This is a genomic window from Burkholderia sp. AU30280 (assembly GCF_020420125.1).
Lineage (GTDB): Bacteria > Pseudomonadota > Gammaproteobacteria > Burkholderiales > Burkholderiaceae > Burkholderia.
Genome location: NZ_JAIZRY010000008.1, coordinates 1 through 113,959, shown reverse-complemented (window position 1 = coordinate 113,959; position 113,959 = coordinate 1). Strand labels below are relative to the sequence as shown.

General features: G+C 66.1%; 101 protein-coding genes and 6 pseudogenes (1 of these 107 cut by a window edge). 56 read left to right on the top strand and 51 right to left on the bottom strand.

The features are described 5' to 3' along the window. The 3 genes from LGN17_RS19675 to LGN17_RS19665 form a co-directional block, all read left to right on the top strand. A protein-coding gene (locus LGN17_RS19675) for a M4 family metallopeptidase (protein WP_226198248.1) crosses the window boundary here: on the top strand, window positions 1-527 show its 3' portion. 1,171 nt of this gene lie to the left of the window's left edge; only the last 527 of its 1,698 coding nucleotides appear in the window; the start codon falls outside the window, past its left edge; it ends in the stop codon at window positions 525-527. Window positions 528-1,134: 607 nt separating this feature from the next. Beyond that, window positions 1,135-3,234, top strand: a complete 2,100-nt coding sequence (locus LGN17_RS19670) for a putative bifunctional diguanylate cyclase/phosphodiesterase (protein WP_226198247.1) — start codon at window positions 1,135-1,137, stop codon at window positions 3,232-3,234. A 53-nt stretch (window positions 3,235-3,287) separates the two neighbouring features. Beyond that, window positions 3,288-5,618, top strand: coding sequence for an EAL domain-containing protein (locus LGN17_RS19665; RefSeq protein WP_226198246.1), 2,331 nt, complete (start codon window positions 3,288-3,290; stop codon window positions 5,616-5,618). Between the two features lie 40 nt (window positions 5,619-5,658). Here LGN17_RS19665 and LGN17_RS19660 read toward each other — a convergent pair whose 3' ends face one another. Next, the gene (locus tag LGN17_RS19660) at window positions 5,659-5,865 is read right to left on the bottom strand and encodes a hypothetical protein (RefSeq protein WP_226198245.1); all 207 of its coding nucleotides are present in this window, start codon (window positions 5,863-5,865) and stop codon (window positions 5,659-5,661) included. Window positions 5,866-6,088: 223 nt separating this feature from the next. Here LGN17_RS19660 and LGN17_RS19655 point away from each other — a divergent pair, with 223 nt between their 5' ends. Then, window positions 6,089-6,250, top strand: coding sequence for a hypothetical protein (locus tag LGN17_RS19655; protein WP_226198244.1), 162 nt, complete (start codon window positions 6,089-6,091; stop codon window positions 6,248-6,250). Window positions 6,251-6,486: 236 nt separating this feature from the next. Here the strand turns inward: LGN17_RS19655 and LGN17_RS19650 are convergent, their stop codons facing one another. Next, window positions 6,487-6,801 carry a helicase gene (locus LGN17_RS19650; RefSeq protein ID WP_226198243.1) on the bottom strand — a complete coding sequence of 105 codons (315 nt, stop codon included), beginning with the start codon at window positions 6,799-6,801 and terminating at the stop codon, window positions 6,487-6,489. A 256-nt stretch (window positions 6,802-7,057) separates the two neighbouring features. Further along, window positions 7,058-8,656 (bottom strand): ATP-binding protein, encoded by a 1,599-nt coding sequence (locus LGN17_RS19645; protein ID WP_226198242.1) that lies wholly within the window; start codon window positions 8,654-8,656, stop codon window positions 7,058-7,060. A 294-nt stretch (window positions 8,657-8,950) separates the two neighbouring features. On the opposite strand from LGN17_RS19645, the gene LGN17_RS19640 reads away from it, so the two are divergent. The 5 genes from LGN17_RS19640 (at window position 8,951) to LGN17_RS19620 (ending at window position 12,120) form a co-directional block, all read left to right on the top strand. Beyond that, window positions 8,951-9,307: a chemotaxis protein gene (locus LGN17_RS19640; RefSeq protein ID WP_226198480.1), complete on the top strand. Its 357-nt coding sequence runs from the start codon at window positions 8,951-8,953 to the stop codon at window positions 9,305-9,307. A 187-nt stretch (window positions 9,308-9,494) separates the two neighbouring features. Then, window positions 9,495-10,370 carry a BON domain-containing protein gene (locus LGN17_RS19635; protein ID WP_226198241.1) on the top strand — a complete coding sequence of 292 codons (876 nt, stop codon included), beginning with the start codon at window positions 9,495-9,497 and terminating at the stop codon, window positions 10,368-10,370. A gap of 250 nt (window positions 10,371-10,620) precedes the next feature. Beyond that, the gene (locus LGN17_RS19630; protein WP_226198240.1) at window positions 10,621-11,190 is read left to right on the top strand and encodes a hypothetical protein; all 570 of its coding nucleotides are present in this window, start codon (window positions 10,621-10,623) and stop codon (window positions 11,188-11,190) included. A 108-nt stretch (window positions 11,191-11,298) separates the two neighbouring features. Further along, a complete protein-coding gene (locus tag LGN17_RS19625; protein ID WP_226198239.1) occupies window positions 11,299-11,454 on the top strand; it encodes a hypothetical protein in 156 nt (51 codons plus the stop codon). Between the two features lie 57 nt (window positions 11,455-11,511). Further along, entirely contained in the window at window positions 11,512-12,120 is a 609-nt protein-coding gene (locus LGN17_RS19620; protein ID WP_226198238.1) for a DUF892 family protein, read from the top strand. 208 nt (window positions 12,121-12,328) lie between these two features. On the opposite strand, the gene LGN17_RS19615 is transcribed toward LGN17_RS19620, so the two are convergent. Both LGN17_RS19615 and LGN17_RS19610 read right to left on the bottom strand, forming a co-directional pair. After that, the gene (locus LGN17_RS19615) at window positions 12,329-13,540 is read right to left on the bottom strand and encodes an MFS transporter (RefSeq protein WP_226198237.1); all 1,212 of its coding nucleotides are present in this window, start codon (window positions 13,538-13,540) and stop codon (window positions 12,329-12,331) included. 38 nt (window positions 13,541-13,578) lie between these two features. Then, window positions 13,579-13,839 (bottom strand): DUF4148 domain-containing protein, encoded by a 261-nt coding sequence (locus LGN17_RS19610; protein ID WP_226198236.1) that lies wholly within the window; start codon window positions 13,837-13,839, stop codon window positions 13,579-13,581. A gap of 194 nt (window positions 13,840-14,033) precedes the next feature. Here LGN17_RS19610 and LGN17_RS19605 point away from each other — a divergent pair, with 194 nt between their 5' ends. Beyond that, window positions 14,034-14,927, top strand: coding sequence for a LysR family transcriptional regulator (locus tag LGN17_RS19605; protein ID WP_226198235.1), 894 nt, complete (start codon window positions 14,034-14,036; stop codon window positions 14,925-14,927). Between the two features lie 107 nt (window positions 14,928-15,034). Here the strand turns inward: LGN17_RS19605 and LGN17_RS19600 are convergent, their stop codons facing one another. The 3 genes and pseudogenes from LGN17_RS19600 to LGN17_RS19590 form a co-directional block, all read right to left on the bottom strand. Continuing rightward, window positions 15,035-15,517, bottom strand: a complete 483-nt coding sequence (locus LGN17_RS19600; protein ID WP_226198234.1) for a PRC-barrel domain-containing protein — start codon at window positions 15,515-15,517, stop codon at window positions 15,035-15,037. Between the two features lie 91 nt (window positions 15,518-15,608). Next, window positions 15,609-15,758: pseudogene (locus LGN17_RS19595) on the bottom strand (CBS domain-containing protein); the annotation flags it as partial. A gap of 59 nt (window positions 15,759-15,817) precedes the next feature. Next, window positions 15,818-16,072 carry a hypothetical protein gene (locus LGN17_RS19590; RefSeq protein ID WP_226198232.1) on the bottom strand — a complete coding sequence of 85 codons (255 nt, stop codon included), beginning with the start codon at window positions 16,070-16,072 and terminating at the stop codon, window positions 15,818-15,820. Window positions 16,073-16,240: 168 nt separating this feature from the next. Here LGN17_RS19590 and LGN17_RS19585 point away from each other — a divergent pair, with 168 nt between their 5' ends. The 9 genes from LGN17_RS19585 (at window position 16,241) to ligD (ending at window position 24,640) form a co-directional block, all read left to right on the top strand. Continuing rightward, on the top strand, window positions 16,241-16,546 hold the full coding sequence (locus LGN17_RS19585) for a hypothetical protein (RefSeq protein ID WP_226198231.1): 306 nt from the start codon (window positions 16,241-16,243) through the stop codon (window positions 16,544-16,546). A gap of 87 nt (window positions 16,547-16,633) precedes the next feature. Then, window positions 16,634-16,942: a DUF892 family protein gene (locus LGN17_RS19580; protein ID WP_226198230.1), complete on the top strand. Its 309-nt coding sequence runs from the start codon at window positions 16,634-16,636 to the stop codon at window positions 16,940-16,942. 398 nt (window positions 16,943-17,340) lie between these two features. Continuing rightward, window positions 17,341-17,529, top strand: a complete 189-nt coding sequence (locus LGN17_RS19575; protein WP_047852964.1) for a DUF3008 family protein — start codon at window positions 17,341-17,343, stop codon at window positions 17,527-17,529. Window positions 17,530-17,576: 47 nt separating this feature from the next. Continuing rightward, on the top strand, window positions 17,577-17,738 hold the full coding sequence (locus tag LGN17_RS19570; protein ID WP_226198229.1) for a DUF1328 domain-containing protein: 162 nt from the start codon (window positions 17,577-17,579) through the stop codon (window positions 17,736-17,738). After that, window positions 17,735-18,097, top strand: coding sequence for a DUF3022 domain-containing protein (locus LGN17_RS19565; RefSeq protein WP_226198228.1), 363 nt, complete (start codon window positions 17,735-17,737; stop codon window positions 18,095-18,097). The genes LGN17_RS19570 and LGN17_RS19565 overlap by 4 nt, the downstream gene beginning before the upstream one ends. 129 nt (window positions 18,098-18,226) lie before the next feature. Beyond that, a complete protein-coding gene (gene katE, locus LGN17_RS19560; RefSeq protein WP_413227035.1) occupies window positions 18,227-20,332 on the top strand; it encodes a catalase HPII in 2,106 nt (701 codons plus the stop codon). A 12-nt stretch (window positions 20,333-20,344) separates the two neighbouring features. Next, a complete protein-coding gene (locus LGN17_RS19555) occupies window positions 20,345-20,848 on the top strand; it encodes a DUF421 domain-containing protein (protein WP_226198226.1) in 504 nt (167 codons plus the stop codon). 39 nt (window positions 20,849-20,887) lie between these two features. Beyond that, on the top strand, window positions 20,888-21,877 hold the full coding sequence (locus LGN17_RS19550) for a Ku protein (RefSeq protein WP_226198225.1): 990 nt from the start codon (window positions 20,888-20,890) through the stop codon (window positions 21,875-21,877). A gap of 24 nt (window positions 21,878-21,901) precedes the next feature. After that, entirely contained in the window at window positions 21,902-24,640 is a 2,739-nt protein-coding gene (ligD, locus tag LGN17_RS19545; protein ID WP_226198224.1) for a DNA ligase D, read from the top strand. Between the two features lie 231 nt (window positions 24,641-24,871). Here ligD and LGN17_RS19540 read toward each other — a convergent pair whose 3' ends face one another. Then, window positions 24,872-25,222: a DUF3175 domain-containing protein gene (locus LGN17_RS19540; protein ID WP_226198223.1), complete on the bottom strand. Its 351-nt coding sequence runs from the start codon at window positions 25,220-25,222 to the stop codon at window positions 24,872-24,874. Between the two features lie 288 nt (window positions 25,223-25,510). Between LGN17_RS19540 and LGN17_RS19535 the strand changes: the two genes are divergently transcribed. After that, window positions 25,511-26,059 (top strand): type 1 glutamine amidotransferase domain-containing protein, encoded by a 549-nt coding sequence (locus tag LGN17_RS19535; RefSeq protein WP_226198222.1) that lies wholly within the window; start codon window positions 25,511-25,513, stop codon window positions 26,057-26,059. A gap of 74 nt (window positions 26,060-26,133) precedes the next feature. Here LGN17_RS19535 and LGN17_RS19530 read toward each other — a convergent pair whose 3' ends face one another. From LGN17_RS19530 to LGN17_RS19520, 3 genes are all read right to left on the bottom strand, one after another. After that, entirely contained in the window at window positions 26,134-29,274 is a 3,141-nt protein-coding gene (locus LGN17_RS19530) for an efflux RND transporter permease subunit (RefSeq protein WP_226198221.1), read from the bottom strand. After that, a complete protein-coding gene (locus LGN17_RS19525) occupies window positions 29,271-30,389 on the bottom strand; it encodes an efflux RND transporter periplasmic adaptor subunit (protein ID WP_226198220.1) in 1,119 nt (372 codons plus the stop codon). Before LGN17_RS19525 ends, LGN17_RS19530 begins: the two co-directional genes overlap by 4 nt. 82 nt (window positions 30,390-30,471) lie before the next feature. After that, window positions 30,472-31,089 carry a TetR/AcrR family transcriptional regulator gene (locus tag LGN17_RS19520; protein ID WP_226198219.1) on the bottom strand — a complete coding sequence of 206 codons (618 nt, stop codon included), beginning with the start codon at window positions 31,087-31,089 and terminating at the stop codon, window positions 30,472-30,474. A gap of 77 nt (window positions 31,090-31,166) precedes the next feature. Between LGN17_RS19520 and LGN17_RS19515 the strand changes: the two genes are divergently transcribed. Beyond that, complete coding sequence (locus tag LGN17_RS19515) at window positions 31,167-32,627, top strand: efflux transporter outer membrane subunit (protein ID WP_226198479.1); 1,461 nt, start codon at window positions 31,167-31,169, stop codon at window positions 32,625-32,627. A 228-nt stretch (window positions 32,628-32,855) separates the two neighbouring features. On the opposite strand, the gene aroE is transcribed toward LGN17_RS19515, so the two are convergent. Genes aroE through LGN17_RS19490 form a run of 5 tightly spaced genes read right to left on the bottom strand, consistent with a single transcriptional unit; the run spans window position 32,856 to window position 36,709 of the window. Then, on the bottom strand, window positions 32,856-33,689 hold the full coding sequence (gene aroE, locus LGN17_RS19510) for a shikimate dehydrogenase (RefSeq protein WP_226198478.1): 834 nt from the start codon (window positions 33,687-33,689) through the stop codon (window positions 32,856-32,858). Then, a complete protein-coding gene (locus LGN17_RS19505; RefSeq protein ID WP_175952459.1) occupies window positions 33,689-34,909 on the bottom strand; it encodes a CaiB/BaiF CoA transferase family protein in 1,221 nt (406 codons plus the stop codon). Before LGN17_RS19505 ends, aroE begins: the two co-directional genes overlap by 1 nt. Continuing rightward, window positions 34,909-35,367, bottom strand: coding sequence for a MaoC family dehydratase (locus LGN17_RS19500; protein WP_226198477.1), 459 nt, complete (start codon window positions 35,365-35,367; stop codon window positions 34,909-34,911). Before LGN17_RS19500 ends, LGN17_RS19505 begins: the two co-directional genes overlap by 1 nt. 2 nt (window positions 35,368-35,369) lie before the next feature. Next, on the bottom strand, window positions 35,370-35,762 hold the full coding sequence (locus LGN17_RS19495; protein ID WP_226198218.1) for a VOC family protein: 393 nt from the start codon (window positions 35,760-35,762) through the stop codon (window positions 35,370-35,372). Beyond that, window positions 35,759-36,709 (bottom strand): ketopantoate reductase family protein, encoded by a 951-nt coding sequence (locus tag LGN17_RS19490; protein ID WP_226198217.1) that lies wholly within the window; start codon window positions 36,707-36,709, stop codon window positions 35,759-35,761. The genes LGN17_RS19495 and LGN17_RS19490 overlap by 4 nt, the downstream gene beginning before the upstream one ends. A gap of 81 nt (window positions 36,710-36,790) precedes the next feature. On the opposite strand from LGN17_RS19490, the gene LGN17_RS19485 reads away from it, so the two are divergent. The 4 genes from LGN17_RS19485 (at window position 36,791) to LGN17_RS19470 (ending at window position 40,163) form a co-directional block, all read left to right on the top strand. After that, window positions 36,791-37,741, top strand: a complete 951-nt coding sequence (locus LGN17_RS19485) for a LysR family transcriptional regulator (RefSeq protein WP_226198476.1) — start codon at window positions 36,791-36,793, stop codon at window positions 37,739-37,741. A 426-nt stretch (window positions 37,742-38,167) separates the two neighbouring features. Then, a complete protein-coding gene (locus LGN17_RS19480) occupies window positions 38,168-38,623 on the top strand; it encodes a hemerythrin domain-containing protein (RefSeq protein ID WP_226198216.1) in 456 nt (151 codons plus the stop codon). 37 nt (window positions 38,624-38,660) lie between these two features. Continuing rightward, complete coding sequence (locus LGN17_RS19475; protein ID WP_226198215.1) at window positions 38,661-39,785, top strand: putative zinc-binding metallopeptidase; 1,125 nt, start codon at window positions 38,661-38,663, stop codon at window positions 39,783-39,785. Window positions 39,786-39,941: 156 nt separating this feature from the next. Next, window positions 39,942-40,163, top strand: coding sequence for a hypothetical protein (locus LGN17_RS19470; RefSeq protein ID WP_226198214.1), 222 nt, complete (start codon window positions 39,942-39,944; stop codon window positions 40,161-40,163). A 130-nt stretch (window positions 40,164-40,293) separates the two neighbouring features. On the opposite strand, the gene LGN17_RS19465 is transcribed toward LGN17_RS19470, so the two are convergent. From LGN17_RS19465 to LGN17_RS19435, 7 genes are all read right to left on the bottom strand, one after another. Continuing rightward, the gene (locus tag LGN17_RS19465) at window positions 40,294-41,271 is read right to left on the bottom strand and encodes a PHB depolymerase family esterase (RefSeq protein ID WP_226198213.1); all 978 of its coding nucleotides are present in this window, start codon (window positions 41,269-41,271) and stop codon (window positions 40,294-40,296) included. A 130-nt stretch (window positions 41,272-41,401) separates the two neighbouring features. Beyond that, window positions 41,402-41,656 (bottom strand): GlsB/YeaQ/YmgE family stress response membrane protein, encoded by a 255-nt coding sequence (locus tag LGN17_RS19460; RefSeq protein ID WP_226198212.1) that lies wholly within the window; start codon window positions 41,654-41,656, stop codon window positions 41,402-41,404. A 220-nt stretch (window positions 41,657-41,876) separates the two neighbouring features. Next, on the bottom strand, window positions 41,877-42,188 hold the full coding sequence (locus LGN17_RS19455) for a hypothetical protein (RefSeq protein WP_226198211.1): 312 nt from the start codon (window positions 42,186-42,188) through the stop codon (window positions 41,877-41,879). Next, entirely contained in the window at window positions 42,188-42,559 is a 372-nt protein-coding gene (locus LGN17_RS19450) for a hypothetical protein (protein ID WP_226198210.1), read from the bottom strand. Before LGN17_RS19450 ends, LGN17_RS19455 begins: the two co-directional genes overlap by 1 nt. Before the next feature lie 52 nt (window positions 42,560-42,611). Further along, entirely contained in the window at window positions 42,612-42,860 is a 249-nt protein-coding gene (locus LGN17_RS19445; protein ID WP_151047927.1) for a CsbD family protein, read from the bottom strand. Between the two features lie 225 nt (window positions 42,861-43,085). Continuing rightward, entirely contained in the window at window positions 43,086-44,228 is a 1,143-nt protein-coding gene (locus LGN17_RS19440) for an FAD binding domain-containing protein (RefSeq protein ID WP_226198209.1), read from the bottom strand. A gap of 80 nt (window positions 44,229-44,308) precedes the next feature. Next, window positions 44,309-44,500, bottom strand: coding sequence for a hypothetical protein (locus tag LGN17_RS19435; protein WP_226198208.1), 192 nt, complete (start codon window positions 44,498-44,500; stop codon window positions 44,309-44,311). A 269-nt stretch (window positions 44,501-44,769) separates the two neighbouring features. On the opposite strand from LGN17_RS19435, the gene LGN17_RS19430 reads away from it, so the two are divergent. After that, window positions 44,770-44,952, top strand: a complete 183-nt coding sequence (locus tag LGN17_RS19430) for a fumarylacetoacetate hydrolase family protein (protein WP_226198207.1) — start codon at window positions 44,770-44,772, stop codon at window positions 44,950-44,952. A gap of 114 nt (window positions 44,953-45,066) precedes the next feature. Here the strand turns inward: LGN17_RS19430 and LGN17_RS19425 are convergent, their stop codons facing one another. Beyond that, complete coding sequence (locus LGN17_RS19425) at window positions 45,067-45,786, bottom strand: TetR/AcrR family transcriptional regulator (RefSeq protein WP_226198206.1); 720 nt, start codon at window positions 45,784-45,786, stop codon at window positions 45,067-45,069. A 364-nt stretch (window positions 45,787-46,150) separates the two neighbouring features. Here LGN17_RS19425 and LGN17_RS19420 point away from each other — a divergent pair, with 364 nt between their 5' ends. The 3 genes from LGN17_RS19420 to LGN17_RS19410 are packed head-to-tail and all read left to right on the top strand — an operon-like array spanning window position 46,151 to window position 49,350. Continuing rightward, window positions 46,151-46,888 carry a YoaK family protein gene (locus LGN17_RS19420; RefSeq protein WP_226198205.1) on the top strand — a complete coding sequence of 246 codons (738 nt, stop codon included), beginning with the start codon at window positions 46,151-46,153 and terminating at the stop codon, window positions 46,886-46,888. A 48-nt stretch (window positions 46,889-46,936) separates the two neighbouring features. Continuing rightward, the gene (locus LGN17_RS19415) at window positions 46,937-47,878 is read left to right on the top strand and encodes a glyoxalase (protein ID WP_226198204.1); all 942 of its coding nucleotides are present in this window, start codon (window positions 46,937-46,939) and stop codon (window positions 47,876-47,878) included. A 14-nt stretch (window positions 47,879-47,892) separates the two neighbouring features. Continuing rightward, window positions 47,893-49,350 (top strand): alginate export family protein, encoded by a 1,458-nt coding sequence (locus tag LGN17_RS19410; protein ID WP_226198203.1) that lies wholly within the window; start codon window positions 47,893-47,895, stop codon window positions 49,348-49,350. 18 nt (window positions 49,351-49,368) lie between these two features. Here the strand turns inward: LGN17_RS19410 and LGN17_RS19405 are convergent, their stop codons facing one another. Continuing rightward, window positions 49,369-50,274 carry a LysR family transcriptional regulator gene (locus LGN17_RS19405; protein WP_226198202.1) on the bottom strand — a complete coding sequence of 302 codons (906 nt, stop codon included), beginning with the start codon at window positions 50,272-50,274 and terminating at the stop codon, window positions 49,369-49,371. Between the two features lie 133 nt (window positions 50,275-50,407). On the opposite strand from LGN17_RS19405, the gene LGN17_RS19400 reads away from it, so the two are divergent. Beyond that, window positions 50,408-51,058, top strand: a complete 651-nt coding sequence (locus LGN17_RS19400) for a DsbA family oxidoreductase (protein WP_226198201.1) — start codon at window positions 50,408-50,410, stop codon at window positions 51,056-51,058. A gap of 213 nt (window positions 51,059-51,271) precedes the next feature. Here the strand turns inward: LGN17_RS19400 and LGN17_RS19390 are convergent, their stop codons facing one another. Further along, window positions 51,272-52,180, bottom strand: coding sequence for a helix-turn-helix domain-containing protein (locus LGN17_RS19390; RefSeq protein WP_226198475.1), 909 nt, complete (start codon window positions 52,178-52,180; stop codon window positions 51,272-51,274). A gap of 397 nt (window positions 52,181-52,577) precedes the next feature. Here LGN17_RS19390 and LGN17_RS19385 point away from each other — a divergent pair, with 397 nt between their 5' ends. The 3 genes from LGN17_RS19385 (at window position 52,578) to LGN17_RS19375 (ending at window position 58,285) form a co-directional block, all read left to right on the top strand. Next, window positions 52,578-55,463 (top strand): ATP-binding protein, encoded by a 2,886-nt coding sequence (locus tag LGN17_RS19385; protein WP_226198200.1) that lies wholly within the window; start codon window positions 52,578-52,580, stop codon window positions 55,461-55,463. A gap of 164 nt (window positions 55,464-55,627) precedes the next feature. Further along, window positions 55,628-57,517 (top strand): amidohydrolase, encoded by a 1,890-nt coding sequence (locus tag LGN17_RS19380; RefSeq protein ID WP_226198199.1) that lies wholly within the window; start codon window positions 55,628-55,630, stop codon window positions 57,515-57,517. 96 nt (window positions 57,518-57,613) lie between these two features. Continuing rightward, complete coding sequence (locus LGN17_RS19375; protein ID WP_226198198.1) at window positions 57,614-58,285, top strand: phosphohydrolase; 672 nt, start codon at window positions 57,614-57,616, stop codon at window positions 58,283-58,285. An 86-nt stretch (window positions 58,286-58,371) separates the two neighbouring features. Here the strand turns inward: LGN17_RS19375 and LGN17_RS19370 are convergent, their stop codons facing one another. From LGN17_RS19370 to LGN17_RS19335, 8 genes are all read right to left on the bottom strand, one after another. Continuing rightward, a complete protein-coding gene (locus tag LGN17_RS19370; RefSeq protein WP_226198197.1) occupies window positions 58,372-59,484 on the bottom strand; it encodes an alkene reductase in 1,113 nt (370 codons plus the stop codon). A 147-nt stretch (window positions 59,485-59,631) separates the two neighbouring features. Further along, window positions 59,632-60,849: an MFS transporter gene (locus LGN17_RS19365; protein WP_226198196.1), complete on the bottom strand. Its 1,218-nt coding sequence runs from the start codon at window positions 60,847-60,849 to the stop codon at window positions 59,632-59,634. A 462-nt stretch (window positions 60,850-61,311) separates the two neighbouring features. Then, entirely contained in the window at window positions 61,312-62,229 is a 918-nt protein-coding gene (locus LGN17_RS19360) for a LysR family transcriptional regulator (RefSeq protein ID WP_226198195.1), read from the bottom strand. A gap of 76 nt (window positions 62,230-62,305) precedes the next feature. Beyond that, window positions 62,306-64,567, bottom strand: a complete 2,262-nt coding sequence (locus LGN17_RS19355) for a xanthine dehydrogenase family protein molybdopterin-binding subunit (protein ID WP_226198194.1) — start codon at window positions 64,565-64,567, stop codon at window positions 62,306-62,308. Next, window positions 64,567-65,067 carry a (2Fe-2S)-binding protein gene (locus LGN17_RS19350; protein WP_226198193.1) on the bottom strand — a complete coding sequence of 167 codons (501 nt, stop codon included), beginning with the start codon at window positions 65,065-65,067 and terminating at the stop codon, window positions 64,567-64,569. The genes LGN17_RS19355 and LGN17_RS19350 overlap by 1 nt, the downstream gene beginning before the upstream one ends. Beyond that, window positions 65,064-66,344, bottom strand: coding sequence for a c-type cytochrome (locus LGN17_RS19345; RefSeq protein WP_226198192.1), 1,281 nt, complete (start codon window positions 66,342-66,344; stop codon window positions 65,064-65,066). The genes LGN17_RS19350 and LGN17_RS19345 overlap by 4 nt, the downstream gene beginning before the upstream one ends. A 421-nt stretch (window positions 66,345-66,765) precedes the next feature. Further along, window positions 66,766-68,166, bottom strand: coding sequence for an FAD-dependent monooxygenase (locus tag LGN17_RS19340; RefSeq protein ID WP_226198191.1), 1,401 nt, complete (start codon window positions 68,164-68,166; stop codon window positions 66,766-66,768). Between the two features lie 189 nt (window positions 68,167-68,355). Next, a complete protein-coding gene (locus LGN17_RS19335) occupies window positions 68,356-69,177 on the bottom strand; it encodes an alpha/beta fold hydrolase (RefSeq protein ID WP_226198190.1) in 822 nt (273 codons plus the stop codon). Between the two features lie 555 nt (window positions 69,178-69,732). On the opposite strand from LGN17_RS19335, the gene LGN17_RS19330 reads away from it, so the two are divergent. Then, window positions 69,733-70,158 (top strand): DUF3331 domain-containing protein, encoded by a 426-nt coding sequence (locus LGN17_RS19330; RefSeq protein ID WP_226198189.1) that lies wholly within the window; start codon window positions 69,733-69,735, stop codon window positions 70,156-70,158. A 146-nt stretch (window positions 70,159-70,304) separates the two neighbouring features. On the opposite strand, the gene LGN17_RS19325 is transcribed toward LGN17_RS19330, so the two are convergent. Beyond that, complete coding sequence (locus tag LGN17_RS19325) at window positions 70,305-70,946, bottom strand: HD domain-containing protein (protein ID WP_226198188.1); 642 nt, start codon at window positions 70,944-70,946, stop codon at window positions 70,305-70,307. Between the two features lie 504 nt (window positions 70,947-71,450). Between LGN17_RS19325 and LGN17_RS19320 the strand changes: the two are divergent. Both LGN17_RS19320 and LGN17_RS19315 read left to right on the top strand, forming a co-directional pair. Next, window positions 71,451-73,184, top strand: a pseudogene (locus LGN17_RS19320) (winged helix-turn-helix domain-containing protein); the annotation flags it as partial. 432 nt (window positions 73,185-73,616) lie between these two features. Then, window positions 73,617-75,080: a mechanosensitive ion channel family protein gene (locus LGN17_RS19315; RefSeq protein ID WP_226198186.1), complete on the top strand. Its 1,464-nt coding sequence runs from the start codon at window positions 73,617-73,619 to the stop codon at window positions 75,078-75,080. A 59-nt stretch (window positions 75,081-75,139) separates the two neighbouring features. On the opposite strand, the gene LGN17_RS19310 is transcribed toward LGN17_RS19315, so the two are convergent. Together LGN17_RS19310 and LGN17_RS19305 are read right to left on the bottom strand one after the other, a co-directional pair. Further along, a complete protein-coding gene (locus LGN17_RS19310; RefSeq protein WP_226198185.1) occupies window positions 75,140-76,048 on the bottom strand; it encodes a LysR family transcriptional regulator in 909 nt (302 codons plus the stop codon). Between the two features lie 294 nt (window positions 76,049-76,342). Then, on the bottom strand, window positions 76,343-76,624 hold the full coding sequence (locus tag LGN17_RS19305; protein WP_175958485.1) for a XapX domain-containing protein: 282 nt from the start codon (window positions 76,622-76,624) through the stop codon (window positions 76,343-76,345). A 310-nt stretch (window positions 76,625-76,934) separates the two neighbouring features. Here LGN17_RS19305 and LGN17_RS19300 point away from each other — a divergent pair, with 310 nt between their 5' ends. The 4 genes from LGN17_RS19300 (at window position 76,935) to LGN17_RS19285 (ending at window position 80,318) form a co-directional block, all read left to right on the top strand. Next, window positions 76,935-77,621, top strand: a complete 687-nt coding sequence (locus LGN17_RS19300) for a hydrolase (RefSeq protein ID WP_226198184.1) — start codon at window positions 76,935-76,937, stop codon at window positions 77,619-77,621. A gap of 169 nt (window positions 77,622-77,790) precedes the next feature. Continuing rightward, window positions 77,791-77,958: a DUF1427 family protein gene (locus LGN17_RS19295; RefSeq protein WP_175969361.1), complete on the top strand. Its 168-nt coding sequence runs from the start codon at window positions 77,791-77,793 to the stop codon at window positions 77,956-77,958. 19 nt (window positions 77,959-77,977) lie between these two features. Continuing rightward, window positions 77,978-79,870, top strand: a complete 1,893-nt coding sequence (locus LGN17_RS19290) for an amidohydrolase (protein ID WP_226198183.1) — start codon at window positions 77,978-77,980, stop codon at window positions 79,868-79,870. A 1-nt stretch (window position 79,871) separates the two neighbouring features. Continuing rightward, window positions 79,872-80,318 (top strand): DoxX family protein, encoded by a 447-nt coding sequence (locus tag LGN17_RS19285; protein ID WP_226198182.1) that lies wholly within the window; start codon window positions 79,872-79,874, stop codon window positions 80,316-80,318. A 130-nt stretch (window positions 80,319-80,448) separates the two neighbouring features. Here LGN17_RS19285 and LGN17_RS19280 read toward each other — a convergent pair. After that, window positions 80,449-80,598: pseudogene (locus LGN17_RS19280) on the bottom strand (IS3 family transposase); the annotation flags it as partial. Window positions 80,599-80,915: 317 nt separating this feature from the next. Here LGN17_RS19280 and LGN17_RS19275 point away from each other — a divergent pair. Next, window positions 80,916-81,713, top strand: a complete 798-nt coding sequence (locus tag LGN17_RS19275) for an FkbM family methyltransferase (protein ID WP_226198181.1) — start codon at window positions 80,916-80,918, stop codon at window positions 81,711-81,713. Between the two features lie 422 nt (window positions 81,714-82,135). Here LGN17_RS19275 and LGN17_RS19270 read toward each other — a convergent pair whose 3' ends face one another. Next, window positions 82,136-83,074 carry a response regulator gene (locus tag LGN17_RS19270; protein WP_226198180.1) on the bottom strand — a complete coding sequence of 313 codons (939 nt, stop codon included), beginning with the start codon at window positions 83,072-83,074 and terminating at the stop codon, window positions 82,136-82,138. Window positions 83,075-83,318: 244 nt separating this feature from the next. Between LGN17_RS19270 and LGN17_RS19265 the strand changes: the two genes are divergently transcribed. Next, window positions 83,319-83,792: an acyl-CoA thioesterase gene (locus LGN17_RS19265; protein ID WP_226198179.1), complete on the top strand. Its 474-nt coding sequence runs from the start codon at window positions 83,319-83,321 to the stop codon at window positions 83,790-83,792. A 13-nt stretch (window positions 83,793-83,805) separates the two neighbouring features. Here the strand turns inward: LGN17_RS19265 and LGN17_RS19260 are convergent, their stop codons facing one another. After that, on the bottom strand, window positions 83,806-85,248 hold the full coding sequence (locus LGN17_RS19260) for a sensor histidine kinase (protein WP_226198178.1): 1,443 nt from the start codon (window positions 85,246-85,248) through the stop codon (window positions 83,806-83,808). Window positions 85,249-85,947: 699 nt separating this feature from the next. Next, window positions 85,948-86,868, bottom strand: coding sequence for a LysR family transcriptional regulator (locus tag LGN17_RS19255; protein ID WP_226198177.1), 921 nt, complete (start codon window positions 86,866-86,868; stop codon window positions 85,948-85,950). A 163-nt stretch (window positions 86,869-87,031) separates the two neighbouring features. On the opposite strand from LGN17_RS19255, the gene LGN17_RS19250 reads away from it, so the two are divergent. From LGN17_RS19250 to LGN17_RS19240, 3 genes are all read left to right on the top strand, one after another. After that, the gene (locus LGN17_RS19250) at window positions 87,032-88,336 is read left to right on the top strand and encodes an MFS transporter (protein WP_226198176.1); all 1,305 of its coding nucleotides are present in this window, start codon (window positions 87,032-87,034) and stop codon (window positions 88,334-88,336) included. Beyond that, a complete protein-coding gene (locus tag LGN17_RS19245) occupies window positions 88,333-89,805 on the top strand; it encodes a M81 family metallopeptidase (protein WP_226198175.1) in 1,473 nt (490 codons plus the stop codon). Before LGN17_RS19250 ends, LGN17_RS19245 begins: the two co-directional genes overlap by 4 nt. Before the next feature lie 640 nt (window positions 89,806-90,445). Continuing rightward, window positions 90,446-90,751, top strand: a complete 306-nt coding sequence (locus LGN17_RS19240) for an H-NS family nucleoid-associated regulatory protein (protein WP_226198474.1) — start codon at window positions 90,446-90,448, stop codon at window positions 90,749-90,751. A gap of 72 nt (window positions 90,752-90,823) precedes the next feature. Here the strand turns inward: LGN17_RS19240 and LGN17_RS19235 are convergent. The 9 genes and pseudogenes from LGN17_RS19235 to LGN17_RS19195 all read right to left on the bottom strand — a co-directional run. Further along, a pseudogene (locus tag LGN17_RS19235) lies at window positions 90,824-91,030 on the bottom strand (IS110 family transposase); the annotation flags it as partial. A gap of 169 nt (window positions 91,031-91,199) precedes the next feature. Then, window positions 91,200-92,236, bottom strand: a pseudogene (locus LGN17_RS36880) (hypothetical protein). Window positions 92,237-92,342: 106 nt separating this feature from the next. Further along, window positions 92,343-92,570 carry a hypothetical protein gene (locus tag LGN17_RS19225; RefSeq protein ID WP_226198174.1) on the bottom strand — a complete coding sequence of 76 codons (228 nt, stop codon included), beginning with the start codon at window positions 92,568-92,570 and terminating at the stop codon, window positions 92,343-92,345. A gap of 30 nt (window positions 92,571-92,600) precedes the next feature. Further along, the gene (locus LGN17_RS19220; protein WP_226198173.1) at window positions 92,601-93,719 is read right to left on the bottom strand and encodes an ImpA family type VI secretion system protein; all 1,119 of its coding nucleotides are present in this window, start codon (window positions 93,717-93,719) and stop codon (window positions 92,601-92,603) included. A 2-nt stretch (window positions 93,720-93,721) separates the two neighbouring features. After that, window positions 93,722-94,789, bottom strand: coding sequence for a type VI secretion system baseplate subunit TssG (tssG, locus tag LGN17_RS19215; protein ID WP_226198172.1), 1,068 nt, complete (start codon window positions 94,787-94,789; stop codon window positions 93,722-93,724). Then, window positions 94,789-96,678, bottom strand: a complete 1,890-nt coding sequence (gene tssF, locus LGN17_RS19210) for a type VI secretion system baseplate subunit TssF (RefSeq protein ID WP_226198171.1) — start codon at window positions 96,676-96,678, stop codon at window positions 94,789-94,791. The genes tssG and tssF overlap by 1 nt, the downstream gene beginning before the upstream one ends. A 38-nt stretch (window positions 96,679-96,716) precedes the next feature. Beyond that, window positions 96,717-97,274 (bottom strand): type VI secretion system baseplate subunit TssE, encoded by a 558-nt coding sequence (tssE, locus tag LGN17_RS19205; RefSeq protein WP_226198170.1) that lies wholly within the window; start codon window positions 97,272-97,274, stop codon window positions 96,717-96,719. Then, window positions 97,267-98,118: a type VI secretion system accessory protein TagJ gene (locus tag LGN17_RS19200; RefSeq protein ID WP_226198169.1), complete on the bottom strand. Its 852-nt coding sequence runs from the start codon at window positions 98,116-98,118 to the stop codon at window positions 97,267-97,269. The genes tssE and LGN17_RS19200 overlap by 8 nt, the downstream gene beginning before the upstream one ends. Continuing rightward, window positions 98,115-98,777: a TagK domain-containing protein gene (locus tag LGN17_RS19195; RefSeq protein WP_226198168.1), complete on the bottom strand. Its 663-nt coding sequence runs from the start codon at window positions 98,775-98,777 to the stop codon at window positions 98,115-98,117. Before LGN17_RS19195 ends, LGN17_RS19200 begins: the two co-directional genes overlap by 4 nt. A 549-nt stretch (window positions 98,778-99,326) precedes the next feature. Here LGN17_RS19195 and tssH point away from each other — a divergent pair. The 11 genes and pseudogenes from tssH to LGN17_RS19140 all read left to right on the top strand — a co-directional run. Continuing rightward, window positions 99,327-101,993: a type VI secretion system ATPase TssH gene (tssH, locus tag LGN17_RS19190; RefSeq protein WP_226198167.1), complete on the top strand. Its 2,667-nt coding sequence runs from the start codon at window positions 99,327-99,329 to the stop codon at window positions 101,991-101,993. Between the two features lie 39 nt (window positions 101,994-102,032). After that, window positions 102,033-102,575, top strand: coding sequence for a type VI secretion system contractile sheath small subunit (gene tssB, locus LGN17_RS19185; RefSeq protein WP_226198166.1), 543 nt, complete (start codon window positions 102,033-102,035; stop codon window positions 102,573-102,575). A 27-nt stretch (window positions 102,576-102,602) separates the two neighbouring features. Then, entirely contained in the window at window positions 102,603-104,096 is a 1,494-nt protein-coding gene (gene tssC, locus LGN17_RS19180) for a type VI secretion system contractile sheath large subunit (protein ID WP_226198165.1), read from the top strand. Window positions 104,097-104,186: 90 nt separating this feature from the next. Continuing rightward, window positions 104,187-104,672, top strand: a complete 486-nt coding sequence (locus LGN17_RS19175; RefSeq protein ID WP_204421213.1) for an Hcp family type VI secretion system effector — start codon at window positions 104,187-104,189, stop codon at window positions 104,670-104,672. 80 nt (window positions 104,673-104,752) lie between these two features. Then, complete coding sequence (gene tssJ / locus LGN17_RS19170; protein WP_226198164.1) at window positions 104,753-105,256, top strand: type VI secretion system lipoprotein TssJ; 504 nt, start codon at window positions 104,753-104,755, stop codon at window positions 105,254-105,256. A 31-nt stretch (window positions 105,257-105,287) separates the two neighbouring features. Further along, window positions 105,288-106,634, top strand: coding sequence for a type VI secretion system baseplate subunit TssK (gene tssK, locus LGN17_RS19165; protein ID WP_226198163.1), 1,347 nt, complete (start codon window positions 105,288-105,290; stop codon window positions 106,632-106,634). A gap of 51 nt (window positions 106,635-106,685) precedes the next feature. Further along, on the top strand, window positions 106,686-107,948 hold the full coding sequence (tssL, locus tag LGN17_RS19160; RefSeq protein WP_226198162.1) for a type VI secretion system protein TssL, long form: 1,263 nt from the start codon (window positions 106,686-106,688) through the stop codon (window positions 107,946-107,948). Between the two features lie 25 nt (window positions 107,949-107,973). Further along, window positions 107,974-112,038: a type VI secretion system membrane subunit TssM gene (gene tssM / locus LGN17_RS19155; RefSeq protein ID WP_226198161.1), complete on the top strand. Its 4,065-nt coding sequence runs from the start codon at window positions 107,974-107,976 to the stop codon at window positions 112,036-112,038. An 18-nt stretch (window positions 112,039-112,056) separates the two neighbouring features. After that, window positions 112,057-113,331, top strand: a complete 1,275-nt coding sequence (gene icmH, locus LGN17_RS19150; RefSeq protein WP_226198160.1) for a type IVB secretion system protein IcmH/DotU — start codon at window positions 112,057-112,059, stop codon at window positions 113,329-113,331. A gap of 38 nt (window positions 113,332-113,369) precedes the next feature. After that, window positions 113,370-113,621 carry a PAAR domain-containing protein gene (locus tag LGN17_RS19145; RefSeq protein WP_205814715.1) on the top strand — a complete coding sequence of 84 codons (252 nt, stop codon included), beginning with the start codon at window positions 113,370-113,372 and terminating at the stop codon, window positions 113,619-113,621. Between the two features lie 19 nt (window positions 113,622-113,640). Beyond that, window positions 113,641-113,959 (top strand): annotated as a pseudogene (locus tag LGN17_RS19140) (type VI secretion system tip protein VgrG); the annotation flags it as partial.

The window sequence follows — 113,959 nt, the reverse complement described above, 5'->3', positions numbered from 1 at the left end:
ATTCCGGCGACCCGGGCGGGCTGAACGAGTCGACGTCCGACATTTTCGGCACGCTCGTGAAGTACTACGCGAACAACCCGAACGATCCCGGCAACTATGTGATCGGTGCGCGCGTGGTGAGCGGCGGCCTGCGCAAGATGTACAAGCAGGATCTCGACGGACGCTCGTTCAGCTGCTACCCGTCCGGTGGGTTCTCGTGGTCGAATCCGCGCCACAATCCGCATTACACGTCGGGTGTCGGCAATCGCCTGTTCTATCTGCTGGCCGAAGGCCCGACGGTGCCGTCGACCGATACCGGCCTGACCAAGGCGCAACTGGTGTGCAACGGCGACACGACCTTCAGCGGCCTGGGCCGCGAGAAGGCCGGCAAGATCTGGTACCGGACGCTGACCGTGTACCTGAACGCCAACTCGAGCTACCCGAACGCGCGACGCGCATCGATCCAGGCGGCGAACGACCTGTACGGCGTGAATTCGGCCGAAAGCGCAACGGTCGCTCGCGCGTGGAGTGCAGTCGGGGTGAATTGACCGAGCTTGCGTGAGTGCGCGGAAGCCCGGTGATCGCGTGGCGACATTGCGTGTCGGAGGCGGTAGCGCCGATCGATGCCACGCGATACTCGGGCGCATGACGGACAGCTGTTGATCGACCGCCTGCGATGGCAGGCGGTCGATCGTTGGAACCGGCCCGATACCCATACGGATGCCGCCTGTTTCATCGATTTGCCGTCACGCCGCGTAGACGGTCTGGGATCAAGCGGCAGGGCGCCGGTGCTGCGACGACGAATACTTCGTCCTCGCTCAAGATCCGCATCGCATTCCCCGGTAATCCTCGGCGTACCTTAAAAAAACCTGACGGTGAACCGCGGTGGAACCCGGCCGCTCGACCCATCGCCTACATCATCCGGTTGATCGGTAAACCCTCGGCCGATCCTCCGCTACCCCATCCCGCCGCGCTCCACGATTTCCCCGGAAAAAATATCTGCCGGGCAATCGTTTGCGCACAGCCGCGTGGCGTTCAGTTTATTCGTCACAAGCCGATATCTTGAAGACGCGCCTGATCGAAGCGGCATTGCCCCCGCCGCGTCGATCAGGAACGGCATCAGCCCATGCGACGGATAGGGGAAGAAAGGTTTTGGTGACAGTTTTCGGGTGCATCGTTCATCGGCACAATCACTGGCTGGTGTTGCTTGCCGCACTGTTGTGCGGGGGCGGCTCATGGGTCACGGCGCGGCTGTTCCAGCGCGCGGTGAACACCTCCGGCACGCAGCGGCTCGGCTGGCACGTGCTGACGGCCATTTCGGCCGGCGTGGCGATCTGGTGCACGCACTTCATCGCGATGCTCGGCTTCGACGCCGGCGCCCCCGTGTACTTCAACATGCCGCTCACGCTCGTGTCACTGTTCATCGCGGTCGGCGGCAGCACGGTCGGTTTCGCGCTGACGACCTGTCGCATCGTCAAGGTTGCGCCCGCGCTCGGCGGCGCGGTCGTCGGCGTGGCGATCGTGCTGATGCACTACACCGGCATGCTCGCGTGGCGGGTCGAAGGTATCGTGTCGTGGGACGTCGGCTACCTGATCGCGTCGGTGCTGCTGGCCATGACCCTCGCCGCGCTCGCGCTGCACCTCGCGATGCGGCCGTCGCCGCACGCAGTCAACCAGATGGCCGGCGTGCTGTCGCTCGCGATCCTCGCCTTGCATTTCACCGGGATGTCCGCGCTGCGCATCACGCCGCTGATGCTCGACGGCACATGGACCGAGATGAGCGAGCTGCGTCCGCTGGCGCTGGCGGTCGCGGGCACGTCGCTCGTGATTGTCTGCACGGGGCTCGTGAGCTATGTGATCGACAGCGACGTGCGGGCCGAATCGCTCGAACACCTACGCCGACTGGCGCTGAGCGACATGCTGACCGGCCTGCCCAACCGGGCCAGCTTCAACGAGCGGCTGGACCTCGAAATCGCGCTTGCGCAAGAGCGCGGCACGAAGCTCGCGCTGATCGGCATCGACCTGAACCGCTTCAAGGAAATCAACGACCTGCGCGGCCACCACGCCGGCGACGAGGTGCTGCGCATCCTTGCGCGCCGCATGGCGAACCTGCTGCGCGAAGGCGAATTCGTCGCCCGCATCGGCGGCGACGAATTCGCGGCGCTCTGCCGGATGGACGGCGACACGTGCCTGACAAGCCTGCTCGAGCGACTCGAGCCGGCGCTCTACAAGCCGGTCAGGCTGGACGACTACGAGGTCGTGCCGGGCGCGAGCTTCGGTGTCGCCATCTACCCGGACGACGCCACCACCAAGGCCATCCTCATCAACAACGCGGACCTCGCGATGTACCGCGCCAAGGGCAGCGTGACGCAATCGATCTGCTTCTACGAGCCGGCGATGGACCTGATCGTCCGCGCGCGCCGCAGCCTCGCGGCCGACCTGCGCCGCGCGGTGGCCGACAACCAGCTGAGCGTCCACTACCAGGTGCAGACGTCGCTCGCAACCGGCGAGATCCGCGGCTACGAGGCGCTGCTGCGCTGGCAGCATGCGACGCTCGGCACGATTCCGCCCGCCGAGTTCATTCCGCTCGCCGAGGAAAACGGCGTGATCCTGGACATCGGCGCGTGGGTGCTGCGCGAGGCATGCTCACGGGCCGCGACGTGGGAGCCGCCCTACGCGGTCGCGGTGAACGTATCGGCCGTGCAGTTCATGCACGCGGATCTGACGGCGCTCGTGACGGACGTGCTCGAAGAAACCTGCCTGCCGGCGTCGCGCCTGCAGCTGGAGTTGACCGAATCGACGATCTTCGCCGGCCGCGAGCGCGCGCTGGACACGCTTCGGCAGATCAAGGCGCTGGGCGTGAGCATCGCGCTCGACGATTTCGGTACCGGCTATTCGTCGCTCGATACGCTGCGCTCGTTCCCGTTCGACCGCATCAAGCTCGACCAGTCGTTCGTCGAGGACGCGGAAGCGAAACCGCAGGATCGCGCGATCATCCGCGCCGTGCTCGCGCTCGGCAAGAGCCTGGGCATTCCGATCCTGGCCGAAGGCATCGAGACGCGCGACCAGCTTGCGCTGCTGGCCGACGAAGGCTGCGACGAAGCACAGGGCTTCCTGCTCGGCAGGCCCGCACCACTCAACGAAATCGTCGGCAGCGGGCAGATTGCGCTGACCGGCGGCAACCGCGTCCGCACGCCGGTTCCCGCGTCCGAATCGGCCGTCAAGGCCGATATCGACCCGGGCCCGCTCGGGTAACCCTCGACGCCGGACACGGCAACCCGACGCCGGGTTGCAGCCGGCAGGCTCACATGAAAATCCTCTACGCACGGATGGCAAGACTGGCAAGCATCGCGGCGCCGGCCCGGAACCCGGACCTGCTCGCGGCGCAATACCGGGTATTCGCCGGCCAGATCCCGGTGTCGTACCTGATCCTCATCTCGAGCACCTGGAGTCTCGCCGTCACGCACCTGGGCAGCACGCCGTGGTGGCTGTCGGTCGCGATGCCGGCCGCGATGACGCTCGCGGTGTTCGCGCGGCTGCTGCACTGGCGCCGCACCCGGCTGCTGGAGCCGACGCCGGACACCGTGATGCGCGCGCTCACGGTCACGAACTGGCTGGTGATCCCGGTCGTGGTGACGTTCACCACCTGGGCGCTGCTGCTGTTCCCGTACGGTGATGCGTGGCAAAAGGCGCAGGTCGCGTTCTACATGGCGATCACGGTGATCGGCTGCATCTTGAGCCTGATGTACTTGCGCACGGCCGCGCTGATCGTGGCCGTGATCGCCAACGTCGCGTTCATCGCGTTCTTTCTCTCGACGCGCCAGCCGACACTCATCGCCACCGCGGTCAACATGCTCTTCGTGTCGGCGGCGCTGATCGCCGTGATCTCGGTCAACTACCGGAGCTTCCTGCGCACCGTCGATGCGCAGGCCGAATCCCGCCTGCGCGAGCAGGCGCAGACGCGGCTGATGCGGATGATCGACGACATGCCGGTGGCCGTGATGACGGCCGACCTGGAGACGTTCCGCATCAACTACCTGAACGCGACATCGCGCAACCTGCTGCGCTCGATCGAGCACCTGCTGCCGATCCGCGTGGACGATGTGCTCGGCGCATCGATCGACTTCTTCCACCCGCATCCGCAGCACCAGCGTCGCCTGCTCGCCGATCCGGCGAATCTGCCGCATCGCGCCCGCATTCCGCTCGGGCCGGAAGTGCTCGACATCCAGGTCTCGGCCGTGCGCGACGCCCAGGGGCGCTACATCGGCCCGATGCTGTCATGGTCGATCGTCACGCAGCAGGCCGAGGCGGAGGCGCGCATCCACCAGCTCGCGCATCACGATTCGCTCACGGGGCTGCCGAACCGCGCAACCTTCCTGGCCGAATTCGACGCGAGCCTGCGCCGCTCGGACAAGGTGCTGTCGCTGCTCTTCATCGATCTCGACGGCTTCAAGCTGATCAACGACGCGTGCGGGCATTCGGCGGGCGACGAGGTGCTGCGCCAGGTCGCGGAACGCCTGCGCGGCCAGTGCCCGGAGCCGGGGATGATGCTCGGGCGCATCGGCGGCGACGAATTCGCGGTTCTGCTGCGCGACACCGACGCGAACGGTGCGATGGGCGCGGCCGCGCGGCTCGTCGACACGCTCGTCGCCCCCTATGCGCCGTCGCCCGACCGGCCGTTCCGCATCGGCGCATCGATCGGCTGCGTGCTGGCGCCGCATCACGGCAACGACGCCGGCGTGCTGCTGTCACGCGCGGACATGGCGCTCTATGCGGCCAAGAAAGCCGGGAAGGGCACCTACCGGATGTTCTCGCCGGACATGGAAACGAGCGCGCAGGAGCGGGTCGCGCTCGAATCGAAGCTGCGCGTCGCACTGGACGACAACCAGGGGCTGTACGTGTTCTACCAGCCGATCGTCGATGTCCGGACCCGCCAGATCACGACGCGCGAGGCGCTGCTGCGCTGGCACCACCCGCGCTCCGGCTGGATTTCGCCGGGCCTCTTCATTCCGGTGGCCGAGCGCGGCGGCCTGATCGACCGGCTCGGCCGTTTCGTGCTCGTGCAGGCGTGCCGGGAGGCGGCGCGCTGGCCCGACGGCGCACGCGTCGCCGTCAACGTGTCGGCGGGGCAGCTCGGCCACGGCACGATCGTGCCGACCTTCGCGGCGGCGCTGGCCGGCGCGGGCCTCGCGCCCGACCGGCTGGAAATCGAGGTAACGGAAACCGCGTTGCTGCACGACGAGGGCAAGGCCATCGCGGACCTGCGCGCACTGCGTTCGATGGGCGTGCGCGTCGCCCTCGATGACTTCGGCACGGGCTTCTCGTCGCTCGCGCATCTGCGCGCGTTTCCGTTCGACAAGATCAAGATCGACGGCAGTTTCGTGCGCGATGCGGTCACGCGCCCGGACTGCGCGGCCGTCGTGCGCACGGTGGCCGATCTCGGCAAGCGTCTCGGCGTGACGACCGTCGCGGAAGGCGTCGAGACGGAAGAGCAACTGACGTGCATCACGGATGCCGGGTGCCGCGAGGTGCAGGGCTTCCTGATCGGCCGGCCCGCGCCGGGCGAGCAGGATGCGCCGGCCATTCGCTGGATCGATCAGGCCGCGCTGGCGGCACAGGCCACGGCCAGGCAGGCGTGAGCACGAACGATTCGATCGGGATCCTGAACGAGTGCCCGTGTCAATCACGCACGCTCGCACGCCAGCGCGCGCACCGGATGTTCGATCGGGGATTGCGCGACGAAATCGTGGAACGACCGGCACCCGGATGGATGAGACGGAAATCCGCCGGGAACGGTAAAAGGGCGGAGGGGCAGAGAGCGGTGACGTGCGGCCTTTGACGGTCGCCGAGCGCACTGAACTCGAAGCGTTGCTTCTTGTCCATCATGAGTTGCCTGCTGCCATGCCGGTCCATCCTGATCTTGAGGCGCCGCGGCAGGTGGGACGGGAGGGTGCGGATCGCTGACGCAGCGATGCAATGGCGGGGGCGTCACGTGCCGCGTCATCGCAGCGACATCTTTCTCGCGTAAATCTATGGTACTTCGCTAGTCGGCGAGGTACCGTTTTCTCAAGGAATACCGACCATGGCGGCAAAACGTCTTCGCATCAACATGATTACCCGTCGCCAATCGACGTTCGACGGCCGGCATCTCGACACCGAGGCGGCACGTCGCCTCGGCGCGCACGCACAGGACGCGATTCCCGCCCATCTGAAAGGCACGCAAGGCGCCGAGGCCGAATGGCTGCCGCGCATGAAGGTCAGCGAGCGGTAACCCGGTTCCGCCGGACGAGCCGCTGCACGACAGCGCCGATCTCGCCGTCCGGCGGGCTCCCCGTTTCGATCCAGGCGAAACGCGCCCGCGAGGGAGGGGCCGCCACTGACATTCAGACAATGGTCGGTAGCGTGCGCGAGGCCATCGCAGTGCTGGAAAATCCAGTCGCCAAGCGAGGGCAAGCGGCAATGCGATACGAGGTGATGAGCGGTGGACCAACCAGGACGGTTCACCCTTTATGCGTCGTTCAGCCAGGGCATTTCCACAGGCGACACGACCAGTTGCCGGAATTCGCGTTTCAGATCGAAGATGAACCCGACCAGGATCATGGAGTCGGCGTAAGGAATCGGAAAGACATGCGGATTTTCCGGAGTACGCAGGGGGCGCTCGGGGCTGTCCGCCGTCGCCGCGGCGTTCTCGCGAACGCTTTCCAGTTCGTCGGCCATCGCCGGACCACTGATTTTCAGCACACGGCTACGCAGGTCGCTGAAGGGCTCGATGCGCGCAGCGTCTTCGTGGTATTCGGGCACTTCGTAAACGAACCAGGACATTTTCGGCTCCTATGAGAAGGGGCGCTATTCTAACGCTGCGCGAGGATCCACCGAGAATCGCGCCATGTCGTGCGATGGCCGCCGTCGCCGCGAGGCAGTCCGGCAGCGCCGATTTCTGACGAGACGGGCCGCCGCCGCGGAGCCGGAAGCGCTACCTGCACACTGTAGAGGATGGCCGACGATTCGCTCCGACAGTGCAAACCGCACGCCAACATGCGTGCGCGGCGATGTGTCGCGCGGTGGCCCGAGCACGTGCTTACGGTGTGTCGCGAACCTGGCGCGCAACGCGCTGCAACAGCGCGTCGAGCACGTCCATTTCAACGGGCTTCACGAGGTGCTCGTCGAAGCCTGCGCGTTCGGTGCGTGCGCGGTCGGCCGCGCTGGCATGACCGGACAGCGCGACGCAGGTCGCGTCGCGCAGTGCGTGAATCGCGCGCAGTTCCTGCAGCAGCGTGAAGCCGTCGACGTCGGGCATCGTCAGGTCGAGGATCATCAGCTGCGGTGCGTAGTCGCGGGCGAGCGCCAGCGCGTCGTTCGCGTTGTAGGCGACGCGGGGCGCGTGTCCTTTCACCTGCAGCAGGACGGCGAGCGTGTCGGCCGAATCGCGATTGTCGTCGACGATGACGATACGTAGCGGCGCGCTGCCCGTCTGCGCAGGCTCGACCGGCCCGCGCACGTCGCCGTGTGCCGCACGCGCCATGCGGTCGATCGGCAAGCGCACCGTAAACGTCGCACCGTGACCGGGCCCGGCACTTTCGGCCGAGATCCGCCCGCCGTGCAGTTCGACGAAGGTCCGGCAGATCGCGAGACCCAGCCCGAAGCCTTCGGACGGCCGCCGGCCCGACCCGCTTTCCTGCTCGAACAGGTCGAAGATGGTTTCGAGCGCGTCGCGCGCGATGCCGACGCCACGATCGGTCACGCGGATCGCGACGACCGGTCCCTCGATCCTGGCGCCGACGTCGATGCGTCCGTCGAGCGGCGAGAACTTCGAGGCATTGTCGAGCAGGTTGTGCAGCACCTGGACGAGTCGCGCATCGTCGCCGTGGAGCGGCACGGCATCGGATGGCAGGTCGACGTGGATGTGCTGCCCGCGCGCGGCAAGCTTCGACTGGATGCTTTCGACGCCGCGGCACACGATGTCGCGCACGGTAACGGGCCGGTCGTCCAGCTCGACCTTGCCCGCCGTGATGCGCCCGACGTCGAGCAGGTCGTCGACGAGCCGCGTCAGTTGCGTGACCTGACGATGCACGACGTCGAGGCACTGCGCGAGCGCGGGCGCGGGTGCCGGATCGGCCACGCTCTGCAGGATGCCGACCGAATGGCGCAATGGCGCGAGATGGTTGCGCAGCTCGTGCGCAAGCATCGCGATGAACACGCTGAGCCGGTGCGTCGACGCTTCGAGCTCCTCGAGCCGCTTGCGTTCGGTCATGTCGCGGGTGATCTTGATGTAGCCGCAGAGCTGGTTCGTGTGATCGTGCACGGGCGTGATCGTCACGTTCGCCCAGAACTGCGAGCCGTCCTTGCGCACGCGCCACCCTTCGTCTTCGAAGTGGCCGTTCGCGGCGGCTTCTTCGAGCCCGTGCGACGGTCGGCCGGCCGCGATCGCGTCGGGCGGATAGAAGCGCGAAAAGTGGTGGCCGACGATTTCCGCGGTGCGATAGCCCTTGATGCGCTCGGCACCCGCGTTCCATGTCGCGACATTGCCGTGCGGATCGAGCATGAACACCGCGTAGTCGGTAATCGATTCGACGACCGTCTGGAACCGGAACTCGGCGAAGCGGTGCAGGAGGTCGCGCGCGTCGGATTGCCCGAGCGGCGGTGGGTGCGAGCGAGGATCGATGTTGTGTTTCGTCATCTGGGCGGCAGGTCGAAGGCGGGCGGGGCAACGCCGCCCGGCCACCGTCGGGCGTGCGGCGGCGGCAGTACGAATCGGATTGGCACCCCGGAAGCATAAGGGAACTCAATTCGGCTGATCAATGGGCGCGCATCGGTTGTGCCGGCCGCCGTGGCGGCAGCGGGCAGTGGGTTCCGGCGTGCGATGCGGCATGACGATTGCAGGGCCTTCCGGCCCGCGCGCCGCGCGCCGCGCGCCGGCCGCCCTGCCGCGCGCGGCCGCCAGCCTGGCTAAGAGAACGGCACGAACGGCCCGCTGAACCCCGACAACGAACCGGCCGGTCCGGACGACGGCAACGTCGATCGCGGCCGCGACGGTCGCGCACGGGGGCCGGGCGAGCCGGCCGACTGTGGCAGCGACACGGCAGGCGCGCGACGTCATCGATTCTACGTCGATTCGCCCCTCGACAATCACGCGCTTGAATGCGGCGATGCATCACCTGATAGCGATACGGACCGCTCCGAGACGGGCGGGCGCGCGTCGGCGGACGGCGATTCGACGCCTGACGAAGGAGCGGATATCCAGCCTGACCGCACCGAGCGGCTGAGCGGGCCGGATCGCACGGAGGAAGCGAATGACCGGGACGAATCGGGCGATGACGGCGCGCCGTGACGCCCGGCACGCAAAAACTGCAATCGCATTGCAGATTGGCGCGTCCGGTAGCGGATCGACATCGCGATGCGCGTCTGTCATCCCTTGGCCATGACATCGGCACGCGACTTGCGTTCGAGCTGACCGACGCGCGCCGTGGCGCGGCATGGGGCCGTGCGCGGCGCAGGCGCGATCGAGGAGGGACACGATGCAACGACGATATCCCGGACGGCACGGCGAACGCGGTGGCCCGCCCGACTGGCAGGAGCGCAACGAACGCGCATACCGGGGCGCCGGCGAGCGCGGCTTCCCGGACGACCCGGCGCGATGGCCGGACGAGGGCGACGACTCGGCGTACCGCCGCTTCGCGAGCGAGGACGTCGGTCCGGAAGACTGGGGTCGCGAATGGAGCGAACGCGCGGCGCGAACGGTCGACCAGCGGCGCGGCGCGGCCGATGCGGGCGGGCAGGGCGACTTCCCGCGCCAGCCGGCGCGGGCACCCGATCCCGGCTACGGCGAGCGCGACCGACGCGCGCAGGGCGGCGACTGGCCCGACAGCCCGTACCGAGGCGTCCCCCCGGAGTTTCGCGGGCATCACCGGATGGGCGGGTACGACCGCGACCGCGCCTATGGCGATCCGCGCGGCAACCCGCGCTACGGCGGTAACGCGTCGGACATGTCGCGTTTCGGCAGTGAGGCCGAACGCGACGCGCTGCGCGAGCGTCGCGGGCCGAAAGGCTATACGCGCTCGGACGAGCGAATCCGAGAGGATGTTTGCGAGCGGCTCGCGCATGCACTCGACATCGACGTGAGCGACGTCACGGTGCAGGTACAAGACGGCCGCGTCGAACTGGACGGCACGGTGCCGGCGCGGTGGATGAAGCACGGCATCGAGGACCTGGCCGACGGCTGCATGTGCGTGCGCGACGTCGAGAACCGCGTGCGGGTTCGTCGCGAGGGCGAGCACGAGTCGGGCATGGCGCCGACTCCCGACCAGCGAACCGTGACGCCGACGCAGCCTGCGGGACTCGATCCCGAACCGGGCACCGTCGGTCGCGACCGCGAGCGCAAACCGCATCACTGAGCGGCCGTGCACGAGACGGCGTGACCGGACCGCAACCGGCGCGCATGACGGCAGGAACCGACGGCGGCCGCTCGGGCGCCGCGACGTTCCGGCATCAAGCGGTTGGTGCGCGAGCGCGGCGCGGCATTGCACGACATCGCGACGTGATTTGTGCAATGCGATGCCGGTTCGGCGATTCGCCGCGTTCAACACGTCTGGCATGCCGCGTGCGGTTGCCCGCGGCGCCACTACCGTTACGAGGAGCACAGCCATGGCGATGATCGTCGCAGGCCGCTTCACGACGTTCGACGAAGCGGAAGGTGGGGCGCGTCACCTCTACGAGCGCGCGTTCGGCCCGGACGACGTATCGATCTTCTTTCTGAATCCGGGCGGACAGCACGCGCGTTTTCCGATCGGCGGCGACGTCTATGCCGATACGGCGGCGAAGCCGGGCGGGCGCGGCGCGATGATCGGCGCGATCCGCGGGTTGGCGGTCGGCATCGTCGCGGGGCTGATCGTCTACGCGATCGGCGTGCGCTACTGGTTCGTCCCGGCCGCCGCCGCCCTGGCCGGCGCGTACCTCGGCGCATTGGGCGGCGCGCTGGGCCGGATGCGCGGCGAGCCTGCCGAAGGCAAGGGCACGCTTGCGCAGAGCGAAACCGGCGTGATTCTCGCCGTGCGCGTGGCGGCAGACACCGCGAATACGGCGGAAGACGTACTGCGCGCGACCGGCGCGTCGTCGATCGAGCGCGTCAAGGGCGACTGGCAGGACGGCAAGTGGCGCGACTTCGATCCGGTACGCCGGCCCGGCGAGGCCGCATCGGGCGGCGGGACGCGCTGAATTTTTCACGCCCGCCTGCAGCGTTGCACGCACCACACGCGTTTGCCGCGCACGGCACGCCGCTTGCGGTGCGATGAGTCGACGACAACCGTTCAGGGAGGAATCCGAATGATGACTGCCGCACAGACGCCGCCGCCTCAGAAACAGGACCACCAGCCGGGCACCGGGCGCGGCATGCATCCGCAGCCGAGCACCACGCTGCCGACACTCCGGCATCACCTGAGCATGGCGCAGGCGCTCGAACGCAAGATGGGCGCGCACTGACGCGTGCCCGTTCAACCCCGGGCCGCGCGCGCGGCCCGTCTTTTTGGAGAGTCAGTCATGGCCCATCGGCAACCGAAGCACGAAGGCATCCGCGAATTGCTCTGCCAGGCATACGAAACCGAGCTTGGCGGCGCGAAGATCTACGAGGCCGCGCTGCAATGCGCGACCGACGAGGATCTGCACAAGGAATGGGAGAAGTACCATCGCGAGACGCTGCATCACCAGGAGGTGCTGCGCAAGGTGTTCGAGACGCTCGGCATGGACGCCGACGCACAGACGCCCGGCCGCAGCGCGGTGGCGGCCATCGGGAAGGCGCTCGTCCATGCGATCGAGCAGGCGCGCAAGCAGGCCGACCCGGCCGCCGCGCAGATCGTCGCGGCCGAGTGCGTGGTACTCGCCGAGACGAAGGATCACCTGAACTGGGAGCTGATCGGCTACGCGGCCGACCAACTGTCGGGCGACGCCGCGAAGACGCTGAAGAAGGCGCACGACGAGGTCGAGGCTGACGAGGATCATCACCTGTATCACACGCGGGGCTGGGCGCGCGAGATGTGGATCGAGTCGATGGGCTTCAAGGCCGTGCTGCCTCCGCCGGAGGAAGTGAAGAAGGTTGAATCGGCGGCTGACGCGGCGCGCGCCGAACGTTCGCGCGGCAAGATGATGTGAGCCCGGCGGGTCCGGCACGGCCGCGACGCGGTCGGCCGGGCTCCACGCAGATCGCGATACCGACGATCGGCGCCAGCAGCGCACGGAACGCGGGGGCACGCCGTACCGGCTACCGGGCTATCTGGACGCGGCGAACGGTCGTGCGCAGCCGGACGGGGAGCTTACACGGCGCTTGTAAAAAAGCCACGGGGGCGTCGTGGCGTGGGCGTCAACCGCCGGTGCGCGCGGCGGCGCGTCGGGCTGACCAACCCGCGACGACGGCCAGCCCGCCGGCGAGCGCAAGCAGCGCCGCGCTCATCGCGAAAGTCGCGCGGTAGCCGTGCAGGTCGAACAGCATGCCGCCGATCGTCGCGCCAAGCCCGATCGCGAGTTGCACGACCGCCACCATCAATCCGCCGCCGGCTTCCGCATCGTGCGGCAGCGTACGTGCGAGCCACGTCCACCAGCCGACCGGGGCCGCGGTGCCGAGCAGGCCCCATGTGCCGAGCAGGCATGCGGTTGCCGCCGTGGATTCGCCGAAGAAGATCAGCGCCACCGCGATCGCGGCCATCAGTGCCGGCGTGGCCACGAGTGTCCGGTAGAGCCCGCGTTCCAGGACGCCGCCGATCAGGACCGTTCCCGCGAAACCCGCGACGCCGATCGCGAGCAGGATCAGCGACAGCGTGACGGTGCCCGCATGCGTGACGGTTTCGAGGAACGGACGCAGGTACGTGAACAGCGTGAACTGGCCCATGAAGAACACGCTGACCGCTGCCATGCCGAGCGCGACCGGCGGCCGGGCCAGCAGCCTGAGCGCATGGGCGGACGTGCCGCGCGGCGCGGACTGCATCGATGGCAGGCTGACGAGCTTCCAGCCCAATGCGATCGCGGCGACCGGCACGACGCAGAAGAAGGCCCAGCGCCACCCGACGATTCCCCCCAGAAAGCTGCCGAGCGGGGCCGCGACGACGGTCGCCAGCGCATTGCCGCCATTCACGATCGCCAGCGCGCGCGACACGTGCCGCGCCGGCACGAGGCGCATCGCGGTGGCGGCCGACATCGACCAGAAGCCGCCGATCGCGACGCCGATCAGCGCGCGGCCGGCGATGAACGATGCGTAGTTCGGCGCGAACGCGACGAGCGTGCCGGACACGATAGTCAGCAGTGTCAGCAACAGCAGCAAGGGCTTGCGATCGCGCCGGCCGGCGAGCGATGCGATGAACAGGCTTGTCACCAGCGCGAACGCGCCCGATACGGAGATAGCCTGGCCGGCCTGGCCCTCGCTGACGTGCAGGTCGCCGGCGATCGGCGTGAGCAGGCTGACCGGCATGAACTCGGACGCGACCAGCGCGAACGCGCCGAGCGACATCGCGAGGACGGCGCCCCACGCGGCCGCGCCGTCAGGTGCCGTGCCGCGATCGGGTGTGGAGAGGGATTGCATGTCGGGAACAGGATCGGAGAGGAGTGGCCGCCGCGCGCTCAATCGCAACGCGTCGTGACGCCGTGCCCGGCCAGTTGCGTGCGCGCGTCGTCATCGCGCCCGGCCTGCACCCTGGCCGCCGCGGCCTGGGCGTCGTCGACCCAGGTGCGCGGGTTGATGCGCGCCGGATTGAAGCCGGCGGCCTCGTAACGCAACATGTCCTGGCGGACCTGTTCGCGCGTCAGGCCCGGTGCGGATTGCGCGAATAGCGGAGCGGACGCGACAAGCGCGGCGAGGGTCGTGAGAAAGCGGGTAGGCATGAGGTTCGGCTCCGAAAAACGGGTAGCCGGTGCGTCCGGGCTCTGCCGCGACGCATCGGGTCGATGGCTTCGCAGTCTAGCGAGCCGCTCCGGATCGATTAAGTAGCACGGCGCGCTTGGACTTATGAGCCAAACTGATCAATCGCCACGGGCGATGCTACGATTGGCGTCCGTCCCGACCGGAGCTTTTCGACATGGCGCGTGAAAATTTGAACGACCTGATCGTCTTTCTCGCGGTGGCCCGCGACCGCAGCTTCACGCGCGCAGCCACGCGGCTCGGCGTGTCGCAATCGGCGCTGAGCCATACGATTCGCGATCTCGAAGCGCGGGTCGGTGTGCGGCTGCTGACACGTACGACGCGCAGCGTGTCGATGACCGACGCGGGCGAAGCGCTGTTCCAGGCGGTGGCCCCGCGCATCGACGAGATCACGGCGCAACTGGCCGCGCTGTCGGATTTCAGGGACAAGCCGGCCGGCGTGGTGCGCATTACGGCCACCGAGCATCCGATCGATACGATCATCTGGCCGAAACTCAGGAAGGTCCTGCCCGACTACCCGGATATCCGCGTCGAGTTGTCGGTCGATTACGGGCTGTCGAACATCGTCGAGGAGCGCTACGACATCGGCGTGCGGTACGGCGACCAGGTGGCGAAGGACATGATCGCCGTGCGGATCAGCCCCGATGTCCGGATGGCGATGGTCGCGGCGCCCGCCTATCTCGACGGCCGCAAGCCGCCGAAGAAGCCGCAGGATCTGCTCGATCACGATTGCGTCACGTTGCGGCTCGCCACGGCGAAGGGCATCTATGCGTGGGAGTTGAAGAAGGGCAAGAACGCCGTCCTGGCGCGCGTGAACGGCCGGATCACCTGCAACACGCAGCCGCACATGGTCCAGGCAGCGCTCGACGGTTTCGGCATCGCGTTCGTCACCGAGGACGTCGTGCTGCAGCATGTCCGCAACGGCAACCTGCGGATCGTGATGCCGGACTGGTGCCCGGTCTTTCCCGGCTACCACGCGTACTATCCGAGCCGTCGCCCGGCGTCGCGCGCGTTCACCGTCGTGATCGACGCGTTGCGGCATCGCGCCTAGCGCGTCGTGCGTCGCGACCGACATCGCCGCGGCGTGCGGAAAAACGCCCCGCGCGAGCGGGGCGTTCGAAGCGGCGGCGCCGGCGAACCGGCGCCGCGTCATCGCGATCAGTGACGGTCGCGTACGCGCGGATCGTTCAGTTCCTCGGTCGGGTCGGTCAGCCCGAGCTCGTCGCCGGCGCGCCAGTACGGCGCGCTGCCGTAGAACTCGTGCAGCGGCCCGGCCCATTGCGGATCGGCCATCGCCGGCCAGTGGTCCTTGTCGAAGCCCGGTGCGTTGCGGATCCGCTCGGACGACACCGACAACAGGAAGCATTTGCGCTCGGTGTCGAGCGTGAGCGCGCTCCACGGGATCGCGTGCAACTTGTCGCCGATGCCGAGGATGCCGCCGCTCGACAGTACCGCATAGGCGACGCGGCCGGAGCGCACGTCGAGCATGATGTCCTTGATCTTGCCGACATCGTCGCCGTCGGTCGTATAGACCTTGTTGCCTTCCAGCGTATCGGCCGCCATCACGTCGGGGCCGGGGCCGGCCGCCGTTGCGGCGCCCTTGCCGATGATGCGGGTCTGACCTTGATCGGAAGTCTGCATGGTTTCCTCCAGGCTGCATGGGGCGCGACGGTGCCCGGGGAGGGCCCTGCGGGTCGCGCGGGGTTGTCGCGACGGGGCGAGGGGTGCTCCGTCACGTCTGCTTCGGTTGCGACACGCCCTCGAGCGTGTTCGCGATAGCGTCCTGCTCGGGGCCGGCCATGCGTGTCGCGATGCCCGCGAGCGACAGCAAGCCGATCGGCCCCTCGTGGTGATCGACGACCGGCAGGCGACGCAACTGTTCAGTCGTGCAATGGATCGACACGTGCGCCACGGATGCAGCAAGCCGCGTGCCGTGGGCCGTCATGTGTCGCGGCGTTCGCGCTCGTCCTGCCGCGGCCTTTCGTCGTGCGTGCCGGACGACGTGCCCGGCTCGATGCGGGTGACGCCGCCGATTGCGGGTGGGTCGCTCGCGGGAAACGTGTCCTCGAGCTGCTTGTCGATATGACGTTCCGAATGGCGCGTATGCGCGCGGTCGCGATGCTTGAGCGGCGGCGACGGATCGGGTTGCCGCTCGTGTGCCGGCGCATCGTGGCCGGACCGGGTCGAATCCTTCATCGCGAACCTCCATGTCGATGGCGATGGCGTGTCCCGTTCGCAACGGCCGTGCCCGGTATGCGACGGGTTCGCGCCGGACATGAGCGGCACGCGATTTGCCACGAGCACGACGACAGCGGTGCGTGGTGCGGAAGGTGCCAGCCCCGCGCACTTCGAGCGGGAGGCACGATGAAGATTCCGAAACCACAACCGGGCGTGCGCTACGAGGTCAACGTATGCGGCGGCGGATTCGATTCGCTGAAGCGCCGTTTCAACGAATGGAAGCATGAACCGCTGATTTACCGGCCCGAGCGCCGGATGTTCGAAGGCAAGGCCGACGTGCGGCCGCTGAGCGGCGAGACGTTCGGCTCGACCGAACCCGCGCGGTTCGCGCTGCAGCGTGCGTGCGAGCCCGCCGATCCGTATGCGCTCGCCGCGCAGGTGCGCGACGACGGCCGCGAGCTGTGGCTCGTGATGGCCGCGTTCGACGCGTAGCGGCGCGCTTGCAAGATTTGCAGCGAACGGTGTAGCGAAGAGACGGCACGTCGCGCAGCGCCGCCCGCATGGACGTGGACGGGCGGCATGCTGTCTGCCGACCAAGTGGTGCAGGGGGCGCTGGCCGGTCATGCGTTCGCGCAGGCCGAGGTCGCTGCGTATACCGCGCTCGTCGCAGCGGCGCAGGCGGCCGGCGAAGCGGAGATTCGCGCGTGCTGCGAATGGATCCTGCAACAGGCGTGCAGCGATCCCGAATCCGCTCACGACTTTTCCCGCAACGGCTCACGCCGCTTCCTGAACCCGATCATGGCCGCGTGGCCGTTGCGCCGCCTGCCGGCGCTGACGACCACCTTTCTCGACCGTTCGGCCGCCGGCCGCATCGATGCGAAGCGTTGACGGCTGACGACCCGGCATGCTTCCCGGCATCACGGGATGCGTGTCCAAAACTTGCCGCCGGCTTGTAAATAAGCGGCTCTTGCCTGCAGTGCCGCGACGTGCGAACCCGCGGCCGACGCGCTTCGGCGAACTGGCACGCTAACTGCGTGATGCCTGCGGACGGCCAACCGTGAACCGAACTGCCTGGACGCTTGCGAGGCGGTGCTCGCCGGGCGCCTCGCGGCCGAGGCATTGTTCTTGCGCGTTGCACCGTGACGAGCGATCGCCAGGCGATGAGGATTCCGCCGGCCGGCCCGCGGTGCCGCGATGCGGCGTGACGGCCGGGCGATTCAACCGCGTTCAACTGCGCGCGTGCCACCGCCTGCCGCGATGCACGCGCCAACGAGAGGAGCATGACCATGCCAGCAAAATCGCAAGCCCAGCAACGCGCCGCCGGGGCCGCGCTGTCGGCCAAGCGCGGCGAGACGAAAATGAAGGACCTCAAACCCCCTTCGAAGTCGATGGCCAAATCGATGAGTGAAAAGGAGCTCGAGAAAATGGCCTCCACGCCGACCCACGGCAAACCGAAACACAAGCACGACGCCTGACCGACGCCAGTATGTGTGCGGGCGACCGCTGTCAACAGGAGGATTCCATGCTTCGATACGCCCTCATCTTCTTCGTCATCGCGATCATCGCGGCCGTATTCGGCTTCGGCGGTATCGCGGCCGGCGCGGCCGAGATCGCGAAGATCCTGTTTTACATCTTCGTCGTGATCTTCCTCGCCACGCTGCTGCTGGGCGTCGTACGACGATGAGCGTCGCGCCCGACCGGTCGCCGCGCATCGCGGAACTCGAGCATGCGCTCGCGAACGGTTTCCCGCCGCAGTCGGCCGGCGTGCATGCGGACGACGCGTCCGGGCGGCTGGCGATCCAGGTGTCATGGGTGCGTGTGCCGGCCGACGCGCGTGCGCGCGAATGGCGTTGCGCGGTCGATCTGCGGTTCGACCCGGACGTGATCACGCGCTCTGCATCGCTTGGCGCGGCCGGCCGGCTGCGCGTGTGCGCGCAGCCGTGCGACAGCGTGCGGCGCGCGGTGGACGCGCGCAAGCCGCGCGTCGAGGATGCGGCGATCGAATGCAACGTCGCGCTCGACGCGGCGTTGCGTACACCCTGATGCCACCGCCGGCGACGGGTGCGGTCGCGCCCGGCCACGCCGGCTTTTCCTGCTGTCCGCACGCGCACGCCGCAGCAACGTGGCGCGCGCGTGGCGGATACCCATCCGAATGCCACGAGGAATCGATCGATGACCCATTCCCCATCATCCGGCAAAACGCCCTGCGCCCAGCCGCAGGACAGCGCGAAATCGCGCCAGCTCGACGAGCACCGTTCGCGGCCCGACCACGAGGCACTGCGCACCAACCAGGGCGTGCGGATCACCGACAACCAGAACACGTTGCGGGGCGGCTCGCGCGGCCCGTCGCTGCTCGAAGACTTCATCATGCGCGAGAAGATCACGCATTTCGATCACGAGCGCATTCCGGAGCGCGTGGTGCATGCGCGCGGCTCGGCCGCGCACGGCGTGTTCCGCGTGTACGAACCGATGGCCGACTACACGAAGGCCGCTTTCCTGCAGGACCCGGCCGCCGAAACGCCGGTGTACGTGCGCTTCTCGACGGTGCAGGGGCCGCGCGGCTCGGCCGACACCGTGCGCGACGTCCGTGGCTTCGCGGTGAAGTTTTATACCGAGGAGGGAAACTACGACCTCGTCGGCAACAACATGCCGGTGTTCTTCATCCAGGACGCGATCAAGTTTCCCGACTTCGTTCATGCCGTGAAGCCCGAGGCGCCGAACGAGATGCCGACCGGTGCGTCCGCGCACGACACGTTCTGGGATTTCGTCTCGCTGGTGCCGGAAACCACCCACACGGTGCTGTGGCTGATGTCCGACCGCGCGCTGCCCGCGAGCTTCCGCGCGATGGACGGTTTCGGCGTGCATACGTTCCGCTTCGTGAACGCGGCCGGCGCCGAGCGTTTCGTGAAGTTCCACTGGCGGCCCGTGAGCGGAGCGTATTCGCTGCTGTGGGACGAGGCGCAGCGGATTGCCGGCCATGATCCGGATTTCAACCGGCGGGACCTGTGGATGGCGATCGAGCGCGGCGACTATCCGGAATTCGAACTCGGCGTGCAGATGATCGATCCGGCCGATGCCGGGAAATTCGACTTCGACCTGCTCGACCCGACCAAGCTGGTGCCGGAAGAAATCGTGCCGGTGCGGCCCATCGGCCGGATGACGTTGAACCGCAACCCCGACAACTTCTTCGCGGAAACCGAGCAGGTCGCGTTTCATCCGGGTCACGTGGTGCCCGGCATCGACTTCACGAACGATCCGCTGCTGCAGGGGCGCCTGTTCTCGTATACGGACACGCAACTGAGCCGGCTCGGCGGCCCGAACTTCCACGAGCTTCCGATCAACCGGCCGGTGTGCCCGTTCGCGAACAACCAGCGCGATGCGATGCACCGGCAGACGATCAATGTCGGGCAGGCGTCGTACGAACCGAATTCGACGAGCGGCGGCTGGCCGCGCGAGACGCCGCCCGCGCCGGCCGGCGGCGGCTTCGAAACCGTGCACGAGCCGCTCGAAGGCGACAAGGTGCGCGTGCGCAGCGAAACGTTCGCCGATCATTTCTCGCAGCCCGCGCTGTTCTACCAGAGCATGACCGAGATCGAACAGCGGCATATCCGCGACGCATACTGCTTCGAGCTCGGCAAGGTGACGCAGCCGCACATTCGCGAGCGGGTGGTCAACGAGACGATCGCCCGCTTCGACGCGGGGCTGGCCGCACAGGTTGCCGAACGGCTCGGGCTGCCCGCGCCGCACGGGGCCGCGACGCCGAACGTCGCGCAGCGTTCGCCCGCGCTGAGCCTGATCGGCCGTTCGAAGCCCGGCATCCGGTCGCGCAAGATCGCGCTGATCGCGACTGCCGGTACGCACCAGGCGCTGGTCCAGCAGGTGCGCGATGCGCTGCAGGCCGAGCACGCGGTGCCGACGATCATGGCGCCGACGCTGGCGCCGATCGGCGGCGTCGTGCCGCAGGCGACGCTGGCCGGCATGCCGTCGGTGATGTTCGATGCGGTGTTCGTATGCGGCGACGACGGTGATGGCCGTGACCTCGCGCATAGCGCCGACGCGCGGCATTTCGTGCGCGAAGCGTTCAAGCACCTGAAGCCGATCGCGGCCATCGGCTCGGGGCGGCAATTGCTGAGCGCCGCTCACCTTCCGGATCCGGCCGAAGGCGTGTGCGTCGGGCAGGCCGTCGATCTCGACGCAGTCCTGAACGAACTGTCCGACCACGTCGGCCGTCATCGCGTATGGGCACGCGAGCAGCAGGCCGCCGGGTTGCCGGCCTAGCGCCGCGCGATCATGGACGTCGTCGTTGCACTGTTCGGACAGGGCCGGATGCTCGGCCCCGGGCAGATGGTGCTGCGGGCGATCGTCGTGTTCGTAGTCGCGCTGGTGCTGATCCGCATCGCCGGGCGGCGCGCGTTCGGCCAGCGCTCGCCGTTCGACTACGTGGTCGGGATCCTGCTCGGCGCGATCCTGAGCCGCGCGGTGGTCGGTGCGTCGCCGTTCGTGGCGACGGTAGCCGCGTCGTTCGCGATCGCGCTGCTGCATCGCGCGATCGGCTGGGCCTGCGTGTGCTCGAGCCGGCTCGAACGGCTGCTGGTCGGCGCGGAGCGCGAGGTGTATCGCAACGGCCGCTTCGACGACGCGCAGATGCGCGCGGCCCTGATCACGCCGACAGACATACGCGAAAGCGTGCGTCAGGCGCTTGGCGCGAACGACCTGTCCGACGTCGATGCGGCGATCCTGGAGCGCAACGGCCACGTCAGCATCGTGCGGCGCAGCCGTCGCGGGAGGCCGTGACGGCCGCATGCGGCGACGGACGCCGCAAGGAGGACATCGATGACACGCATGATCTGGAAAGGCGCCATCAGCTTCGGGCTCGTTCACGTGCCCGTGCAGCTGTTCCCGGCCACGCGGACCGTGAAGCCGTCGTTCCGGCTGCTCGACAAGCGCTCGATGGATCCGGTCGGCTATCGGCAGGTCAACAAGCGAACCGGCAAGGAAGTCACCCGCGAGGACATCGTGCGCGGCTACGAGTACGAGAAGGAGCGCTATGTCGTGCTGACCGACGACGAGATCCGCGCGGCGAACCCCGAATCGACGCAGACCGTCGACATCGTCACGTTCGTCGACGAGGACGCCGTGTCGTTCCTGTATCTCGACACGCCGTACTACCTCGTACCGGACCGCAAGGGCGAGAAGGTCTATGCGCTGCTGCGCGACGCGCTGAAAGACAGCGGCAAGATCGGCATCGCGCACGTGGTGATGCGCGACCGCCAGCATCTCGGCGCGCTGATTCCGGTCGGGCCGCTGCTCGCGCTCGATACGCTGCGCTGGCAGGAGGAACTGCGACCGCTCGACGAACTGTCGGTGCCGGCCGACGACGCGAAGCGCGCGGGCGTCAGTGCGCGCGAACTCGCGATGGCGAAGAAGCTGATCGACGACATGTCGGGCTCGTGGACGCCCGACGAGTATCACGACACGTTCCGTGACGACATTCTCGAACTGGTCGAGCGCAAGGTGCGCGCGGGACGAATCGAGGAAATCGAGGACCGGCCCGCGCAGACTGCACGCACGGCAACCAACGTGGTCGATCTCACCGAACTGCTCAAGCGCAGTCTGAAGGGCGGCGGTGCGCGTGCTGCACGCACGGACGACGAGGATGCCCGTGCGCGTTCGCATGCCGCGGGCACGCGGCGCAAGCCGGCGCCCAAGCCATCCGCGAAAGGCGCGGCGAAGACACCGGCGAAGCGCGCGGCCGCGAAGCACGGCGTGGCCGGCACGCACGCGGCGAAGAAGGCGGCCGTGCGCCGCAAGCACGCCGCGTGATGTCGCGGAAAGGAGGGTGATGCGATGGCCGGCAAGCTCGAACCCTATCGCAGCAAGCGCCGCTTCGATACGACACCGGAACCCACGGGGTCGCACGGACGGCGGCGCGCGCATGCGGATGCCGATGCGAGCGAGCACGACGCGCACAAGGCGCGACCCTCCACGCGCACGGCCCGGCCACTGCGCTTCGTGATCCAGGAGCATCACGCGCGGCGGCTGCACTACGACTTCCGTCTCGAACTCGACGGCACGCTGAAGTCGTGGGCGGTGCCGAAAGGGCCGAGCGTCGACCCGTCGGTGAAACGGCTGGCCGTGCATGTCGAGGATCATCCGCTCGAATATGCGTCGTTCGAAGGCGAGATCCCGGCCGGACATTACGGCGCGGGTTCGGTCACGGTGTGGGACGAAGGCACGTGGACGCCCGATGGTGGCATTGCCCGGGCGCGCGACGGCTATCGTGCGGGCAAGCTGACGTTCCGGCTCGACGGCACGAAGCTGCACGGCGGCTGGGCGTTGGTGCGCAGCAGGCGGCAGCAGGGGCGCCAGGAGCAATGGCTGCTGATCAAGGAGCGCGACGATGACGCGCACGATGCGGCAAGCTTCGATGTCGTCGCGCAGCGCCCGGGCAGCGTGCGTCACGATCGAGCGCAGTCCACGCGCGCGGCGCCTGCGCACGGGCCGCAGGACGACCGGGCCGCAGCGGTGCCGGCCGGCCCGTCGCGCGTGGAAGGCGCCGTGCGCGCCGCGTTGCCCGGCCGCGTGACGCCGCAACTCGCAACGCTCGTCGATGCACCGCCCGCTCACGACGACTGGCGCTACGAAGTGAAATTCGACGGTTACCGGATCCTGGCCCGGATCGCGGGCCGCGATGCGCGGCGGCACGTCACGCTGATGACGCGTGAAGGTCGCGACTGGACCGCGAAACTGCGCGCGCAGCGCGACGCGCTCGCGGCGCTCGATCTCGACAATGCGTGGCTCGACGGCGAGGCCGTCGTCCTGGGCCGCAACGGGCTGCCCGATTTCCAGGCGCTGCAGAACGCGCTCGGCGCGGGACGCTCGGACGCGGTGACGCTGTTCGTGTTCGATCTGCCCTTTCTCGACGGATACGACTTGCGCGATGCGCCGCTCACCGCGCGTCGCGCGCTGCTCGAACCGTTGCTCGCCGGCAGCGATCCTGCACGGCTGCGCTACTCGCCCGATCTCGGCGACGACGTCGCATCGCTGATCGCGAGCGCGTGCGACACGGGGCTCGAAGGGCTGATCGGCAAGCGCGCGGATTCACGCTATCGCGGCGGCCGCTCGTCCGCATGGATCAAGCTGAAATGCCGGCGGCGCCAGGAGTTCGTGATCGGCGGCTATACCGAGCCGTCGGGCAGCCGGCACGGCTTCGGCGCGCTGCTGCTCGGTGTGTACGAGCCGGTCGCGGCCGGCAAGCGGCCACGCGGTGCGCCGCCGTTGCGCTATGCCGGCCGTGTCGGCACCGGGTTCGATACGCGTGTGCTCGACCGGCTCGCGGCGATGCTGCGCCGGCACGAACGCAGCACGCCGCCCTTTGACCCGCCGCCGCGCGAACGGTCCCGCACGCGAGTCCACTGGGTCGAGCCGACGCTCGTCGCCGAATGCGAATTCGCGGAATGGACAGGCGACGGAATCGTGCGCCAGGCGGCGTTCGTCGCGCTGCGCGAAGACAAGCCGGCGCGGCGGATCGTTCGCGAGGTGCCACGGCAAACCGAAACGGAGGCGACAATGAACGCATCCCGTGCAGCGCACGACCCATCCTCGCACGCACCGCATACGGATACGGCGCATGGCCACCCGCGCGGCGCGCGATCGTCCGCGTCTTCCGGCAAGACGCATGGTGCGGCCGCCGCCGATCATGTCGGCCGCGTGCGCATCACGCATCCCGATCGGCTGCTCGATCCACGGAGCGGCACGCGCAAGATCGACCTCGCGCATTACTGGCAATGGGTCGCGCCGTGGCTGCTGCCGGACCTGAAGGGACGACCGGTGTCACTCGTGCGCGCACCGGGCGACATCGCCGGCGAACTGTTCTTCCAGAAGCATGCGGAGCGCCGCGAGATCCCGTTCGTCACGCAGCACGAAGGGCTCGATCCCGGCCACGGGCCGCTGCTGTCGATCGACCGCGTCGACGCGCTGCTCGGTGCCGCGCAGATGGGCACGATCGAACTGCATACGTGGAACGCGCACGCGTCGAACATCGAGCGGCCGGATCGCATCGTGTTCGACCTCGATCCCGATCCGGCATTGCCCTGGCGCGCGATGATCGATGCCGCCCAGCTCGTGCGTGGGCTGCTCGACGAGCTGGGGCTCGTCTCGTTCTGCAAGACGAGCGGCGGCAAGGGGCTGCACGTCGTCGTGCCGCTCACGCGGCATGCGGGCTGGGACGACGTGAAGGATTTCTCGCGCGCGATTGCGCAGCACGTCGCGAGTGCGCTGCCCGACCGCTTCACGGCGACGATGGGGCCGCGTCATCGGCGCGGCAAGATCTTCGTCGACTACCTGCGCAACGGCCGCGGCGCGAGCACGATCGCCGCGTATTCGGTGCGCGCGCGGCCCGGCATGGGCGTATCGGTGCCGCTCGACTGGGACGAGGTGCCCGACACGACGGGCGGTGCGCAATGGACGATCGACACGTTGCATGAGCGCCTCGACACGTTGACGCGTGACCCGTGGGAAGGCTATGCGCAAGCGCGGCAGCGCATCACCGCGTCGATGCGCGCCCGGCTGGGCGCTGAAACATGAACGCGTCATCGCCGATGCTGCAGACGGGTGGTACCCGTTGATCGGCGGCGCCGCGGAGACGCCGCGTGCGATCACCGATGTCGACACCACAGTCGGCACGCGGCTGCGAGCGAGCGCACCGTGCCGGCCGGCCCGTGTTCGGGCGCGAGCAGCGGGTAGTGAGGCGAGCCGATTTCCCGGATGCCGAACCCCGTCACGGGGAGCCGCTGCGCATGGGTCGCATGCACGTCGTCACGGCTTGCGGCCGAACGCCTCGCGCAGTTTCCGCTTCGCACGTTCGAGCGTCGCGCGGCGTGTTTTCGGCAGATTGCGGCCCGCCCGGTTCACGTAGAAGTTCAGCATCGACATCGCCGACTGGAACGGCGACGCCTTGCGGCGGCGGCTGTGCTCGGCCGAACGCTTCAGCGATGCGGCAATGGCGGCCGGATCGTCGGATTTGAAGATGTCGGGCTCGATGTCGAGGGCATCGCTTGTTTGCGTGACTGCGCCGGACCAGCGCTTGCGATGTTTCGGATCGACGCCGCGGGCGCGCCCGGGGCGGCGCGCGAGGCGTTTGCCGTGCGAGGCGGAAGCGGAAGGCATGGCAGAGGCTCCGTATTGGGGACATGGAAGGGATGCGCTTACGGAGCGCGTCGACGCAAGCCGCGTGCCGCGCCGGCGTGCCGAATCCGCCGATGGACATGTCGACGCCCGCTACCAACGGCAATACGGCTGCGCCACTTCCGCCGGCATGCAGCAGCACGGCACGCGCTCGCACAATGGCTCGGCCGGCCACGTGAAGCCGGGCGCATCCCGTTAGCAGAACCGGCACGCCGCTTGCTCCGAGACCGGTGCGGCACGACTTGTGCCGCGTCACGGACGGAGGGTTTCATGAGCGGAAGGCTGGTTCATTGCAAGGTGGCAATTCTCGCGGTCGACGGCTTCGAGGAAGCCGAACTCGTCGAGCCGCAGCGCGCACTCGCGGCCGAAGGCGCGCAGGTCGACGTGATTTCGCAGAAGCGTGGCGAGATCCAGGGCTTCAGGCACGTCAAAAAGGGCAAGCGCGTGAAGGTCGACCGCACGTTCGACGAGGCACGCGTGGGCGATTACGACGCGGTCGTGCTGCCCGGCGGCGTCGTGAACGGCGACGCGATCCGGATGGTGCTGGCGGCGCGCGAGTTCGTGACGGCGGCCGTCGGTGCCGGCAAGCCGGTCGCGGCGATCTGCCACGGCGGCTGGCTGCTCGTGTCCTCCGGTCTCGTGGAAGGCCGCACGATGACGAGCTGGCCGAGCCTTCAGGACGACATCCGTCATGCAGGCGGCAAGTGGGTCGACCAGGAAGTCGTCCGTGACGGCCCGTTCATCACCAGCCGCAAGCCCGACGACCTGCCTGCCTTCAACGGCGCACTGATCGACTCCCTGGCGCCACAGGGTGCGTGAACGCGTATCGCGCCGACGCCATCCGTCCGGTGGAATTCGACACGACTGCTTCCTTCGACAGGATGAAGGGAGCATCAGTCGCGCGCGTCCAGCACCGGCTGAAGTGCGGGCTCGCCTGACGATGCCGGTTCATGGCCGCCGTGGCGGGCGGCGGCGGAATCACCTGGCCGGATCCTGAACCAGATCGCATACATCGCCGGCAGGAACATCAGCGTGAGGATCGTCCCGGCGAACGTGCCGCCGATCAGCGTGTGCGCGAGCGTTCCCCAGAACACCGAATGCGTGAGCGGAATGAACGCGAGCACGGCCGCCATGGCGGTCAGGATCACCGGGCGCGCCCGCTGCACGGTCGCTTCGACGACCGCTTGGAACGGATCCAGTCCCGCCTGTTCGTTCTGGTGAATCTGGCCGATCAGGATCAGCGTGTTGCGCATCAGGATCCCCGACAGCGCGATGAGGCCGACCAGCGCATTGATGCCGAACGGCTGCCGGAACAGGATCAGCGTGGGCACCACGCCGATCAGGCCGAGCGGGCTCGTCATGAACACCATCACCATCGCGGCGATCGAGCGCACCTGGAAGATGATGATGACGAGCGTGACCGCCAGCATGATCGGGAAGAGCGGCAGCATCGCCTTCGTGGCCTTGCCGGATTCCTCGATGGAGCCGGCTTCCTCGATTCGATAGCCGCTCGGCAGCGCGGCGACGATCGGCTGAAGCCGTTTCGTGATCGCGGCCGACACGTCCGGCGGCTGCAGGCCGTCGGCGATGTCGCCGCGCACCGTGAGCGTCGGCACGCGATCGCGCCAGCGCATGATCGGCTCTTCCATCCGCACGTCGACCTTGCCCACCTGCGACAGCGGGATGCGCTGCCCGTTCGCGCCGGCGAGTGTGAAGTCGCCGAGCCGTGCCGGGTCGAGCCGCGCGTCGCCGCCCGACCGCGCGATTACCTGTACGGTCCGGATATCCTCGCGCACCGCGGTGACGGGCACCCCGGTCAGCAGGAACTGCAGCTGCTGCGCGACCGCACTGGACGTCAGCCCGACCGCCTGCAGGCGATCCTGCTGCAACGTGAAATGCAGCGTCGGCGCGCGCGTCCCCCAGTCTGCATTGACCGTGCGCATCATCGGGCTGCCGCTCATCACGCGCTCGACGTCGGCGGCGATGCCGCGCAGCTTGTCCGGATCGGGGCCCGTGACCCGATACGCAACCGGGAACGGCGAATACGGGCCGAACACGAGCTGTGTCACGCGCACGCGCGCTTCGGGCGCGAGGCCGTCGGCGACGGCCCGCCGCAGGCGCGCCTTCAACGCGTCGCGCTCGTCCTGGCTGTCGGTGCGCACCACGATCTTCGCGAACGACGGATCGGGCAGCTCCGGCCCCATCGCCAGATAAAAGCGCGGCGCGCCCTGGCCCACGTACGCGGTGACGATCCGCGCTTCCTTCTGCTTCGCGAGCCACGCTTCGATCTTCGACGTGGCGGTGCTCGTTTGCGAAATCGACGTGCCGTACGGCATCTGCACCTCGATCAGCACCTCGGGACGATCGGAGATGGGGAAAAACTGTTTCTTGACGACCGCCATGCCGAGTATCGCGAGCACGAACAGCGCGACGACCGAACCGGCGACGAGCCATTTGCGGGCGATCACGCGCGTCAGCCATTGCCGGAAGCGGTTGTAGCGGGGCGTATCGTAGATCGCATCGTGACCGCCTTCGAATTTCCTGAGGTTCGGCAGCATCTTCACGCCGAGGTACGGCGTGAAGGCCACTGCAACGACCCACGATGCGATCAGCGCGATCCCGACGATCCAGAACATGTTGCTGGTGTATTCGCCCGCGGTGGAGCGCGCGAAGCCGTTCGGCATGAAGCCGACCGCGGTGACCAGCGTGCCGGCCAGCATCGGCGCGGCCGTATGGCTCCACGCATACGCCGACGCGGCCACGCGGTCGTAGCCTTCCTCCATCTTCACGACCATCATTTCGATCGCGATGATCGCGTCGTCGACCAGCAGCCCGAGCGCGAGGATCAGCGAGCCGAGCGTGATGCGGTCGAAATTCTTGCCGGTGGCGGCCATGACGACGAACACCACGGCCAGCGTCAGCGGCACGGCCGCGGCGACGACGAGGCCCACGCGCCAGCCCATGCTGACGAAGCTCACCAGCATCACGACGAGCAGCGCGGCGAAGAACTTGACCATGAACTCGTCGACGGCGGAGCTGATGTTCACGGACTGGTCGGTGACCTTGGTCAGGCTCATGCCGAGCGGCATTTCCGCGTTGATGGCACCGACTTCCCGGTCCAGCGCACGGCCGAGGTCGAGCCCGTTCCAGCCGTCGCGCATCACGACGCCGAGCAGCAGCGCGGGTTCGCCGTTGTTGCGGATCATGAACGTCGACGGGTCTTCGTAACCGCGCTCGACGGTCGCGATGTCCGACAGTTTCAGCGTGCGGCCCTGCGCGACGATCGGCGTATCGCGAATCTTCTGCAACTGGTCGAATGCGCCGTCCACGCGAATGAAGATCTCCGGCCCGCGCGTCTCGACGGAGCCGGCCGGCGTCAGCGCGTTCTGGCCGTTGAGCGCGGTGAACACCTCCTGCGGGCTCACGCCGAGCGTCGCTAGCCGGTCATGCGACAACTGCACATAAATGCGCTCCGCCTGCTCGCCGATGATGTCGACCTTCTTCACGCCCGGCACATGCAGCAGCCGCTGGCGCTGCATCTCCGCATCGCGCACCAGCAGGCGCTGCGGTTCGCCCTTGGCCTTCAGCGCGAACAGCGCAAACGTGACGTCCGCGTATTCGTCGTTGACCATCGGGCCGATCACGCCGGCCGGCAGGTCGTTCGCCACATCGCCGATCTTCTTGCGCGCCTGATAGAACTGCTCCTGCACCTCGGACGGCGGCGTGCTGTCGAGCAACGTCAGCGTCGTGAACGCGAGGCCGGGGCGCGTGTAGGTTTCGGTGCGGTCGTACCAGCGCAGTTCCTGCATGCGCTTTTCGATCTTTTCGGCCACCTGGTCGTGCATTTCCTGCGCGGTGGCGCCCGGCCATGCGGTGACGATGGTCATCACCTTGACGGTGAATGCCGGATCTTCCGCGCGGCCCAGCTTGAAGAACGACACGAGCCCGGCGATTGAAATCAGGCAGATCAGGAACAGCGTGATCGCACGCTCGCGCACCGCGAGCGCCGACAGATTGAAGCGGCGTTCGCTCACGGCCTGGCTCCTTCGCTTGCGACCGCGACCGCCTGCGGCGACATGCGGACCGTTTCGCCTTCGCGCAGCAAGTGGGCGCCGAGTGCGACGACGCGTTCACCCTGGTTCAGCGCGCCGGACACGCGGGCGCTGTCGTCGTCCAGATGCTCGAGCTTTACCGGCCGCCACGCCACCTTGGCCGGATCGCCGGCGACGACCCACACGCCGGGCCCTTTGCCCGTGTCCAGCAGCGCGCCGATCGGCACCTGCAGGCCGGCTTGCGGCGCGGCGCGGGCGTCGTCCGGTATGCGGATCGTGACGGTCGCGCCCAGCGGGGCGGCGGCCAGCGTGCCTTGCAGCACGTAGCGCGCTTCGAACGTGCGGGTTCGCGCATCCGCGGTATCGGAGAGCTGGCGCAGCGTCGCGGGGACACGCAAGCCCGGCTTGCCGAACAGCTCGGCCTGCGCGACGGAGCCGATCGCGGGGCGCAGCGTTTCCGGCAACTGGATCACGGCTTCACGGCTGCCGGCGTGCGCGAGCCGCACGACCGGCTGGCCGGCGTTGACGACCTGGCCGGGCTCCGCGAGCGTGTCCATCACGACGCCGTCGCCATCCGCCACGAGTTCCGCATAGCCGGTCGCATTGCGCGCGACGTCGGCGTCGGCTTCGGCGGCGCTCAACTGGGCTTTCGCGGCATCGGCCGCCGCCTTGACCTGGTCATAGGCCGATGCCGATATCGCGCCGGTGCCGCGCAGGTCGCGGTAGCGCGCTTCGTCCTCGGCGGTCTGCCGCGCGCGTGCCCGTGCCGCGGCCACTGCTTCGTCGCGTGCGCGCGCCGCGAGCTTCAGGTCGACGGGATCGATCCGCATCAATGGCTGGCCGCGCCGGACGGTTTGTCCGGCATCGACGAGCCGCTCCAGCACCTTGCCGGACACCCGGAACCCGAGGTCGCTCTGCACGCGTGCAGCGACGGTTCCGGTAAACGAGCGGGACGCGGGCGCGGCTGCCTGCACGATGGCGGTACGCACCAGCGGCGCGTCCGTTCGCGGATCGGAAGGCGCTTTTCCGCTGCAGGCGGCTAGCGCGACGGGCAGTGCCGAGGCGACTGTGAGAAGAGCGAGGCGACGCCGGACCATGGAAGACCCACTGACGAAGTAATCGGGGCTTCCATTGTGTATCTAGTGACCAATATAGTCAATGGTCACAATTGGTTTCGGTTCAGGGGGCGAGGCTGCGGAGCACCAGGCTCGACAACTGCGCCGGCGCGGCGTCGGTCGTGTCGAGGTTGTACTGCAGCAGCAGCGGATTCAGGTAGGGCCGCATCACGAGGTAGATCGCCGCCGCGGTTTCGTCCAGCGGCGTCTTGCGCTCGAACTCGCCGCTTTGCCGGCCCGCCTGCAGCACCTCCTGCAGCAGCTTCTGCACGCGTGCCTCGTAGGCCTGCACCGACGGCCAGTTGCCGGTGGCGGCCGACGCGGCGATGTCGTACAGCTTGCGGTCGCGGAAGAACAGCCGCAGGCTCGCTTCGGTAAAGACCCTGAACATGCGCCGCAGTTTTTCGGTGGGCCGTTCCGCTTCCGCGACGGCGGCGCGCACGTCGGTTTCGATTTCGTGCAGGCAGTTCGCGCAGATCATCTCGCCGATCGCCTGTTTCGACTCGAAGAACTTGTAGATATAGGCCTTCGAGAAACCGATGGCCTTCGCGAGGTCGGATACCGTCGTCTTTTCATAGCCGTACCGGCTGAAGTGCTCGGTGGCGGCGGCCACGATCTGATCCCGCACGTCGTGATCGGCCGGGCCGCGCGCGGGAGCCGGGGAAGGGGTGTTTTCTGTCATGGATTGCGGCTGGCTGGGATGGACAACGAGTGACTATTTGGTATTATAGTCACTGCCTGATCTTTGCTAGAACCGCCATGCTACCGAAACCCATCGTTGTCGCGGTGCTTGCCGCGCTCCTGTCGGCGGGATGCGCCGTCGGTCCCGACTATGTGCGCCCGGACGTCGCCATGCCGCAGCGCTTCCCGGGCCAGAGCGCCGTGGAGCAGCGGCGCGCGGCGGCCGAAGCCGAGCTCGCGACATGGTGGACGGGTTTCGGCGATCCGAAGTTGACCCGGTTCGTCACGCTCGCGCTCGCGCAGAACCTCGATCTCGCGCAGGCCGCGGCCCGCGTCGCGCAAGCGCGCGCGGGGCTCGGTGCGGCCAATGCGGCGCTGTTGCCGTCTGCCAACGTGACCGGTCAAGCCGCGCGCGTCTATCAGTCGGTGGAGACACCGTTGGGGCGCGTGCTGAATTCGACGCCCGGTTTCGACCGTCACGGCAACGACTACGAGACCGATTTCAACGCAAGCTGGGAACTGGATGTGTTCGGCGGGCTGCGCCGAGGGCGGGAGGCCGCGCTTGCCGACTATCAGGCTTCCGAAGCGGCGGCGGTCGCCACGCGCCTTGCCGTGGCCGCGCAGACGGCGGACGTCTACATCACGATTCGCGGGCTGCAGGGCCGGCTGAAGGTCGCGCGGCACCAGGTGCAGACCGAGCAGGATCTGTTGTCGACCCTCAATCTGCTGTATGGAAAGGGGCTCGCCGCGGAGCTTCAGGTCAGGCAGGCCGAAGGCGCGCTCGCCCAGGTTCGCGCAACGGTGCCGGTGCTCGAAGCGGCGCTGGACGCGGCGATGAATGCGCTCGACGTGATGCTCGGCTCGCAACCCGGTACGTATCGAGCGGAATGGCTCGACGGCGGCGACGTGCCGGTTGCACCGCGGATCGCGGCGACAGGAACGCCTGGCGAACTCCTCAGGCGGCGGCCCGACCTGATCGTCGCCGAGCGGCGTCTGGCCGCGTCGAACGCGCGCATCGGCGTGGCCATTGCCGAGTATTACCCGAAGTTCTCGCTGAGCGGGTTGATCGGTAGCGCGACGACGATGGGCGCGGGCAACCTGTTCGCCGGCGGCGCGAACCAGGCTGCCGGCGTGCTCGGCCTGCGCTGGCGTTTGTTCGACTTCGGCCGCATCAATGCGCAGATCGCGCAGGCCAAAGGGCAGGATGCCGAAATGCTTGCTGCGTATCGGCTCGCGGCGCTGCACGCCACCGAGGACGTCGAGAACGCGTTCTCGGCACTCGTCAAACGCGACGAACAGGCGGCCGTTCTCGCCGACGGCGTGGATTCGCTCGGCCGCGCGAGGGCCGCGTCGTTCGCGGCGTACCAGAAAGGCGTCGTCAGCCTGATCGAAGTGTTGCAGGCCGACGAAAGCCTGCTGCGCGCATCCGACGAGCGCGTGCAGGCGCAAACCGAATCCGCACGCGCGGCAGTCGCCGCTTTCAAGGCATTAGGTGGCGGCTGGCAATCCGGCATGCCGGATGCGGTCGCCAGTCGATAGCGGCCGCCCGTACCGGGAGTTTGATCGTTGGCATGCCGTTGACGGGCATGCGTTCTCGATGATGTCGTCGGTGTTCGAAGTTTCTGCTAACCGTGATCGCGGCACTGCTCACGCGGAAGCCCTCGGAAGCCCAGCCGGCAAAAGCCGAGCGGCATGTGCTCGTCGAATCCGCTGCGACGCTTGGGCGCAATGACAGAACGCCATTAACAGAATCTCCGAACTTCAAGATCAGTCGAAGGGCACGGCAAGCCGGTCGATCACCGCGCTGGTCTTCGGGCGTACGCCGCGCCACCAGGCGAACGCTTCGGCCGCCTGCTCGACCAGCATCCCGACGCCGTCTGCGATCCCGTGAACACCGGCATTTTTCGCGAGCCGGAGAAATGGCGTGAGACGCTTGCCGTAGGCGAGCTCATAAGCGGTCCCCTTCGGACTGAACACGCTCGGCGGGACAGGCGGCAGGTCGCCGGTCAGGCTGGCCGACGTCGCATTGACGACCAGGTCGAAACACCCCATTCGTGCGAGGTCCGCGTAGGAGCAGGCAACGGGCGAACCGCGTGCCGCGACCTGCGCGACCAGCGCGCGCGCCTTGTCGACGTCGCGATTGGCGATGACGAGTTCGGCCGGTCCGGCCTCGAGGAACGGCAACAGGGCGCCGCGCGCGGCGCCGCCCGCACCGAGCACCAATACCCGCTTGCCGGCCATCGGAAGGTTGAGGTTCGCTTCGATATCGCGAACCAGCCCGATGCCGTCGAAGTTGTCCGCCAGGATGCGGCCGCCGTCGAACTTGAGCGCGTTGGCCGCGCCCGCGAGCCGCGCACGCTCGCTGCGTTCGTCCGACATCGCGAACGCATCGAGCTTGAACGGTGCGGTGACGTTGAGGCCCTTGCCGCCGCCGTCGAAAAACGCACGTACCGCTGCAGCAAAGGCGCCTGCCGGCTCGACGGGCCCCTCGATCGCCGTATAGCGGATGTCCTGATGCCTTTCTTGTGCGAAGAGGCCGTGAATCAGCGGGGATTTCGTGTGACCGATCGGATTGCCGATCACCGCGTATTGGTCGGTCATCATTGGCTCACTTTTGAATAGAGAACGCCATCGGCCTGCATCGCGTCGATTTCGGCCGAATCGAATCCGAGGGAGCGCGCGACTTCCGCGTTGTGCTGCCCGAGATCGGGCGCGACCTCGCGTATCGTCGTATCGCAATCGGAAAACCGGAACGGCAGGTTGGGCAGGCGCAGCGTCCCGTAGCGCGGATGCTGCTGCTCGACGACCATGCCTCTGGCCTGGATCTGCGGATCGTTCAATACCTCGTCGATGCGTTGCACCTTCGCGCAGGGCACGTCGATGCCGTCCAGCAGCGCCAGTACCGACGCGACGGAGCGCGCGGCGACCCACGGCTCGACGACCGACAGAATCTCCGCGCGATGCGCGTTGCGTCCGGTGCTGTCGTGAAACCGCGTGTCGGCGCCGAAGTCCGCCGGGCCGCCGTGCGCCGCGATCAGTTCGGCGAAGCGCTTCCACGCGTCGTCGACTTGCGCGGCGATCACGAGATCGCCGTCCGCGGCACGGAACACGCCATAGAGTGTCGAGGTGGGCATGTCGTGCCCGGTCTGCTCGGGCAGCACGCCTTTCAGCGTATAGCACTGCACCGCGTATTCGTGCATCGACACGAGCGTGTCGTACAGCGCCATGTCGACATGCTGACCGCGGCCGCTCTTCACTCGCCCCAGCAGCGCGGCGTTGATGGCCGCGACCGCATGAATGCCGGTGTACATGTCGCCGAGCGAAATGCGCAGCAGCGGCGGCCGGTCGCCGGGCGTGCCGACCATCTGCATGATCCCGCTCTTGGCTTCGGCGATCAGCCCGAAGCCTGCGCGATGCGCATCGGGACCGGTGTGACCGTACGCCGAAATCGAACAGTAGACGAGCCCGGGATTGCGCGCCGACAACTCGGCATAGCCGAGCCCGAGCTTGTCCAGCGCGCCCGGCCGGTAGTTCTCGATGAAGACGTCGGCGGAGTCGCACAGCCGCTGCATGAACGCCTTGCCGCGCGCGTCTTTCATGTTGACGCTCACGCCGCGCTTGCCCATGTTGAGCTGCAGAAAGTAGCCGCTTTGCTGGTCGTCGAGCACGGTAGCGTGCTGGCGTCCGGCATCGCCCGTCCCGGGGCGCTCGACCTTGATGACTTCGGCGCCGAGCGCCGCGAGACAGCGACCGACGTACGGGCCGGCAAGGAAGTGGCTGTAGTCGATGACGCGAATGCCTTCGAGTGGACGAGCCTGCATTACAGTGCCTCCGGGCGGCGCGGCACCATCAGGCGATGCTCGCCGCGTTGAACCACCTGGCCGTCCTGGTTGATCAACTCCGACGGCAGCACGACGATGCCCCAGTCCGGGCGACTCTTGCTCGCCCGCATCGAACCGACGCGGAACTTCACGTGCAGCACGTCGCCGACCTTGATCGGCAGCAGGAAATCCCAGGTCCAGCCGAGCGACATGCCCGGCAGAAAGCGATAGTCGCTCTGCGTTTTCAGCCCGTCGGCGATGGACAAGCCGAACAGCCCGTGCGCGACGAGGCATCCGAAATGGCTCGCGTTTGCGTATTCCTCGTCCACGTGGACGGGCGTATGGTCGCCAGTGAGATCGGCGTACGCGAGAATGCGCTCGCGCGTCACCGTGTAACTCGGGCTCGTGCACGTGTCGCCCTCGCGGGCGTCGTCCCAGTATTTCTCGACGATCGTCATCATCACTCCCCCGCACGCGGGTCGATGGCCAGCGCCTGCGCGACGCAGGAAGCCGGTCTGGCCTGGATCAGTTCGACGGCAAGCCCGTCGGGAAGGCGAAGCCAGTTCCGCCCTTGGGGCATCTCCGTCACGCCGAATCGTTGTGCGGCGGCCAGCGCGGCTTCCAGGTCTTCGCACATCACGCCGAGATGGGCGAGCCGGCCTTCGGGGCCTTCGTGTTCCGGCGCGTGGATGAACTGCAGGCCGCCGAGCGTCCAGTATTGGCGCGGCGCGTCGAGCGTGCCGTCCACTTCGCGCAGGGTCATGCCCAGTACTTCCTCGAAGAAACGGATGTGCCAGCGGATGTCCTTCACCCAGATCGCAACGTGTTCGAGATAGGCTTTCGGGGCATTCATGCGGCAGCCTCCTTGCGTTGGCGATCGGCCATCGCGCGTTCGAGCCCCTTGATGCAGGCGACCAGCGTTGCATTGACCGGCGTCGGCACGCCGTAGCGCTGCCCCCAGCGCACGACCGATCCGTTGATGAAGTCGATCTCGGTGATCGAACCCTTCTCCAGGCTTTGCAGCATCGACGTCTTGAAAGTGGCCGGCAGCCCTTCGGCGGCGAGCGTCCAAGCCTGTTCGGGATCGGTCATCGACAGCTTGACGCCCGCCGCCTGCGCCGCCGCGATCGCCTCGGCCACGGCCGCGAGCGACGTCGCCTTCAGCAGCGGCTCGTCGTAAAGCTGCCCGTAGGTGAGGCCGGTCAGGCCCGTCAGCGCGCCCGTCGCGACATTCACCAGCAGCTTGTCCCACATCGTGCCGACGATGTTGTCGCTGATCGTCGTGGCGAGGCCGGCGGCATTGAACGCGGCGGCAATCGCCTGCACGCGCGGCGTGATGCGGCCGTCGAGTTCGCCGATATGGGTGGCCTTGCCGATCACGCCGGATTCGATGTGTCCCGCGCCGCGAAGCACGCCGCCGACGTAAGTCTTGCCGGCGAGCACGCGCTCGCGGCCGACGACGTCGATCAGGATGTCCTCGTGTCCGAGCCCGTTTTGCAGCGACAGCACGGCGGTTTCGGGCCCCACCAGCGATTGGGCGCCGCGGATCGCGGCGTCGGTGTGGAACGACTTCACCAGCACGATCACCAGGTCGGCCACGCCGACATCGTCCGCGCGAGTCGTCGCGCGCACGCGCACCTGCCGGGTGCCGCCCGCATCGTCGACCCGCAGTCCGTCGCGCCGCATCGCATCGACGTGCGCGGGCGAGCGGTCGATCAACCAGGTCTCGTGACCGCCTTGGGTGAGGGTGGCGCCGATCGCACAGCCCAGTGCGCCGGCCCCCAGAATCGCGATTTTCAATGGCTTCTCCTTGACGTATGGCTTCACGATAGGAGTCGCCGCTCATATCGACAATGCAATGAATATAATGACGTCATTGCCTTGGACAATAGTGCGACGATGCCAGCCGACCTGCCCGACCTGAAGCTGCTTCAACTGTTCGATCTCCTGTACGACGTACGCAGCGTCACGCGCGTGGCCGAGCAACTCGGCCAGAGCCAGCCGACCATCAGCATCTGGCTCGGGCACTTGCGGGAATACCTGCACGATCCGCTGTTCATTCGCACGCCTGGCGGCATGGCGCCGACACCGCAAGCCGACGCGCTGATCGGGCCGTGCCGGGAAATTCTCGAATCCCTGCGGCGCTTCACTGCATGGGAGATTGCGTTCGATCCTGCGACGGCCCAGCGACGCTTTCGCATCTGCATGACCGACGCGAGCCACGTCACGCTGCTTCCGCGCTTGCTGGCCCACGTCCGGGCGCAGGCGCCCGGGGTCCGGCTGGAAGCCGCACGAATCGACGGCAATACGGAGCGGGCGCTCGAATCCGGCGAAGCCGATCTCGCGATCGGCTATGTGCCGTGGCTGGGCGGCGGCATTTATCAGCAGAAGCTGTATGACCAGGACTGGGTGTGCCTCGCGAACCGGCATCATCCGAGAATTCGCGGGCGCCTCGGGGCAAAGCAGTATCGTTCCGAAGGGCATGTCGCCATTACGGCGGGAACCGGTGCGCAACTCCTCGAACAGGCGTTGAGACAGGCGCGCATCGAACGAGACGTCGTGCTGGAGTTGCCCGGTTTTCTGGGGCTGGGGGCGATCGTCCAGACGACCGACCTGATCACGACGCTCCCCCGTCATATCGGCGAGACGCTGGCGCACGCCAGCGACCTGGCGGTTCATGCATGCCCGATTCCGGTCGACGGTTTTGCGGTGCGGCAGCATTGGCACGCGCGCTATCACCATGAGGCCGGCAACCGCTGGCTGCGCGGCCTCGTGATTCGATTGTTCGGTGCCGCGCATCGATCGGCAGGCGACGCGCCGGAACCGCATTGAGGCTCGATTGAATGCCGTCGAAAGATCCGATGCTCGACGATCGGATGTTCGCTCGCGCACCGACATCCCGGGCGGCCTCGTCCAGCACTTCCGCATGTACTCCGGCGACGGTGTATTCGTTGGGCGCTTCGTCCTCGCGCGGCACTGCTGCCGCTAGCGTTGCCATCGCAGCAGCGACGAGAGCCGCCTGGTTGTCATACAGCAGTTCCGTATCGCCATGGCGAAGTTCGTCGAATGCGTTGATCACGGTATCGTCGACCGCAGCGCATGCCGTGTAGCACGCGTCGGAAGGAAGTCGAGGGTCGATCGTCGTCGGCAGCGTCGGTATGCACTAGTGCATTTGCAACTGTCGCGGCGCACGAAGGTTTGTGACCATGTCGAATCCACGGCGCGCTGCGCCGGATGCCGACCACCCGGGAGCCCCGCATGTCCGAAACGATCTTCGATGCACTGCGCGAAAGCCATGAGATCCAGCGCACGCTGATGCGCCGGCTATTACGGTCAAGGCCAGGCCCGGATCGGAGTATCCTGTTCGAACAGCTGCGCATCGAGCTTGGCGCGCACGAGGCCGCCGAGGAGCGCTTTCTGTACGCTCCGATCCTGATGGACGACCGCGGGCTTCATCCGTCGCGCGATGCACTTGCCGATCATCACCGGATGGACGAGATCGTCGACACCCTGCGCGGCCGCGACTCCGGCGCGCGCGGCTGGCTGGCGACCGCCAGGAAACTGTCAGGAGAGCTGCACGATCATCTGAAAGAAGAAGAGAAGATCTTCTTCCAGATCTCCGGAAAGATCCTGCGCGATACGGAAAAGTCGGCGCTCGCGAAGCGATACCGGAACGACTATCGGCGCATGCACGCGCGGCTAGCGGACGAATAGCGGCCGGCGACGTCATCCTCTACCCGGACGGCACATCATGAAAACCTTCCACTGCGGCCAATGTTCGCAACTGGTGTTCTTCGAGAACGTGAAGTGCGAGCGCTGCGATGCATTGCTCGGCTATCTGCCGGACGTCGGCGAAGTCGGCGCGTTCGAGCCCGTGGGCGACGGAACATGGCGCAGCCTGCACGCGGCCGCGCCCGGGAAACGCTATCGGCAATGCGGCAACTACGCGATGGAGCACGTTTGCAACTGGATGATTCCGGCGGAAAGCGACGACGCGCTGTGCCGCGCATGCGTGCTCACCGAGACGATCCCGAACCTGTCGTCTCCCGACAACCGGCTGCTGTGGTTCCGGCTCGAGGCCGCGAAGCGACGGCTGCTCTATACGCTCCTCGTGCTGGGCTTGCCGGTGGAATCGCGCGCGCAGCAACCGGCACGCGGGATGAGCTTCGCATTCAAGGCGTCGTCGGACACCGAGCGCGTCATGACCGGCCATGCGAACGGCCTCATCACGGTGAACCTCGACGAAGCGGACGACGCGAAGCGGGAGCGGATCCGCGCGGACATGCGCGAGCCCTATCGCACCTTGCTCGGTCACTTCCGGCATGAAATCGGCCACTACTACTTCGACCGCCTCGTGAGCGGCAGCCGCTGGATCGAATCGTTTCGCGCCTGTTTCGGCGACGAGCGCGCCGATTACCAGGCGGCGCTCGACGCACATTATGCCAACGGCGAACCCGCAGGCTGGGAGAACGCGTACGTCAGCGAGTACGCGACGATGCACCCGTGGGAAGACTGGGCCGAGACGTGGGCGCACTACCTGCATATCGTCGATACGCTCGATACCGCGACCGCGTGCGGGCTCGTGCTTGCCCCCGACGACGCGAGCCTGCCGTCGCTGGCCGACCAGACGTCCGTCGACGAAGCGAGCTTCAGCAGCCTGATGCGGCGCTGGTTCCCGCTGACCTACGCGCTGAACAGCCTGAACCGCAGCATGGGGACGCCGGACGCCTATCCGTTCGTGCTGGCGCCTGCCGTCGTCGCGAAGCTGCGCTTCGTGCACGATGTCGTGGCTGCATCGAGCGACGCGACGGCGGCCCAGCCGTCGCTCGTCGCGTATGCGGCGGGGAGCGGGGCGGAGCCGGACAGCGTGCGGTAGACGTCGGGGCCTGGCGAGTCCCGACACGGTTCGAATACAGACAAGACACGCGGCATGCGCGTCGTGCATGTCGCAAATGTTTCGTGCCAACGGCGAGTGCGTTTCACGCAGGATGGGCCTGCGCGGGCGCCCCGCTTTTTTCAAGGAGAATTCCCGATGAAGTTCCTCTCGATCGCAGTGGCGTGCATCGCGTTGTCGGCCGCTTCCCTGTCGGCTCAGGCGGCCGGATGCCTGAAGGGTGCGGCGGTGGGTGGGGTGGCCGGGCACGTCGCCGGCCATCATGGCGTGGTCGGTGCGGCGGCGGGATGTGCGATCGGCCATCACCATGCGGCGAAGAAGGCGAAAGAGGCGAGTGCGGCGGCCGCCGCGTCGCAGTGACGCGACGGGACGAGCGGCCGTAACCTGTTGCCGCTCGTCCGTTCCCGCCGGGTGGCCGTAGCGACAATCCGGATGGCGCCCCTGCGGCCCGTTCGTCGAACGGCGCAAGATCGGCGCCGACGATGCGGCGTCAGGTGCTCGCGATCGCCGCGGCGTCGCGGCGGCGGTATCGGAAAAACGACCACATCATCGCGGTTGCGTCCGGCCCTTCCGCGGCATGAAACGGCACGCGAGCGTCGCCGCCACTCCACGCGTGACCGAGCCTGCGGACGATGCAGACACGCACGATGCAGCGGCCGCCGCGCCGATGGTCGACGACCAGCCGGTCGCCTCGATCCGACACGGTGCGCGTCCCGCTGATGGGCTCGCCCTCCGCGTCGATGAAATGATTGACGCGCAGCCACTGTCGCGCCGCCTGTTCCGCGTTGATCTTCGCAACGACGCCGTCCCGTTCGCCGTGCACGATCAGCGCCGGCATGCCGGGGTAGTCACGCACGCAGACGGCCGCATCGACGAGCTGCACCGGATCGCCGCGACTGCCGTACTGCATCACCTTCAATGCGTCGAGCGATGAGCGGGCGGCAGCGGAAACGGCGCCCGAATGAAGCGCCACGGCCGCGAACAGTGCGGGCTCGTGCAGTGCGAGTTGCGCGGCAAGCCCCGCGCCGGCGGACAATCCCGCGACGTAGACGCGGGCGGGATCGAACGCATGCTGCCTGACGATCGCGCGGATCAGCGACGCGATCGCATCCGCGTCCGAGCCGGCGGCCGGCTCGGGCGGGTCGAACCAGTTCCAGCAGCGATGGGGGTGCCTGCTTTTCGATTGTTCGGGCAAGAGTACGGAAAAGCCGAAGCGATCGGCGGCACGATCGATCCGCGTGCCGAGCGCGAACGATTCGGCCGTCTGCTTGCAGCCATGAAGCATGACGACGAGCGGGCCATGGCGTGGCGCACTGCGCGGACGATACAGCGAGTAGGTGACGTGATTGACGAAACGGCCGGGCGCCGGCGGCGACGAAAAGAACGAGCGGGCCCATACGCCGTCGGTGGACAGCGCGGGCTGCTTGCTGGAAGCGGGCTTCGCGCGTGGCGCGGCCGTGCGTCGCACGGCCTTTCTCCTGGGCGGCGAAGCGAACGGATTCAATCTCAGCCAGAGACTCACCGGTTTTCGCGGCATGATCAGTGAGCGGCATGCGGCGTCGCATGCCGGATGGTGACGAAGGGCACGCGGTCGGCCGTCAGGCCGCGCGATTGAACAGACGGATCACGAACAGCAGGATCACGGCGCCGATGACGGCGATGATGATCGAGCCGAGAATGCCGCTGAAGCCGATGCCGAGCAACCCGGCGAGCCAGCCGCCGATCACGGCGCCGACGATGCCGACCACGATGTCGATCAGCAAGCCGAAACCTCCACCCTTGACCAGGACTCCCGCGAGCCAGCCGGCGATTGCGCCGATGATCAGCCATACGATCAAACCATGTACGTCCATGATGTTTCCATTTCCTTCGGATCGACGACAGATTCGTGAAACGGGATCTGTTCGGCGGTCCACGCAATATAGGACAGAACGCGCAACGGAATCGCCTCCTTTTGCACTACACGGCGAAACCGTTCCGCACGATTGAAATGGCCCGAAGAAATCGGACCGGTCGGCCCGCCGGGCCTCCAGTAGAAGCGGCCGTTGCGGCACTCACCCCGGATGTGCCGATCTACTTCTGCATGATGTCCCGCGTCATTCGCCCGATCAACGTGACCAGCCCGGCGCGAACGGCTGTCGTCACAAGCCGCCGCGGCCCCAGGATGACGAAACCGGCCAGCGCCACCGCGACGGCCGCGGCGGTCGACCCGCCGAGGGTCGGCAACTTCACCGCCGGATATTCGGCGATGTCGCCGGGACGGCCCCGCCGAGTCATTTCGGTGACGTGGTTCGACGCGGACAATTCGGCTCGGGTCGCCGCCATGCGGGCCAGCAGGACACGCCGCATCGATTCCGGCGAACCGTCGGGGATTCGGCTTTTCATCACAGGCTCTCTTTGACGGTCTGGATGTCGCGCTGCAATTCCTCGGTCAGGACGGAAAACGTGCCGCGCTCGTCACGCATGCGCACCGCCGCGAAGGAGACGACGGACACGCACACCCAGAACCCGGCGACGACCCAGGATGTTTCGATCAGGTACGGCGTTCGCGCGGCGCTGACGATCGCCGCCACGCACACGAAAGCGAGCCCGAACGTGACGCTCAGGCCGAGCAGCGCATACAGCATCAGATCGCGCAGGAAGTACTTCCTGGCGAGATCGAATTCGATCGCCGCGAGACTCGCGTAATCGGTCAGGCGCGCGACCGAGAATTGCGCGACATCCTGCCATTTCCTGATTCTTGAAAGCAAATCCATGACATGCTCCGATGATGACCTCAACGCATGCCGTCGGGCTCGCGACAGCCGATCAGCGCTTCGACCACATTGCGCCGATGATGAAGCTCACCGCCGCGACGGTCGCCAATGCCGCAATCGGGTTGCTTGCGGCAACGTCGCGCACCTGCTCGAGCGCCTCGCCATAGGATTGCTGAACCGCGCCGGCCACCTGACGCGCCTTTCCCTCGAACTGCATGTCGGCACTGCCCGTGGCGTCCCCCACCGCTTCCTGCGCCTTGCCTGCGAGCTTCTGTACCGTGCCTTCCGTCTTTTCGAACATGATCGACCTCGTCATTCAATCGGGTTGCCTGACTATCGGGACAACGCTGGATCACATCCGTGAAGCCATCCGATATCCCGTGGCTCAGTGTAGAGAGGTCGCGGCGTGCGGGTCATGTTCAAATGCACCGGGACGGGTAGTGCATTTGAGGGGGGCGGTGACGAATCGCGTCGCATTGACTGCCGACGGTTGGGGGCGGACGCAGCGCACGCGGCCGGCGGCGGCTCAGGCGCGCCCCATGATCCGGGTGCCGAGCGAGATGCCGAGTTCGGACAGCGATGCGTTGGTCGTGAGCTGAAGCCCTTCCCAGCGCGACAGCGCGGCGTCGAACGCGGGGCCGCGCTCGACGCCGCGTAGCGCCTCGGCGAGACCGACGGCATTCTCCGCCGCTTTCGCGACGCCTGCGGCCGTGTGCGGCCGGACGAGGCAGGACGCATCGCCGAGCAACACCGCGCGGCCGAACACCATGCGGTCGACCGCGAGATCGAGGATCGACTGCGCGAATGGCGCGCGCGTTGCCCCGACGAGCGCGGCGAGCGTCGGCGCGAGCATCCGGCGGCCCGCGTCGACGAGTTCGAGCCGGTTGTCGTCCCTCATCGCGCCGGGCGGCAGCGAACCGTCGCGTTGCGTGCCGTCCTGCGCCAGGAACAGGGAGGGCAGGCGATCCTGTGCGAGCCGCCGGTACCAGACCCAGTTGACGCGCCGTTTGCCCGGTTCGATTGCGCCGTCGCGGCCGGGCACCAGATAGGTAAGGAACAGATGCGCGTCGCCTTGCTGAAACGTGAAGCGCTCGCGCAGCACCTGCAGCACCGTGCTCGGAAGATCGTGCTCGTCGACGAGCCCGCGCCAGGCGACATAACCCGCGTACGCGGGCCGCGCATCGGGCAACAGTTGCGCGCGAACGTTCGAGCGGCCGCCGTCGGCGCCGACCAGCAGGTCGGCCTGCTCGACGCGGCCGTCCGCGAAATGCGCGATCACGCGATCGCCTTCCTGCTCGAACCGCTCGAACAATACGCCGGCGTGTACGACGCCCGCAGGCAGCGCGCGCTTCAGGGCCGTGTAGATCACGTTCCATGCGGTCTGCGTTTGCGGCATGTAGTAGCGTTGCACGATCCGGTCGTGCTCGTCGAGATAGATCCGGTCGACGGAATCGACGCCCCCATCGCGCGGCACCGGTACGCCGCCGAACGCGAACGCGCGCTCGATCGGCGGTTGCAGCACGATGCCGCCGCCGCGGCTGTCGAGGTCGTTCGGCGATTGCTCGAATACCTTGACGCGCCATCCGGCCGCACGCAGCGCGGTCGCCGTGAAAAGCCCGCCCACCGATCCGCCGACGACGATCGCCAGCGGGCCCGAAACGTCGCTCATGATGCCTTCCTCCCGATGATCCGTGATGTGCGCGGCGATTCAGCCTTCCCGGTGCTTCTGGCACTCGGGCGGCAGCGCGTTCACGCGCGCTGGCTGCTCGTCCTGCTGCGTGATGGGCTCGGCACGCAGGTTCGCCGCCATGCTGCGCAGACGGAATTCATGTCGAACATCTTGCTGACCGCATCGAAATCCTCGCCCCGGATCGCGATGGTCGGGCACGCGATCTTCACTTCGACGTCGGAGAGATCCTGCTTCACGTCCTCCGCGTTCACGCGGTAGTCGGCCAATGCGCCGCGCACGGCGCACGGGCGCCGATATCGATGTGGTGCTGGCGGATGCCATTCGCGGTGACGGCGTGATGGGCGATCGACGGCGTGGCGGTGATCATGTGACGGTCCCTGTTCGGTTCAGTCTGCGCACAGTTCGGGGGCGGGTGCCAATGTCTTTCGAGGATAGGCGAAGCGATCGGCGGGTCGGATAAATTGTTCTGAATTCGTCTGGTTGCGCGTGCGGCCGGTAGCTGCCGCGCGGCGGCGGTGGGTTGCGAATCCAGACGCGCCTGACCGGCGCGGTCATGCAGGAGGCGCCGACGTCGGACATGATTTTCGACGTCGAAACGCTGGTCGTGCTGCCGAGCGGCGTGATGAGGCTGCCGGCCGGCAACGTGATCGTCACGGGCATGCCCGCCGGTATCGGGAAGGCGCGCAACCGCAACTCTGGATGAAGGCCGGCGACGTGTGCGAAGTCGAGATCGGGCTGCGTGGCGTGTTGCGCAATCCGGCCGCCCCTGGGCGGCGCGACACGTAGCGAACGCGTGGCGCGACCGTCGGCCGCCGCGTCAGGCGCGCCGGCGGCGGCGGGCGGCCGTGCCCGGCGCGAGCTGCTTCAGCGCGGCGGGCGTGCCGTGCAGGAACGCGTCGACCAGCCGTTCGATTTCGGTGTCGAGATCGTCTGGCACCGGCAGGCCGTAGACCCACTTGCGGACGCCGAAATAGAAGATGCTCGCGTGCAGGCTCCAGACCAGTTCGATTTCCGCATTGCGCTGGGTCTCGGTTGCCGGCGTGGCGAGGTCGTATTCGTGCCGCAGCTCGCGCAGCACCGGCAGGAACACGCGTTCGCGCAGCCGCGACAGGTAGCGCGTGTTGAACCCCTCGCGGCTGAGCCCCGCGAAGATGAAGGTGCGGATCCATTCGCGCCGCAGGATGGTTTGAGCGTACGCGCGGTAGAACGCGACAAGCCGCGCTTGCAGCGGCACCGCGCGATCGGCGATCAGCTTTTCCCAGTCGGGATTCCACGTGTAGATCTCGTCGTACACGCGATCGATCAGCGCCTCCTTGCTCGGGAAGTACCGGTACAGCAGCGGCTGGGTGACGCCGATCTGCCGCGCGAGCTCACGCGTGCTGCCGGAAAAGCCGTGTGTCGCGAAGTGCTCGATCGCCTTCTCGACGATCTGCCGCTCGCGCGCTTCCGGCGCAAGCCGGCGGCCCGGCGTGACGGTGTTGCCGTCGGCGTTCGTCCCTCGGTCGCGGGCCGGCGTGCTGCGTTTCCTTTCGGTCATTCATCGGCTCCTGATTGCAGGCTGCTTAACTATCGATCGAAAAATAACACGATCGGTGCGTCGAGTCCGGCGGCGGCGCGGCTTGTGTCGCGGTGCGGGGCACGTTGCGGGGTCGTCCCGCGACGAGTCGGGCCGGCAGCGCCGTCCGGCGCTCGGGCGGCGAATTCAGAAAAATTCAGGCCGTCCGCCCATGACTTTAAGACGCGCCTTAACTAGTCTAGCTTCCGAACCGCCGCATGGGCCGGACGCCAGTCGGCGATCCGGGCCGGCCGGCGAAACCGGAGTGGAGCATGCGTTATCTCATCTCGCCGCGCGCAGGCACGACGTGCGCCGGCGCCGCCGACACCTTCCAGGAAGCCGCGTCATGCCGCCGCAGCCAGTAACCGCGGGCACCGCCGCGGCGCCCGATCGCGTGCGCGGCGAGGACGTGTTCCTCGCGTCGATCGCGGGTTATGTCGACACGCTCGGCTTCGTCGCGCTGTTCGGCCTGTTCACCGCGCACGTCACCGGCAACTTCATCCTGATCGGCTCGGGGCTGGCCGGGGTCGGCCAAGGGCTCACGATCAAGTGGCTCGCGTTTCCGGCCTTCATCGCCGGCATCGTCGGCGCGCGGGTGCTCGACCACCGGATGCGGTCGCTGGGCCACGGCGTGCGCGCGCGTTCGCTGTATGCGCTGCAGACCGTGCTGCTGGCCGGGTTCATGCTGGCCGGCGTGATGGCTTCGCCGATCGCCGACGCCGATGCGCCGAAAACGATCCTGTGCGGCCTGCTCGGCGCCGCGGCGATGGGCGTCCAGAACGCGCACGGCCGGCTGACCGCCCGCTCGGTCGTCGCCAATACGGTGATGACGGGTAATGTCACGCAGGCGGTGATCGATGCGTTCGACTGGCTCGTGCCGATCGCCGCGCCGGCCGAACGGGCAGCCGCGCGCGTGCGGCTGCGGCGCACGCTGCCGCCGGTCGCCGGTTTCGCGCTCGGGGCGGGCGCGGGGGCGACGGCCTATCTGTATGCCGCCTTCTGGGCACTGGCGTTGCCGCTCGCGGCGCTGTGCTTCCTCGCTTATCAATCCGGCCGGCCCGACGAGGGGCCGGCGCCACGCTGAATGCGCGCGCGCCATACGGCCGCGCTTGCCACTTTCCAGGAGAATTCGATGATTGCACTGAAGTTGCGACAAGTATTGCGGATGACGGCCGCGTCGACGGCCGTGCTCGGCGCATTGCTGGCGACCGCGCCGGCCCAGGCCGACGAAACCCGCCTGCTGGAGACCTCGTCCGCGAAGGTGCCGGCCGTCACCGTCGGCCCGCAATACGACACGACGCACGTGTGCGTCGCGCCGGAAGACTTCGACCGCTTCACCGACAGCTTCGTCGCGACCTTCGGCGGCAAGAAGTCGCAGCAGGGCGTGTTCCAGGTCACGCCGACGCCGAGCCAGACGATGTCGCAGCTCGTGTTCACGCCGTCCGGCACGATCTCGGTGTTCGGCTTCAAGACGCCGATCCCGTATCCGTTCTGCGCGGAGCGCACCGGTTATCTCGTCACCGACATGGACGTCGCGATGAAGTCGGCGCGCGCGCACGGCGCGGACGTGGTCGTCGACACGTTCCCTGACCCGATCGGCCGCGACGCGATCATCCGCTGGCCGGGCGGCGTGAACATGCAGCTGTACTGGCACACCCAGGCGCCGAAATACGACCCGCTGCAGACGGTGCCGGAAAACCGCGTGTACGTGTCGCCGGAAAGCGCGAGCAAGCTGGTGCACGACTTCGTCGCGTTCTCGCGCGGCAAGGTGGTGTCCGACGTGCGCAAGGCGCCGGGCGTCGAGATCGGCCGTCCGAACGACACGTACCGTCGCATCCGCATCGAATCGGGCTTCGGCAAGATGACCGTGCTGGCCACGGACGGCCATCTGCCTTATCCGTTCGGCCGCGAGATGACCGGCTACGAAGTGCCGGACCTGGCCGCCACGTTGGAGAAAGCCAAGGCGGCCGGCGCGACCGTGCTGGTGCCGACGTTCACGTCGGACGGGCGCGATGCGGCGCTCGTGCAGTTCCCGGGCGGCTACGTCGCCGAGATCCACGCGCGGTCGAAATAATGGATCGTCGGCCGATGCGACGGGCGTGGCGGCGCGTGCTGCCGGCCGCCGTGCTGGCGGGCGGCGTCGCGACGTACGCCGGTACGGCGGCCGGTGCCGAGGAAGCCGCGGCGGCCGATGCCGCGGCGCCGGCCTCGACCGCCGGCACGGCGTGTACCGCCAAGCGTCCCACGGTGCTGTTCAACCGCTGGCAGGAAGACTGGTCGGTGCTCGCGAATCCGTGCGTGCCGCGCGAGCCGCTCGATTCGCTGAAGTACATCCCGCTGGGCGGCGACCCGTCGACCTACCTGTCGCTCGGCGCGAACCTGCGCGAGCGCTTCGAGCTGAACAACGCGCCGCTGTTCGGGCTCGGCGCCGCGCACGACGACAATTACGTGATCCAGCGCGCGACGGTGCATGCGGACCTGCGCTATGCGGGGCACTTTCAGGCGTTCGTCCAGTTCGTCGATGCCCGGCCGTTCGGCAAGGATACGGTCGGGTCCGTCGACAAGGACCAGCTCGATATCGAGCAGGCGTTCGTCGCGTATGTCGATCAGGTCGGCGGCGGCACGTTCAAGACCCGCATCGGCCGGCAGGAGATGGCCTTCGACCTGCAGCGTTTCGTGTCGGTGCGCGACGGGCCGAACGTGCGCCAGGCGTTCGACGCGCTGTGGGCGGATTACGAAATCGGCAAATGGCGGCTGATCGGTTATGTGACGCGCCCGGTGCAGTACCGCAACGACGCGGTGTTCGACGACGTGTCGAACCGGCACCTGAGATTCGACGGCGTGCGTATCGAGCGCAACGGCATCGGCCCCGGCGACCTGTCGGGCTACTGGTCGCGCTACACGCGCGACAACGCGCGCTATCTCGCCGGTGCCGGGAACGAGCGGCGCGACGTATTCGACATGCGCTACGCGGGCAAATCCGGCCGGCTCGACTGGGACGTCGAGGCGATGCTGCAGACCGGGCACATCGGGCAGGACACGATCGGTGCATGGGCGTTCGGCGCGCTGGGCGGCTACACGTTCGCGAAGACGCCGGGCACGCCGCGCATCGGCATCCAGGTCGACGGCGCGTCGGGCGACAAGCACCCCGGCGACGGGCGCATGGGAACCTTCAACCCGCTGTTCCCGAACGGCTATTACTTCACGCTCGCCGGCTACACCGGCTACAGCAACCTGATTCACGTGAAGCCGTCGCTGACGTTCAAGCCCGCCAGCAACGTGACGGTGCTGACCGCGGTCGGTTTCCAGTGGCGCGAGACGACGGCCGACGCAATCTACGGGCAAGGGATGCAGGCGGTGCCGGGCACGGCCGGCAAGGGCGGTTCGTGGACGGGCATGTATGCGCAGGCCCGCGTGGACTGGCTCGTCAGTGCGAACGTGGCGCTGGCCGTCGAGGCCGTGCACTTCCAGGTCGCCGACTCGATTCGCGCGCTCGGTGCGCGCAATGCCGACTATGTCGGCATGGAAGCGAAGTTCGGCTGGTAATGCGGCGCGCCGCGCGGCTCAGTGCTGCGCGCGTGCCAGCGCCTCGACGAAATCGATGAACGCCGCGACGCGCTTCGAGCCGCGCTGATTCGGCAGGTAGAGCGCGGTGACGACCGAGCGGGCCGCATCGGGCGTGACGTCGTACTGTTCGAAGAGCCTGCGCAAGCGGCCCGACTGGACGTCGGCATCGACCAGCCAGTCGGGCAGCAGCGCGATGCCGGCGCCGTCGAGTGCGGCATCGCGCAGCACTTCGCTGTGATTCGACTTCAGGCACCCGGCGACGAGCACTTTCGTCGTGCCGTGCGCATCGGCAAACGCCCAGGCCCGCTGGTCGCCGCCGAAGTGAAAGCGCAGGCAAGCATGGTCGACCAGCTCGCCTGGGGTCGATGGCGTGCCGTGCGCATCGAGGTAGTCGTGGCTCGCGACGACATAACGATGGAACGTGCCGAGCTGCCGCGCGACGACTTCCGCGGACGGCGCCGCTTCGCCGAGCCGGATCGCGACGTCGATCCGGCCGGCGACGAGATCGACGCGTTCGTCGGTGAGTTGCAGGTCGAGGTCGAGCTTCGGATAGCGCGCGAGGAAGGCCGCGACGTGCGGCGCGATGCGGCGCACGCCGTATGCGACCGGCACCGACACACGCAGCGGCCCGGACGGCTCGTCGCCGCGATCGGCGACCAGCGCGTCGGCTTCCGCGAGTTCCTCGAGCAGCCGCTTCGCGCGGGCGTAGTACACGGCGCCGGCATCGGACAGCGTGACCTGCCGCGTCGTGCGGTTCAGCAGCACGGTGCCGAGCGACGCTTCTAGCGCATCCACCGCGCGCACCACCGACGACGCCGCGAGTTCGAGACGGCGTCCCGCGCTCGAGAAGCCGCCGGCTTCCGCTACTTCCACGAACGCGCGCAGCGCGGAGAATTTGTCCATGTCGTCGCCTTTGTCGCTTCGTGACTTCGTGCCTTTGTGCGTACCGCAACGATGCGTTGCGTGCCGTTCGCATTCTATCGCCGGCCCGCAAGCGCTATCTTCACGACTGGCAATGTACAGGAAGGAGCGTGCGATGAAACCCCTCGAAGTCACGGTGACCTACGATCTCATCTGCCCGTGGTGCTGGATCGCGGAGCACCGGCTCGCGGAAGTGATCGACGAAGCGGGCCTGGCCGGCAGCGTGAGCGTCCGGTTCGTGCCGTTCGAACTGAACCCGACGATGCCGGCCGGCGGCATCGACCGCAAGGCGTACCGGAGCGCGAAGTTCGGCAGTTGGGCGCGCTCGCAGGCACTCGACGCGCATGTGGCCGAAGCCGGCCGCGCGGCGGGCCTCGTGTTCGATCATGCGCGGATCGCGCGCACGCCGAACACGCGGCTTGCACACCGGCTCGTCTGGTTCGCGCAGCAACGCGGCAGCGCGGTCGCGCTCGTCGATGCGCTGTTCGCCGCGTATTTCCGCGACGGCCGCGATATCGGCGATGCGGACGTGCTGGTCGAGATTGCGGCGGGCGCCGGTTTGCCGGGCGACGCGGTGCGTGCGTTCCTCGCGTCCGGCGAAGGGCTCGACGCGGTGGTGGCGCTCGAAGTGGAGGCGGCGCGCGAAGGCATTGCTTCGGTGCCGTCGACGCGCATCGGGCGGTCGGTCGTCAGCGGCGCGCAGCCGGCTGCTGTCTTTCGCGACGCGTTGATCGACGCGCAGCGCGCGCTCGGCGAGATCGCCTGAATCCGGGCCGGCGCTGCCTGGGCACGGCTGGCAGAACGATTCATGTCCCGCTCAGGATGATTGCGAACCCGGCCGGCAAGCTCAGTGCCGCACACATCGCGGTTCCCGGGCTCGGGTGTTTGCGCAGGGACGGGGAGCCGTACGACTGGGTGCCGGTCAACTACGACACGACACCGTTTCGATGACGGGCATCGCGCGCGCGTGGCGGTGGTGTCAACGGGACCGTTCGCGCCGCCATGCGCCCGGCGGATGGCCGACGATGCGCGCGAACACACGGTTCAGGTGGCTCTGGTCCGCGAAGCCGCAGACGGCTGCGATTTCCGCGAGCGTCATGTCGGTCGTCTCGATCAGTTGCCGGGCGCGGGTCACGCGCTGTTCGAGCAGCCATTGATGCGGCGTGCGCCCGGTCGTCCGCGAGAACGCGCGGATGAAATAGCCGCGCGACAGGTCGCATTCGCTCGCGACCTCCTCGATCGACACGCCGAGATTCGCCTTTTCCATCAGCAGTTCCTTGGCGCGCGCAGCCTTGGCCGGCGACAGCAGGCCCTTGCGCTGCAGGTCGCGTGCGTGCGGATTGCCGTAGCGGCATGCGAGGTGCGTGCCGATCGCGAGGCCCATCTGCTCGACGAACAGCGTGTTCAGCGCGCCCGGCGCGTCGAGGCTGTTGGCGACGGCGTGTGCGAGATGGCCCAGCACCGCGTCCTGCACGTCGGGCGCGCAGGTCAGGCCGCCGATTTCCGTTCCGTCGTGCTCGCGGCCGAGGCGGTCGAGGTAGCTGTGCGACAGCTCGACGAGCACGAAGTCGAACTTGCCGTACAGGTCGGCGCGGAAATTCCGGGAAAAATCGCGAATGTAGATCGAGTTGTGCTGAAACCGCCGCTCGGATTTGCCGGCCCCGCCGTAGATCGTGCGCCGGTGCCCGCTGTTGAGCGACACGCCGATCAGGAAGCCGCGATCGCTGGCCGCCATCTCGATGCGCTCGAATTGCTCGTCGCGCATGCATTTGCGATGGAGCTTCAGGCCGCCGACCGACCTTTCAATATCCTTGGATAACAGGCTCGACAGGCATCCGAGCGTGTCTTTCGGCGGCGGCGCCTGCGGCGCGACGAGGGAGGCTGGCATGGTGGAACAATCCTTCGATGGGGTACGGCGCGCGAGCATTTTTACGCGCAGTTTATACGGTGCGCGCGACAGTCCAAAGATAACTTGAATAAATGTACGCTGGCTGACGAAAAATGCGGGCGCGAACCGATCCGCGCCGCGCCGGCCCGGCACGCGGGCGCACGCGCATTCCGATCGATATTGCGTCATTGGTATTGGCGCGACGCGGGTTTGGTGGCGTGCCCATGCGGAGGTCGCCAGCGCATTTTCCTTCAAGATTTTTATTTATACGGCGTTTACACTCGACCCACTTTTTTGAGATTAGCACCCGGCCTGCAGGGCTGGCCGGGTGCGCACTCCCGCCCCGGTGAACTGCCGTGTTCACATGGCGGTCATCGTGGGGAACCTGGAGGCGGCCATGATCCAGATCGGGACGTTGTCGGTGGATTTCGAGCAGCGAGACATTCGCTGCCGCGGTGCGTCGTTGCGTATTGGCGCACGCGCGCTTGACATACTGGAAGTACTGCATCGCGCCAACGGTTCCGTCGTGTCGAAGGACGACATCATGGATGCCGTCTGGCCGGGCCTGATCGTCGAGGAGAACCGGCTGCAGGTGCATGTCGCGACGTTGCGCAAGGCGCTGGGCGCGAACCGCGACCTGATCAAGACGGTGCCGGGCCGCGGTTACCTGCTGATCGCGAATCCCGCCGTCGTGCACGAGGCGGCGCCGCGCGCGACCGCGTTGCCGCACGACGCCGTCGTGGCTGCCCGTCCGGTTCCGCTGGTCGGACGCCAGGCCGAGATCGAGCAGATCGTCGCCATGATCGAATGTGCGCCGGTCGTCACGCTGGTCGGTGCGGGCGGCATCGGCAAGACGAGCCTGGCCGACCGCGTCGCGCACGAACGGCGCAGCCGCTCCGGCGAGCGCGTCCTGTTCGTGGCGCTGGCGAGTGCCGCGACGCGCGACGACGTGTTGCTCGCGATTGCCGCGGAACTGGGGCTCGAGACGGACGGCTTGCCGGGCATCGACCGGATCGGCGATGCGTTCGCCGCGTCGCCGGGCCTGCTCGTGCTCGACAACGCGGAGCACGTCGTCGATCTGGTTGCCGACCTCGTCGATACGCTGACGTCGCGCGCCGTATCGCAGCGCGTGCTCGTGACGAGTCGCGAACCGCTTCATATCTCGGTCGAAGCCGTGTTTCGCGTGAGTCCGCTCGCGGTGCCGGACGGCGCTGCATCCGTCGACGAGATCGAGCGCTCTTCGGCCGTCGAGCTGTTCCTGGCGCGGATCCGCGCCGCCACGCCCGACTGCGCGGTCGATCCGGCCGGCATCCGGCTGATCGGCGACATCTGCCGGCGTCTCGACGGGCTGCCGCTTGCGATCGAACTGGCTGCCGCGCGCGTCGCGACGCTCGGGCTCGAGATCGTCGCGTCGCGTCTCGACGACCGGCTGAACCTGCTGACGGGCGGGCTGCGCTCGGCGCTGCCGCGCCACCAGACGTTGCGGGCGACGTTCGACTGGAGCTATGTGCTGCTGGATGCGGCCGCGCGGTCGCTGTTTCGTCGGATGGCGTGCTTCATCGGCCCGTTTACGTTCGATGCCGCCCGCGAGGTTGCGATGGAGCCCGGCATGTCGGCCGCCGAGATGATCGCGGTGCTCGGCGAACTGGTCGCGAAGTCGCTGGTGACCGTCGAGTTCGACGGCGCGCAGGCGCGCTACCGGTTGACGGAATCGACGCGTGCGTATGCGCTCGAAAAGCTGCACAACGAGGGTGAATTCGACGCCATCGCCGAGCGTCATGCGCGCTACGAACGCGAGGAAGGGGAAGCGCGGATGCAGGCGCAGGCACAAGCCGCGGACCGCGCGAGCCTGCGTCTCGCCGCCGATGCGCCGGCGCCGCCCGTGGCGGCCGAGCCGCAGGCGCTGGAAGCGGACGCGTTGGCGCGCGCGTTGCTGGAGCCGGCGCGGATGCGCGAATGTGCGACACCGGCGCGGCGAGCGCTTGACGCGATCGAGGCCGGCGAGGGCGCGTCCGTCGACGCGGCGCGCGAGATGCGCTTGCGCGCGGCCTATGCGGCGGCGCTGCTGCATACCGATGGCGACACGCATACGGCCGCCGCGATGTGGGACCGGACGCTCGCGCTCGCGGGCCGGATCGGCGACGAGGCAGTCGACGCGTGTGCGCTGGTCGGGCTGTGGAACACGATGCTGACGCGCTCCGACATCCACGAATCGTTGCGCTACGCGACGCGCTTCGAGCGCGCCGCCGCGCGGCGGGGCGACCGGTCGCAGCGGCTGCTGGCGAATGCGATGGTCGCGACCTCGCTGCATTACTTCGGCGAGCACGCGCAGGCGCGCGAGCGGCTGGAGGCGGGGACGGCCGAGCTGGCCGAGGCCGGCGAACCGTCGTGCGCGCAGGCGGCGCTGGGGATCGACGTCGCGACGCTCGGCCGGACGATGCTGACGCGGCTCGTGTGGATGCAGGGCGATCCGGAATATGCGATGCGACTGGCGGCGCAGGCGGTCGAATGCGCGCGCCGCGCCGGTTCGGGGCTGGCGTTGTGCGTCGTGATCGGCGCCGCGGCCGTACCGATTGCATTGCGCTATGGCGATCACGACGTGATTTCCGACTACCTCGGCACGCTGCGATCGACCGCCGAGGCGAACGGGTTCGACATCTGGCTCAGCCACGCGGAATGTCTGGCCGGGCAGTTCGACATCCAGACCGGGCACCCCGGCGCCGGTCTTGCGCGGCTCGAGCCCGCGCTGCGGCGCATCGAAACGAGCGGATTCCGGCGCGTGCTCGCACCGCTGACCGTCGCGTACGCGGAAGGATTGACGCGCACGGGCCGCGCGGCCGAGGCATGCACGAGGCTCGACGCGACGCTCGCGCGCTGTCGCGCGCACGGCGAGCATCTGTTCGTGCCCGAACTGTTGCGCGCCCGGGGGCTCGCGATGCTCGAACAGGCGCGCACCGCCGATGCGGACCTCGCGATTGCCTGCGAAACCGACGGGCACCGTCATCTGCTGATGGGGATCCATACCGCGAACGGGCAAGGGGCAGCCATGTGGGCGCTGCGCGGCACGCTCGATCTCGCCGATCACCTGATCGAGCGTGGGCGTACCGCGCAGGCTTCGTTGCTGCTCGCCAACCTGCAGGGGCATTTCGATCCGCAATCGCGCGCGTTCGATGTTCGCCGGCTGGCGCGCGTGCAGAACTTCGTGCGCCCGGAGACGATGCCGTCGACGGCCCGTACGCGCATGCGGCACGAGGCGGCGGATGCGATGCAGCAGGTGGCGTAACCGCGCGCCGGACCCGCGCAAGACGCCGCCGCGCCATCGCGCCGCGGCCTGTCGGTCCGATCGTTCAATGTTCAAGGGGAAGTGGATGGTCCGTGTATCGTCAATCCGGGTGCATGCCGCGTGCGACCGTGTGCCGGCTTTCGGCGCAAGCAGGAGGCCGGACGGTGCTTAAGGCGACGGAACCCGCGGAATCGGCGGACCTCATCGTATACAACGGCAAGATCGCGACGCAGGACGACCGGCAGTCGTTCGTGACCGCGCTCGCGGTGAAGGACGGCCGGATCCTCGCGGCCGGCAGCGGGCCCGACGTGATGCGCCACGCGCGCGCCGACACGCTGCGCATCGACCTGAACGGCCGCACCGTGATTCCGGGGCTGAACGATTCGCACCTGCACGTGATCCGCGGCGGCCTCAATTTCAACCTGGAACTGCGCTGGGACGGCGTGCCGACGCTGGCCGATGCGCTCGCCATGCTGCACCGCCAGGTGCTGCGCACGCCGGCGCGGCAGTGGGTGCGCGTCGTCGGCGGCTGGACCGAATTCCAGTTCGCGGAAAAGCGCGGGCCGACGGTGGCCGAACTCAACGCGATCGCGCCCGACACGCCGGTCTTCATCATGCACCTGGGCGACAGCGCGCTGCTGAACGCGGCCGCGCTGCGCGCGATCGGCTATGGCCGGGACACGTCCGATCCGCCCGGCGGCGAAATCCAGCGCGATCGCCTCGGCAGGCCGACCGGCATGCTGATCGCGCGACCGGACATGGCCGTCCTGCACACCGCGCTCGAGAAGGGCCCGAAGCTCGGTCACGACGACCAGATGAATTCGATGCGGCACTTCATGCGCGAGCTGAACCGCCTCGGCGTGACGAGCGCGATCGACGCCGGCGGCGATTTCCAGGCCTTTCCTGACGACTACGGCCCGATCCTGGCGCTCGCCAGGCGCGGCGAACTGACGGTGCGCATCGCATACAGCCTGTTCGTGCAGCATCCCGGACGGGAACTCGACGACTACGCGCGCTGGGTGACGCTGGCGAAGCCCGGCGACGGCGACGCGTTCCTGCGGATGAACGGCGCGGGCGAACTGCTGGTGTACTCCGCGGCCGACTTCGGGAATTTTCTCGAACCGCGCCCCGATCTACCCGAAGCGCTCGAGGCCGAACTGGCCTCGGTGGTGCGGCTGCTGGTGCGGCACCGCTGGCCGTTCCGGCTGCACGCGACCTACGACGAATCGATCGGCCGCTTCCTGAACGTGCTCGAAGCCGTGAATCGCGACATGCCGTTCGACGGGCTGCGCTGGTTCTTCGATCACTGCGAGACGATTTCGGATGCGAACATCGCGCGCATCGCCGCGCTCGGCGGCGGCGTGACGGTCCAGCACCGGATGGCGTTCCAGGGCGAGTATTTCATTGCACGCTACGGCGCGGAAGCGGCCACGCGCACGCCGCCGATCCGCGCGATGCTGGCGGCCGGGCTGCCGGTCGGCGCGGGCACCGACGCGACGCGCATCGCGAGTTACAACCCGTTCGTGTCGCTGTACTGGATGGTGTCCGGGCGCACCGTCGGCGGCACGGTGCTCTATCCGGAACGCAACCGGCTCAGCCGGATGGAAGCGCTGCGCCGCTACACGGTCGGCAGTGCATGGTTCTCGAACGAGGACGATCGCAAGGGCGCGCTGGTGCCCGGCCAGTATGCGGATTTCGCGGTGCTGACGGACGACTACTTCACGATCGACGAACCACTGATCAAATCCTTGTCGTCGGTGCTGACGGTCGTCGACGGCAAGGTCGTGCATGCGGACGACGAATTCGCGCCGCTCGCGCCGCCGCCGCTGCCGGTCAGCCCCGCGTGGTCGCCGGTGGCCGAATTCGGCGGCGCCGGCGGAACCGGCCAACGTCGTCCGGCCGCGTCGGCGCAGCCGCGCGCGGCGGCCGGCGACGGCGCGGACGCCGGTTTCGCGCGCGGCCGCGGGCGTCGTTTCGCGCAGCGCCTTCATGTGGCCGCGCGGGAAGCTGTCGAGCAGTGCGAAGCATTCGGTCAACCCGGTGCCGCGTTTTAGGATGGCGTCGGTCAACGGGCAGGCCGGCTACCCTCGCACGTGTCGCGCGATGAATGGATGATGATTCGCCCCCGGCGCGGGGCAGGAGGAGACGAAATGAGTGCTGCGCACACCTGCGCACGGGCCGATGACGAAGTCGCCGGCGTCCGCATTCCCCGGACGCCGATCGCGATCGAGGCCGCCGAAGCGGCATGCGCGTCGCTACCGCGGGTGATCACCGATCACGCTTGCCGGGTGTTCGTCCTCGCGTCGCTGGCTGTGCGCCGGGCAGGCGAGACACTCGATGCGGATGCGCTGTATGTGGCCGCGATGTACGCGAACATGGGGCTGAGCACCGCGTATGGCCGCTCGACCGAGCGCTACGAGCTCGACAGCGCCGATGCCGCGCACGCGTTCCTGCTGCGCCATCAGACGTCGCAGCGCCTGCGCGACGACGTGTGGCGCGCGATCGCGCTCCATACGACGCCCGGTGTGGCCGCGCGCGTGTCGCCGCTCGCGCGTGCGTTGGCGTCCGCCGTATCGACCGACCTGATGGCGACCGGCTTCGACGCGTATTCGGCCGACGAGCGGCGGGCGGTGCTCGCCGCGTACCCGCGCGGCGACGGGTTCGGCGACGCGTTTCTCGACGCGATCGCACGCGGGGTCGCGCACCGGCCGGCGTCGACGTTCGGCACGTGGAGCGCGGATGTGCTCGAGCGGGCCGATCCGGATTTTCACCGGCCGAATTTCTGCGGACGCGTGCTGGGCGCGCGCTGGAAAGACGCCTGAAGGGTTCGTTCCGGACGATCCGGCCGACTTCGCCGGCCGTCGGGGCGGCCCGGCGATTGTCGCGCCGGGCTGCCGCCGGTGCGGGCTCAGGTGTTCCGGGCCGCCACGTCGTGACGCGCATAGTCGACGTATCCCGCGCGGTCGCCGCCATACCAGCCGGCCGTCTTCGGCGTGGCGAGCGGCGCATTCGCCGCGAGGCGTTCGACGAGATCGGGGTTGGCGATGTACGCGCGCGCGAACGCGACGAGATCGGCGTCGCCCGCATCGATCAGCGCATGCGCGGCATCCGGCGCGATGCCGCCGTTGACGATCAGCGTGCCGCCGAAGGCCTTGCGCGTGTGCTCGACGATGCGCGGCAGGTCGGGCTCGCCGCTCCAGCCGTTGGTGTCCGCCGCGTGCAGATAGGCGACGCCGGCTTCGTCGAGCATGCGGCCGACGTAGGCGTACGTCGCATCCGGATCGGCGTCGCGCACGTTGTTGTACTTCGCGTACGGCGAGATGCGCACGCCCACGCGGTCGAGCGGCATCACGCCGCCAACCGCGTCGACGATTTCCTCGAGGAAGCGCGCGCGGTTCGCGACCGAGCCGCCGTAGCGGTCGTCGCGGCGGTTCAGCGTCGACGACAGGAACTGGTGCGGCAGGTAGCCGTTGGCTGCATGGATCTCGACGCCGTCGAAGCCGGCCGCCTTCGCGCGGACGGCCGCCTGGCGGAATTCGCCGACCGTCGCGGCGACTTCGTCCGTCGTCATCGCGCGCGACGGCGTCGCGTGAATCTTCGTGTAATAGCCGTTCTGCAATTGCGCCCACACCTGCAACTGCTCGAGATCGTCGTTGACGCCGGACGGCGACAGCGGCGCGTCGCCGCCGAGCAGCGTCAGCGAGCTCACGCGGCCGCCGTGCCACAGCTGCGCGAAGATGCGGCCGCCGTTCGCATGGACCGCGTCCGTGATCTGCTGCCAGCCGGCCGCCTGCTCGTCGGTGACGAGCCCCGGCGTCAGTTCGAACGACGCGGAGGCCGGGCTGACGTTGGTCGCTTCGGTCACGATCAGGCCGGCGGACGCGCGCTGTGCGTAGTATTCGGCCATCAGTTCGGTCGGCTGGCCGCGCGACGGCGCGCGCGAACGCGTCATCGGCCCCATCACGACACGGTTGGGAAGCGGCAGGCCGCGCAGATCGTAGTGGCTGAGCAGGGAAGACATGATGGATTCCTTTTGCGTGGAGCAGCGCGGCGCCGCTTATCGTGCGACGGGCCCTGCGGAACGTTCGGTGGTGATGCGGGTGACGTGCCGGCAGCGTTCCGGCACGCGAACGGCCCGGGCGGGAGTCGCGCGTGAACCGGTGTCGGTTCAGGCTTGTGCGTGGCGTTCGGCATGCGGACGCCCGATCACGAGGTAGTGAGCCAGCGCAATGATCGGGAACGCGCCGGCGACAGCGGCGACGAGCGGCCAGCCGCCATGCGCGTACAGCGGGCTCGCGAGCGCGGAGCCGGCCGCGCCGCCGACGAAGATGCTCGTCATGTACAGCGCGTTCAGGCGGTTGCGGCTCGCCGCATGCAGCGCATAGATTTCGCGCTGGCCGAGCACCATGTTCATCTGCACCGCGAAATCGAGCACGATGCCCGTGACGACGAGGCCGTACAGGCCGGCGCCGTGGAGCAGCGCAACCGTGTACGCCAGCGTGCCGGCGACCAGCGCGATCAGTGTCGCCCGCACGGTATGGCCGGCATCCGCGAGGCGGCCCGCAACGGGCGCCGACGTCGCGCCGATCGCACCGACGAGCGCGAACAGGCCGATGGCCGATTGCGACAGCCCGTAGTGGCGCGTCAGCTCGACCGGCACGGCGGTCCAGAACAGGCTGAACGACGCGAACATCAGGCCCTGGTAGAACGCGCGATGGCGCAGCACCGGCATCGTGCGGACCAGATGCAGCAGCGAGCCGATCAGTTCGAAGTAAGTCGCGCGATGCTCGGGCTGACGCGACGGGATCGTCAACGCGAGCACGGCCGTCACGAGCGTCATCAGCACGGCGGCGGCCGCGAACACGACGCGCCAGCCGAACGCGTCGGCCACGACGCTCGACAGCGGGCGCGCGAGCAGGATGCCGAGCAGCAGCCCGCTCATGATCGTGCCGACCACGCGGCCGCGCGAATGATCCGGCGCGAGGTGCGCGGCGAGCGGCACCAGGATCTGGACGGCGACCGAGCTGAAGCCGATCAGCAGCGAGATCGCGAGGAACAGCCCGGGCGTCTGGACGACCGCGGCCGCCGCGAGGCTCGCGATCGACACGACGGCCGTGACGATCATCAGCTTGCGGTTCTCGAGCAGGTCGCCGAGCGGCACGATGAAGAACAGGCCGAGCGCGTAGCCGATCTGCGTCAGCGACACGATGAGGCTCGCGGTTTCGCCGGACATGTGCAGGCTTGGCGCGATGAGCTCGGTGATCGGTTGCGCGTAATACAGGTTCGCGACGATCGCGCCGCAGCTGAACGCGAACAGCAGGATGAGGCCCTGCGTGAGCTTGGTCGCGTGCCCGTGGGCCGCAACCGGGGTGGATTCTGCTGACATGGTCGACTCCTTGGAAAGAGATGTCGGGTGCCCGTTCATCGGGCGGGCGTGACGATTGCCGTCGCGGCGAAACGGAAGCCGCCGCATTGCCGTCAAGATTATTGATCGATCGATAACAAGGGAATGGGTCCGGGGCGCAATCGAGCATTGCGTGCCACGCAAAGGGGGCGGACCATGTGCGGGTTCATGCGGGGGCGCCTGCGTCGGCCGACGCGATGCGGCCGCCGGCGAAGGCGGGGCAGAGGGCAGCGAAACCGGCCTGGACGGACGGCGCGGCAATCTTCATGTTGCGCCTCTCGAAACGGGCCTCCGGCGCGGATGTCGCGGATCGCGAGGCCCGATGAGCGCAGTCTGGATCGAGCGGACTGAAGTGTCCTAAGCCGCCTCTTGATTCATTTGATTCATGCGGTGCGCGCGGCGGCGCGGACGATCGGTTTCAACGGCGGGTTTCGACCGCCGGCTTCAAGCGCGCTTGCCCTGCAGCGTCGGAATCTGTGCGAACAGCCCAGCGAGCCAGTCGACGAAGACCTTGAGCTTGACGGGCGTATGCCGATTGGGCGGATACAGGATCGAGATCGGCCGGGGCGGCGTGTTGAAATCGGTCAGCACCTCGCGCAGGCGGCCCGATTGCAGATACGGCTCGACCAGGTACAGCGAGGTCTTGATCAGGCCGATCCCCGCGACGCCGGCCGCGATGTAGGTGTCGGCGTCGTTGACCGCGACCGTGCCGCACAACTGGATGATCCGCGTTTCGCCGTCGACGACGTAGTCCCAGGACCGCGGGCGGCCCGTATCGGCCGAGATGTGGCTGACCGCGATGTGCTGCGCGAGATCGTCCACCGTCTCGGGTGCGCCGCATCGTTCGAGATACGCGGGGGCCGCGCACGTGCAGGTGGTCAGGCTGCCGATCCGTTTCGCGACCAACCCCGAATCGTCGAGCGCGCCGATCCGCACGACGCAATCGACACCCTCGCCGACGAGATCGATCTGGCGATCGGTCACGCCGAGTTCGATCGAGATACCCGGATGGGCGGCGAGAAACTCGGGCAGGGCGGGCACCATGATCTGCTTGGCCATGGCCGGCGGCAGGTTGACTTTCAGCCGGCCGCGCGGCACGTTGCGCGCCTGCGAGACGGCCGCTTCCATGTCGTCGATTTCGCGCAGCACGCCGACGCAGCGTTCGTAATAGGCCTGCCCGTCCTCGGTCAGCGAGATCCGGCGCGTGGTGCGGTTCAGCAGCCGGCAGCCGAGATGCTGTTCGAGCGTGCTCAGCAGCGCGGACACGCGCGGCGTCGTGAGTCCGGTCGTGTCCGACGCGCGCGTGAAGCTGCCCGTCTCGACGATGCGCGTAAACACGCGCATCGAAAGCAAGGTATCCATCGTTCAGAAATCTCCAGCCTGTTTGTTGTCCGCGCCGGTTCGTGCCGGCGCGATTTGTCGTGGTCGTGCGATGCCGCTACGCGTCGATGCGTTTCCTGAGCCCTTCACCGGCAAACGGCATTTCGCGCAGGCGCTGGCCGGTCGCGTCGAAGATCGCGTTGGCGAGCGCGCCCGCGGTCGGCCCCATCGACGCCTCGGCCGCGCCGAGGAACGGTGCGCCCGGACGATTGATCAGGTGCACCTTGATGCTTTGCGGTGCGGCGCCGAAGCGGAGAATCGGATAGCTGCTCCAGTCGAAGCTGCGCACGCGTTGCGTATCGTATTTCAGTGCCTCGTACAGCGTCCAGCTCGCGGACTGGATGATGCCGCCCTCGATCTGGTTGCGAATGCCGTCGGGCGATACGACCTGGCCGGCGTCGACAGCCGCTTCCGCACGTTCGAGCGTCACCTGGCCGGTTTCCGGAACGACCGACACCTCGACCGCGATCGCGACGTAGGCCATCAGGTTCTTGTATTTGCCGAAGGCGAAGCCGACGCCTCGGTTGCGTTCGCGCGGCGGCCGGGGCCAGCCGAATTTCGTCGCGGCGAGCTTGATCACCTGGCTCGCGCGGTGATCCTGCATGTGACGCAGCCTGAATTCGACCGGATCGACGCCGGCGGCGTGCGCCAGCTCGTCCATGAAGCTTTCGATCGCCCAGACGTTCGTGTGCGCGCCGAGCGAGCGCATCGCCGAGGTCTGCAGCGGCATCGTCGGCGAGAAGTTGTTGACGATGTGCATGTTCGGCAGCGCGTACAGCGGGATCGCGTTGCGATCGCCGCCGCCCTCGGGCTGCAGCATCGGCGTGGACGGCGCGGAGACGAACGGCGGTTCGAGCATCCGCGCGGGCAGCAGCCGGCCGGCATTGACGATGCGCTCGTTGTGCGAGCTGCTCCACAGCGCGTAGTGCCAGTCGACGATGCGGCCGCCCGCGTCGAGCGACGCGCTGAGCTCGGTGACCATCGCCGGCGTGAAGTGGTCCCACGTATGTTCCTGCTCGCGCATCCACTGGACGCGAATCGGCTTGCCGGGCATCGCAGCCGCGATCAGTGCCGCATGCGCGGCCGCGTCGTCCGCACCGTTGTGCCCGTAGCAGCCGGAACCCTCCGTGTGAATGCAGCGCACGCTCGCCTTCGGCATCGACAGCATCTCGGCGAGTGCGTCGCGCAGCGGGTACACGCCCTGCGAGTGGGTCCACACGGTCAGCGTGCCGTTCTCGAGATGCGCGACCGAGCAGGACGGCCCGATCGAGCCGTGCAACAGGTAGTTCTTCAGGAACGTGGCGCTCAGAGTCTTCGTGGCCGGCGCGGTTTGCGCATGCGAGTTGGCGATCTCGATGCGCTGCGTCGCGATCCGCTTCAGGTCCTGATGAACCGTCGCGCGATCGGGCAGCGCCCGGCCGGGCGACCAGCGGCAGCCGGCGGCCAGCGCGCGCTGCGCGACGACCGCCTGCCATTCGCCCTGCGCGACGACCGCGAGCAGGCTGCCGTTGCGCACGATCCGCATGACACCGGGCAGCTTCAGGATCGCGGCTTCGTCGAACGACAGCAGTTTCGCGTCGTACACCGGCGGCATCACGACGCGCGCATGCAGCATGCCGGGCAGTGCCATGTCCTGCACGTAGCTGACGCCGCCCGTGACCTTGTTCGGGATGTCGACGCGCGGCAGCGACGTGCCGATCATGGTGAACGTGGCCGGGCTCTTCAACGGCGACGTCGGCGTCGCGTTGCGATGCAGGTCGACGGTGCGCACCGCGTCGCCGTAGCGCATCGTGCGGCCGTCCGGCGCCTTGATGACCGCGTCGGCGACGGTGAGCAGGCGCGCATCGACGCCGAACTGCTTCGCCGCGCCGTCGACCAGCAGCCCGCGCACCTGCGCGGCGGCATTCAGCAACGCGGAGCCGCTGTCCGCCATCGTGTGGCTGCCGGCCGTCAATCCCTCGTCCGGCGACGCGCCGGTGTCGGCGGTCAGGAACGTGATCAGCGAGGGCTTCATGTTCAGCTCCTCGGCGGCTACCTGCAGCAACGCGGTGCGCACGCCGGTGCCGAGCTCGACCTTGCCCGTGAACACGGTGACCTTGCCCTCGGGCGTGATCTTGATCCACGCGTCCAGCAACGGATTGGTCTTCAGGCTGCCGGCCAGCGTTTCGGTGGCCTTGGCCACGTGGACGGCGGCGCCTTCGTCCGCGATCACGACCTCGGCGGCGGCGCGCGCGGCCGGTGCGAGGCTGAACGCGACGAACAGCGCGCCGGAAACCATGAAGTGCCGGCGGCCTTCGTCGATGTCGTCGGGTGGGTTCATCAGAGCCCCTTGCTGATCATGACCGGAGCGCCTGCCGGTTCCGGGTCCGGCAAGCCCGAGACCTGGCGCACGGCCGCCAGGATCCGCATGTGGGTGCCGCAACGGCACAGATTCGGTTCCATGTGCGTGCGCAGCTCGCGTTCGGTGGGTTTCGGGTTGCGTTCGAGCAGCGCCTGCGCGCGCATGATCATGCCCGCGATGCAATAACCGCACTGCGCCGCCTGATGATCGATGAACGCCTGCTGAAGCTTGCCCGGATGCTCGGCGGTGCCGAGGCTTTCGATGGTCCTGACGCGGCGCTCGCCGATCGCGGCCACCGGGATCAGGCACGAGAACATCGGCTTGTCGTCGACGATCACGGTGCACGCGCCGCATTGTCCGAGGCCGCAGCCGAACTTCGCGCCGTGCAGGTGCAGGTCGTTGCGCAGCGCGTAAAGGAGCGGCGTGGACGGATCGATGTCGAGCGTGTGCCGCACGCCATTCACGGTGAGGGTGATCATTGCGCGCGGTCCTCCTTTCTGAGCTTCGCGGCCAGGGTGTCGATGCCGCTCCACGCGGGGCGATCGGAGTACGTTTCGCGGAGGTAGGCGGCGAGGTCCGCGATCTGCGCGTCGTCGTACTGGTCGAGGTAGGACGGCATGTAGTTCAGCGTGTCCTCGCCATGCCAGCCGATCCCGTTGAACATCATCTGGATCGCGTTGCGCGGCGTGTCGGCGGCGATCGCCGTGCCGAACGCGAGCGTCGGCCGCTCGCCGATCGACTGCATCGGCGCTGCCGGCCCGTGGCACTGTGCGCACGACGCCTGGAACAGCACCGCACCGCGCTGGCCGGCAGGCGTCGTCGCATGGCGTTCGGCGACGGCCGTCGCGGGCCGTGCGGCGGCCGGCTTCTGGATCGCCAGGATGTAGGCCGCGATGGCCTCGACATCCTCGACCGGCACCGTCGCGAGATCGCGCGTGACGGGCAGCATCGGTCCGGCGGCCGCGCCGTGCTCGCTCGCGCGGCCGGTGCGCAGGTACGTGACCAACTGCGCTTGCGTCCACGGCTGGACCGCGTTGCCGAGCGCATTGAGGGGCGGGGCTTCCCAGCCGTCGACGATGCCGCCGTCGAACGCCTTGCCTGCTTGCTCGCCGCCGATCGCATTCAGCGGCGAATGGCAGGACGCGCAGTGTCCGAGGCCGTCGACCAGCAGCTTGCCGCGATTCCATTGCGCGGATTGCGACGGGTCCGGCGCGTAGGCGCCTTCGCGCAGGAACAGGATGTTCCAGAACGCGACGAGCGGCCGGAAGTTGAGCGGGAAGATCAGGTCGTTCGCCGGCGTCTTCGCTTGAACCGGTTCGCGTGTCATCAGGTACGCGTATGCGGCCGCGATGTCCTGGTCGGACATCCGCGTGAAATGAATGTACGGAAAGGCCGGGTAGAGCGGATGGCCGTCGCGGGCGATGCCGCTGCGCAGCGCGCGCGCGAAGGCGGCCTGCGACCAGCGGCCGATGCCGGTGTCGGCATCCGGCGTGATGTTGGTCGCGTAGATCGTGCCGAACGGCGTCGCGAGCGGCAGCCCGCCGGCGAACGGCTTGCCGTCCTTCGCGGTGTGGCAGACGATGCAGTCGCCCAGCGCGACCACACGTGCGCCGGCCTTGATCAGTTGCGGATCGAACGACGCGCGGGCCGGCGGATCGATCGGCGCGATCGACGGCCGATACATGATGCCGATCGCGGCCGCCAGGCCGACGATCACGATGCCTGCCACGCCGAACCAGAGTCGTTTGTGCTTCATGCGCGCTCCACGCGAACCGGTTCGTCCGGCGTCATCAGGCAGGCGGGGCAATGCACGGCGCGTCGGCCGCATGCGTCCGCGTGACGATTGCTCACGGTTTCGCAGATCCGGTTGCCAGGGCGGACAGGCCGACGTGTGCGGCCCGGCGTGCGCGCGCTCGCGACGGTCGTTCTGGTCGGCGCCGCAGGACGGCGGTGTGGCCGCACCGATCGATGCGGCCATGACAGGCCTGCCCGGCGGCTGCGATTCGCGGCGGAGATCATGTCGTTACTCCAGGGGTGGGGGCCGCACGCGGGCCGTGGCCGGTGCCGGTGCGCTCGTTGGTGGAGGCAGTCTACGCGGGCGCCGACGTCATTTCCTGAAGCTGCGCTGAAACGTTCTGAACGGGCGCGCGAACCGTTCCGGCGCTTGCGTTCCTGCGTCAGCGCGGCGTGCCGAGACCGAACGCCGCGGCAAGCTGCGGCCCCTTGTCGAGCAACGACGTCACTTCCTCCCGCCGCCGGGCCGACCACTGCGCGAGGCGCGCGACGACGTCGGTCGCGTCCACCGGCAGCGCTTCGGCGAGCGACACGGCATCGCTCGCCGCCTTCGACGTACCGGATGCCGTATGGGGGCGCACGGTGCAGGCCGCGTCGCCGATCAGGGCGACACGGGCGTCGACGAAGCCGGGGCTCAGTGCGTCGAAAATCGCCTGGTTGAAAGGTGCGCGCGTCGCGAGCACCAGTTGCGACAGGGTGGCCGGTAGCCGTTCGCCGGCGAGTTGCCGCAGCGTCGCGACGGTGTCGTCGGCAAGCTGCCCCGGATGCACGGACGCGTGATGAACGTGGCCGTTCCGATCGGTCAGGTGGCGGCGCAGCGCGTCGGGATCGGCTTCGTTGCGATACCAGAGCCAGTTGAAGCGGCGCGCGCCCGGCGCGAGCGAGCCGTCGAGCGCGGGAATCAGGAACGCCATGAACAGCTCGCCCGGCGCCTTGTGAAGCGTCATGTTCTCGACCAGCGACGCGATCGCGGCGGCGTCGAATTCGGCTTCGTCGACGATGCCGCGCCATGCGAGGTAACCGGCAAACGATGGCGTATAGCCGGGGAAGATGCGCGCGCGCAGGTTCGAACCCGAACCGTCGGCTGCAATCAGCACGTCCGCGCGGATGCGTTCGTCGTCCACGTGCACGTCGACGCCATCCGCGTCCTGGTCGAAGCCGGTCACCGTGCGGCCGTACCGGATGCACCCGCTCGGCAGCGTCTCGCACAGCGAGCGATAGACGGCGTCCCACGACGAGAACGGCAGCATTTCGGGTTCGTCGCGCGTGACGATGCCGTCGCGATCGATCCAGCGCCGCCGATGCGTCGGCACGCTGATCATCTGGCGGCAATGACGGCCATGCCGTTCGAGAAACGCCATCATGCGCCGCAGCACGGCCACACCGCCGCCCTGGCCGCGCAGCGGGGACGGCGAGCGTTCGCAGACCGTGACGTCGTGCCCGATGCAATCGAGCGTCAGCGCGGCCGCGAGGCCGGCGATCGAACCGCCTGCAATGACGATCTTCATCGTGCGTGACTCCCGTGTTCGAAACGCGGTGTGCGTTGCCGGCCGAGTCGTGATGCGTGGCGTCGTGCGCCCGGCCTCACGGCTCGCCGGATGATGCCATGCCCGGCAACGGGCTGCGCCGACGACGCGCGCGGTCGCCTCGATCGTCAGCCGCTCGTGCCGAGCGAGCGGCAGCAGGCCACGGCGAGCGCCGGCGTACACGATCATGTTGCGCATCAGCGTCCGGATCAGGCGCTCCAGCACGATTTCGTCGGACAGCGAATGGACCGCGCGCATCTCGAGCGCGAAATCGAGATCTTCGCGCGCGGGCAGGGCAGCCCGGCGCCGGATCGGCGGAGATCCCGCAGCGACGATTCTGGCGATCGCGCACGCCGCAACGGAAGCGCGACGACCTGAAAAATGCTGAAACGCACTGAAGGGCGCGCCGGCGTGACGGCCGGGCACGCCGTACGGTGACGCTTGCGCTTACGCCTTCAGGAACGCGAGCAGTTCGGCATTGATCCGGTCGGCGTTGACGACGCACATTCCGTGCGACCCGCCGGGGATCACCTTGAGCTCCGCGTGCTTCACGATCTTCGCGGACAGGCGAGCCGAATCGTCGATCGGCACGATCTGGTCGTCGTCGCCGTGCAGGATCAGCGTCGGGACGTCGATCTTCTTCAGGTCGTCGGTATAGTCGACCTCGGAGAATTCCTTGACGCACAGATACTGGCCATGGATGCCGCCCATCATGCCCTGTGCCCAGAACGCATCGATCGTGCCCTGCGACACCTTGGCATTCGGACGGTTGAAGCCGAAGAACGGCACGGCGAGATCCTTGTAGAACTGCGAGCGGTTCTCGGCGACGTTCTTGCGGATCCCGTCGAACACGTCCATCGGCAGGCCGCCGGGATTGGACGCCGATTTCACCATCTGCGGCGGCACGGCGCCGATCAGCACGGCCTTCGACACGCGCTTCGTGCCGTGGCGGCCGATGTAGTGCGCGACTTCGCCGCCGCCGGTGGAATGGCCGACGAGCGTGGCTTCGCGCAGGTCGAGCGCATTCATCAGTGCCGCGAGATCGTCGGCATACGTGTCCATGTCGTTGCCTCGCGACGGCTGGCTCGAGCGGCCGTGACCGCGACGGTCATGCGCGATCACGCGATAGCCGTGCTGCACGAGGAACAGCATCTGCGCGTCCCACGCATCGGCGCACAGCGGCCAGCCGTGCGAGAAGACGACCGGGCGGCCGCTGCCCCAGTCCTTGAAGTAAATCTGCGTACCGTCTTGGGTGGTGATCGTGTTCATCGCATGGGCTCCTTGATGAGCGGAAGCGGCGTGTTTGGGGGCGGCGGCGGCGGCCGCAGCCGGCAGCGCGGCGGCTGCAACGGCGGTCGCGCCGGCAAGCAGCATGTCTCGGCGACGCGCCGAGGGAACGGCGTCGATGTCTGCTGGACGCATTGGGGCTCCTTGAACGTGCGGTGGAACGATGCCGCGTTGGTTGGACGGTTCGGATCTGCCCGCATGCGGCAATCGCGCCGGCAGCCGGCGTGCGTTCGCGATCGCGGGCCGGCAGGCGCGCGAAGGCAGCGAACGAACGCCGACAGGAGCCTATCCCGCGGCCTTGCGGCCTGTACTGAAATCGCGCTGAATTTTCATGAAGCCGGTCGCGGCGCATGCCGCGCGAACCCGGCGGCCAGAAAATTTAAGCCCGCAATAAAGACTCTTCAGCGGCGGCTCGCTATCGTCAGCATCAGGTCATCCCGTCGCGGGTCGGTGCCGGTTCGCGTCGGCGGATGGCGCTCGCGACGCGGGCGGGTGTGCAACATCCGGACCCCTCGCCACTTGCCTGGGTACGCCGCCATGGACGAATTCAATCGCTGGGAGCACGTGATGACGCTGCTCGACCCGTCGCCGGCCGCGAGCCGCTGCGCGCCGTCGCAGCCTCGCGACCCGGACCCCGTGTGCCGTCGCCATCGCGACGACGCGCCGCCCGCGTCGAGCGGCGGGGTGCGCCGCCGGTGCGCGATCGTCGCCGCCGAGCGGCAGACCGATTCGTCGGTGTTGATCTCGTGGAGCGACCCGACGCGCTGCCGGTACGACGAGCAGCGCTGGATCAGCGCAAAGTCCCGCGCCCTCGGGCGCTGCGCGCTGACCGGCATCACGATTCATACCGGCGATGCGATCTACAAGCCGCAATGGCGCGGCGCGAAGCGCCCCGCGAACTACCGGGAGGTGATCCTCGCGTCCGAACTGGACCGGTTCATCGTCAGGCTGTCCCGTTCCTGACCCGGAACGGCACGGCCTGTCCGTCGACCGTGGCTGACCGACGCACGCGCAACGATCGAACGACGAACTGCTGGCTTTCGCCCGCGCATGACGCGACGGCGGTTGCTGCCGTGACGTGGCGGAGCGGGCCCGGCCGACCGGCCGGCTCACTCCGTCCATTTCGACCCGAGCACCAGGCCGCAGAAATTCGTCCGACGATAGTCCGGGTCGCACCGCTCGAGCACGTCGGCGCAGACGTTCCCGAACGCGGTCGCGGGGCGATGCGCGGTGCCCGCGGCGAACGCCTCGAGGAACAGTTCCTTGAAACACGGGCCGCGTGGCCACGCGTCGACGATCTCGTCACGTTCGGACCGGCTCACCTCGTCGAAATGACGTGCGAAGAGATCCGTCTCGATGCCTGCGCCGAGCAACGCCGTCAACGGCGTCATGTGCGCGTGAATGCCAAAGGCCGTGTGCAGTGCGATCGCACGCCACACCTCCGCCGTATCGTCGGCGGCGACACCGTGTCCGCCGAGGAATGCGTGCGCGGCATTCGCGCCGTCGATTTCGAAGCGCCGGCGCGAATGCCGGAAGCGCTCCGTCAGTCCGAAGTCATGGAACAGCGCGGCGACGTACAGCAGTTCGGCGTCGAATGCGATGCCGCGACGCAGCCCGATGATCGACGCGAACGCGAACACGCGCATCGCGTGCCGGAACAGGAGTTCCGGCTCGCCGGCGCGCACGGTCGCGGCGGCCTCCCGTGCGATCGGGCCGTCGGGAATCCGGATGCCGGCGATACGGTTGCCCATGGTCGTGTTCCTCGCGGCGTGACGGCAGTCGCTCGACGCTGGCGCCTTGGAACCATCGTCGCGCGCCGCGCCGCTGAATGTCCTGAGCGGCGCCTGAATCGTTCTGAATGGAAAATCCGACCGGCCGTCACGACCGGAGTCGGTTTCGCCGCGCCTCGCACGTCGTTGTTACCGGCTTTTTTCTCGCAAGCCATCCGAACGTCATTTCAATTCACGAGACTACGAAATTGAATTCAGCCAATCAGCCGTCTTGTCCTACGAAACGCGTTCATGGGTAAACGGCCATTTCACGCATTGACAATGCAGGGCGCCGCAGTGCACCGTGCCGCGCCAGGCAGGGCGGCGCACGACGTCACGGCGATCGTCGTTTTCATCGATTCAAAAAATTTGCTCCTTGAGTTCTGATTATTTGAATCATTCGACCGGACAAATGCCGTAGCATTACCGTCAAACCGGTGTCATTTCTGACAGGGCATCGATGAATGCAATCGATTGAAAATTCCCATGATCCGGATCGGAACACTTCACGTTTTTCTCGACAGACGTGAAATTCGCTCGAATGGCAAGCTGCTACGTATCGGCAGTCGCGCATTCGAAATTCTCGAACTCCTGATTCGTGCGAACGGCGCGTTGGTATCGAAAGACGAAATCATGCAGCGCGTGTGGCCGCACACGATCGTGGAGGAAAACAACCTGCAGGTGCATATCGCCGCGTTGCGCAAGGCGCTCGCCGACGACCGGAACCTGATCGTCACGGTGCCGGGGCGTGGTTATCGGCTGGTTGGCGGCCACGCCGAAGTCACGGCGCCCGCCCGTCCCGCGACGTCGCGGCTGACGGCCGCGCCGACCGCGCTCGTCGGCCGCGAGCAGACCGTCGCCGACGTCCTTGCGGCGCTCGACACCGCGCGCGTCGTGACGCTGGTCGGTGCGGGCGGCATCGGCAAGACGCGGGTCGCGCTCGAAGCGGCCATGCGGGCCGAGGCGAGCTTTCCGGATGGCGCCGCGTTCGTGTCGCTCGCCACGGTTGCGGGTCCGCGATTCGTGCCCGACGCCCTGGCGGGCGCGTTCGGCATCGTGGAGCCAACCGGATCGCTGACGCTCGAAGCGGTGCTGGCGAGCGTGGCGAACCGCCGGATGTTGCTGGTGCTCGACAATTGCGAGCATCTGCTCGACGCCGCCGCGCAGATCGCGACCGCACTGACCGAGTCCGACGCCGGATTGCGCGTCCTCGCGACCAGCCGCGAGGCGCTGCGTATCCAGGGCGAGCGGCTGTGTCCGATTCCGCCGCTCGACGTCCCCGACGAAGGGGCCGACGATGCTCGGGCCCTGAGCGCCAGCGCGGTGCAACTGTTCTCGGCGCGCGCGCGGGCCGCCGATCCCCGCTTTCCGCTCGACGAACGCAGCGTGGCGCTGATGGCGTCGGTGTGCCGGCGTCTCGACGGTCTCCCGCTCGCCATCGAACTGGCAGCGGCCCGCGCTGCCGTGCTCGGCATCGATGTGCTGGCCGCGCATCTTGACGATCATTTCAGGTTGCTGACCGGCGGTTTTCGTACGGCCTTGCCGCGTCATCAGACGCTGCAGGCGATGTACGACTGGAGCTACCGCTTGCTCGGGGATGCGGAGCGCCTGCTGTTGCGGTGGCTCGGCGTGTTCCGCGACAGCTTCTCGATCGACGCGGTGCGCGATATCGTCGGAACGAAGGGGTTGGCCGATGCGGATCTGCTCGACACGATCGCCGGCCTGGTTTCGAAGTCGCTGCTGAGCCTCGAGAGCGCGCACGGCACACCGCGCTACCGGCTGCTGACCACGACGCGCGCCTATGCGCTGCAGCAGCTCGAGAACAACGGCGAATGCGCGGCCGCGGCACGCGCACACGCGAACTATTTCCACACGTTGTTCAGGCTTGCGCCCGGTGGCGGAGACGACGACGGGCCGCAGGCCGAATCGCGGCTCGACATGATCCGGCGCGAACTCGGCAATCTGCGCGCGGCGCTCGACTGGGCGTTTTCGCCGAATGGCGATGCCGAGGTCGGCATCGCGTTGGCGGCTGTCGCGGTGCCGTGCCTGTTCGACCTGTCGCTGGTGGACGAATGTCGCGAACGGGCGCGCGTAGCGCTCGATGCAATGCGCACGATGGACGAGACACGGGCGCGCGAAGATGCGCGCGTGCGCCTGCTGGCCGCCTATGCCGCCGCGCTCGCCCATGCCTCGGGGCCGACGCACGTCGTACACGACACGTGATCCGACCTGCACGCGTTCGGATGCGAGGCGGGCGGGGCCGAGTTGCGGCCGCGCGAATCGTAACGGCGCGTGCCGCCGGCGAATTCAGAACGTTTCAGCCTGAACACAGGACCGGGCCGGCCGGTGCGTCTACATTGCATGCACGGAGACCGTCGGCGATTCGCAGGCGTGCGCGCAGCAGGCCGGCTCGCACCGTACCGCAACGCATCGATGTCGCCGCCACTGAATGCCGGCGCGGGGCGGCAGCGACACATGCGTTGCCGCCGCGACTTCGCGCGTCATCGAACGAGTACCGCATGAAACCTGTCCAGTCCGACCTTTCTCGCCACGATTCGCTGCCGGCGGCCGCTCGCCGGATCGGGTAGCGCGCGCCATGCGATCGCGCGAATTCCACGCCCGTCGCGCAGCGCGCATGCGGCCCGTTCCGGCATGTTGAACCTGTCCGTCACGGTCGCTTACGGCGCGCCGATCGTCGTTGCCGACCTCGTTGCATGGCGGTTGCTCGGGCCAGGCCGTTCGACGACGAAGGCGGTCTGGCGCTGTGCGTCGTTCGCCGCGCTGACCTATGTGCTGTTCGCAACCGGCGTGAGCCCGCTCGCGGTGCCCGCGTCGCCCGACCGGTTCGACCGGCTGGCAATCCAGGCGATCGGTGTCGCATGGTGGCTGCAGTGCGCGCTGGTGTTCAGCCTGATGCTCGACCATCTGCTGCTGCCGCGCGCGTGGCGCAACCAGCGGCTGTTTCATGACATCGCCGCGGGCGCCGTGTTCGGCGCGGCCGCGGTGGCCGCGCTCGGCTACGTACTGGGGCTGCCGCTGAGCGGCCTGGTCGCGACCTCGGGCGCGGTGGCCGTGATCCTGGGCCTGGCCGTCCAGAACACGCTGAACGACGTGTTTTCCGGCCTCGTGCTGAATACCACCCAGCCGTTTCGTCTGGGCGATACGGTGGCGATCGGCGAGCTGGAAGGCCGGATTGTCGAAAGCAACTGGCGCGCGACCAAGATGATCAACAGCCTCGGCAACCTGGTCGTCGTGCCGAACAGCACGGCGGCGAAGGCGACGATCGTCAACCTGAGCGAACCCGCGAGCGTGCACGGCGTGACGCTGACGATCGAGATCGATCCGGAAGTGCGGCCGGCCGTCGTCGTCGATGCGCTCGACCGGGCTGCCGCCAGTTCGCTGGACGTGCTGGCCAGTCCGGCGCCGGTCTCGATCGTCAAGGCATTCGGAACCAACTCTGTCGAATACGAACTCGTCTGTTACGTCGACGCGCTGCAAAAAAAGGTGGCGGTGCGCAACCGGCTCTACGACCTGGCCCACCGGCACCTGGCCGCCGCGGACATCGCGCTGCGCCCGCTTGGCGGGACGGCCGCGGCGCACCGGCCGGCGTCGCACGGTCAACGGCTGCTGCGCGCGGTCGAACTCTTCAGGCAACTCGATGACGAGGATCTCGCGGTGCTGGCCGAGGCGCTGGCGTCACGCGTGTTCCACAAAGGGGAGGTGATCTACGCGTCGAATTCCGATGCGCGCCTGCTGACGATCGTCGGGGCCGGTGTCGCGTCGGTGTTCGTGCCGGGCGCGACCGGCGACATCGAGGTCAGGAGGATGGCGCCCGGCGACGCGATCGGCCAGTCCGTCGTGCTGGCCGGCACGCAGCTTCATGCGAGTGTCTACGCGGTGACCGCCGTGACGGCCTATCAGTTGAGCAGCCGCGACCTGACGCCGCTGATCGCGAGGAAACCGGAACTCGGACGGTTGATGTGCGAATCCCTGACCGAACACATCGCGACCGAGGAGAAGATGATGATCCCGCCGGCCGCGAAGGCGCATGCGTCGTTCAAACTGATCGAATGGCTCGAGAAGGAGATGAAGCGCCTGCACGATTCGTTCGTCTGATGCGGCCGGAGATCGCGGGGAAACGTTCGGTCGAGACGCGCGACCGGCGAGCGGCGGAATCAGGCGAGCGCGGTGAACCGGTCGACGAGGTCGGGGCGGGCGAGCTGATCGACCCACCAGTGCAGCGCGCGGCCGGCCTCGTCGCCGCGCCACGCGATATAGCAATGCGTCGTGTCGCGCATGCCGGTCACCTTGCGGGCGACAAGCTTGCCCTGCGCGATCGCGCGCGCCGCGATGCAATCCGGCAGCGTGCCCACCGCGAGTCCTTCGCATTGCGCGGCCAGTTTTGCGGCAAGCGTGGGGACCGCGAGATACGGCTGCCCGGCGTCGACGGCGACCGAGCGCGGCTGCAGTTCGCGAGAGGTATCGCTGATGACGGCGCCGCGGTGCTCGACGACCGATGCCATCGACAGCGGCTCGGGCAGCGCCGCGAGCGGATGGTTCGGCGCGACGGCGAACACATGCCTGAGCGTGCCGATCGGCCGCGCGACGATGTCCGGCAGTTCCGGCGGCTCGCCCGCCGCGCCGACGACGAGATCCGCGCGGCGCGAAATCAGCGCATCCCAGGTGCCGCCGAGGACTTCGGTGGACAGGCGCAGCCGCGTGTTCATCTCGAGTCCGTAGAACGTATGCACGTAGGGCCACAGCGCTTCGAACGGCAGGATCTCGTCGATACAGATGCGAACCTCGGTTTCCCAGCCCTCCTGTGCACGCTGCGCCTTGAGTTCGAGCTGTTCGGCGGCATGCAGCAGCCGGCGGCCCTCTTCGACGACCACGCGACCCGCGTGCGTGAGCTTCGCCCGGCGCCCGCTCCGGTCGAACAGTGCGACGTCGAGGTCGCTTTCGAGCTTTTGTACGAGATAAGTCAGCGCAGACGGTACGCGGTGCAGGAGCTCCGCGGCCTCGGCGAACGTGCCGGTGCGGTCGATCGCGTCCAGGGCTTCGAGCGCTTCGAAAGACAGCTTCATGATGAATTCCACGGGGGCGTCGGGCTGTCATGTTATCGCCAAGCACCGCCGAGTCCAATACGATTCAGAACAATTCATCCGGGCGTCGCCGCCGGAGCGCTATCCTGGTCCGGGCAAGATTGCGTCGCGCCATTTCAGCGCCCGACCGGTATTGGCGACGTGCACCGGTTCCGGAGCGTCAGCGCACGGGGGAACCGTGCCGGCCGGGCCCGGCTTTCGCGGATGCCTTGCGTGCCGGCTTACCCGCGTGTCGTCCGCCGATCGGCCGGCCCGATTCCGGTCAATCACCGTGGGTCACGACGGTGTCGATTGACGTTGCTTCGCGGCGGCATCGGATCCCTGGGCGCCGGGCAGGGGGCCGAACATGTGCTGGCTGCACTTCGCCTCGCTCCACGCGGTTCTCAAGTGGATGCCTGCGAGCATCCTTCGTGCGACCGGCAGGATCTGTTCGCCGGCAAGGATGCCCAGCAGGCCGACCAGCGCGATCGTGGGCGGAGCGGGCGATTGCACGCCGATCAGGTAATAGACCGCGCCGGCGAGAATGCCGGCAAGCAGCGACGAAATATACGGCTTCATGTTTCGGATATAAGTGAATGACAACCGTGTGAAAAATACGGATAACTACCGTTTTGTCCGGAAATCCTGAATTCATTCGATAGCGTAGCAGGTCTTTTGGGATGCGATCATTCAATTCGATTTTTTTAAGATCTTTTAAGGGCTGAATTTAGGGATTTTATTAATTGAATTGATTAAGTGGCGTTACCATGAATTTGCGTATTGAATGACAACGGCTGGCAGGCGAACCTCCCGGCACAGCGCATTGGGCGCCTCCCGGCTTACCGGCGAGGCAGGCTAGTTTTTATCCGCGTCAAAGGACATGACCGTCATGAGCAATCCGAAACTTGAAGTACTCACCCCCCATAACAGCCAACTGATCTTCATCGACCAGCAGCCGCAGATGGCATTCGGCGTGCAGTCGATCGATCGCCAGGTGCTGAAGAACAACGTCGTCGGGCTCGCGAAGGCCGCGAAGGTATTCAACATCCCGACCACGATCACGACGGTCGAAAGCGACAGCTTTTCGGGGCACACCTATCCCGAGCTGCTCGACGTGTTTCCGAACCAGGAGACGCTCGAACGCACGTCGATGAACTCGTGGGACGACCAGAAAGTTCGTGACGCGCTGGCCGCGAACGGCCGCAAGAAGGTGGTCGTCTCCGGCCTGTGGACCGAAGTCTGCAATACGACGTTCGCGCTCTGCGCGATGCTCGAAGGCGACTACGAGATCTACATGGTCGCCGACGCTTCGGGCGGCACGTCGAAGGACGCGCACGACTTCGCGATGCAGCGGATGGTGCAGGCCGGCGTGGTGCCCGTCACGTGGCAGCAGGTCCTGCTCGAATGGCAGCGCGACTGGGCACACCGCGAGACGTACGACGCCGTGATGGCGATCGCGAAGGAGCACTCGGGCGCGTACGGGATGGGTGTCGACTACGCGTACACGATGGTCCACAAGGCCGCGCCGCGTACCGCGACGCCGCACGAGTCGATCCCGCCCGTGCCGGCGAAGTGACCGAAGGCAGTCTCGACTGCTGATGCCGATGCGGCGTATTCCGCGCGAACACGCCGCATCGGCAATCCGAAATCGCGGGCGGCGTCCGTGGTCAATGCACGGATGCCGCCCGCAGCGTGTTTGCCAGGACGTACGACCTGCATGCCAACCTGTCCGAGAAATTGATCGTATGGAACCTTATCTGGTTTCCCTTGGTGCGGGATTGCTGATCGGTGTCATTTACAGCGCAATCAAGGTCCGTTCTCCGGCGCCGCCGCTGATTGCCCTTGTCGGGTTGCTCGGCATGTTGATCGGCGTGCAGGCCATCCCCATCCTCAAACAGCTCTTTGGCTTCTGATCGAAGCGAGGTGACGCATATGACTGCAACCGAGACCCAACCGGATCTGATCCTCCGCAACGGAAGGTTCACCACCCTCGACCGCTCGAACCCCACCGCGACAGCGGTGGCAATAGCAGCAGGACGCTTCGTCGCGGTTGGCCACGACGCGGACGTCATGCCGCTCGCCGGACGTGCGACGAAGGTCGTCGACCTCGACGGCCGCGCCGTGCTGCCAGGCTTGATCGACAACCACTGCCACGTGATTCGCGGCGGCCTGAACTACAACATGGAGCTGCGCTGGGATGGCGTGCCGTCGCTCGCGCTCGCGATGGAGATGCTCAAGCACCAGGTCGCGATTACGCCCGCGCCGCAATGGGTGCGCGTGGTCGGCGGCTTCACCGAACACCAGTTCGCCGAGAAGCGCCTGCCGACGATCGACGAGCTCAATGCCGCAGCGCCCGATACGCCGGTGTTCATCCTGCACCTGTACGACCGCGCGCTGCTGAACGCGGCCGCATTGCGTGTGGTCGGCTACACGAAGGACACGCCGGAGCCGCCGGGCGGCACGATCCTGCGCGACGCCGCAGGCAACCCGACCGGGCTGCTGCTCGCGAACCCGAACGCGACGATCCTTTACGCGACGCTCGCAAAAGGCCCGAAGCTGCCGTTCGAATACCAGTACAACTCGACGCGCCACTTCATGCGCGAGCTGAACCGGCTCGGCGTGACGGGCGTGATCGACGCGGGCGGCGGTTCGCAGAATTACCCCGACGATTACGAAGTGATCCGCAAGCTGCACGACGCGGGCGAGATGACGATCCGGATCGCGTACAACCTGTTCACGCAGAAGCCGAACGCGGAGAAGGAAGACTTCGTGAACTGGACCAAGAGCGTCAAGTATCACGACGGCACCGACTATTTCCGCAACAACGGCGCCGGTGAAATGCTGGTGTTCTCCGCGGCCGATTTCGAGGATTTCCGCGTCGCGCGCCCCGATCTGCCCGCGCAGATGGAGGACGATCTTGAAGGCGTCGTGCGCGTGCTCGCGCAGAACCGCTGGCCGTGGCGCATGCATGCGACCTATGACGAAACGATCGACCGCGCACTCGACGTATTCGAGAAGGTGAACAAGGACATCCCGCTGGCCGGGTTGAACTGGTTCTTCGATCACGCGGAAACGATCTCCGAAAAATCGATGGACCGTATCGCCGCGCTCGGCGGCGGCATTGCGGTGCAGCACCGGATGGCGTACCAGGGCGAGTATTTCGTCGAGCGCTACGGTGCGCAGGCGGCCGAAGCAACGCCGCCCGTCGCGAAGATGCTCGCCAAGGGGCTCAAGGTGTCGGCCGGCACCGACGCGACGCGGGTCGCTTCGTACAACCCGTGGGTATCGCTCGCGTGGCTCGTCACGGGCAAGACGGTCGGCGGCTTGCGCATGTACCCGCAGCGCAACCTGCTCGATCGCGAGACCGCGCTGCGCATGTGGACCGAATACGTGACGTGGTTCTCGAACGAAGAGGGCAAGAAAGGGCGCATCGCGGTCGGGCAACTCGCCGACCTGATGGTCCCGGATCGCGACTTCTTCGCGTGCGCGGAGGACGACATCGCGGACACGAGCGCATTGCTGACGGTGGTCGGCGGGAAGATCGTATGGGGCACGGGGCCGTTCGCGTCGCATGATGCGCCGATTCCGCCCGCGATGCCGGACTGGTCGCCGGTGCGCGAGTACGGCGGCTACGGTGGCTGGGGCGCGACGCAGCGCAGTGGCGCGCCGTTGCAGCGCGCGGCAGCGGCCGCCGCGGCGTGCGGCTGTTCAAATGCATGCAACGTGCACGCGCATGCGCATGTGAGCGCGTGGGGCCGCGCGTTGCCGACGTCGGACGCGAAGGGCTTCTGGGGCGCGTTCGGCTGTTCGTGCTGGGCGGTCTGACATGTCTGCGACAACCGGCCGGTATAGCCCAGGGTGGATTCGTGTGCTGCTGGCGCAGCCTTGGGTGCCGCCGCTCGCGCGGCTGGCGCTGGTGTCCGCCTTTCTGATCGGCGGCGTCAACAAGGCGATGCACTTCGGCGATGCGATCGCGGAGCAGGCGCACTTCGGCCTGCATCCGCCAGCGTTCTGGGCTGCACTGGCGGTTGTGGTCGAGATCGGCGGTTCGCTGTGCGTGGTGTTTCGCCGGTTCACGTGGATTGGCGCGGGTGGACTCGGCGTGTTGACCGTCGTCGCGATGGTAGTGGCGAACGACTTCTGGAACCACGAGGGCGTGGCACGTTTCATGGCGCTCAACAGCTTTTTCGAGCACCTGGGGCTGATCGCCGCGCTCGTGCTCGTTACCCTGCTTGGCGATGTTCAAGGCTGGAAACGGGACGGTCGCCCCTGATCGTTCGGATCGGAACGCAGGGGCTACCTTTCGGTGCCCGGGACACGGCGATCCCGGGCGCGCGAGAGGCGGGCGCGTGGCCGGAATACTCGGGCAGCGGGGGCCGCGAATCCAAGCTGCGGACCCTATGAATGTCGTTGCCGCGACGACGACGGCGAGGACGCCGCCGCGGAATGTTGAGTTGCAAGGCTCGCCACATTCGCCACACGCGCAATTCGCCCGGTGCCAGCCATGCCGATATCTGCCGGTAGCCTAAGCGCGGCACTTCCCGGGCGGCCGCTCAGCGTTCGTGCCTGAGCCGCTTGCGCGCGGCATGGAACGACGACGACGTCATTCAGATCTACGGCGGCTGGATACGGCTGCGCTGCGACAAGGGCGACCGGCGTTTTACCAGTAAGGCGGTACTCCGCACGGCGGTGACACGTCGTCGGCGCCAGGATCAATCAGCAACGCTTTGAGTCATCGATATACTATATAAGGGGCGGACCGGAAAGCCCTGTCGTAGCTAGGCCGGTCTACACCGATAAAGTGTACGAAAATCAAGGTTGCGGGGATCCGATGCCAGTTTATGCGAGCCAGAAGTGCCGTTACGGCACGATGCTGTTCAATTCGAATGACCAGTTTGTCGGCCGTAGCCTGTCGCTATATGGCGAATGGTCTGAGCCGGAATCCTTTCTGTTTTCCCAGATGGTTCGCCAGGGCGATATCGTTGTCGAGGCTGGTGCAAACATCGGCTCACATACGGTAATGCTTTCGCATGCAGTCGGTGAAACCGGCGCGGTGTTTGCGTTCGAGCCGCAACGCCTCACGCATCAGCTGCTCTGCGCAAATCTTGCGCAGAACGAGCGCCTTAATGTACTAGCGCTACAGTGCGCGGTAGGCGATACGGAAGGGGTGGTGAACTTCCCGACCGTCGACCCGCGAGTGCCGAACAATTTCGGCGGCCTGTCACTTTTCATGAGCGACACCCTAACCGAACAGGTAGCGCTGCGCACTATTGATTCACTGCGATTACAGCGTCTCGATTTTCTGAAGGCAGACGTTGAAGGGTTCGAAGCACAGACCATTCGAGGTGCACTGGAGTCCATACGAGCACATCGGCCAATCGTGTACCTTGAATACCTGAACCACTACACGGGCGACAGCTCGAAGTCGTTCCTCGAGTTTTTCTCGGCCCTCGACTATCGAGTCTGGTATTTCATCACGCCGCTTTTCAATCGGCAAAACTTCCTCGGCAACCTCGAAAACGTATTCGACGGTACGTGGTCGTTTGATCTCGTCTGTGTCCCGCGCGAGCGTGGTGAAATGCAAGGGCTGGTTGAGGTGACGCCTGACAACGAGGGCGTGTGCCGTGATCCGGATGCATGGCGAAGCATACGTTTTGTTGCAGCGTAGATTTTCAGAAGCCGCACTGGGTCAGACTGACCCTAGCCCACCAAACCGTCCCATTTGGAAGCGGAAAATTCCGGCATGACGATGTTATCGAGACTTGGAGGTCATGCCGTGAAGAAGAGCGAGTTCGCCGAAGAGCAATCGCTTCGCGCTGCAGCTTTCGTGACGCGTGGTGACAACATCAGATCGAGAATCGATCGATATCGGGAGGCGGCGCAGATCGCGGATCGACCGCCTGCCCTGATTGGATGTGCCGTCTAATTGGAATAGTGGGTGGCCCTCGGAATAGGGCGCTATTAAAACAAAATTCCGTGCCGATGATAACTGTCAACATTGACAGGGATAATTCCGATTCGAGTGGCTGCCGACCCGACGACAGCACCGCCTCGCGTACCCGCTCCGTCCAGGGACGGGCGGATGATTTCTTACGCGTGACGCCATTTTGCCAACGTGGGCAGCTCGCGCTCGGTGGCCGCATCGTCCAGACGGGTCCAGCTATAAAACGTGCCGCCCCATCCCGGAACAGGTAGCGGGGTTGCGCAGCGAATGTCCGCGAGGCCCGGCCGATAGCCCTGAGACGGCCAGAACAGCGGCATGATGCGGCGTGCTTCCATGCCGCGGCACAATTCGGCCGGTCCACCCGCGTCGGCCACGATATCGCAGTGGAACGACCAGTCCTCCTCGCTCCAGGCGAGAAAGACACTTGGCGCACCGGCGGCGTCAAACATCAGCACCGCGTCCTGATTGGGGCGCCAGTAGTATTCGACGATGCCTTCCCGCGCGGCCACCTCATCGATCAGCTTGACGATCCGCGGATCCCGGTAGGTCGCCCCCGCTTCATGCAGGCTGATGTGCCCGCGGGCTGCGCAGAACTTGCGTTTCGCGTTGTCCAGCACGGTTGCCAGCTTGCGGGGCATCTCGACGTCGGTTTTCTTCAGATAGCAATCGATCAGTCCCGCGTTGAATGCGTCCACTGCCTCGCGCTCGTCGGCGATGCCGGTGAGCAGGATTTTCATGCAGTCCGCGTTACGGATGGAGGCCAGAAACCGGATGCCGTCGACCTCCGGCATCGAATAGTCGACGACTACCGCGCCCACCGCCTCAAATCGGGCGAGATCGGTGAGCACATCATGGCCGATTGCATTTCCGCCGGCCTTCTCCGTACCAAAATAGTCCGCGGCGGTCGGTGGTGTCTCCGCGTCACGCGACGATACGAAGTCGAGCGCGGCCTGGGGCTGCGTAAAAAAGCGGTTCAGGCGTTCGTCCGGAAATATGCCCCGCAGTGCCTGCAGGAAATCCGGATTGTCGTCGACAAATACCACGGACACGGGATAAAGCACCGGCTGCCTAACGAAGGATTGCATTCGAGTCTCGATAAATCAGCAGAGGAACGTGCGGCACCGGAGACGCATGACCGCAAACGACGGTCGCATTGCACGACCGCTCTAATTATCCGGCGAAAGTGGGACGCGCATCAACTGCTCCTTATCCGCGCATTCGACACGTTTGGACCGCGCCGCTCAGTTTAAATGCACGGGGAGAATCGGGCCATTCCTTCTCGTTGAAGGAATGCGCCGCTACCGCCAGTAGCGATTCAAGGAGTTATCCATGCTGACGCGAGACACGATTCTTAACGTCCTTTCCAACGAAACGGCACATCTGTCCGAGAAAACCTTCCATCACGTGGTCGACATTTACCTCAAGGATTCCAATGCCTTCATGAATACCTATTTCTCACGCTACTTCGAATGGCAGGGCGTGTGCCGTGAACGCTGGTTTCACGAATGCATCCACAACAACCTGCTGGCGGCCGGCGGGTCGTTCGTGACGAAGCGCGCGCATCAGGAATACGTCCACGAGACGTTTCCGTTCCAGCGGGTCGATTGCTATCTCAATACGTTCGAGGTTCGGCAGTGTTCGGCCTATCTGCTGTTTCGCTTCTACGTTGACGGACGGCAAGTGTCGCTGGGGTATCAGCAGATCGTGTTTGCCGGTTCCGACAAGCGGATCCGCCGGTTTCCGCCGGGCATCATCGAGCGGGTCAAGGCGTATGAACTGATCCTGCCGTCCGCCGCGAACTGAATGTGAGACAGCCTTACCCGATGCGATAGCGCCGGGTGGGCGCCGGCGGATCGCGCAATGCCTGGTCCGCCGGCGAACCGGGCTCCGGCAGCCGAATCGTGAACGTGGTCCGGACGCCGGGGACGGATTCACACGCGATGGTGCCGCCGAGCGCCTCGCATACGCGGCGACAGAAGCTCAAGCCCATGCCGGCGCCGCGACCGTGCGATTTGGTTGAGAAGAAGGCGTCGAAGATTCGAGGGAGCACATCGGGAGCGATGCCCGGGCCCGTATCGCTGAAACGCACCACGCAGTAACCGTTGCTGCGATGGGCCCCGATCTCGATCTGCCCATGGCCGTTTGCGTGGATCGCGTACAGGGCGTTTTTCAGCAGATTGAAGATGACGAAGATCACGAGCGAGTCGGATCCGGAGAACCGAAGGTCCGGATCGATCGGGTCGACCGATACGCGGTCTCGCTCACCCACACGGAAGGGAAAGCGCTCCACCGCGGCGTCGACACAGGCCCGGATCGGATAGGCCGCGAAGCCGTGGCGATCGAGTCGGTCCAGCGTAAAGGACGCCAGCGACATTTCGACCACCGTACTCGTGGTGTCGACCTGGCGCCGGATCGACGACGCGAGCGTTGGCAGCCGCTCCAGCTGTCCGGGATATAAACCGTCTGCGCACAACCGGTGCTCCACCGCTAGCCGATACCCGCGCAGCAGCACCGGCAGGACGCGCCGCAGCTCGTCCGCGTGCAGGCCGATCGCCGCCAGCGGCGTGGCCACTTCGTGCGCGACCGTCGCGGCCAGCAGATAGGGGCCCATCAGGCCATAGCGGACGATCGACGTCGCGAGAATCCCGAGACTGAGCGCGATAACCAGCACCCCCACCGGATAGAACTCGACTCCGTAGTTCACCGCATAGTCGGTAGCCGCGAGCGAGTAGAGGCCCAGGCTGACGAGACATTGGGTGAGCAGTTGCCGGACGTCTCGCGCTCGCTCCTGTCGTCTAGCGTCGATCAGGAGCCAACCGCTGCGGCCGACCAGGAGTACCGTCTGCACGACGTGCAACGGATGCAGTGGGCCTGCCTTGGGATACGGGCCAAAGAAATGCAGGCGAAATCCATCGACGACCGCATTGCTCGTGACGAGCAGTACCGCCAACAGGACGCAGAGTCCGTAGGATGCGAACAGGATCGGCCGCTCGTCCCGGCGCGACACGATCTCCGTCACGAAATGATAAAAGGTCGTCGGCAGAAAAAGGATGAACAGATAGCCTGCCTTGACCAACACGGTGGCAACGTCCGCCTCGGTCGTCTGGAACAGGAAGGCCCACGTTCCCTGCCAGACGAAGGTCGTCGCGCACATCAAGACGAACGGGACAGATACGCGCGTGAGGCCCTTGGTGGCCAGCACGTAGAGGCCGAACCCGAGAAACAACGCAGATACAAACGCGGGCAAGATCGAGTACATGATGCGTGAATCCACAATGTTCACTGGTCGCGCACCACTGAACTGTCTTGGCCGGTGCCATTTACGAAAGTAGCACGCAGCGGCAGGCGAGCGGGTGCGGCGGGTTTGTACATGGGGTCTCCCCGCATCACGATGGTCGATCGCGCCCGCGACGGGCCCCGAACAGGAATTTCAACTTGGCCGCTACAAGCTATGTCCCCGCGATTGCATTCGTCATCGCGATCGCGCGAGCTATCGCAATGACGAATGTCAAGAACCACTCCGCAACTAAAGCTGCGGTCGATCGTGTGAAGCAGGAACTCGAACAGGACGACAGTCTACCCGGCGAACTGCCCGACTGGCGGGTGAGTCATCACCGATTTGCAAGCAAATTTTCGAAGCAATTGCATCGATCGAGTGCAAAATCTCGAATAATCGGCCGACCCGATACACCTGTCCGGGAGCCCGCGTTCCCTGCGTCAGATGGATAACCGATGCCTGCTTGCGGCAAGCACCGCATGCTACGCTTTAACACGGGGTTTCGCGAATACCCGGGGGTGACGACCCGCACGGACTCCGACGACCACCCGGCGGCATGCCGGCATCACCTGACGGCGCAGCAGCCGTCGCCTCGTCGTGACACTTCTCGACGCAGGTTCAACCGCGAACACCGCTTTCGACCAACAATCGAGGCAACAGGCCGCCCCCGGCCGAATTTTATTACTCGTCGCGAGTCGCAAACGTCGACATCCTCGTTTCGATGCGTCGTAGGAGTTCTTGAGCGGCAAAGGGTAGCGTTCGCTCGGATTTCACAAGTACCTGGGCGCTCTGGCGCCCGAGAAGAGGGTGGTCGATCGCCTTGCCGACCAATCGACCTTCTGCCACATCTCCGGCGATCGAATAGTCGGTCAGGAAAGCCACGCCCATTCCAGCGATGGCGAAGCGGCGCAGAACGTCGAGTGTGTTACCCACGAGGGAGGGTTGATATCGAACCGGCTCGCTGCGAGCAAGCATGTCGATCGTGCCGCCTAAACCATACATCGGCGGCATCGTCGCGAACGGATACGAGATCGCGCGGCCAAATGTGATTGCACCCGGTTGGGACGCAAGGGGATGGTCGGGTCGCACGGCGGCGACGACTTGATGAATGACGCTGCGATGGACGCGTATCCCGTCGGTTTTCGGCGGGCTGTATGCGATCCCGATATGGGCGACATCCTTCAGCACGTCACTGACGATCTCACCGGTCGCACGGATATTCACCGCGAGCCGCACATTCGGGTACTCGTTCCCAAAGGTCCAGAGAATCTCCTCGGTGAGCGCGGGTATGACCCCCTCACTCGCTGAAATTGCCACGCGCCCCGTCTTAAGCGAACGAAGCATGTCCAGCTCGCTTTGCAGCACCTCGTAAGTCGCTTCGCACCCGCGATGGTAACGGAGGAGGCACTCTGCCTGTTCCGTCGCCACGACGCCGGAGGAATGACGATCGAAAAGGTGCAGGCCTGTTTCGCCTTCAAGTCGCTGAATCTGCCGGCTCACCTCCGACGGTGCGACCTGCAGTCGATCCGCCGCCTTTCGGAATGACCGCTCAGTCATGACGATCTCGAAGTATTGCATCTGGCGGTTTTTCGGAATTGCCATCTTTTATTCTCTATTGAATAGATGTTGACTTCGACAGGCGTTGCGATATATCGCAACACCCCAGTCAAAATATTGATATCCAGCGTAACACCATTTGACGCTACAGTTTGCACCTATCCAAAATCCACAACACTGATAATCATCTCCATTACCGAGAACATTCATGTCAATTGTGTTCGACGCCGGCAATAATGATGCACAGGCCTTGTACAGGAAAATCGATCGCCGAGTCCTTGCCTTCCTCGCCGTCTGTTATGCAGTCGCGTATGTCGATCGTGTGAATATCGGTTTTGCAAAATTGCAAATGCAGCAGGATCTCGCGTTGAGCGACGCGGCCTACGGCTTCGGCGCGGGCGTATTTTTCCTGGGTTACATGCTGTTCGAAATTCCTAGCAACCAGCTCCTGACCCGGATCGGCGCGCGCAAGACGCTGAGCCGCATCATGCTGCTCTGGGGCCTCGCGTCGATGTCGATGTTCCTGGTCACCGACGCAACGTCGTTCTACCTAGTCCGATTCCTTCTCGGTGTGTTCGAGGCCGGTTTTGCTCCTGGCATGCTGTTCTATCTGACTCGCTGGTACCCGCGCGAGCGTCTCAGCCGGGCGATGGCTTTGTTGCTCTGCGCGGCGCCACTCGGCGGTATCGTCGCAGCGCCTGCGTCGGGGTGGATACTCGAACACATGAAGGATGTAGCTGGGCTGGCCGGCTGGCAGTGGATGTTCTTGATCGAGGGCGTGCCGGCGCTCATTCTCGGCGCAGTCGCGCTTACCTGGCTCAGTGACGCGCCCGAGGACGCGCGATGGCTGACGGCGGACGAGAGGCGGGCGGTCATCGCGCAACGCGATACCGAACAATCGATGCAGGAACGATGGCCGGCGCTGAAGACGGTGCTGCGCGACGTCGGAATTTACCGTCTGTCGGTGATCTATTTCTGCCTGATTTGCGGTGTCTACGTCGTGGGCTTCTGGCTACCCTCGATCCTGAAGGCGAGCGGCGTGAACAGCCTCGTCGAGATCGGCTGGTACTCGGCCATCCCTTACACGGCAGCAATTATCGGGATGTACCTGCTGGCAAGGCGCTCCGACCGGACACTCGAGAGGCGACGCCATGCCGGGTTCGCGGCAGCCGCGGGCGCCGTTGCGCTGGCGATCGCCGCACTGTTCGTTGATCGATTCGGCGTGTCGATCGTGGCGATCACGCTTGCAACCGCGCTGACGTATGCGGCCTACGCGGTCTTCTGGGCCATTCCGCCGGAGTACCTCCGCTCGTCGGTCGCCGCAACCGGCATCGCATTCATCAATACCGTCGGGCTACTTGGCGGCTTCCTCAGTCCAACGATCATCGGCACCTTGAAATCGATCACCGGGAGTACAACAGCGGGGCTGTTCGTGATCGTCGGATTGCTCGCGCTCGGCGCGCTTCTACTCCTTGTCCGCCCCATACGCTTGACGGAGGCTGAGCGCTCATGAAGTACTTTGTTGCCGGGTTTCTGCATGAAACCAATACGTTTGTGTCATCGCGCGCGCGCTACAGTGATTTCGCGGAAGGCGCGAATGGTCCGATAGTCCGGGGCGACGCGGTGCTCGCGTTGCAGAAGGCGAATCTCGCCATTGGTGGATTCATCGCAGCACTCGATCCGGGAGCGGACACCTTGATTCCCGGTTTGTGGGCCCATGCGACGCCCTCTGGACCGGTGACGCAGGATGCGTTCGAGCGCATCGCCGGCGAGATCGTCGACGGGGCGCGCGCGGCGAAGGCGGATGCGATATTTCTCGACTTGCACGGTGCAATGGTTGTCGAGCACGTCGACGACGGCGAGGGTGAACTGCTGAGGCGCTTACGCGAAGCCGTTGGCCCGGACACCATCATCGCTGCGTCGCTGGACCTGCATGCGAACGTGACCGCCCAGATGTTCGAGAGTGCCGACGGCCTCGTTGCGTACCGCACCTATCCCCACGTCGACATGGCGGATACGGGCGCTCGCGCGGCACGCCTGATCGCACGGATTGCACAAGAACGCGGCCGCTATTGCCGCGGCATCCGGCGCGGCCCGTTCCTCGTTCCAATCGAAGCGATGGCGACGTCGAGCCCACCTGCGGCAGACCTCTACCGGGCCCTTGCCTCCCTTGAGGCGGATCTCGGCGTTGACCTGTCGATTGCACTCGGCTTCCCTGCTGCAGATATTGCCGAGTGCGGCCCGACAATCTGGGGATACGGCACTGAAGGTGCCGCGCTCGACGAGGCGCTGGACCGGCTCTATCGGCAGTTCACCTCCTGCGAGGAGGATTGGTGGGCATCCTGCCTCTCCCCGGATGATGCAGTCATGACGGCCATGGCAATCGCGGCGAACGCAAAGCGCCCGGTTGTGATCGCCGACACACATGACAATCCGGGGGCGGGTGCCGATTCCAACACGACGGAAATGTTGGCGGCCCTGTTGCGCCACGGCGTGAATCACGCAGCGCTTGGGATCATTTGCGATCCGGCCGCGGCTGCAGCCGCTCACGCTGCCGGCGTCGGATCCACGATCACGCTCACTCTGGCGGAGGGCACGCCGCGCGCGTTCCAGGCGACCTTTGTCGTCGACGGTCTTTCCGACGGTGAATGCCGGCTCGAGGGGCCAATGATGCGCGATGTCGACTTGCGGCTGGGACCATGCGCATGCTTACGCGTCGATGGCGTGCGCGTGGTCGTGAGCAGTGTGAAAACCCAGTTGCTGGACTGCAACCTCTATCGGATGGTCGGCATCCAGCCCGAAGCGATGGCGATTCTGGTGAACAAGAGTTCGGTCCATTTCCGTGCCGCCTTCGAACCGATTGCGGAGGCAGTGCTCGTTGCACGAACCGCCGACGGCATCGAGACCGACCCTGCCAAGCTGCCGTGGCGAAAACTCAATCCTGCCGTTCGTGTCGCGCCCCGGCACCGCACGGCAGGCTGACGACACCCGCTGGAACCAAACCGACGTTTTTGCCTGAAGACCCGGAGCAATCTCCTGCAGAACCGACGTGGCGTTGGACTGGCTTCGTGTTGACGAATCGTATGATTCGTCAGCGACTGTGCACGCGAAAGCGAAGGTTTGGTGTCGGCTCGATATTGCGGTCGATTTCGTGACCGAGACCGGCCCCGGGCTCAAAGAACACCGGATCGCGCTGGATGACTCAGCGCTGCAGGACCATTTGAAGTAGGGCGGTTCGGCGAGGTGCGACCAATACCCCCCGGAACGTAACCATAGTCGCGACTTGTGAGAGTGAGCACCCATGGCTGACCATATTCCACGACAACATTCTCAGGTCCAAAGGCAGTGCGAGGTCACCCTGGGGATATCGTTTGTCGGATCCACGGGAGTTGTTCGTCGTTCCTCGAAATGGTCGAATCAACAAAGCTAATTGACCGTTGTCGTCCGCCTGTTTTGGCGACCAAGTCCCTCAGGCGTTTCGCGATTTCCCCTCTCGATCGCGCACTTTCTTCATTTCGGCTGTGGCGTTTTCTAACTTTTATTATTCGCATTACTGAATTTAGTAGTCGAGACGACTGCGAACCATAACGATCACTTGACTCTCTCGCTCCGAGAATATTCCATGTCGACCTACCGCGATTTGAAAGCCCAGATTCAAGAACTTCAAAAGCAGGCCGAGCTTGCCCGCACTCAGGAACTGTCGAACGCCGTTAGGGAAATACAACAGATGATTGCCGAGTTCGACCTGAGACCCGAGGATTTGTTCACTGAACTGAAACTCAAGCCACGTCGGATCAAGCGCCGCGGTCCGGTCTCTCCGAAGTATCGCGATCCCATATCCGGCGCGCTCTGGAGCGGTCGGGGCCGAGAGCCGCTCTGGATCGCCGGCCGCGAAAGGGACAAGTTCCTGATCGACGAGCCAACGTAATCGAGGACGCTTTGGCACAGGCGGCAACCGGAGTCTCGATTGGCTCACTATGCCGCCATTCGATTTCACCCGCTCGTGCCCGAGCGCTGTCAGTTGCCGGGCCCAGTGATGGGCGCTGCCGCAAGCTTCCATGACGATCCGGGCTGCAGGCCGGTTGGCGAAGAATGGCAGCATCTGGTCACGCTTGAGCACCTTGCTGTGAATTCTGCCATCCGGATCGACAAAGTGAATCCGGAAAACGCGCTTGGCCAGGTCGATGGCTATCGTCGTGGGCTCCATGGAATCTCTCCTGAACGGAAGAACGGACAAAGCACTGTCGCACATCCACACCAGGTGCCGAGAAAGCACGATCAGGCGCTGGAGCGGTCGTTGTGGCGGGAGGCGCCCATTCCATCTATCTAGCCACTACAACCAATGTCCACGCTAAGTTAAATTGTCGGGCTTCCAGCTAAATTGAAATGTCGCGGTGTGTGGGTTTTTCCTTGTCTTTGTTTATGGGGTTGGGGTGGGGCGGCGAAGCCGCCCCCCGTCCCCTGATTCCTTCGACGCTGACCTCAAGAATGGCTTGATTCAGGTCAGCAAGCTCGAGCGCACGCTGTGTCTTCAGCCCGATGAGCCCTTCTTAGCCTGGACTTCTGCACCGCAATGAGTGCGCGACGGTGAGCCGGCTGCGCGGCGATCGTCACGCATGGTCTGGACGCGCCGCGCGACTTCCAGTGCGCTGGACAGCCGCTTGTTCTCGACCTCTGCGCCCTGATCGATGCGCGTGATGCGATCGTATTGCCGGCATGACAGCGCCACACCATTTGCCTGGACCTCAATCAAGCCATCGAGATACTCAACAACTTCGACATATTCGTGCACGAGGTTCCGATTGACCGCCGAATCGGCCAGCAGGTACATCCCGCGGTCGTACTGCACCGTCAACGCATTGGATACCCTGCGTGGCACGCGATAGGACAAGATCTGCCTCAGATCCTCATCAGCGCGCAGCGATCGGTGCGCGTCGTGGTCGCTCCTCGGCGGTTTGCCGAAGCGCCAATTGAAGTCAGCGATGAAGAAGGGCGCATACGCATTGGCGGCCTCCAGGGTACTGATTCCGCGCAATCGGAGTTCCTTGACCAGCCGGTGCTGCAGCGTCAGGTTCGCCCGCTCCACACGCCCTTTGGCCTGGCTCGTGTTAGCACAGAACGCGTCAATGTTGAGCTCGTCGAGAGCTCGGCCAAACTGCGTGACGCCTTTGCCCGCCGTCTCCGAGCGCTTCTTTACGTAAAAGACGACTGCTACGTTCCTCTGTTCTTCCGAGTACTTCGGCTTTACGCGAACATACCCCCTCTGCAGATCGCCACGCTTCTCGAATTCCTTACACCACGCCTTGAGAGAATTCTTCGTCGGGTAACCCATCGGGCGAATGGTAGCCTTGCTGCGCTTCCCGAGTTTCAGGTACAACTCAGCTGCCTGAACGCGTTCTTGGTATGAATACATGGACTACCTCCAAAGTAGTCCAAGATTTTGTCCGCACCCCCATCCAAAATTGACACAGGCGGAACAGCGGTCGTATCCGGCGTCGTGCGAACACGCAATCCCTATGTCAGCGGCGGGCCGGAACCGGCCTGTCATGAATCAATATCTCATCCAGACACACCCACGTGAGCAATGCTGAAACCGCAATCGCGGCCGTGAGCACGAGCATTCGCGAATTCGTTCGCGATTGACGCGGTTCGTTCTCACGTGGCTTCGGCGGGTGTTCCCGGATGGCTCGCTTGAGGTCGCCGATGCCGATCGAAAATTGGAACTCGGAAGAGCTGTCGTTTTTCATTCTGTGTGATCCGTTCGAAGTTTATCGCTATCACGAACCTTCGGCCTCGTCCCATTGCGCCAGAAGGTCAGCAGGGATTGCCTTGACCGCTTCCGCGTAGCGCTTGCCGACAAACTGCTCGGCGCGCTTGAGCAATACCGGAACCGGGCTGCTGGGCTCATGTGTCTCGAACCAGTGACGTGCCGCACTGATCAATGCCAGCGCCGCTTGTCGGTCGGTGGGCGCGCCATCCGTGCGCGCCGCGATGGGCGGCGGCTCGGCAGTGTCGAGGCGCTCGCCGTTGTGCTGCACCGGCGAGGATTCGGTCGCATGCGTTCCCGCCGTCATGCTGCCGTCGTGATCGGTGGCGTCGAAGGGAGATGTGTCAGCCGGTGCGGATTCGATGTGTTGGTCGCCTTGCTGCAGCAACTGGAGGAGGCGGATCAGGGGCGAGAAGTCGGGCAGGTACGACTCCAGATGGGCGGCGCACCACGTGTTGATCGCAGCGAGGTTCGAGATCGTCTCGTCAAAGGCGGCCATGGTCGCCGGCTGCTGCAGACGCAGATCCTGCAGCTGCTGCTCGACCGAGTCGGGTGCGATGGCGTCGGCCGGGCGTGGATGCGCGAAGGCACGCTCGACATCCCGCACCTGCAGCCGCGTGGCGGTCGACTTCATCAGTACGATTTCCCGCACGTCGGCTAGCAGCCCATCGGGGTCCGCGAGCCCCTGCAACGCATTCATCCGCATGTCCAGCGCGGCCTCGCGATCATTGTCGACGCCTGCCTGCGGATGGATGTTGTCCGGAAACGTCTGCAGCCATGTCGCGAGCAGTCCCGTACCTTCCGCGAGTCCGACCGCACCGCCCAAGCGGGTGCGGCAACGCGTGTAGAGCGCTGCCACACGCATGTCCTTCGTGCGCAGCATCAGGCGCCGGCAGTCGCGTTCGATCTCGCTCCAGTTGAGCGGATCGGGCCCACCGACGAACGCGCCGTATTGCACGTCCTGCCTGGGTGCAATGCCCGCGAAGAGGACCACGAAATCATGGTCGTATTCAAGATCCGGGCCGCAAGGCGCGCTGTCGCTCACGGGCGTGAGCCAGTCGAAGTGCGACGCGCCCGTGACGGGGGCGTGGCCGAGTTTGCCGTGCGTGGCGGATTGCTGCTTGCTCATGGTCAAATTTTGGAGTCAGTGGCACGGCGATCGAGATGGCGCATGTAACGCTCGGGCTCGAAACGCATGCCGGTAATGGGTTTATGCGGGTCCGGCCGTCCCAGCCATCCGGACCAGCCCATGCGCTGCCGGCCACCCATCACTGCCGGCGGCGCACTCTCAGGCTTGATGCGCAGCTCGAGTTCCCATTCCAGCTCGTATCCCACGAATGCTCGGACCCATTCGACAAGCCGCGGCAGATCCTCGCCCTGGGGCGTAAAGCGCAGATAGGCGTCGAGATCGACTGGCCCGATGACGATCCGGAACCGATGCTGACGATCCGGGGCGACGCGGCCGAGCATCGCGCCTTGTCCCATCGTCGCCGCCGCGCCAGGACGTCCCATCCGGCCACGGTCGGCTGCATCGATTTCGATCCAGTGAAACACATGCTCCTCGATCGCGACCGGCACGCCAAAGTAGCGTTCGAGCGTCGCGCGCAAACCGTCCGGATTGCGCGATTCGCGCACGAGGTGCGGCGCCGCTGCCAGACGTGCGTGTGACGGAAGGGGGTGCCGGCGACACTCATCGACGTCCTGTCCGGTGAGGCTTGCGACGTAAAACGAAAAGTGCTCTTCGTCTGGTCGGTCAAGTCCGGCGGCCGACTGGGCCGACGCCCATGCGCGATAGAACAGCGTGAAGAAGCGGTGATGGAAGATGTCGAAGAAATCGACCGTCGTCATGTCCCGTCGGCTGTCTTCGCGATCCTTCGCGATCTCGGTGACGTGGATCGGCAGTGGACCATTGGGGCCGAGCATGCCGAGGCCGAACAGGCGCACTTTCAGTCGCCCGTCGGCTTCTTGCGCACTCGCGACTTCACGCGGTGCAAAGGCAAGGCTCGGCTGCTGGCCGAGCCGGAACGGCTCGGAGCGCGGCCGGCGTGCGGTGCCGATCGGATCGATCGCCGGGTTCGCGCCGATCCGTCGCAATAGAGACAGGAACCCGAAGCGCCACGGTTCGGCCTGCAGCCGTTCGAGCAGCTCAGGCGACAGCGTGCTGTCGCGCAGCAGCGCGGGTAGCGTGGCGCGCTTCATCACAGGACTCCACGCGTACCGGTGCGCACGGGCCAGCGCGCGATACGGCCGCGCTGCATCGAATGCAATTCGGTTTGCGTAAAGCTGTTGATCGAGACGTGCCGTGCGAGCCAGTGCTCGAGAATGACCCCAAAGAGATAGGGGCTCACGCCGGAGAAGCCTGTTTCGTCGACCGTCAGCGCACACTCGATGCCGCGTCCAAACGTCATTGGGCCGGCCCCCGGAAGTTTGCGCGTCACCGGGCGCGTCTTTACGCCGACGAGGCTTTCCACTTGCCGGCCTTGTCCGGAATCGCCGTCCGCAAGGTACAGGCGAAGCAGATCACGCAGACCCTGGCCACCTTCACGGTGATCAAGATCGTCAAGCGGCAGATAGTTGAAATTGAGTTGGCGGATCAGACGCCAGGCCATCTCGCGCTCGGCATACGGCGGCAACGGCGGACTCGGCGCTCGGACAAGGCCAATGCTCTCGACCGGCGCGGACTCGGCGGTCTCCAGGTCGTGTACCCCATCGCGCGGCACGAGCGTGGCGAGATCGCGGTTAGTCAGGAGCGCGTCGACCGACAAGAAACGGATGTTCTCGTCATAAGGCGCCTCGTTCTGGTCGACAAGCGAGAGAAATACTTCTGTGCCGACGTAGGGCGTGCGTGTACCGTAGCGGCGCGCCGAATCGGACACGAGCCTTCGTTCGCGACGGGTCGAAAAGTAGCGCCCGTGGTTACCTTCATCGTTGTTCAGCGTCTGGTAGAGCGGGCGGAACTCGAGCTCGGCGGACGTGGCGGCCACGCGGCCGTACACGGTCTCCACCGAGAACACCTCGTAGTCGAGGGGCGCAAGCCGCGCCGGCACCAGATGAAACTCGGTTTCGCGCGGCGAGAGCTCGATCCGGTCGGTGTGCTTGCTGAAGAGGTTGATGACAGGCGTGCAGAACAGGGCGAAGCGTGACGCGTCGACGAGGTTCGCGAGCTCGGCCGGTGCGCGGTCGAGCAGCACGACGATCTCCACCTCGCGACCATCCACCCTCGAAAAGCCCTCGGCCAGGCCGGTCAACGCGAAGAACCAGAACCGTGCAGGGCACGCGAAGTACTCGTGCAACAGGTTGTGCCCGTGAAATTTCGTCCACGTCAGCGGCAAGAGGTTCTGATCGGTGCGCAGGCCTTCGTGCTCCACCGCGTTTTGGGTGACCGCCGCGGGCGGACGGCCCGGTGCGCCGAACGCTCCGGGCACGCCAATCACGGAGGCGATTGCGCCGGCATGCAGCAGCTCGAACAGGTGGGAAGCGACCTGTTCATCACCGGCCAGATAGACCGGGAGCCGGTCGAGTCCCTGCAGATCAGCGATCCGGACGTCACCCGTCGTCGCCAGCCGGAGTCGCAAGGCGCCGCGCACCTGTGTATCGGGCGGCGCGTACCGCGCGAGTCCCGGAATGTCCGGCGGGATACCGGTCAGACGCGCTTCGGTGATCGTGAGCGGCCACAGCGTCACGTCCTGTCCGCTCGTGAACTGGCACGCCGTACTTTCTCCATCGGGAATGCGTGCGGTGAACGAAGTGCCGCGCGCAATGCGATACCCTTTGGCGAGGTTGCCTTCGGTCCGGCCGGGATACAGGCGCGCAACGGCAATCGACGGTGTGGGCGCAACGTAGTTCGGGTAGATCACCTCGAGCAGTCGCTCGGTAAAGCGCGGAAACTCCGCGTCGAGCTTGATCTGCATGCGTGCAGCCATGAAGCTGAACGACTCGATCAGGCGCTCGACGTAGGGGTCGGCCACTTCGCCGGCCTGCATGCCCAGGCGCCGCGCGATCTTCGGGTGAGCATGCGCGAATTCAGCGGCGAGCTCGCGCATGTAGATGAGTTCTTGGTTGTAGTAGTCGAGCAGTCGCGGGTCCATCGGAGTGTTCTCGTTGTTGTCGTTGTGCCGCGCCGCGCTTAGCTGGTGCGCATGCCGGTGATTCGAATCTCGCTCGTTTCGAGATCCAGCGAGCTTTGGACCATGAACTCGAGCGGATACGGATCCATGTGAATCAGCCCGCGAACTTCGAATGCGAGGACGTTGTGATGTTCGCCGGCGGCGTCATTGCCGGGGCGAGGGGACACCACAAGGGAGTCAGGAATCAACCTCGGCTCGAAATCCGTGATGGCCTGCCGGACCATGCGCTCGACGTCGTTCCACTGGCGCGACGCGATAAAGGCTCCCGCGAGCGGCGGCACGCCAAAGTTCACGGTCGAGGCTGCTGCATGCGGATGGCGTGCGCGATCGATCTGGTCCTCGATGCTCGTCGTGTTGAGCAGATAGGCGAGGTCGCGCTGCACAATGTCCCGCATCTGTTTGCGCGTGACCGTGTATTCCTCTGGCGCTTCGACCTGCCGATGCGGCGCGTCGTCGCGCAGCCGGTCGAGCAGGGTGGGCATCAGATGCGCGTTGACCCGCCGAGGTGTCCGGACCGCGATCGCATCCATCGCCGAGAGCTTTTTGCGCTCAGCCATCGACGCGCTCGCCAATGGTCGCGCCGTCAGCAATACGCGCGCCGAACTCGGTGCTCGCCAGCTCGAACAGACTGAAGTCGCCTTGATCCGTTGTCCAGGTCTTTTGCCCAAGTGCAGTGACGCCGGTTCGCCCGTTCTCCAGCCAGACCGTTTCACGCCCAAGGCGCATGGCGTCGCTCCCCGTTTCGGAACTTGGATACCGTGCCGGCATGAAGCCGTGGACGAGCGCGCCGTCGACGAGCGTGAGCGTACAGGGCGCCCACACCAAGTCGACAAGCTTTGCCGGTGGCGACACGCGCCATGCTGCGAGATCGCTGAACGGTACCCATCGGTAGTGTCCGGCGGTGATGACTTCGCAGACGGGACCGAAACTGGAATCGCTATCGACAATCCAGGCGGCCTTTCCTTGAGGGATCCTGACCGAGACGCTCGGCGCAGTGTCGAGCGCGGTCTCGCGGGCGTCGTCGGCTGGTTCAATCTGTCCGCCGGCATTCAAGTGGAGCGCATTCAGCAACCCATCGACCCACGCTGGAGGCTCGAGCACGAAGCCGGGGCGCTCGCTTCCCTCGACTACGAGTTTTCGCCAGCGCTCGGCCCGAATCAAGTCGCGATAAACCTGCGCGGTTGACGCGTGGCCGGGCTCGAGCTTCGCCCACGTCTGCAATTGCTGGATCGCGCGCGTCCACTCACCGGTGATGCACAACAGCTGAAACAGCGCCCAACGATGGGAGGCGGTGGTCGGCTGAGCCCGCAGGCGTGCCGAGACGTGCTCGATTTGCTCGCTGAGGGGAGCCTCACCCAAACGATGGGTGTGGGGCGTGTCGGAGGCGGTGAGCCGGGTCATCCTTCGTCCTTGCGTGAGGGGGCGGATAGCGGACTGTCCACGGTCAGCGCGTGGTGTTCGCGCCGGGTGAGCGCGGGCGGTAGAGCCGGCCCGCGCCGTGCGGCTGCTGCTTGATATTCGGGCGGAGCAAAGAGCCGCAGGATTTCCGGAATGGGTTCATCGTCGAGCGCGGTTTCGGCGTGCCCATCCAGTTGCTCGAACACGTCCTTTAGCGTGCGATTGCCAAACAGCAACGTTTCGATCGAATCTGAACCTCCGAGGTTGCCATGCGCGTGAAGGGCGTCCTGCGGGTCCGGGCTGGCGGTATGCGCGGCTGGTTCGTCTGCCATTTGCGCCCACTCGGTGCTGACCGCCGCATGGGGATCGGTCAGCGCGCGCCAATATTGGGCGTGCAATGTATCAACCAGGGCGTCGGGACTGTCAGCGGCGGCAGTGGGCGCGCGAGCCGAAGTGCGCATATGCGCCGAGGCACTGTCGATGCCCCCGATGCCGAGCTGTTCAAGTACGTCGTCGCCGGTGCTCAGATCTCCGCCCATTTCGTCTGCCACAAGGTCTGAGTCGACCACGTCGGGACTGCGCCGGGCCAGACCGTCGCCAAGCACGGGCTCGGTCTGCGAGAGGTCCGGTTGGCGGTGCCAGGTTAGGCGAAGGGAGCGCATCTTGGTGTCCGATGACGAGAATTCCGCATTTTAAACACGAGTGACGGTGGCTCGTCCATCGCAGCATCTATAATCCAGTGGGCGAGTGGGGCGGTAAGCGGATTCAAGGTTTCTTCGGAAAATATCACGGACTGTAAATTGTCAATATGGAGTTCATTGAAAATCAACGTGTTGCGAAAATTTGTGAAATTATTTAAACATCCAATTCTTAAATTATCTCAAAAAAACAATGACTTGAATTATCTCAAATATCATGATTTGTCGTCGGTGTGGCTCGGCTCGGTATGCGTGATTGCAATGCCGGCAGGAGGGATGGTGAGTGGATTGATCGCGATTTGTTCTTGGTGCTATTGATGTAAATAATGCGTTGACGCCATTTCCGTTTCGTGATGATAATGCGGCACTCGATCCGAGTAGGCCGTTTGACTTGGATCGAAGAGAGAGCGATATATCGAGTGTTTTCGGTTCCATCAGGTAAGGCTTCTGCATAGTAGTCCTGATAGGTCTGACGGGGTGCTCGGGGCATCGTAGCCAACAAAAAAGACCATCATGACCATTTCACGGCAAGCACTGTTCGGTAAGCTCGGGGTCCAGCTTTACCGCGGCATCGAATCCGCAACGAACTTCTGCAAGTTGCGCGGAAACCCGTTCGTTGAGCTCATCCACTGGCTGCACCAGCTACTGCAGCAGCCGGATGGCGACCTCCACCGGATCGTGCGCCATGCGGACATCGACCGGGATGCGCTTGAGCGCGATTTCGCGCAGGTACTGGCCGCATTGCCCGCCGGCGCAAGCTCGATCAGCGATTTTTCATGGCATATCGAAACGGCAATCGAGCGCGCTTGGGTGCTGGCGACGCTCGAATACGACGACGGTCGTGTGCGCGGCGGGTGGTTGATCGCGGCCCTCGTGTCCACACCCGACCTGCGGCGTGTGCTGCTTTCCATCTCTCCCGCGTTCGGCAAGATCCCGGTCGACGCCCTCGACGACGTGCTGCCTGCGTGGATCGCCGGCTCACCGGAAGCGGCCGACGCTCCTTACGACCATAGCGATTTGTCGCCCGCCACGCCGGGTGAGGCGTCTGGTGCGTTGCCGGGCGCGCAAAGAAACGGATCGCTCGAGCAATACTGCACGGATCTGACCGGGCGCGCTCGAGCGGGCGAGATCGATCCGGTCGTCGGCCGCGAACTCGAGATCCGCACGATGATCGATGTGCTGCTGCGCCGCCGGCAGAACAATCCCCTGCTGACCGGCGAAGCCGGTGTCGGCAAGACGGCCGTGGTAGAGGGCCTTGCCCGGGCGATCGCGTCGGGCAACGTGCCGCCGAACCTCGCTGACGTGCGCCTGCTGAGCCTCGACGTTGGTGCGCTGCTCGCCGGCGCCAGCATGAAGGGGGAATTCGAGGCCCGCTTGAAGGGGCTGCTCGAAGCGGCTGCCAAGTCGCCATCGCCGGTGATCCTGTTCATAGACGAGATTCACACGCTGATCGGTGCGGGTGGTCAGGCCGGCACGGGCGACGCCTCCAACCTGCTGAAGCCGGCCTTGGCACGCGGCACGATCCGCACGATCGGCGCGACTACATGGGCCGAGTACAAGCGGCATATCGAGAAAGACCCCGCATTAACCCGGCGCTTTCAGGTACTGCAGGTCGCGGAGCCGTCCGAGGCCGCCGCCATCGATATGGTCCGGGGGCTCGTGCAAACGTTTTCGACGCATCACGGTGTCTTGGTGCGTGACGAGGCGATCCGCGGCGCCGTGACGTTGTCGCATCGCTACATTCCGGCGCGCCAGTTGCCGGACAAGGCGATCAGCCTGCTCGATACCGCTTGCGCGCGGGTGGCGCTGTCGCAACACGCGACCCCGCGCGAGCTCGACGACGTGCGTCAGCGGCTCGCTGCCGCGCGGACTGAAGAGGCGCTGCTTGTGCAGGAGGCAAGTATCGGTCTGGAGACGGACACGGCATTGGCCAGCGTACGCGCGCGTATCGACACGCTGGCGAAGGACGAGGCCGCGGTCGAGATGCGTTGGCGTGAGCAAGCCACGGCCGCGCAAGCGCTGCTTGCCGCGCGTGAGGGCACTGCGGGAGCGCCCGACGTTGAGCGGCTTCGCGAGCTCGAGCGCACGCTGGCTAACCTGCAGGGCGATGCGTCGCTCGTGTTTCCGGAGGTCGACGAGGCGATCGTGGCAGAGATTGTGTCGGATTGGACCGGTATTCCCGTCGGTCGCATGGTCACGGATGAGGTCGCGGCCGTGCGCCGGCTGCCCGAAACGCTGGAAGCCCGTGTGATCGGCCAGCCCGATGCGCTGCGCGTGATCGGCGAGCGCGTGCAGACCGCGCGTGCCGGCCTGACCGACCCGAAGAAGCCGCTCGGCGTGTTCCTGCTTGCAGGACCGTCGGGCGTGGGCAAGACCGAAACCGCACTGGCGTTGGCCGAGGCGTTGTACGGTGGTGAGCAAAACCTGATCACGATCAACATGAGCGAATATCAGGAAGCCCACACCGTGTCGGGTCTAAAAGGGGCGCCGCCGGGTTACGTCGGTTACGGCGAGGGCGGCGTGCTGACCGAAGCCGTGCGCCGCCGTCCGTACTCGGTCGTCCTTCTCGACGAGGTTGAGAAGGCCCATCGCGACGTCCATGAAATGTTCTTCCAGGTGTTCGACAAGGGCTACATGGAAGACGGCGACGGTCGCCACATCGATTTCCGCAACACCACCATCCTGCTGACCAGCAATGTCGGCGCCGACCTGACTGCGAGCCTGTGCGCCGATCCGGCGCTCGCGCCGGATATGGACGGGTTGCGGGACGCGCTTGCGCCCGAACTGCTCAAAGCCTTTCCGGCGGCCTTTCTCGGTCGGGTGGCCGTGGTCCCATACCGGCCGCTGGCCGACGATGGGCTCGCCCGCATTGTCCGATTGCATCTGGGTCGCGTCGTGAAGCGCATGGCCGACAGCCACGATATCGCGTTGACCTTCGATGACGCGGTGGTCGACTACATCGTCGGCCGCTGTCTCGTACAGGAGACCGGTGCACGCGTTCTGATCGGGTTTATCGAGCAACACATCCTGCCGCGCCTGTCCGCCGTCTGGCTCGACGCCTTCACGTCGAAGGCTGCGATCGCGCGCATTTCGATCGGCGTTGCCGATCCCGCTGCAGCTCCGCTGCGGGCGCTGACGTTCGATGCCTTGCCTATCCATTTGGACGCGTTGCTCAGTTGAGCGCCCATTCCACTTCCCACCATCCAGGAGAGCCTGACCATGTCCGCTTCCAGCAGTTCGCAGAAATTCATCGCACGCAATCGTGCGCCGCGCGTGCAAATCGAGTACGACGTCGAGGTCTACGGGTCGGAGAAGAAGGTCGAGCTGCCGTTCGTGATGGGCGTGCTCGCAGACCTGTCCGGCAAGCATCCGTCCGAGCCACTGCCGGCCGTGACGGATCGACGATTCCTGGAAATCGATATCGACAATTTCGATGAGCGCATGAAGGCCCTCCGGCCGCGCGTCGCGTTCGCGGTGCCGAACACCCTGACGGGCGAAGGCCAGATGATGGTCGACATGACCTTCGAGAGCATGGAGGACTTCTCGCCTGCCGCGATCGCACGCAAGGTCGAGCCGCTGCGCCAACTGCTCGAGGCGCGCACGCAACTCGCGAACCTGCAGACCTACATGGACGGCAAGTCGGGCGCCGAAGCGCTCGTTACGCAATTGCTGCAGGATCCGGCGCGGCTCAAGTCGCTGGCCGCGGCACCGAAGCCTGGGCGTCACGACGACGGCGCAGCCGACCACAGCGAAGCGAACTGACCGACGAACCGATCGAGGAAGACCATCATGGCGAAACAGCAAGCACAAGCCGCCCAGGCGCAAGTGGCCACCCAGTCCGATTTTACGCAACTGCTCGAGAAGGAATTCCGCCCGAAGACCGAGCAGGCACGTGAAGCAGTTGAATTTGCGGTTCAGACGCTCGCCGAACAGGCGCTGAGCCAGTCGATCACGATCAGTGACGATGCGTACAAGAGCATTGCGGCCATCATCGCGCAGATCGATCACAAGCTCTCCGAGCAGATCAATCTGATTCTGCATCACGAGGACTACCAGGCGCTGGAGTCGGCATGGCGCGGTCTGAACCATCTTGTCTCGAACACGGAGACCGATGAGCACCTGAAGATCCGCGTTCTGGACGTTTCGAAGACCGAACTGCATCGCACGATGCGCCGGTACAAGGGACTGGCGTGGGATCAAAGCCCGCTCTTCAAGCAAATCTACGAGCAAGAGTATGGCCAGCTTGGCGGCGAACCGTACGGGTGTCTCGTCGCCGACTATTATTTCGACCATACGCCGCCCGATGTCGACCTGCTGGGCTCGATCGCGAAGGTCGCCGCGGCATCGCATACGCCGTTCATCACGGGTGCGGCGCCGTCCGTGCTGCAGATGGAGTCGTGGCAGGAGTTGGCGAACCCGCGCGACCTGACGAAGATCTTCACGCAGAACCTCGAATATGCCGCGTGGAATTCGCTGCGTCACACCGAGGATGCGCGTTACGTCGGTCTCGCAATGCCGCGGTTCCTCGCGCGCCTGCCCTATGGTGCGAAGACCAATCCGGTTGACGAGTTCGATTTCGAAGAAGACACGAACGGCTCGAACCATAGCCGCTACGGTTGGGCGAACGCAGCGTACGCGATGGGCGTCAACATCAACCGCTCGTTCAAGCAGTACGGCTGGTGCTCGTTGATCCGCGGCGTCGAGTCCGGCGGCACGGTCGAGAACCTGCCGTGCCATACGTTCCCGACCGACGACGGTGGCGTCGACATGAAGTGCCCCACCGAGATCGCCATCTCGGATCGCCGTGAGGCCGAACTGTCGAAGAACGGTTTCATTCCGCTCGTGCATCGCAAGAACACCGATCACGCAACCTTCATTGGTGCGCAGTCGCTGCAAAAGCCGGCCGAGTATCACGATCCGGATGCGACGGCCAACGCGAACCTGTCGGCGCGTCTGCCATACCTGTTCGCATGCTCGCGCTTCGCGCATTACCTGAAGTGCATCGTGCGCGACAAGATCGGTGCGTTCAAGGAACGCGAAGACATGCAGCGCTGGCTGAACGAGTGGGTCATGCATTACGTCGATGCCGATCCGGCGAATTCGTCGCAGGACACCAAGGCGCGCCGTCCGCTCGCGGCTGCCGAAGTGCTCGTCGAGGACGTCGAGGGTAATCCCGGGTATTACCAGGCGAAATTCTTCCTGCGTCCGCACTTCCAGCTTGAAGGTCTGACGGTTTCGCTGCGACTTGTGACGAAGCTGCCGTCGATCAAAGAAGCTGCTTGAGAGTAAAGCTGGCCTGTTTGGTCGCGCGTTAAACCATCGCTCTCATGGTGCGCGGCCGATTTCTATTCACTGAAAAAAGGAGTACTACAGATGGCGCAGGATATTTTTCTGAAGATCGACGGCATCAACGGCGAATCGCTCGACGACAAGCACAAGGACGAAATCGAAGTCCTGAGCTGGGACTGGGAAATCCTGCAGGAGTCGACGATGCACGCCGGCAGCGGCGGCGGCGCAGGCAAGGCGACGGTCAAGGATCTGACGTTCGAGCACAACATCGATCGCGCGAGCCCGAACCTGATGAAGTACGCACTGACGGGCAAGCATATCGACCAGGCCACGCTCGTGATGCGCAAGGCCGGCGGCAACCCGCTCGAGTACCTGAAGCTCACGATGAGCGACGTGATCGTCACGCGCGTGAAGCCGTCGGGCAGCAAGCTGGACGCCGAAAAGAGCCGCGAGACGGTGTCGCTGTCGTTCGCGAAGGTGAAGCAGGAGTATGTCGTGCAGAACGCGCAGGGCGGCAGCGGCGGTGCCGTCACGGCCAGCTTCGACATCAAGGGCAACAAGGAAGCGTAAGCAGGCGTCGCGCTGCGCGTCGGCACACTTGTCTTGCCGCACGCGCAGCGCCTGCCTCCGTATCCCAAGGTGAAATCTGCATGCGTTCCATTCTGACTGCCGCCTCGCTCGCCAGCTTGACGATTCTCTCGGCCTGCGCGAGCGGCGAGCCGAAGCCCAAGGAACCGATCCGGCTTGAGCTGACCGTCAGCGCCCGGGCCGACGTCAACCCGGATGATCGCGGCCGGGCAGCGCCGATAGTCGTACGCCTCTATGAACTGAAGAACGATAACGCCTTCAAGGCAGCAGATTTCTTTACGTTGCAGATGCAGGACAAGACGGTGCTGGCCGACGATGTCGTCAAGCGTGACGAGCTGCAGCTGCGTCCCGGCGAGCACCAGACGATTGTGCGGCGAACCGCGGCGGACACGACTGCCATTGGCGTGATTGCGGCGTATCGCGACCTGCCGAATTCCGTCTGGCGAACGGTCTACACGATGCCTGCGCCGCCCGACAAGGCGTGGTACCGCATCTCCACGCCGAAGCTGAAACTCACTATCGATCTTGAGGCCAAGGCCGTCAAGATCGAGGAAGCCAAGAAATGAATCACGTCGCTCAACGAAACGGACGATACGCATGAGCTGGTACGCCAAGGTCGCCTGGCAGGAAGGGCTGTTTTTCCGTCCGCAACTGTTCCAGCAACAGGATCGTTACTTCGAGAAGTACGCGCACATGCGTGCGGCGCCGCTGTCGCCGTTCTTCTTTGGCTTTGCACACTACGCGCTCGACGTGGAGTCGTTGGCGCTGGGGAAAGTGATCGTCAAGTCCGCCGCTGGCGTGTTCGCCGACGGCTCGCCGTTCGATGCGCCGGGCAACACGCCGTTGCCGCCGCCGCTGACGATCCGGCCGGAGCACCTCGATCAGGTGATCTATCTGGCGGTGCCGGTCCGCCTGCCGAACTGCGAGGAGACGACGTTCGAGAACACGCCGGATTCGTTGGCGCGCTACCTCGTGTTCGATACCGAGTTGCGAGACACGAATTCGGTCGGCCTTGCGCCCGAGCCGGTGCAACTGTCGAACCTGCGCTTGCGCCTGATGCCCGAGAAAGAGCTCGGCGATGCGTGGATCGGCCTTGCGCTCACGCGCGTGAAGACCATTCGCGCGGACGGCAGCATCGAGCTCGACGACACGCTCGTTCCTCCGGTGTCGGGCTATGGTGCGAGCGGCTTGCTGACGAGCTGGGTCACGAAGATTCACGATCTCGCACGCCTGCGCGCGAATGCGCTCGCGCAACGGCTGGCGGGCACCGACGACACCACGGCGAGCGCCGCGACGGTCACCGACTACCTGCTGCTGCAGATCCTGAACCGGTATGAGCCGCTGCTGCAGCACATGCTGCGCGTGCCGACCACGTCGCCGGCCGACGTCTATGCGCTTTTGATCGGCATGGCAGGCGAGCTGTCGACGCATCTGCGTACGGATACGCGGCGGCCGCTCGACACGCATCCGCCTTATCAGCACAAGACACCGCACCTTTGCCTGAAGCCGATTGTCGACGATACGCATCGACTGCTCAACGCCGTGCTGGTGCGCAGCGCGCAAAGCATTGCACTCGAAGACCGCGGCCACGGCATGCGAAACGCCGTGGTCGATCCGGTCGACATGCAGGGGTTTACCGCCGTCGTGCTGGCCGTGCATGCGGCCATGCCGCCGGACGTACTGCAGCAGCAATTCCTTGCGCAAGCGAAAGCGGGGCCATCCGACAAGCTGCCGAGCCTCGTGCGCAGTCACCTTCCGGGCATTGGCTTGCAGGCGCTACCGGTGCCGCCGCGGCAGATTCCGTTCAATGCGGGCTATATCTATTACGAACTGACCCAGGGTGGACCGCTCTGGGACGAAGTCGTGCGCCACGGCGGGCTTGCGCTGCACGTGGCGGGCGATTTCCCGTCAATCAAACTCGAACTGTGGGGCGTGCGTGCATAAGCACGAAACGGCAACCATGAATTCACGAATCGCGCTTCGCTACGTCTGTCCATGAGCAATTCATCTACCGGCACCGGTGTGTCCGAGGAACGAACAGCGCCTGCATCCGCTCTCCAGCAGTCTGCTTCTTCGAGCGCGACCGTCGTTCCATTTCGGGAGCGGCTCATTGCGGTCGAGCAGGCGTCCAATCCTTTGCGGGAAGCGGCACGGCCGCTCTTGCGCGCGCTCGCGGACATGCCGGACCGTCTCGCCCCCGAGGAAGCCTTCGTACTTCGAGACCTTCTCGAACAGGAGGTGCGCACCTTCCAGAAGCTGTGCGAGCAAGCGAACATTCGCCGCGACCACACGATCGGCGCGCGCTACTGTCTGTGCACGGCGCTCGATGAGGCGGCGACTCAGACCGCATGGGGGAAGGGGGGATCGTCCGGGATCGAATGGATCAGCAACGGCCTCGCCACCACGTTCCATGAGGACCGTCAGGGTGGCGAGAAGATCTATCTGCTGATCGGCCGACTGCTCGCCGAACCGCGCGAGCATCGCGACTTGCTGGAAGTCGTCTACGAGATTCTCAGCTTGGGCTTTGAGGGGCGCTATCGACACGAGGCGAACGGAAAGCGCAAGCACGATGCGATTCGCCAACGGCTCTACAACGAGATCACCTCGCAACGCGGGATCGCACCCGCGGCGCTTTCGCCTCACTGGCAGTCGGATGTGAAAGGCAAGCGGATGTCTTTCTATGATTTTCCGGTCTGGATAACCGTCACGTTGCTGTCGGTGATTCTCCTCGGTCTGTTCGGCTGGTTCAAATACGAACTGATGAGCCGCAGTGCAGTCGTGGAAAAGCAGATCGCCGACGTCGGCCGGCTGACGCCCCCACCCGCACCACCGCAATTGCATTTGAAGCAGCTGCTCAAGGACGAAATCGCGGCAGGCACCGTGAGCGTCGACGAGGACGCGCGTCACAGCGCGGTGACGTTCCGGGGCGATGCGATGTTCCAGCCCGGCGGCGTGACGATCAAGAGTGCGATGGCGCCGCTCGTCGCAAAAATCGCGGGGGAGATCGCGAAGGTGCCGGGCAAGGTCACCGTCCTGGGGTATACGGACAACCTGCCGATCCGTAGCCGGCAGTTTCCGTCAAATGAAGCGCTGTCGGAGGAGCGGGCGACGCAGGTGCTGCAGATGCTGCAAGCAGCCGGTGTGCCGGCCAACCGTCTTGAAGCCGTCGGCAAGGGCGATGCCGATCCGATTGGCGATAACCGTAATGCCCAGGGCCGCGCGCAGAACCGGCGCGTCGAGATCGTCGTCGCGCAATAGGCCAGATCCGCTTCCGGAATAGACCATGAAGAAGTTTTTGTCATTTCTCGCATCGCGCGAGTTTCTCGCGTTTCTCGCGCTGATCGTTGTCGCGCTGGTGATCTGGTTCGTCGGACCGTTTTTCGCATTCGGTGGGCTCAAGCCGCTGGCCGGTGCCGGCATGCGTGTGCTGCTGATTGCCCTGGTGCTCGTGGGCATGTTGCTCTGGCTCGGAGGCTGGTCGACGAGCATCGTGTTCGTCGCGCTGCTGTGTCTGCTGATCTGGTACGCGGCGCCCTTGCTGTCGTTTGGCCACACTTCGCCGTTCGAACCGGTGTCGGCTCGGGGCGGCGCGATTGCGCTGGTGGTAGTGGTGTTCGCCCTGTTCTGGACGTTTCGGCTTTGGCAGAAGATGCGCGAGGACGAGGCATTCCTGAAAAAAGTGCTGCGATTCGGCGGCAAGACGGAGGAATCCCCCGCTGCGCCGCGTCTTAAAAAGGTCGAAGCAATCGTCGCGAGCGCACTGGCGCGGCTGAAGTCGATGCGCACGGGCGCGCGCGGACCGGGCAAGTTGTTCCAGGGCAAGCGCTACCTGTACGAATTGCCGTGGTACATCACACTCGGTTCGCGAGGGACAGGCAAGACGAGCGCGCTGCTCAACGGTGGCCTGGCGTTTCCGATTGCCGAGCAAATGCAGCGGGCGGCCGGGAATTCCGCGGGTGACACCGCGGCCGTGGACTGGTGGCTGACCAACGATGCGGTGCTGATCGACACGGCCGGCTATTACACACGTCACGGCACCTCGACGGCAAAGGAAGGTGAAGGGCTGGCCCCACTGTCGGACCGGCCGACAGCGGTCGGATCGGGCGAAGGTAAGACGGGCAGCGAGGCAGCAAAGGCGGAGGCGTCCGGCGATACCCAGCCAGCGGACGTCGCAAAGTCGAGCGCCAACATTGTGCCGATTCGTACCGACTCGGCTGAGCAACGCGAGGCGCTGGATCGCGCGGAATGGCTGGGTTTCCTCGGCATGCTGCGCCGCCACCGCCCCCGTGCCCCCATCAATGGCGCGCTGCTGGCGGTCGATCTTGAGTCGCTGGTCGGAGCCGACGAGCAGAAACGCCTCGCGGAGGCGTCGGCGCTGCGTGCGCGACTGGGCGAACTGCGCAGTGAGCTCGGCATCCGCTTCCCGGTCTATGTGCTCGTCACGAAAATGGACCGCCTGGCGGGGTTTGCCGAGTATTTCAGCGGCCTGACGGCCGAGAGCCGCGCCCAAGCATGGGGTTTCACGTTGCCTTACGGCAAGGAAACGGTTGCGAAGGAAGGCTTGCGCGCGCGTTGCCGCGATGAGCTGATGCAGATGGCGGGTCGGTTATCCGGCATGATTCACACGCGCCTGCAGGATGAGGACGAGACGGACAAGCGTCGGCAGCTCGCCGCGTTGCCGGAGGAGTTCTCCGCGCTGGTCGGGCCGCTTGTCGAACTGATCGACCGGGTGTTTCTCGATTCCCGTTACGACGATACGCAGCTCCATTCGACTCTGCGCGGCGTCTATTTCACGAGTGCGCAGCAAGGCGGCGGGCCGGTCGTTGCCGAGCGCGACACGGTTGTGCAACGCCTTGCGCCGAAGCAAGGGCAGGCAGTTGCCGCCGCCGACAATGAGGGCAACCGGAGCTTTTTTCTGCACGATGTCCTGACGCGGGTCGTGTTTCCGGAATCGCATCTCGTCAGTCCCAACCTGCGCTGGGAATACCGCTATCGGCTGCTGCGTCTGATTGGCCATGCGCTCGCCTTGCTGCTATTCGTCTGGCTCGCACTCGGATTGCGCGTGAGCTTTGGCAACAACAGCGACTATCTCGACGTCATCGGCCGCAAGGTCCAGGCATTGGCGGCCCGCGTGACCCAGCTGTACAAGGAGCCCAAGCCGGAAGCCGTGCCCGACACGCTGACCGAAGCGCGCTATTTGCCGACCCTTCCGAATCTGGACCTGTCCGATCCTGGTAGTGCATGGCGGTATGGCCTCTATACGCCACCGAACATCGTGACGGAGAGTGGTCACACCTACGATGCGCTTGAGGACAACCTGCTGGTGCCGCAAATCGTTCATCGGATGGAAGACGTGATGTCCGGTGCGATCGCCAACAAGGACCCGAAGGCGGCATACGATGCGCTGCGCGTGTACCTGATGCTTTACGACAAGACAAAATTTAATGCCGGCGACGTGAAGACATGGGTGCTCGACGACTGGGCGAAAAACGACAGCGCAGCGATTTTTGGCGGTCGTGCGTCGATGATCGATCACGTGCAGCAGCTCTTTTCGGGCGACCGTGTCGTGAAATCGCCGCTTATCCGTAGCGATGCACTGATCCAGCAGGCACGGGCGTTTCTCGACGGCAGCAACGCGACGGATCGCCTGTATCAGCGCGCGAAGGCCGCGATGCTGAAGGAGGCACCGGACGAGTTCACATTGCTGCGTGCGGTCGGGCCGCAGGCCGGTACCGTGTTCACGCGGGCGAGCGGCCAGCCGCTCTCGCGCGGCGTGCCAGGCCTCTTCTCGTTCGATGGTTACCGGAACCTGTTCGACAAACGGCTTCCCGAGTTCGTCCAGATCGCACGCGACGATGATGCATGGGTGATGGGGCGCTCGTATCTGGGCGAGGCTCAAAAAAAAACGGCTGAGATTGTGAGCACGGTAACCCGCGCGGATGATGCACTGACGGACGCGGTCCGCCGCGAGTATCTGATGGAGTACGCGCAACAATGGGACGCGTTTCTCAACGATATCCGGACGGTGAGCGGCACGAGCCTCGCGTTCAATCTTCAGGTGCTGCGCAGCTTCGCGGCGCCTGACTCGCCGCTCGGCCGACTTGCCCGCGCGGCCGTGCATGAAACGACGCTGACGGCACCGGTTACCGGATCGGACGGGTCTTTTCTCCAGAAGGCGGCCGACCAGCTCAACCAGAAGGCCGACAAGGCGCTTGGCATCCGTGCGTCGGAGCGTGTTGAGCGCGAACTCGTCGACAACCATTTCGCCGCACTGCGCGAGGTCGTGACGGGCAATGCTGATGCTCAGGCCGGCTCCCAAGCGGTGGCCGCCCAGGCCGGAAAGACCGGTCTCGACGGCGTGACGAACTTGTTGAACGACTACTACACGGCGCTCACGGTCTCCGACAACGCGCTGTCGAATAACAGCATGCCGCCAGCGAGTGACACGGCCGCGAAGCTCAAGATGACGGCCGACACGATGCCGGCGCCGTTCCGTGCGGTGCTGCTGCAACTTGCCGCGGACGGTTCGCACGAGGTTAATCAGGGAATCGGTCAGCTACTGTCGCGCCAGATGCAGGCGGTCGTCGGAGACACGTGCCGGCTCGCCATCGAAGGTAACTATCCGTTCTCGCCCGACAGCAAGCGCGATGTCGGCATCGACGACTTCACCCGTGTGTTTGGGCAGGGTGGCGTGATTGATGACTTCTTCGCGAAGACGTTGGCGCCGTTCGTCGATACGTCCGCGAAGCCGTGGCGTTACAAGACCCTGGCGGGCGCAACGGAACCCGTCCAGGGGCCGGATCTTGAGCCGTTCGAGCATGCGAAAGCGATCCGCGATGTCTTCTTCAACGATCCGGGCCATAAGCAGCTGACGTGGAAGGCCGATATCCGCATTCCCGAACTGGATCCGACGATCACCAGCCTGTCGCTCGACATCGATGGGCAAACGACGCTCTATCAGCACGGTCCGGTTGCGCCGTTTGCGGTGACATGGCCCGGGCCGCGTGGTGGCGTTCATACGGAAGTCACTGCCAATCCCCGCATCCGCCCTGACACGTCGACAATCGCGGCCGACGGCCCGTGGGCGCTGATGCGCTTGCTCCAGAAGGGGCAGGTGGTCGAAACCGCGACGCCCGGCCGTACCCGAGTCGCCTTTGATTTTGATGGGCGCAAGGCAGTGCTCGACGTTGCGAGTACCGGGAGCGTGGCAAACCCGTTGACGAGCGATGTGCTGAAGACCTTCCGCTGTCCGAGTTCGATGCCGGTGTTCAACCTGTCGGATAGCGGTCCGCCTCCTGGGCTGCCGCGCGGTACGACGCCGGCGGGCCCGGCAAATGTCACTCAATAACGGCGAGGGGCAGGCAAGGTGACGATTTCGACAGTCGACTCGCAAAACTACGCCGGCGTTCCGGCGTCGCCGCCGCTCAACGCGCGACTCAAGGCATCGATGCAATCGGTCAATCCGTTGCTTGAATCTGCGCGCGTCTTGCTGCGCGCGCTGGCGGATACGCCAGCCGCACTGGGACCTGACGCCGTCTTGCAGCGGCGCAAATGGCTCGAGCAGGAACTGCGGATGTTTTTGCGGGTTTGTCGTGAGCTGCAGTTGCCGTCGGACCAGGTTGTGCGGGCGAGCTATTGCTTGAGCGCCGCGCTTGACGAGGCCGCGATGCAAACCCGCTGGGGCAGAGGCGAGGGGACCGGCGCCGAGTGGCAGGCCAGCAGCCTCGCCGTGGCGATGGGCCATGATCGACAAGGCGGCGATCGCGTCTTCCATGTGATCGACGAGGTGCTGAACGACCCACGCGGTCAACTCGACCTGCTTGAACTGTTCCAGAACGTTCTCGATCTCGGCTTTCGGGGGCGATATCGCTTTGAGCACGATGGTGCGCGACGGCTGCTGAACATTCGCGAGCGCGTGCACGGCGTGGTGATGGCAGGAGAACAGGGCGCGGAACCCGTCGATGCGCCAAATGCAACGGTGGCTCGCATTGCCCCCTACCATCGAGGCGGCCAGTCGGTCGCATGGTCGCGACGGGTGGTCGATCCATGGGTGCGCCCGGCTCGCGCGCGTCGGTCACGCTGGTGGATTGTCGTCGGTGCCGCGGTAGCGCTGCTGGTGGGTGCGGGAGGCTACGCCGCAGTCAGCGGATGGTTGCACACGGAGCCATCCACGCAGGCGCCGTTACCGATCGATCGGTTGCGGGAGGTGTTGCGCGAGCAACTGCGCGACGAAATCGCCGCCGGGAATGCCGAGCTGATCCAGGACCCGATGGCCAACGCGCTGACGCTCAGATTCAACGGAATGTACGCGCCAGGTGAGGTGACGGTGGCCCCGTGGTGGGCGTCCATGATGGCGTCGGTCGGACGGGCCATCGCGGCCTCGCCGGCCTCTCCGGCCTCGATGCACGTACTCGTCACCGGATACACCGACAACCTGCCGGCGAGCTCCGCCCATCAGGGTTCGAATTACGCGCTGTCCAAAGCCCGTGCCGAGCAGGTCGCGCAGATTCTCGCGGCGGCCGGTGTGCCGAAGGACCGCATCAGCGCGGTGGGGCAGAGCGATGCCGATCCGTTGGCCGATAACGTGTCGAAGGAAGGGCGATCGAGAAACCGTCGCGTCGAAGTGACCGTGTCGAATTGATGCATGTAACTGAATCACTATTTACACCGGAGCTGGATATGCAGGATGCGCAAGGCCGAAATATGGTGCGCTTGGGCGACACCACCGATCACGGCGGCAAGGTCGTCGAGGCGACTGACGAATTGAAGCATCACGGCATCTCTGTCGCGCTGGACCAGCACGGGGTGATGTGTCCGAAATGTGGCGGTATTTTTCCACTGCTGGCGACGGGCCCGCGCACGCATCGCGGTCGCCTTGTCGGCTACGTCGGCGACAAGACGGGCTGTGGCGCGACCGTGATCGGTTCGTGACCGAGGGAGACGCTGCATCATGGTGACTTTCGCCCAAGCTCGCACGCTGTCGATTTCAGGCGCGGCGTTGCCCACCTACTCGACCGGCGGGCTGCCGGTGTTCGCGCCGGTCCGGCTGCAAGGCAGCGAGGCGATCGGCCGCCTCGAGTCCTGCCGTTATCTCGTCACACTGCGCACCGACGACGCGTTCGCGTTCTCGCCGAGCGTGACCGCCAACCTCGACCTGGACAAGCTCGTCGGCACCGAGGTGACAGTGTCGATCCAGCTCGAAGGCAAGGGCCAGTTTGTCCCCGGCCTCGCCGGCAACGCCGGACTCGGCAACATCGGCGCGGGCACGC

What these genes read in the sequence shown, in the direction of transcription:
- LGN17_RS19645 (WP_226198242.1), bottom strand. Translation starts at nt 8,656, where the DNA reads ATGACGAAACACAACATCGATCCTCGCTCGCACCCACCGCCGCTCGGG.
- LGN17_RS19335 (WP_226198190.1), bottom strand. Translation starts at nt 69,177, where the DNA reads ATGAACACGATCACCACCCAAGACGGTACGCAGATTTACTTCAAGGAC.
- LGN17_RS19420 (WP_226198205.1), top strand. Translation starts at nt 46,151, where the DNA reads ATGCCGCCGCAGCCAGTAACCGCGGGCACCGCCGCGGCGCCCGATCGC.
- tssC (WP_226198165.1), top strand. Translation starts at nt 102,603, where the DNA reads ATGGCGAAACAGCAAGCACAAGCCGCCCAGGCGCAAGTGGCCACCCAG.
- LGN17_RS19375 (WP_226198198.1), top strand. Translation starts at nt 57,614, where the DNA reads ATGAGTGCTGCGCACACCTGCGCACGGGCCGATGACGAAGTCGCCGGC.
- LGN17_RS19495 (WP_226198218.1), bottom strand. Translation starts at nt 35,762, where the DNA reads ATGAATGCCCCGAAAGCCTATCTCGAACACGTTGCGATCTGGGTGAAG.
- LGN17_RS19455 (WP_226198211.1), bottom strand. Translation starts at nt 42,188, where the DNA reads ATGAAAAGCCGAATCCCCGACGGTTCGCCGGAATCGATGCGGCGTGTC.
- tssK (WP_226198163.1), top strand. Translation starts at nt 105,288, where the DNA reads ATGAGCTGGTACGCCAAGGTCGCCTGGCAGGAAGGGCTGTTTTTCCGT.
- LGN17_RS19315 (WP_226198186.1), top strand. Translation starts at nt 73,617, where the DNA reads ATGTTGAACCTGTCCGTCACGGTCGCTTACGGCGCGCCGATCGTCGTT.
- tssG (WP_226198172.1), bottom strand. Translation starts at nt 94,789, where the DNA reads ATGAAGCGCGCCACGCTACCCGCGCTGCTGCGCGACAGCACGCTGTCG.
- LGN17_RS19350 (WP_226198193.1), bottom strand. Translation starts at nt 65,067, where the DNA reads ATGATCACCCTCACCGTGAATGGCGTGCGGCACACGCTCGACATCGAT.
- LGN17_RS19255 (WP_226198177.1), bottom strand. Translation starts at nt 86,868, where the DNA reads ATGGCAATTCCGAAAAACCGCCAGATGCAATACTTCGAGATCGTCATG.
- LGN17_RS19425 (WP_226198206.1), bottom strand. Translation starts at nt 45,786, where the DNA reads ATGACCGAAAGGAAACGCAGCACGCCGGCCCGCGACCGAGGGACGAAC.
- tssF (WP_226198171.1), bottom strand. Translation starts at nt 96,678, where the DNA reads ATGGACCCGCGACTGCTCGACTACTACAACCAAGAACTCATCTACATG.
- LGN17_RS19445 (WP_151047927.1), bottom strand. Translation starts at nt 42,860, where the DNA reads ATGTTCGAAAAGACGGAAGGCACGGTACAGAAGCTCGCAGGCAAGGCG.
- LGN17_RS19660 (WP_226198245.1), bottom strand. Translation starts at nt 5,865, where the DNA reads ATGATGGACAAGAAGCAACGCTTCGAGTTCAGTGCGCTCGGCGACCGT.
- LGN17_RS19665 (WP_226198246.1), top strand. Translation starts at nt 3,288, where the DNA reads ATGAAAATCCTCTACGCACGGATGGCAAGACTGGCAAGCATCGCGGCG.
- tssB (WP_226198166.1), top strand. Translation starts at nt 102,033, where the DNA reads ATGTCCGCTTCCAGCAGTTCGCAGAAATTCATCGCACGCAATCGTGCG.
- LGN17_RS19585 (WP_226198231.1), top strand. Translation starts at nt 16,241, where the DNA reads ATGAAGATTCCGAAACCACAACCGGGCGTGCGCTACGAGGTCAACGTA.
- LGN17_RS19610 (WP_226198236.1), bottom strand. Translation starts at nt 13,839, where the DNA reads ATGCCTACCCGCTTTCTCACGACCCTCGCCGCGCTTGTCGCGTCCGCT.
- LGN17_RS19405 (WP_226198202.1), bottom strand. Translation starts at nt 50,274, where the DNA reads ATGGACAAATTCTCCGCGCTGCGCGCGTTCGTGGAAGTAGCGGAAGCC.
- LGN17_RS19330 (WP_226198189.1), top strand. Translation starts at nt 69,733, where the DNA reads ATGGACGAATTCAATCGCTGGGAGCACGTGATGACGCTGCTCGACCCG.
- LGN17_RS19615 (WP_226198237.1), bottom strand. Translation starts at nt 13,540, where the DNA reads ATGCAATCCCTCTCCACACCCGATCGCGGCACGGCACCTGACGGCGCG.
- LGN17_RS19410 (WP_226198203.1), top strand. Translation starts at nt 47,893, where the DNA reads ATGCGACGGGCGTGGCGGCGCGTGCTGCCGGCCGCCGTGCTGGCGGGC.
- LGN17_RS19475 (WP_226198215.1), top strand. Translation starts at nt 38,661, where the DNA reads ATGAAAACCTTCCACTGCGGCCAATGTTCGCAACTGGTGTTCTTCGAG.
- LGN17_RS19175 (WP_204421213.1), top strand. Translation starts at nt 104,187, where the DNA reads ATGGCGCAGGATATTTTTCTGAAGATCGACGGCATCAACGGCGAATCG.
- tssH (WP_226198167.1), top strand. Translation starts at nt 99,327, where the DNA reads ATGACCATTTCACGGCAAGCACTGTTCGGTAAGCTCGGGGTCCAGCTT.
- LGN17_RS19540 (WP_226198223.1), bottom strand. Translation starts at nt 25,222, where the DNA reads ATGCCTTCCGCTTCCGCCTCGCACGGCAAACGCCTCGCGCGCCGCCCC.
- LGN17_RS19625 (WP_226198239.1), top strand. Translation starts at nt 11,299, where the DNA reads ATGATGACTGCCGCACAGACGCCGCCGCCTCAGAAACAGGACCACCAG.
- LGN17_RS19415 (WP_226198204.1), top strand. Translation starts at nt 46,937, where the DNA reads ATGATTGCACTGAAGTTGCGACAAGTATTGCGGATGACGGCCGCGTCG.
- LGN17_RS19570 (WP_226198229.1), top strand. Translation starts at nt 17,577, where the DNA reads ATGCTTCGATACGCCCTCATCTTCTTCGTCATCGCGATCATCGCGGCC.
- LGN17_RS19630 (WP_226198240.1), top strand. Translation starts at nt 10,621, where the DNA reads ATGGCGATGATCGTCGCAGGCCGCTTCACGACGTTCGACGAAGCGGAA.
- LGN17_RS19385 (WP_226198200.1), top strand. Translation starts at nt 52,578, where the DNA reads ATGATCCAGATCGGGACGTTGTCGGTGGATTTCGAGCAGCGAGACATT.
- tssJ (WP_226198164.1), top strand. Translation starts at nt 104,753, where the DNA reads ATGCGTTCCATTCTGACTGCCGCCTCGCTCGCCAGCTTGACGATTCTC.
- LGN17_RS19285 (WP_226198182.1), top strand. Translation starts at nt 79,872, where the DNA reads ATGTCTGCGACAACCGGCCGGTATAGCCCAGGGTGGATTCGTGTGCTG.
- LGN17_RS19275 (WP_226198181.1), top strand. Translation starts at nt 80,916, where the DNA reads ATGCTGTTCAATTCGAATGACCAGTTTGTCGGCCGTAGCCTGTCGCTA.
- tssE (WP_226198170.1), bottom strand. Translation starts at nt 97,274, where the DNA reads ATGGCTGAGCGCAAAAAGCTCTCGGCGATGGATGCGATCGCGGTCCGG.
- LGN17_RS19220 (WP_226198173.1), bottom strand. Translation starts at nt 93,719, where the DNA reads ATGAGCAAGCAGCAATCCGCCACGCACGGCAAACTCGGCCACGCCCCC.
- LGN17_RS19460 (WP_226198212.1), bottom strand. Translation starts at nt 41,656, where the DNA reads ATGGACGTACATGGTTTGATCGTATGGCTGATCATCGGCGCAATCGCC.
- LGN17_RS19565 (WP_226198228.1), top strand. Translation starts at nt 17,735, where the DNA reads ATGAGCGTCGCGCCCGACCGGTCGCCGCGCATCGCGGAACTCGAGCAT.
- LGN17_RS19355 (WP_226198194.1), bottom strand. Translation starts at nt 64,567, where the DNA reads ATGAACCCACCCGACGACATCGACGAAGGCCGCCGGCACTTCATGGTT.
- LGN17_RS19450 (WP_226198210.1), bottom strand. Translation starts at nt 42,559, where the DNA reads ATGGATTTGCTTTCAAGAATCAGGAAATGGCAGGATGTCGCGCAATTC.
- LGN17_RS19245 (WP_226198175.1), top strand. Translation starts at nt 88,333, where the DNA reads ATGAAGTACTTTGTTGCCGGGTTTCTGCATGAAACCAATACGTTTGTG.
- ligD (WP_226198224.1), top strand. Translation starts at nt 21,902, where the DNA reads ATGGCCGGCAAGCTCGAACCCTATCGCAGCAAGCGCCGCTTCGATACG.
- LGN17_RS19555 (WP_226198226.1), top strand. Translation starts at nt 20,345, where the DNA reads ATGGACGTCGTCGTTGCACTGTTCGGACAGGGCCGGATGCTCGGCCCC.
- LGN17_RS19590 (WP_226198232.1), bottom strand. Translation starts at nt 16,072, where the DNA reads ATGAAGGATTCGACCCGGTCCGGCCACGATGCGCCGGCACACGAGCGG.
- LGN17_RS19370 (WP_226198197.1), bottom strand. Translation starts at nt 59,484, where the DNA reads ATGTCTTCCCTGCTCAGCCACTACGATCTGCGCGGCCTGCCGCTTCCC.
- LGN17_RS19650 (WP_226198243.1), bottom strand. Translation starts at nt 6,801, where the DNA reads ATGTCCTGGTTCGTTTACGAAGTGCCCGAATACCACGAAGACGCTGCG.
- LGN17_RS19400 (WP_226198201.1), top strand. Translation starts at nt 50,408, where the DNA reads ATGAAACCCCTCGAAGTCACGGTGACCTACGATCTCATCTGCCCGTGG.
- LGN17_RS19575 (WP_047852964.1), top strand. Translation starts at nt 17,341, where the DNA reads ATGCCAGCAAAATCGCAAGCCCAGCAACGCGCCGCCGGGGCCGCGCTG.
- LGN17_RS19470 (WP_226198214.1), top strand. Translation starts at nt 39,942, where the DNA reads ATGAAGTTCCTCTCGATCGCAGTGGCGTGCATCGCGTTGTCGGCCGCT.
- LGN17_RS19295 (WP_175969361.1), top strand. Translation starts at nt 77,791, where the DNA reads ATGGAACCTTATCTGGTTTCCCTTGGTGCGGGATTGCTGATCGGTGTC.
- LGN17_RS19635 (WP_226198241.1), top strand. Translation starts at nt 9,495, where the DNA reads ATGCAACGACGATATCCCGGACGGCACGGCGAACGCGGTGGCCCGCCC.
- LGN17_RS19195 (WP_226198168.1), bottom strand. Translation starts at nt 98,777, where the DNA reads ATGCGCTCCCTTCGCCTAACCTGGCACCGCCAACCGGACCTCTCGCAG.
- LGN17_RS19535 (WP_226198222.1), top strand. Translation starts at nt 25,511, where the DNA reads ATGAGCGGAAGGCTGGTTCATTGCAAGGTGGCAATTCTCGCGGTCGAC.
- LGN17_RS19360 (WP_226198195.1), bottom strand. Translation starts at nt 62,229, where the DNA reads ATGGATACCTTGCTTTCGATGCGCGTGTTTACGCGCATCGTCGAGACG.
- LGN17_RS19525 (WP_226198220.1), bottom strand. Translation starts at nt 30,389, where the DNA reads ATGGTCCGGCGTCGCCTCGCTCTTCTCACAGTCGCCTCGGCACTGCCC.
- LGN17_RS19300 (WP_226198184.1), top strand. Translation starts at nt 76,935, where the DNA reads ATGAGCAATCCGAAACTTGAAGTACTCACCCCCCATAACAGCCAACTG.
- LGN17_RS19600 (WP_226198234.1), bottom strand. Translation starts at nt 15,517, where the DNA reads ATGCAGACTTCCGATCAAGGTCAGACCCGCATCATCGGCAAGGGCGCC.
- LGN17_RS19325 (WP_226198188.1), bottom strand. Translation starts at nt 70,946, where the DNA reads ATGGGCAACCGTATCGCCGGCATCCGGATTCCCGACGGCCCGATCGCA.
- LGN17_RS19520 (WP_226198219.1), bottom strand. Translation starts at nt 31,089, where the DNA reads ATGACAGAAAACACCCCTTCCCCGGCTCCCGCGCGCGGCCCGGCCGAT.
- LGN17_RS19345 (WP_226198192.1), bottom strand. Translation starts at nt 66,344, where the DNA reads ATGAAGCACAAACGACTCTGGTTCGGCGTGGCAGGCATCGTGATCGTC.
- LGN17_RS19305 (WP_175958485.1), bottom strand. Translation starts at nt 76,624, where the DNA reads ATGAAGCCGTATATTTCGTCGCTGCTTGCCGGCATTCTCGCCGGCGCG.
- LGN17_RS19310 (WP_226198185.1), bottom strand. Translation starts at nt 76,048, where the DNA reads ATGAAGCTGTCTTTCGAAGCGCTCGAAGCCCTGGACGCGATCGACCGC.
- LGN17_RS19655 (WP_226198244.1), top strand. Translation starts at nt 6,089, where the DNA reads ATGATTACCCGTCGCCAATCGACGTTCGACGGCCGGCATCTCGACACC.
- LGN17_RS19145 (WP_205814715.1), top strand. Translation starts at nt 113,370, where the DNA reads ATGCAGGATGCGCAAGGCCGAAATATGGTGCGCTTGGGCGACACCACC.
- LGN17_RS19480 (WP_226198216.1), top strand. Translation starts at nt 38,168, where the DNA reads ATGTCCGAAACGATCTTCGATGCACTGCGCGAAAGCCATGAGATCCAG.
- LGN17_RS19500 (WP_226198477.1), bottom strand. Translation starts at nt 35,367, where the DNA reads ATGACGATCGTCGAGAAATACTGGGACGACGCCCGCGAGGGCGACACG.
- LGN17_RS19550 (WP_226198225.1), top strand. Translation starts at nt 20,888, where the DNA reads ATGACACGCATGATCTGGAAAGGCGCCATCAGCTTCGGGCTCGTTCAC.
- LGN17_RS19340 (WP_226198191.1), bottom strand. Translation starts at nt 68,166, where the DNA reads ATGCGCGCGGTCCATTCGCTGTCCGACGAAATCGTGCTGGAGCGCCTG.
- LGN17_RS19505 (WP_175952459.1), bottom strand. Translation starts at nt 34,909, where the DNA reads ATGCAGGCTCGTCCACTCGAAGGCATTCGCGTCATCGACTACAGCCAC.
- aroE (WP_226198478.1), bottom strand. Translation starts at nt 33,689, where the DNA reads ATGACCGACCAATACGCGGTGATCGGCAATCCGATCGGTCACACGAAA.
- LGN17_RS19250 (WP_226198176.1), top strand. Translation starts at nt 87,032, where the DNA reads ATGTCAATTGTGTTCGACGCCGGCAATAATGATGCACAGGCCTTGTAC.
- LGN17_RS19365 (WP_226198196.1), bottom strand. Translation starts at nt 60,849, where the DNA reads ATGTCAGCAGAATCCACCCCGGTTGCGGCCCACGGGCACGCGACCAAG.
- LGN17_RS19225 (WP_226198174.1), bottom strand. Translation starts at nt 92,570, where the DNA reads ATGAAAAACGACAGCTCTTCCGAGTTCCAATTTTCGATCGGCATCGGC.
- LGN17_RS19265 (WP_226198179.1), top strand. Translation starts at nt 83,319, where the DNA reads ATGCTGACGCGAGACACGATTCTTAACGTCCTTTCCAACGAAACGGCA.
- LGN17_RS19200 (WP_226198169.1), bottom strand. Translation starts at nt 98,118, where the DNA reads ATGACCCGGCTCACCGCCTCCGACACGCCCCACACCCATCGTTTGGGT.
- LGN17_RS19260 (WP_226198178.1), bottom strand. Translation starts at nt 85,248, where the DNA reads ATGTACTCGATCTTGCCCGCGTTTGTATCTGCGTTGTTTCTCGGGTTC.
- LGN17_RS19605 (WP_226198235.1), top strand. Translation starts at nt 14,034, where the DNA reads ATGGCGCGTGAAAATTTGAACGACCTGATCGTCTTTCTCGCGGTGGCC.
- LGN17_RS19440 (WP_226198209.1), bottom strand. Translation starts at nt 44,228, where the DNA reads ATGAGCGACGTTTCGGGCCCGCTGGCGATCGTCGTCGGCGGATCGGTG.
- tssM (WP_226198161.1), top strand. Translation starts at nt 107,974, where the DNA reads ATGAAGAAGTTTTTGTCATTTCTCGCATCGCGCGAGTTTCTCGCGTTT.
- katE (WP_413227035.1), top strand. Translation starts at nt 18,227, where the DNA reads ATGACCCATTCCCCATCATCCGGCAAAACGCCCTGCGCCCAGCCGCAG.
- LGN17_RS19240 (WP_226198474.1), top strand. Translation starts at nt 90,446, where the DNA reads ATGTCGACCTACCGCGATTTGAAAGCCCAGATTCAAGAACTTCAAAAG.
- LGN17_RS19290 (WP_226198183.1), top strand. Translation starts at nt 77,978, where the DNA reads ATGACTGCAACCGAGACCCAACCGGATCTGATCCTCCGCAACGGAAGG.
- LGN17_RS19580 (WP_226198230.1), top strand. Translation starts at nt 16,634, where the DNA reads ATGCTGTCTGCCGACCAAGTGGTGCAGGGGGCGCTGGCCGGTCATGCG.
- tssL (WP_226198162.1), top strand. Translation starts at nt 106,686, where the DNA reads ATGAGCAATTCATCTACCGGCACCGGTGTGTCCGAGGAACGAACAGCG.
- LGN17_RS19620 (WP_226198238.1), top strand. Translation starts at nt 11,512, where the DNA reads ATGGCCCATCGGCAACCGAAGCACGAAGGCATCCGCGAATTGCTCTGC.
- LGN17_RS19390 (WP_226198475.1), bottom strand. Translation starts at nt 52,180, where the DNA reads ATGCCAGCCTCCCTCGTCGCGCCGCAGGCGCCGCCGCCGAAAGACACG.
- LGN17_RS19515 (WP_226198479.1), top strand. Translation starts at nt 31,167, where the DNA reads ATGCTACCGAAACCCATCGTTGTCGCGGTGCTTGCCGCGCTCCTGTCG.
- LGN17_RS19270 (WP_226198180.1), bottom strand. Translation starts at nt 83,074, where the DNA reads ATGCAATCCTTCGTTAGGCAGCCGGTGCTTTATCCCGTGTCCGTGGTA.